Below are 115,343 nucleotides of genomic sequence, written 5' to 3' on the forward strand. Positions count from 1 at the left end.
GCCTGGACGACGCTGTGCGCCGCATCCTGCGTGCCAAGCTGAAGGGTGGCCTGTTCGACTTAGCTGCGCCGAAGGACCGTCCTCTGGCCGGCAAGTGGGACCAACTGGGTTCGGCGGATAGCCGTGCCGTGGCCCGTCAGGCAGTGCGCGAATCGCTTGTCCTGATCAAGAATCAGGGCGGCGTCCTGCCGCTCAAGGCCAATGCCCGCATCCTGGTGACCGGTGACGGTGCCGACAATATCGGCAAGCAGTCCGGCGGCTGGACCATCACCTGGCAGGGTACCGGCAATGCCAATTCGGACTTCCCGAACGGCCAGTCGATCTATGGCGGCATCGCCGAAGCGGTCAAGGCGGCTGGCGGCACGGCGTCGCTCAGCGTCGGTGGCGTCTATAAGGAAAAGCCGGATGTGGCCATAGTCGTCATCGGCGAAGACCCCTATGCCGAGTTCCAGGGCGACCGCGCCAATCTTGGCTACAAGGTCGGCGACAGCAGCGAACTCGACATGATCAAGAAGCTGAAGGCCGACGGCATCAAGGTCGTGACGGTCTTCCTGTCGGGCCGCCCGCTGTGGACCAATAACTACATCAACGCGTCGGACGCCTTTGTCGAGGCCTTCCTGCCAGGTTCGGAAGGCGGCGGTGTCGCTGACGTCCTGATCGGTGACGCCAACAAGCAGCCGCGCAACGATTTCAAGGGCAAGCTGACCTTCTCGTGGCCGAAGAAGGCCAACCAGGGCCCGCTCAATGTCGGCCAGCCCGGCTACGACCCGCAGTTCGCCTACGGCTACGGTTTGACCTACAAGGACAAGGGCGACGTCGCAGCCCTGTCCGAAGACTCAGGCCTCGGCAATGAAGCCGTCGTCAATGTCGACACCTACTTCGCGTCTGGCCGAGTCAAGGCGCCGTGGAAGCTGCAACTGGCTGACGCCAATGGTATTGCCGATGGCGACCTTGCGACCTTCTCCAGCCCTGGCGGCATGGTCACGCAAACCGCTGTTGACGCCAATAACCAGCAGGAAGCCGGCCGTTCGCTCGTCTTCAAGGGCCGTGCGCTTGCCGCCATCGTCGGCGAGCCGGTCAACCTCAGTCGTCAGACGACCGGCAAGATGACGGTCGGCATCCGCTACCGCCTCGATGCGCCGCTGCAAGGGCCGGTCGTCATGGCCATGGGCCACAGCCTGAGCGTCCTGCAGATGGTCGATGTTTCCAAGGCGCTGACCGCGCCGGTCGGTGAGTGGAAGACGCTGAAGATAACGCTCGACTGCTTCGTTGCTGCCGGCCAGGACATGAACGCGGTCTCGATCCCGTTCGCCATCGGTTCGGAAAAGCCGCTGTCCATCAGTTATTCCAGCATCAAGCTGGAGTCGGACGAGGGCGATGCAACCTGCCCGGCGAAGTGATTCCGGAGCGATATTCCGAAAAGTGTGACGCGGTTTTCGGTAAATATCGCGACAAGCTAATGGTTATATCCAGAGACCTTGATCCCCGCCCCTGATCCCTCAGGGCGGGGATTTTTGTCCTATGACGCAGGCAGATTCCGACGGTACCGATAACATCGCTATCCCTAGATTGATTCTGCTGTTAGCCTGTGGTTAAGTCATCTTAATTGTATGATATATCGGTCCACAAGAGACCGGGGGAATGGGAACATGCCTGATTTAAAACAATATCTGCCGTCACAGAGCTTCCTGTCGAGCATCGACGTCTGGATCGTGCTCTTCTACGCCGTGTCCATCTTCATCCTGGCCCAGGTCGTCTCGCGCCGCAAAGCCGGCGAGGAGAAGTCGTCCAAGGGCTACTTTCTGGCCAACAACCAGTTGCCGTGGTGGGCCATCGGCGCCTCGCTGATCGCCGCCAACATCTCGGCCGAACAGATCGTCGGCATGTCGGGATCGGGCTACAAGATCGGCCTGGCCATCGCCTCCTACGAATGGATGGCGGCGATTACCCTGATCATCGTTGGCAAGTACTTCCTGCCGGTCTTTCTGCGCAACGGCGTCATGACCATGCCGGGCTTCCTGGAGCAGCGCTTCGGACCCAGTGTGAAGTATCTGATGGCCGTCTTCTGGCTGATCCTCTACGTCTTCGTCAACCTGACCTCGATCCTGTGGCTGGGCGCGACGGCTGTCATCACCGTCACTGGCCTGGACCCGTTCTGGGTGATAACGGGCCTTGGCGTATTTGCCCTGTTGTACCAACTGACCGGCGGCCTCAAGGCCGTGGCCATGACCGATATCGTCCAGGTGACCCTGCTGGTCCTGGGCGGTCTGGTCATCACCGGCCTGACCCTGACCAAGATCGGCGGTTCGCAGGACCTGGCGGGCTTCGTGAATGGCTTCAACACGCTGCACACCAAGTTCCCGGAACACTTCAAGATGATCCTGGACGAAGCGTCGCCGCACTATAAGGAGCTGCCGGGCCTGGCGGTCATCTTGGGCGGCATGTGGATCATGAACATCTCCTACTGGGGCTTCAACCAGTACATCATCCAGCGCGCCCTGGCCGCCAAGGACCTTCCTGAAGCCCAGAAAGGTATCGCTTTCGCCGCCTATCTCAAGCTGCTGATGCCGCTGATCGTCGTCGTGCCCGGCCTCGCCGCCCTGGTGCTGGCGCCCGACCTGGCCCGTCCGGACCAGGCCTATCCAAGCATGATGACCTTGCTGCCGTCGGGACTGCTGGGTCTGGTTTTCGTCGCCCTGACCTTCGCGGTCATCGCCTCGACCGCTTCCAAGATCAACTCGATCGCCACTATCTTCACACTGGACATCGTCGCGCCGCTCAAGCGCGACATTCCTGACACCCAGCTGGTCACGATCGGTCAGGTCGCGGCTCTGATCTCGGTCATCATTGCCATCTTTACGGCCGAGCCTTTGCTCGGCAAGTGGGATCAGGCCTTCCAGTACATCCAGAACTTCACCGGTTATTTCACGCCGGGCATCGTGGTGATCTTCGCCCTTGGCATGTTCTGGAAGCGCTGTTCGACGGCAGGCGCCATCGCCACCATCATCGGCGGTGTCATCATGTCAGCCGCCTGGTCGTACTATGATCCGAACTATCCGTTCATGAACCGCGTCGGCTGGGTGTTCGTTGCCTCGACCGCGCTGTGTGTACTGGTGTCGCTGGTTCTGCCAAACAAGCGCGAGGTTTCGACCCTGACGCTGGAAGGCGTCAGCTTCAAAACCTCTACGACCTTCAACGTGTTGGCGGTCGGCGTCATCGCGATCCTGGTCGGGCTATATGCCTGGTTCTGGTAAGGTCGCGTATTAATTGCATGAAGGGCCCGGCTCGCCTGAGCCGGGCTTTTTTATTGTGTATTCTTTACACTTCTTAACGCCCTTACGGGTTCCTTACTTTTGCTTCCGAAAACCTCATCGCCCTTTTATCGACACCTGCACATTCCTGAAGGGTACGGCGGGGTGCGCCGGGGCAAGAGTTTATTCAGAGCAGAAACACATGTTGGATGCCGCCTTCGAGGTTGCTGATGAGCCCGTCAGTGCAGGAGGCGAACTCAACGCGCTCCTCCACGCTTTGAACGCCCTGCGCAAGGGCCAGTCCGATGTCCGCCTGCCTGCCGACTGGACCGGGATCGCCGGCAAGGTCGCCGACGCCTTCAACGAAGTCGTCGAGATGAATGAACGCATGGCGTCGGAACTGGGGCGGCTGTCGAAATCCGTCGGTAAGGAAGGCCGGCTCAGCCAGCGCCTCAATCTCGGCCACGTCTCTGGCTTCTGGCAGGATTCGGTCGAGTCGGTGAACGACCTGATCGACGACCTGGTGCACCCGACGACGGAAACCGCGCGCGTCATCGGCGCCGTGGCACAGGGCGACCTGTCCAAGACCATGGCGCTGAAGATCGACGACCGGCCGCTGCAGGGCGAATTCCTGCGCACCGCCAAGACGATCAACACCATGGTGGATCAGCTGGGTTCGTTCGCCGCTGAAGTGACGCGAGTTGCGCGTGAAGTGGGTACCGAAGGCAAGCTGGGCGGCCAGGCCAAGGTCGAAGGCGTGTCGGGGACGTGGAAGGACCTGACCGACTCGGTGAACTCAATGGCCGGCAACCTGACCTCCCAGGTGCGGAACATTGCCGAAGTGACGACCGCCGTGGCCAACGGCGACCTGTCCAAGAAAATCACCGTCGACGTGAAGGGCGAAATCCTCGAACTGAAAAACACTATCAATACCATGGTGGACCAGCTGCGCTCCTTCGCGTCGGAAGTGACGCGGGTGGCGCGTGAAGTGGGTACCGAAGGCAAGCTGGGTGGCCAGGCCAAGGTGGAAGGCGTGTCGGGGACGTGGAAGGATTTGACGGATTCCGTGAACTCGATGGCCGGTAACCTGACCTCCCAGGTGCGGAACATCGCCCAGGTGACGACGGCCGTGGCCAACGGCGACCTGTCGCGCAAGATTACCGTGGACGTGAAGGGCGAAATCCTTGAGCTGAAAGACACGGTCAACGCCATGGTGGACCAGCTCAACTCGTTCGCCGCCGAAGTGACGCGGGTGGCGCGCGAAGTCGGTACCGAGGGCAAGCTGGGAGGCCAGGCCGAGGTGCGCGGCGTTGCCGGCACGTGGAAGGATTTGACCGACTCGGTGAACATGATGGCCGGCAACCTGACCGGCCAGGTGCGGAACATCGCCGACGTGACGACCGCCGTGGCCAACGGCGACCTGTCGAAGAAGATCACCGTGGACGTCAAGGGTGAAATCCTTGAGCTGAAGGACACGGTCAACGCCATGGTGGACCAGCTCAACTCGTTCGCCGCCGAAGTGACGCGGGTGGCGCGCGAAGTCGGTACCGAAGGCAAGCTGGGCGGCCAGGCCGACGTTAAGGGCGTCGCCGGGACGTGGAAGGATCTGACCGACTCGGTGAACTCGATGGCCGGTAACCTGACGGGCCAAGTGCGTAACATTGCCGACGTCACCAAGGCCGTGGCCGCAGGCGACCTGTCCAAGAAAATTACCGTGGACGTTAAGGGCGAAATTCTCGAACTGAAAAACACGGTCAACACCATGGTGGACCAGCTGTCGTCCTTCGCGTCGGAAGTGACGCGGGTGGCGCGCGAAGTCGGTACCGAAGGCAAGCTGGGCGGCCAGGCCGAGGTGAAGGGTGTCGCCGGGACATGGAAGGATTTGACCGACTCGGTGAACATGATGGCCGGCAACCTGACCGGACAGGTGCGGAACATCGCCGACGTGACCAAGGCCGTGGCCGCGGGCGACTTGTCGAAGAAAATCACCGTCGACGTTAAGGGCGAAATCCTCGAACTGAAAGACACCATCAACGCCATGGTTGACCAGCTAAACGCCTTCGCGTCGGAAGTGACGCGGGTGGCGCGGGAAGTCGGTACCGAAGGCAAGCTGGGCGGCCAGGCCAAGGTGGAAGGCGTGTCTGGCACGTGGAAGGACCTCACCGACTCGGTGAATTCGATGGCGTCTAACCTGACGGCCCAGGTGCGGAACATCGCCGACGTGACGACCGCCATCGCCAATGGTGAGCTGAAGCGCAAGATTACCGTGGACGTGAAGGGCGAAATTCTCGAACTGAAAGACACGATCAACACCATGGTCGATCAGCTGTCGTCGTTTGCGTCGGAAGTGACGCGGGTGGCGCGCGAAGTCGGTACCGAAGGCAAGCTGGGCGGCCAGGCCGACGTGCAGGGCGTGGCGGGCACCTGGAAGGACCTGACCGACTCGGTGAATTCCATGGCCGGTAACCTGACGGGACAGGTGCGCAACATCGCCGACGTCACCAAGGCCGTGGCCGCCGGTGACCTGTCGAAAAAGATCACCGTGGACGTGAAGGGCGAAATCCTCGAACTGAAAAACACTGTCAACACCATGGTGGACCAACTTCGTTCATTTGCCTCGGAAGTGACGCGGGTGGCGCGCGAAGTCGGCACCGAAGGTAAGCTGGGTGGCCAGGCCAAGGTGGAGGGCGTGTCGGGGACGTGGAAGGATCTGACCGACTCGGTGAACATGATGGCCGACAATCTGACCTCCCAGGTGCGCGGCATCGCCAAGGTCGTGACCTCGGTCGCCAACGGTGAGCTCAAGCGGAAATTGACCGTGGAAGCCAAGGGGGAAATCGCCGAACTGGCCGACACCATCAACTCGATGATCGATACGCTGGCGACGTTCGCCGACCAGGTGACGACCGTGGCGCGCGAAGTGGGCGTCGAAGGTCAGCTGGGCGGCCAGGCCAAGGTGCCGGGCGCGTCTGGTACATGGAAGGGCCTGACCGAGAACGTGAACCAGCTGGCCGCCAACCTGACGACCCAGGTGCGCGCCATCGCCGACGTGGCCACGGCCGTGACCAAGGGCGACCTGACGCGGTCGATCACCGTCGATGCGCAGGGCGAAGTCGCGGTGTTGAAAGACAATATCAACGAGATGATCCGGAACCTGCGTGACACGACGCAGAAGAATACCGAACAGGACTGGCTGAAGACCAACCTCGCCAAGTTCTCGCGCATGCTGCAGGGCCAGCGCGACCTGACCAATGTCGGCCGTATGGTGCTGTCGGAACTCTGTCCGGTGGTCGGCGCCCAGCAGGCCGAATTCTACGTCATGGACAAGCGCGGGCCGAACTCCAAGCTGACCCTGCTGGCCAGCTTTGCCTCGAAAGGCACCAACGACCTCGGCAAGCAGATCGCTCTGGGCGAGGGTGTGCTGGGGCAATGCGCCGTCGAAAAGCGCAAGTTCCTGCTCAACGACCTGCCGGGCGACTATATGGTCGAGATTTCGTCGGGGCTCGGTTCGGCGCCGGCACGCGCGGTCATGGTTCTGCCGCTGATCTTCGAAGGCGAGGCGCGGGGCGTGCTCGAACTGGCCTCGTTCGAAGGCTTCAACCCGTCGCACCAGGCGCTGCTCGACCAGCTGACGGAATCGATCGGTATCGTTCTGAACACGATCGACGCCAACATGCGGACCGAAGACCTGCTGACCCAGTCGCAGTCGCTGGCGCAACAGCTCCAAACCCGCCAGGAAGAACTGCAGCAGACCAACGAAGCGCTCCAGGAAAAGGCTCGCCTGCTGGCCCAGCAGAACCACGAGGTCGAGCGCAAGAACTCCGAAGTCGAACAGGCCCGCCAGGAACTGGAAGACAAGGCCAAGCAGCTGGCCCTGACGTCGAAGTACAAGTCGGAATTCCTGGCCAACATGTCGCACGAACTGCGCACGCCGCTGAACTCGCTGCTCATCCTGTCGGACCAGTTGACCAAGAACCCGGAAGGCAACCTGACGCCCAAGCAGACGGACTCGGCCAAGACGATCCACGCTTCCGGCACCGACCTGCTGATGCTCATCAACGACATTCTCGACCTGTCGAAGATCGAGTCGGGCACGGTGGTGGTGGAATCCGGCGAACTGCGCCTCGACGATCTCAATGGTTACGTCAAGCGCACCTTCAACCACATGGCGGAGTCCAAGAGCATCGACTTCCAGGTCGGCTTCGACCCGCGCCTGCCCAAGTCGATCCATACCGACGCCAAGCGCCTGCAGCAGATCATCAAGAACCTGCTGTCGAACGCCTTCAAGTTCACCCACCACGGCAAGGTCACCCTGTCGGTCGAGCCGGTCATCAATGGCTGGTCGTATGACAATGAAGACCTGAACCGCGCGCCGGAAGTCCTGGCCTTCTCAGTTACCGACACCGGCATCGGCATCGCCGCCGACAAGCAGATGATCATCTTCGAGGCCTTCCAGCAGGCCGACGGCTCAACCTCACGCAAGTACGGCGGCACGGGCCTGGGCCTGGCCATCTCGCGCGAACTGGCGCGTTTGCTGGGCGGCGAGATCAAGCTGCAATCGGTGCCGGGACGTGGCTCGACCTTCGTCCTCTACCTGCCGGCGGTTTATGCCCAGCGTCCGCGCAAGGGCCTGTCCGAGGCCATGATGCGCCTTGACGCACCAGCGGTCGCCCGCATGCCCATGCCGGAAACGGACCTGGCCGCGATTACGGCCGAAGAGCCGGCGCCAACAGTCAACGAGGTCGGTGACGACCGGTCCTTCATCCAGCCGGGTGACTCGATCATGCTGATCGTCGAGAACGATCTCGGCTTTGCCCGCTTCCTGCTCGATGCCGCGCGGGCGCGTGGCTTCAAGGGACTGGTCACCTCGCTGGGCGCTTCGGCGCTGGCGATGACGCACGACCATTCGCCCGACTGTATCCTGCTCGACATCCACCTGCCGGACATGCAGGGCTGGCGCGTCATGGAACGCCTCAAGGCTGATATGGCGACCCGCCATATCCCGATCTGCATCATCTCGACGGATGAATCGCGCGACCGGGCCCTGACGTCAGGTGCGCTGACCTTCGTCGCCAAGCCGATCCAGAACCATGAGGTGGTCGATCAGCTAATGCAGTCGCTGAAGGCCTACATCAACCGCCGCTCACGTAGCGTCATTGTCGTCGAGCCCGACCCCACGCGCCGCGACCAGATCGTTCAGCCGCTCAAGATGGACGGCATCGAGGTCCTGCCGGTCGCCAATGGCGCCGCCGCCTTGAAGCGCATGCGCAAGAGCCCGGTGGACAGCATTCTCCTGTCGGGCGCCGCGCCCGAAGTCGTCAGCGACCTGCTGGAGCAGGGCGAGGCGGCGGACACGATCACCGGTCGCATGCCGGTTATCCTGTTCGGCGATCCGGGTGTCGATGAAAACGCGCTCAAGCGTTTGTCAGCTCTTTATCCGGTCTCGACAGTGCAATCGGCCGATCGTTTGCTCGACGTCCTGACCCTGCACCTGCACCGCCGGGTTGACAGCCTGCCGGGCGAGGCACAGGCGGCTTTAAGCGGCCTGCATGACTCCGACGCCTTGCTGGTCGGCAAGAAGGTGTTGATCGTCGACGACGACGCCCGCAACATCTTCGCTTTGACCAGCGTGCTGGAAGAGCACGAGATGGATATCGTCTCGGCAGACAATGGCCGCGACGCGATCAACATCCTGCTGGACGATCCGGACATCGATATCGTGCTGATGGACATCATGATGCCCGAAATGGATGGGATGGAAACCATTCAGGAAATCCGCAAGGTGTCGCACCTCAAGAATCTTCCGATCGTCGCCGTCACCGCCAAGGCCATGAAGGGCGACCGCGAGAAGTGCATCGAGGCCGGGGCATGGGACTACCTGTCCAAGCCCGTCGACTCCGAACAGATGATCAAGGTCCTGCGCGCCTGGCTGCATCGTTAGGCGCCCATTGGAACAGCATAACAGTATGAGGAAACCCAAGGTCCCCGCGGCGAACGACGCCTCTCTAGAGGACGGCGAAGCCTTGCGCGAGCACATCCTGCTGGTCGACGACCGGCCGGCCAACCTGATGGTCTACAAGTCCATCCTGGAAGAACTGGGCCAGACCATGGTCACGGCGTCTTCCGGCGAGGAAGCGCTGAAGCTGGTGCTCAAGCACGACTTCGCCGTCATCCTGCTCGACGTCAACATGCCGACCATGAACGGATTCGAGACGGCGAACCTGATTCGCAAGCGGCGCAAGTCGGCATCGACGCCGATCATCTTCCTGACCGCCTTCAACGACGAAGTGAACATCATACAGGGCTATGCCTCGGGCGCCGTCGACTTCATGCCGACGCCGGTCATCCCGGAGGTGCTGATCGCCAAGGTGCGGGTGTTTATCGAGCTGTCGCAGATGCGCCGGCAGTCGGCCATGCAGGCCGAGGAGCGTGCGCGCCGCAAGGCTGCCGAAGAGGCTGCGCACAACTTTGCCTTCCTGGCGCGTGTCTCCGAAGGCCTGTCGCGGTCGCAGAGCCGGGGTGACTTCATGCGCGCCCTGGTCCGGCTGCCCGTGCCGCACCTGGCCGATGCGGCTTTGGTCTGGTTCAAGCGCGAAGGCCAGCCCGACCGCATCGAATGGGCCGAGAGCGACGGCCGCATGACCGCCAGCCCGCCGGTCCTCGACCGGCTGGAGCCGTCGGTCAACCGCGCGATATCTGAGAACCGGCCGTTGCTGTTCAGCGACATCGTCGGTGGCAAGCTGGCCTTCGGTCAGATTCTGCCCCTGACCGTCCAGGGCGAGACGCAGGGCGTATTGGTTTTAGGATCCCGCACGCCGCAGACCGAGATCAGCCCGTTGGCCAGCGACGTTGCCCATCGCGCCGGCGTCGCGCTGGAAAACGTCATGCTGATGGAACGCATACGCGAGGCCGACCGCCGTAAGGATGAGTTCTTAGGCATGCTGGCGCACGAACTGCGCAATCCGCTGGGGCCGATCGTCAACTGTCTTCAGTTGCAGAAGATGTTGCCGCCGGGTGATCCGCGCGGCGTGGCTATCCGCGACACCATGGACCGCCAGGTCAAGCATATGGGCCGGTTGATCGACGACCTGCTGGACGCCACGCGCCTGGCGCACGGCAAGATACTGCTTCGGACCGAACGCTGCGACCTCAACCAGATCGTTCGCCAGACGGCCGCCGATTACAAGAGCCTGACGGATGCCAGCGGCGTCGCGCTGAAGGTCCATACGCCCGATACGCCGGTCTGGGTCGAAGGCGATCCGACGCGGCTTTTGCAGGTTGTCGGCAACCTGCTGCACAATGCCAACAAGTTCAGCCACGCCAACGGCGTCATTACGCTGTCCGTCGAGGGCAATGGCGCGACCGCGCGGGTCAGTGTGTCGGACACGGGCATCGGCATCGAGCCCAACATGCTGGGCCAGGTGTTCGACGTCTTCCGGCAGGCCGAGCAGGGCCTTGATCGTTCGCGCGGGGGGCTGGGGCTTGGTCTGGCTCTGGTCAAGGGACTGGTTGCTTTGCACAGTGGCTCGGTCGAGGCGCGCAGTGAGGGGCTCAATCGTGGCGCCGAGTTCCGCATTACCTTGCCTATGGCTGTAGCGGCGGAAGATACCGTGGCGCCGGCACCGACGGTGACTACAGTTGCGGAGCCTTTACGCATCCTGCTGATAGAGGACAATGTCGATGCGGCCGAAAGCGCGCGCATGCTGCTGGGGCACGACGGTCACGAGATCGACATCGCTTTCGAGGCCGAAACGGGTTTGAGCAAGGCGCGTGCATTCCAGCCGGATGTGATTCTGTGCGACATCGGCCTGCCCGGAATGGACGGCTATCAGGTCATCCAGAGAATCCGCGAGGATCAGTCGATTGCTCAGACCTATGTTGTAGCGCTGACCGGCTATGGCCGCGATGTTGACCGCAAGCGCGCGCTCGAGGCCGGCTTCAACATGCACCTGACCAAGCCGATAGACTGGGCAACGCTGACGGCGGCGCTTGGCAAGGCGGATATGCGCCGGCGTCAGGCCCCGGATGCGGTGACGGCTTAGAGGTAGCCGCTATTCCGCCGGAATATTCAGTGCTTCCAGGACCTTGGCCGGCAAGGTCTGACGGAGCTTGAAAATCTCCTCCCAAGGGTCGTGCTTGCGCGCCTTCAACACCTCCGTTGCCGTGCGGATATTGAACGCGGAGGGTTTCAGGTCGGCGCCCAGATCGCCCCATTCGACCGGCATGGCGACCGGCGCCCCCGGCCGCGCCCGCAGCGAATAGGCGGCCACCGCCGTCGCCGTATGGTCATTGCGCAGATAGTCGACAAAGATCTTGCCCTTGCGCGCCGACTTGGACGCCGTGGCGATATAGTGGTCAGGGCTGTCGTGCGCCATTGACTGGGCGACAGCGCGGGTAAAGGCCTTGATGGCGTCCCAGTGGAACTTCGGCTTGATCGGCACCACCACGTGCAGCCCCTTGCCGCCGGTGGTCTTGAGAAAGCTCTTCAACCCGAACTCCTTCATGCGCTGGCGGACCTCGGCGGCACCGTCAGTAACGTCCTTCCAGGTCGCTTCCGGATCGGGATCGAGGTCGAAGATCATGCGGTCGGGCAGGTCGGGTTCATAGGCCTTGCAGCCCCAGGGATGAATTTCCATGACGCCCCATTGCGCCAGGCTGATCAGGCCGCGGATATCGTCGATCATGACATATTCCTGGTTGCGGCCATTGACCTCTATGCCGGTGTCGTGGACGTGGTCGATCCGGCCCTGGCCGAGATGGCGCTGGAAGAAGCACTGGTCACCAATGCCTTCCGGGCAGCGGATCATCGAGATCGGCCGGTTGACGATGTGTGGCAGGATATGGTTGGCCACGGCGTGGTAATATTCCGCGACATCCAGCTTGGTGACATCGTCCGCCGGATAAACTATCCGCTCAGGATGGGTGATGGTAATGCCGCCGACATCGGCGCCTTTTGTTTTTGTTTTGGTCACGATACGCCTCCCGGCGGGTGCTCTCTCAACAGTTTCGGTATGAATAGGTATGTCGCGGCCAACCTCTTTGGCCGGCTTGTCTTCGCGCAGGCCTTGGAATGAAGGGTGGCGCAGGCGGCCATCGGGCGTCCATTCGGTGAATGCAATCTCGCAGACGAGCTTTGGTGTGACGTAGCGTGCCTCGCGGCGGACCTCGGGCGGTACAGCGGCAAATGCGCCGGTCTTTGACGTTTCGAGCGTCAGTGGGTCGAGGCGTTTGCGCAGGTCCATCGCGGTATCGACAGTGAAACCTGTGCCGCACTTGCCGGCGTAGATAAATTCGCCGTTGTCGTAATAGCCCATCAGGAGCGCGCCGATGCCGCGATGGGCGTGCGTCGGCTCGGTGAAGCCGCCGATGACGACTTCCTGGCGCTTGTGACACTTGGACTTGAGCCATGCCTTGCCGCGTCCGCGCGCATAGGGGGCATCGGCGCGCTTGGAGATCAGGCCTTCCATGCCCAGGCCGCAGATCTGATTAAGGAAGGCATCATTGCGATCGGTGAAATGCTCGCTGTAGATAATGCGGCCGTCGAGAGCAGCGTCTTTCAGCAGGGCTTGCAGGCGGGCCTTGCGTTCGATCAGCGGCAGCCGAGTCAGGTCTTCGCCATTCAGATGCAGCAGGTCAAACGCATAGTATTGCAGTGGGGCGTCGGACTTTTCTTTGCCCAGCACCGCCTGCAAGGCCCTGAAGCTGTGACTGCCGTCGGGTTCAGCGGCGACGATCTCGCCGTCGATGATCGCTGACGATACATCCAGCCTGTCGAAGAGGCGAGGCAGGGGCGCGAAGCGGTGCGACCAGTCAAGGCCTTTGCGTGTCAATAGTCTCACGCCGTCCGCATCGATCAGCACCTGGACGCGATAGCCGTCGAATTTCAGTTCATGTACCCAATTGACCCCTGACGGCATGGCGTCGGCCAGGGTCGCCAGTTCCGGTTCGATAAAGGTCAGGTGTCCTGATCTATTTTGGCTTAGCGATGCGGGCTTTTTTTTTGAGCCTGTCGCCTTAGGCTTTGGCTTTTTCTCGGCATGGCCAGCGTGCCATTGCTTATCGCCCTTGGCGATCTCGTCCATGATCCGGCCGCTGACAATGCTCTTGCCTTGCGTCTCCAGCCAGGCCTCGGCATCATCTTCGTTCGAGACATCGTCGCGATGCTTGATCAACAGCCAGTTCGACCGGCCACGATCCTCGGGTCTGCTGCGCATCCGCGCCAAGACCCATTCGCCACTCAGCCGCTCGCCGTGCAGACGGAACTTTAGGTCGCCCTTTTCCAGGCCTTCATGCGGATCGCCGACGGGCTCCCAAGTACCCTGGTCCCAGAGCATGACCGTGCCGCCGCCATACTCGCCCTTGGGGATGGTCCCTTCGAAATCACCGTAGGACACGGGATGGTCCTCGGTCTCGACCGCCAGCCGCTTGTCTGCCGGGTTGAAGCTTGGGCCGCGCGTCACGGCCCATGATTTCAGAACACCATCGAGTTCCAGGCGAAAATCGTAATGCAGGCGTGTGGCGGCGTGTTTCTGGATCAGGTAGCGGTATCCGCCCTTTTTCGCGACCTTGCCTTCGGGCTCGGCCGTTTTCGAAAAGTCGCGCTTGGCGTTGTATTTTGCCAAACCGCTTTGATGGCCGCCCTGATCCGCCATGACCTAGCCCGCCTTCTTGCGCGGCGCCGATTTCGCCTTGGCCGCTGGCTTTTTGGCCGCCGTCGTGCGTGGCTTTCGTTCGGAGGTCTTGCCGGTCTCCTTGCGGCCGGCCGGTGCCTCTTCTGCCAGGCTGCGGCGCAGGGCATCCATCAGGTTGACGACCTTCGGCGTGGGAATATCCTCTTCCAGGGCCACCGGTTCACGCTTCTCGATCTTGGCCTCGATCAGTTCCTTCAAGGCCTCGCGGTAGTGGTCGTGGAACTTGCCCGGATCGAACTTCGCCGTCTTGCGCGTGATCAGTTCGCGCGCCAGGTCCAGTTCTTCCGTATCGTGCGTGGCGGTGCGGATATCCTCGAAATACGGATCTTCGTCGCGGATCTCCTCTTCGTAACGCAGGGTCATTAGCACCATGCCCGAACCGTGGGCCTTGATGGCGCACAGCCGCTCGCGGCCGGCAATGGCCAGCTGTCCGATCGCCATCTTTTTGGAGGCGCGCAACGCATCGCGGATCAGCGAGAAGGTTTGCTCGTCGCCGCTTTTCGATGGCGCGACAAAATAGGGATTGTCGAAATAGACGTCATCGACCTCGTCGATGCCGACGAACTGCTTGATATCCAGCGTCTTGCTCGACGGGATCTTGAGATCCTTGATCTCGTCGGGCTCGATCAGGACGTACTGGCCCTTTTCGACCTCATAGCCCTTGATGATGTCCTCGCGATCGACCTCTTCGCCATCGTCAGTGACGTTCATGTGGCGGATGCGTTCGCCGGAATCGCGGTCGATCTCATGCAGCGGCAGGCTGCGCGCGCGATTGATCGCCGAATAGATGCTGACGCTTAAGGAGACCAGCGACATGCGCAGATTGCCGGTCCAGTAGGGGCGCGTGGCCATGATCGTCTCCTTTGACAAGGGCAGATTAAGGATGCGCTTTACGCGGCTAAAGATTCCACGCCGGACAAAGAGCGCGAGGTAAAGAAGGGGTTAGACCGCATGCCGTGGGGGCAAGGCCTGTTTCCCAAAAGTCACGTCATTAATCCTTGCTGAAACTGACATCGCTTCGTCAGGAAAGGTTGGGCCAATTGTCACGAAGTCCGGCTAGCTGGCTTGCCTCATGGATCACTCCGATCCGTGGGGATATATCATGAAATTCGCACTGCTTTCCGGCGTTGCCGCGCTTGCCCTCCTCAATGCGGGCACGGTCTACGCTCAGGACACCACAGTCGCCGCCGAAGCCGCGCCCGCCGCTGCCGAAGCCTCGGAAATCATCGTTTTCGGCCGTGGCCAGAGCCGCCAGACCCAGACGATCAAGGCGACCGACCTGACCGAAGTCGCGCCGGGCACCTCGCCGCTGAAGGTCCTGAACAAGCTGCCGGGCGTTACCTTCCAGTCGGCCGACCCGTTCGGCGCCTACGAATGGTCTACCCGCATCTCGATCCGCGGCTTCAACCAGAACCAGTTGGGCTTCACCCTGGACGGCGTGACGCTGGGCGACATGTCGTATGGCAACTATAACGGCCTGCACGTTTCGCGCGCCATCATCAACGAAGACATCGCGCGCATCGACATGGCCCAGGGCGCCGGTTCGCTCGATTCGGCCACGGCTTCGAACCTCGGCGGCACGCTGAAGTTCGTGTCGCGCACCCCGGCTGACGTCATGGGCGGCGAACTGGCCGCGACTGTCGGTTCGGACAGCATGCACCGCCTCTACGGCCGCTTCGAAACCGGCGCGATCGAATCGCTGAACGGTCTGCGTGGCTTCGTGTCGATCGTCGACCAGAAGGCCGAGAAGTGGAAGGGCGCCGGCGACCAGAAGGCCTTCCAGGCCGACACCAAGTGGGTCCTGCCGGTCGGCGAAGGCAAGCTGACAGGCTTCGTCAACCACTCTGAACGCCGCGAACAGGACTATCAGGACCTGTCGTTCGAAATGATCGACCGCCTGGGCTACGACTGGGACAACTTCCAGCCGAACTGGGCTCTGGCCAACCAGGTCGCCGCCGCCTATCAGCAGGGCACAGCGCTTCCGGCCGGTATCGGCACGGTTGACGATGCCTACTACTACGGCGCCGGCGTGCGCGACGATACCCTGTCGGGCCTGACGTTCGAAACGCCGCTGTCGGACACGGTCAGCATCTCGGCCAAGCTCTACAACCACCAGAACGAAGGCCAGGGCCTGTGGGTCACGCCGTACCTGCCGTCGCCGGGCGTCAGCTACTCGCCCTTCTATAACGCCGCGTCGCCGTCGGCCGACAACGCCTATGTGTCGATCCGCACGACGGAATACGAGATCGACCGTACCGGCTTCGTCGGTGGCATCGACTTCGATCTCGGCGCACACAAGCTGTCGGCCGGCCTGTGGGTCGAAGACAACGACTTCAACCAGGCCCGCCGCTTCTACGGTGAAACGCGCAACGCCCCGCACCGCGACAGCCTGGGCTTCCAGGAAAACCCGTTCTACACCCAGTGGGAATACGCCTTCACAACCAAGACGACGCAATACTATGTCCAGGACGTCTGGACGGTCAGCGAAGCCCTTAAGGTCAACTACGGCTTCAAGGCGCTGAGCGTCGAGAACACCGTCAAGCAGATCGTCGGCGGCACCATCGCGGCCGAGCTGAAGTCGGAAGATACCTTCCTGCCGCAGATCGGCGCCGTCTATGACTTCGGCAATGGCTACGAACTGTTCGGTTCGTACAGCGAGAACATGAACGCCTACGTCTCGGCCGCGACCTCGGGCCCGTTCAGCTCGCAGTCGCAGGCGAACATCGACTTCGTCCGCACCAACCTGAAGCCGGAAGAGTCGAAGACGCTGGAAGGCGGCCTGCGCCTGCGCACCGACCGCTTCCAGGGCGTTGCGGCCCTGTATGCCGTTGACTTCGACAACCGCATCCTGGCGGTGGCGCAAGGCGCGGGCATCGTCGGCAACGCGCCGGTCCTGTCCAACGTCGGCGGCGTCGAAACCCGCGGCATCGAACTGGCCGGCACCTATCGCTTCACGCCGACCTGGGCGCTGTACGCGGCCTACAGCTTCAACGACTCGACCTACCGCGACAACGTCGTTGCGGCGGACGGCTCGATCAAGGCGAACACCAAGGGCAAGACGGTCGTCAACACGCCGAAGAACCTGCTGAAGACCGAGCTGAGCTACGACAACGACACCCTGTTCGGCACGCTGGCGCTCAACCACACCGGCGAGCGTTACTACACCTATGAGAACATCGGCGGCCTGGTCGAAGCCACGACCATCGCCGACCTGACCGTCGGTTATCGCTTTGTCGACCTGGGCCTGACGCTGCAACTCAACGTCACCAACCTGACCGACGAAGAACACATCTCCACCATCGGTTCGAACGGCTTCAGCAACAATGACGCCACCGGCACGTCGCAGACCATCCTGACCGGCGCCCCGCGTCAGGTCTTCCTGTCGCTTCGCAAGAAGTTCTAAAAAAAGCGTCACAGACTTGAAGTAACTGAAGTAACACTAAGCCAGCCTGCGATGATCCGCAGGCTGGCGCTTTTTCTTCCGGAGCGCCTATGAACCGCCGCCAACTGCTGACAACCGAAGCCGCCGCCCTGACTCTTTCCGCAGGATATGCCCGCGCCGCCAAGGCCAGGACGCCGCTCGTCATCGCGCATCGCGGCGCGTCGGGCTATCTGCCCGAACACACGCTGGCGGCCTACGAGATGGCCATCCGGATGGGGGCGGACTATATCGAACCCGATGTGGTCTCGACGAAAGACGGCGTGCTGATGGTGCGCCACGATCCGGTCCTGACCGATTCGACCGATATCCTGAAACACCCCGAATTTGCCGATCGCAAGCGCACGCTGAAGCTCAAGGGCTTTGAGATCACGGATTTCTTCGTCAGCGACTTTACCCTGGCCGAACTGAAGACCCTGCGCGCGACCCAGGTCTTCGCCGACCGCGACCATAGCCACGACGGCAAGTACGAGATCCCGACACTCCAGGAGGTCATCGATCTGGCGCAGGGGCGCTCACGCGACACCGGCCGCACCATCGGCATAGCGCCCGAAATCAAGTTCCCGACCCTGCATCGCGATCTGGGCCTCGGCATCGAGGAAAAGCTGGTCGCCATGCTCGACCGCGCCGGGCTGAATAAGGCGTCCTCACCGGTCATTATCCAGTCCTTCGAGCAGGCCAACCTCAAGGCTTTGCGCAAACTGACGCCCGTGCCCCTGCTGCAACTGATCAGCGGCAGCGGTGTCGATGTTGCCGGCAATGTCGTCCTGAAAGCACCGGACGACAGACCCTATGACTGGGCGGTGTCGGGCCGCGCCGGCACCTATGCCGATCTGCTGACGCCGGAGGGTCTGAAAGAGGTCGCGACCTATGCCGACTTCGTCTCGCCGTGGAAGCGGTGGCTGGTGGCGCCGGCTGGCAATGAGATGGTGCGCCGTCCGGAGATCGTGGCCAATGCCCACGCGGCCGGTCTGAAAGTCATCAGCTGGACGCTGCGTAACGACAGGCTGGACGCCTATTATGATGGCGATACGGCGCAGGAATATCTCGACCTGTTCGGCATGGGCGTCGACGGCGTGTTCAGCGACTTCGCCGATACGGCGGTTGCGGCACGAAATCGTTTCGCAAGCTGGTAACCCAAGCGCTTTCTGAAACGCAGTTCGGCGAAGCCAAAAGTGTGCAACGGTTTTCAGATAAAAGCGCGACAAAAGAAACCACGTCGCACCCCTGTCATCAAAGCGGATTAAGCGCACGCTAGACATCAGTTATCTCCAAAGGGAGACAGCCCATGCCTATCAGCCGCCGGCACGCCCTTTTCGCCCTGGGCAGCACCTCCGCCATTCCCGCTTTCGGCGGCTCGAAGACGGCGCCCAGCACCGCCATTCGCTTCGACCACGGTGTCGCTTCAGGCGACCCGCTGGTCGATCGCGTCATCCTGTGGACGCGGCTCAGCGGCCTGACCAAGGCTACTGAAGTCACCTGGCAGATCGCCGAAGGAAATAGCTTCGACAGGCTGGTCGCGCAGGGTCGCTTTACGACGGACGCGGAGCGCGACTACACGGTCAAGATCGATGTGGCTGGCCTGAAGCCCGCTACCGGCTATGTCTATCGTTTTATCTGCAAGGGTGTGACCTCGGTGACAGGGCGGACCCTCACCCTGCCGGAAGAGACGAATGACGTCGTGCTGGCGATCGCCTCGTGCTCGCTCTATCCCAACGGCTATTTCAACGCCTACCGCGCCATTGCCGATATGGATCGGCTGGACGCCGTCGTCCACCTTGGCGACTATATCTATGAGTATGGCGCCGGGCCCGACGACTACGGCATGGGCAATGGCCGCACGCTCGGCCGCGCCCCGCAGCCCGTCTATGAGATCGTCAGCCTCAACGACTACCGTACCCGCCACGCCCAGTACAAGGCCGATCCCGATCTCCAGGCCGCCCACGCCCGTGCACCGTGGATTTGTGTCTTCGACGACCATGAAATCACCAACAATCCCTGGACCGGCGGCGCCCAGAACCACAATGCCGGCGAAGGCGACTGGTGGGCGCGAAAGGCCGCTGCACTCAGGGCCTATCGCGAGTGGATGCCGATCCGCGATGCGGCGTCGGGGCAACTGTCTGAAGCCATCTATCGCAGCTTCCGCTTCGGTCAGGTCGCCGAACTGGTGATGATGGAGACGCGTCTGCTGGCGCGCACCAGGCAACTTGAGTTCGAGGACATCCAGGTCGTTGATGGCAGGCCCGACTTTGCCGGTTTCCGCGCCAAGCTCGACGATCCGGCGCGCGAACTGCTTGGCGCGCAGCAGAGCCAATGGCTTGGCGATACGCTGAAGGCCTCGACCGCCGCCGGCGTGCGCTGGCAGGTTCTGGGTAGCCAGATGATCATGGCGCGCGCGCCGGGGCCCGACCTGATCGGCGTCATGGGGCAGGACCGCGTCGCCAGCTTGCTGGCGGCCCTGCCGGAAGCCTTGCGCGAAAAGGTCGGCGTCATGGCAAGCCTGTTCACCAAGGACATCGCCCTGCCGCTCAATCTCGACGCCTGGGACGGCTATCCCGCCGAGCGCGAGCGCCTCTATGATCTGATCAAGGCGGCAGGTGCGCGCACGATCGTCGTGTCGGGTGACAGCCACACGGCCTGGGCCAACGAACTGAACGATGCCGCGGACAAACGCGTGGCGGTGGAATTCGGCGTCACTGCGATCACCAGCCCGACGCGCTATCTCGACAACTGGCTGCCAGACCTGCAATTGGCACAGACCATGGCGAAACAGAACCCGGAAATCGTCGCCGCTGACGATGGCCACAATGGCTTCCTGCGCCTGACCCTGACGAACGATGGTGCGCGGGGCGAATGGATGGGCGTCAGCACGATCACGTCGCGCGACTTTGTCAATCAGACCGTTCAGCGCTTCGACGTCACAGAAACAAATGGCGCACTGGGTTTGGTCACCATCTAGAATCGGGAAATTCAGCGCCGTGGGCCTCAAGCTGTAACTCGCTTATTTTTTCAAAGTCGTAGCCCGAATTACGAATATTTAGCAATTAAGCATTTTTATTATTTACGTGCATAAACGCACAGATGGATAAAGCTGGCGGCATTGTTGTTTTCAACGATTGTGCTGCCGTGCAACTGCGTTGTCAAAGCTGGAATCCAACAACCGGGAGTGTGGCGTATCATGTTTTTTTCCAGATCTACGGCGTCTGACCGCTTCATAGAAGCCCTCGAGTCGTCCCAGGCGATTATCGAATTCACGCCCGATGGCCGGATCGTCCGCGCTAACGGCAACTTCCTTAACGCCGTCGGTTATGTCGAGCGTGAGATCGTCGGACAGCACCACAGCATATTTTGTACGCCAGAATATGCCGCAACGCCGGCCTATCGTGACTTCTGGAAGGACATGGCAGCGGGCAAGTTCCGTGCTGGTGAATTCAAGCGCGTCGGCAAGGGCGGGCGTGTTGTCTGGCTGCAGGCCTCCTATAATCCTGTGGTGGACAGCAAGGGCAAGGTTGTCAGAGTCGTGAAACTGGCTTCGGACATCACCGAAGAGAAGGCGCTGAGTCTTGATCACGCAGGCAAGGTCATGGCCATTGGCCGCGCCCAGGCTGTAATCGAATTTTCGACGGACGGAACGATACTGACGGCCAACGATAATTTCCTGGAAACCCTGGGATACCGGCTCGACGAAATCCAGGGCCGCCACCATAGCCTGTTCTGCGACGATGAGTACGCACGCTCCGCCGACTACCGTTTGTTCTGGGACGCACTCGGCCGCGGCGAATTTCGCGCGGCGGAATACCGCCGCATAGCCAAGGGCGGTCGGCCGGTCTACATCCAGGCCTCCTACAACCCGATTTTCGACGACACCGGCGCGGTTATCAAGGTCGTCAAGTTCGCTACCGACGTGACCGAAAACGTCAACCGCCGCCTGTATAATGACGGCATCGGCCGCGATATCGACGGCCAGCTCAATGGCGTCCTGTCACAGATGGATGAAGCCAACCATATGGCTTCGGGCGCCTCCAGTGCTTCGACCGAGACCAGTTCGATTGTCAGTGCAGTTGCCGCCGCCGCCGAGGAGCTGAGCGCCAGTGTGCGCGATATCGGCTCCAACATGCTGGCGGCCAAATCCAGCGTCGAAGGCGTCTTCAAGCACACGGAAACCGCCAACAGCTTCGCCGCCAACCTGTCCGAATCCGCCGGCGCCATGAACAATGTCGTGGCCTTCATCCAGAGCATCGCGTCGCAGATCAACCTGCTGGCGCTGAACGCGACGATCGAATCCGCCCGGGCGGGGGAGGCCGGCAAGGGCTTTGCGGTCGTGGCCTCCGAGGTCAAGAATCTCGCCAACCAGGCGGCGGCTTCGACCAAGACGATCGGCGAGGAGATCAACAAGATCCAGGCCGTGAGCGCCGAAGTCGCCACAGCACTGGAATTCATCTCGACCTCCATGACCGACGTCCTGGCCAATGTCGGCAATGTCGCCGGCGCCATTGCGCAGCAGGAAGCCGTCACGGGCGAGATATCGGGCAATATGCAGTCGGCCGTATCGGCGGTTCACGAGATCGAGGAAAGCCTGATACGGATCACCGAAGCCTTTGCAGTCGTAACCTCATCTTCGGCGACCGTGAAGACGAGCGTGGAAAAGCTTGTAGCTTAACTGAAACCGGCCTGGTTCATTCCGTTTTAAGGCCGGACTTGCAGATCAACAGGCCTTGATAGCCCGAAAGCTTGCCAATCTCCGTCATATCCTCGATATGGAGGCCGATCCGTGCGCTGAACGGTTGTATTCGCGTGTCCGCGATATATCCGTTTTCGCTTAGTCCGTTGAGTTGCTTAAAATGCCTGAATATCAAGCACATAGATTTAGTGTGGCGCCTATGATGGATTGGACCGACCGGCATTGCCGGGCGTTCCACCGTGTCCTGACGCGGCGTGCCCTGCTCTATACCGAGATGGTAACGTCGAAGGCGGTCATCCACGGCGACCGAGATCGCCTGTTGGGCTTTTCTGACGTCGAACATCCGGTTGCCCTGCAACTGGGCGGTTCCGAGCCGGATGAGTTGGCGCAATGCGCGAAGATCGCCGAAGACTGGGGTTATGACGAGGTCAATCTCAACTGTGGCTGCCCATCGGATCGGGTGCAATCAGGATCGTTCGGCGCCTGCCTTATGCGCGAACCGCTGCTCGTGGCCGACAGCATGCAGGCCATGCGTGAGGCGACGACGCTACCGGTTACGGTCAAGTGCCGTATCGGCGTCGATGACCAGGAGCCGCGCGACAGCCTGTTCGCCCTGGTCGAGGCCTGTAAAAAGGCCGGGGTCGGCACCTTTATCGTCCATGCGCGCAAGGCGTGGCTGAAGGGACTGTCGCCCAAGGAAAACCGCGATGTGCCGCCGCTCGATTACGAGCTGGTTTACGAATTAAAGCGAAGCTATCCCGACCTCATCATCAGCATCAACGGCGGTATCGGCACGCTGGATGAGGCCGAGGCGCACCTTGCGCACGTCGATGGCGTCATGCTGGGCCGCGCGGCCTACCACGAGCCTGCCCTGCTGGGAGAGGTCGACCGGCGTTTCTTTGGCGACGGTGACGATGTCGGGCCGTTCGCGGCGCTGGAGGCCTACCGGCCGTACATGCAGGCGCAACTGGAGGCTGGCACGCCCTTGCCGCACATGGCGCGGCATATGCTGGGCGTGATGCATGGTCTGCCCGGCGCGCGGGCCTTCCGCCGTATCCTGACGGTCGATGCGATCGCGCCGGGGGCAGGGCTTGAGGTGCTGGACCGCGCCATTGGCGCCGTACACGATGCTATGGAGGCGGGCCGTCAGCGTCGTGAGGCGTACGAGGCCGAGAAGGCTTAAAGGATAACCACGGATAGCTGCGCGCTACGGATGCAGGATCAGGCTCGATGGCGTGGCCTCAAAGCGGCTGAGGCGGCCGAGATAGCTCATGCCGAGCAGCGAGGTTTCCAGCCCATCCTTGACGATCAGCGCATCGACATTGCGCACTTCGCTCTGACCGACCCCGACCTTGGCGAGATTGACCAGGGCAGCCGTCGTCTCGCCATTGGCGGTTGAGACTGTATGGTCGAAGGGCAGGGTCTTGAGGTCGAATCCGAGTCGCTGCGCATCGGCGGGCGTGAGCACAACGACGGTGGCACCGGTATCGACCAGCAAACGCACGGCCTTGGAATTAACGACGGCATTGGCCCAGAAGTGGCCATCGGTTGCCTTGGGGATGGCGGTTGTGTGGGGATTGGCCGTATCGGCCTCCGAGCGGGTTTCGGATGCGTCGGGTGAGGCCATGACCGCGGAGGTGGCATGCGTCTGCGGATTTTGGAGTCTGTCGCTCAGGGACAGCATGCCAAAGCACGCGGCAATGGCCGATACAACGGCGCTGCCCAGGACAATGACCGATTTGGACATAGGACGCAGAAAACTCCCGACGCAAACCCTTTCTGGATTCTCGGCCAGCATAGGCGCATTGGGTTAGTTTAGGGTGAAGATGGCCGCTAAAAGCTTTTTACGGAAAGTGCGCAAGTTTGAATTTTCGGGGAAAATTTATATCCAGCAATATCAATTAGGTATGAAGCTATTGGAAAGTTAATTGCTCCGGGTTCGGATTAATAGTTGCAATCCTGTCCGATTGTGGCACACTCAACTTCGACGCGACGACGGCTGTGAGGGTGAAAGCCCCTGGGAGTTTGCGACGCGTCTTCTGGTCCGTTTGTATTTGGAAAAGGAGACGCAGACCCATGCAAGACCAAGACAAGAAACAACACGCAATGACTTCGTTTGCCCTGTTTGGCGGCCTGTTCGGCAGTCCGCGCGCAGGTGCGGAGAAATCGCCGCGGAACGTAAGCCGTCCTCAGGACTTCCGGCCGTTCGAACGCAAATAGACGCGGCTGAACCGGGAATAAATAAGGCCCTCCGCAAGCGGAGGGCCTTATTATTTAGCATCCCTGAACGCACCAGGCGGAGCGGGTAGCTCCGTTGCTCTGTCGGGTCAAGCTTAGTTCGAAGCCAGCTTGACGCCAGCCTTGGCTTCCGCCGCGGCCATGTTCGGGCTTGCCTTGTTGACCTTGGTCGTAGCGCCGCCGCCCGTGCCGTCGAACTTGGCGTTCAACTCGACCCAGTACAGGCCATCGGCCGCCAGGAAGTTGTACTTGAAGTCAACGATGTAGCTGCCGGCGCGGAAGTCGCAGCTCGAGATGTTGACCATCTGCTTGCCGGTTACGGCAATGACCTTGGAAACGGCGGCCTTGCCGACGCCTGCGGCCAGCATACCGGCCGTAGCTTCCTGGTCTTCACTGCACTCGCCCGCGAACGCGCTGCCAGCGGCGAGGGCCATGGCGGCAATGCCGCCTGCGATAATAAGGTTTTTGATCATCTGGGTAACTCCTTGATGTTCTTCAGGGTGAGCCCCACACTAAACGAAATAGGCTAAGGTTCCGTAAATCCGCCCGTAAACCCCTGATCAAGCTTGATTAACGCCGTTATCAGCAAGGCTTTATGATTTCAGGCGCAAAACCTTAACGGCCGGCCCTGGGTATAAAAACGTGATAAATTTTCTTGGCCTGTTTTACCGTAAATCTTTCAACGTCATACAGTTGCGGGCTTTTTCCGGTAATATAGGCACAAAAAAACGAGGGCCGGGATATCCCGACCCTCGCTCTGTTATCGCGTGGAGGCTCGCTTAGTTAGCGGCCAGCTTCACGCCCTTCGATGCCGAAGCTGAAGCCAGGTTCGGGCTCAGCTTGGTTAGGGTCAGTTCGGCGACGGCGCCACCGGCAAGCTTGGCCTTGCCTTGAGCCCAGTAGAGGCCGTCGGCGCCAATGATATTGTATTTGAATTCGGCGCTGACCTTGCCGCCGCCCGAGTCGCAGGTTTCCAACGACAGCATCTGCTTACCGGTGCCGTTGAGGACCGGGGTGATCTTGGCCGCAGCGGCCGAGGCGATGGCCTTACCGATCTGGGTTTCCTGGACTTCGTCGCAGTCGGCGAAGGCGGAGGCGGCAGTAACGGAGAAGGCGAGGGCGGCCGTAGCGGCCAGGATGGCATTGCGGGTCAGGTTGCGCTTTTGCATTTTGCAGGTCTTTCTCAGTACGCAATTTTACGGGACGCTACGGCGGTAGCGGTGACATCGATGTCTGTCACAAGGCGCTTCTTACGACTTCAGGTTTAATGCGAGGTGAATCATTTCGCAGTCGCAGCAAAAATTTTATTAGAAGGCAAATATGAAAAAAGGAGACGCTGTTTCCAGCGTCTCCTTATTGTCAGTCTAAGCCGGTTTGCAGGGCCGTGCGGGCCGGCTGGACCGGTAATGTTTAGGCGGCCGTTAGTTCGGCCAGGAAGCGGCGGATATTCTCGCTCATGGCTTCCGTACGCTTGGTCAGCTGGTTGGCGGCGCCGAGCATTTCGGTCGAGGCCTTTTCGGTGTCCGCAGCCGAAGCCGACAGCTGGGCGACCGACGACGAGGCCATCGAGGTACCGTCCGACGCTTCGTTGACGTTACGGGCGATTTCGTTGGTCGCGTCGCCTTGCTGGTGGACCGAGTCGGCGATGGACGAAGCGATTTCGTTCATGTGCTTGATGGTCTCGCCGATGCCGCGGATGGCGTTGACGCCGTTCTGGGCGGCAGCCTGGATGTCCTTGATGCGATCGCGGATTTCATCGGTAGCCTTGGCGGTTTGCTGAGCCAGCGACTTCACTTCCGAAGCGACGACTGCGAAGCCCTTGCCGGCTTCACCGGCACGAGCCGATTCGATCGTGGCGTTCAGGGCCAGCAGGTTGGTTTGCTGGGCGATGGCGTTGATGAGGTCGACGACTTCACCGATCTGGTCCGCGGCGCGGCTCAGTTCAGCCATGGACTCGTTGGTGCGGTCGGCTTCCGACACGGCTTCGGCGGCGATTTCCACCGAGCGGACGGCCTGGTCGCCGATGACGCCGATCGAGGCGGACAGTTCGGTCGTGGCCGAGGCAACGTTCTGGACGTTGTCGGCCGAGTTGCGGATCGACGACACGGCCGATTGCGAGCGGCGCTCGTTTTCGCCGGCGATGGTCAGCAGAGTGCGGCCGTTGGCGTCGAGGTCCGAAGCGGCGTTCGACAGGGCGTCCAGCATGTCCTGGGCTTCGTGGCGGAAGCGTTCGGCCAGTTCGGACATTTGACGGGCGCGCTCTTCGCGGGTCTTGGCGGTGGCTGCCTCGATCGCGGTCAGGCGTTCCTTTTCCTCGGCGTTCGACTTGAACACGTTGAGGCTGTCGACGACCGACTTCAGTTCGTCCTTGCGGGTCAGGGCCTGGATGTCGACATTGAGGTTGCCGTTGGCCAGTTCCTCGGTCGTCTTGGCGATACGGTTGATGCCGTTGACCGTCAGGCGCGAGAACAGGAAGGCGATACCGCCCGACAAACAGGTCATGATGACGGCAAAGATGGTCAGGAAGCTGATCCCGGTCGCCTGGGCAGCCTTGGCATCCGAGGCGGCCTTGGCGGCCGACGCCTTTGAGCCGTCGATGATCTTGTCCGAAAGGTCCGACATCTTGGCGTAGCCGTCGTCGAACTGCGACATCATCGGACCGACCGAAGCAAAGTCGACGTCCATGACGGAGCCGGCGAATTCGACGGCTTCCTTATAGGTCTTCACTTCCTTGTTCAGGTCGTTCAGCTGCTTCTTTTGCGTTGCATCCGAGGCGCTGTCGGCGCTTTGCTTGACGCGATCCGAAATCTTGCCGAGATCTTCGGTAACTTTCGCGACATCGGCCGAAGCGTTGGCGCCCGGATTGGTCGCCTTGGTCAGTAGCGCATTATACAAGTCGCCGTTGGCTTCCTTGATGTCGGCCTTGATGTCGGCGATCTTGACGATTTCCGGCATCGAAACGTTGTTGATGCGGTCGATCGTCTTGCCCTGGCCATTCATGACGTAGATTGCGCCGCCGGTCAGGATTGCCATAACGGCAGTCGCTACGGCCGCAGGCGCCATGAACTTGATGGTGAACGGCCAGTTGGAAATATTGAATCCAACTGCCGGCTTGTTAGCACTCTGTTTCGTCATTTTGGCCCCTGACTTAACGTATGTATGGGTTGGTAATCTGTTATGCGGACGCGTGAATGGCGTGCGTTTGGGCCAAACTGTCAGATTAAGGTTGTTGAAATCCTAACGTTACGGATTTTGTCGCAAATCGGGACAAAGACTGACATCGGTCTCCCATTGCCTGGGATAAACGCAAAGAGCCCGGCACTATGGCCGGGCGCGATGCAAACGGATTTGAGCGAATCAGTCGTGCGAGTCTACTGGGCGGCGCCTTCAGGACGCAGCGCCACTTCGGCGACGATATCCTGGGCTGACTTGCCGGTAATGACAGTCTTTACCTGAACCGCCTTTGCCTGATTCTGGGCGGCGTCGGCCTTATTGACCGCTGACACCAACTGGGCGCGGGCTTCGCCGGTCAGTGCACCTGTTGCCGGTGTCGTCGTCTGTGCCGCATTCAGCGCGTCGCTGGGGGCGGCCACCTCGGTGGTGCTGGCCTGGACCAGGACCGCCGGCGAATCGGAGGTCTGGACCGATTCAAGGCTGTTGTCGATGCGCGAGCCACGACCGCGGAACTGATAGAAGACATGGCTGCCGACCGTACCGACGCGGACCATGGTGTTGGACCAGCCTGGCGCGACATAGGTGGCATGGAAGTGGGTGGCGGTGCCGACCGACTTCATGACGTAGCCTTCGAGCGCGGCGGCGGCGACTTCGCGCGACCGGCGCCAGTTGTAGGCTTCGACCGGGCGGCCCATCATGCCGTTGCAGGTAAAGCTGAACTGGCAGGAGATGCGGCGGTTGGAGCCTTGGTAGACCACGCCGCAGATCGATTTCGGGAAGGCCGGATGGCGAACGCGGTTGAGAATGACCTGGGCAACGGCACGCATGCCATCGACGCCTTCGCCGCGCGCTTCATAATAGACGGCCTGGGCCAGGCAATCGGAATCGTTCTGGCTGGCCTTTTTGAAGACCATGGCGGCGGCCGGTCGCACGGAAGCCACCAGCGGCGTCGTCTTCAGCGCTAGGAGCGACGAGGCGGCGACGGTTTCGCTGGCGCGGACCACCAGGCCTTTTTGCGAGCGGATATCTTCTGAGACGCGCATGGCAGCCAGGGTCGGTGCGGTCGCGGAGGCTTCGGCGGCGCCGCCGGACATGCCGCCATATGGGGCGAAGCGCGTGGCTATGCCCAGCGCGGTTTGATTCAGTGGGGCAACACCCAGGGCGGCTGACGGCGATACGTCGCCATTCAGTTCAGCCAGTTGCAGAATACGGGCGGCATTGTTGCTGGCATCGGCTTCGCGCGCCAGGCGCCCGCCGAGATAGGCTGCGCCTGCCGACGCGCCAACCAGCAGGCCAATAGAAGATGCTGCCATGAGGGCGCGCATCCGGTAGCGCGCCATGGTTATCGAGCTCAACGCTGTCTATCCTATGTGACGAGGGCAAAAGAGGCCCCCCGGAAAGGCATCCGGAGAATGAATCCGTCATTTCTCCAGATCGGGTAGCCGAACAGGGACGGGGGTGGCAAACCTCGTCCTTAATGCCCGGCAAGTGCGGCTTCTAAGGGTCAATTGTGGCTGAAATGTGTTCGATCATGGTTAATGGAATGTTAGCTATAGTTGTTTGACTTTTTATCGCGCGCTTGCGCAAGCAGATGGGGCAGGATTGTGACAGTCATTCGCAGATATATTGACATGTTTTCGAAAGTATTTGATATTTAATCTATACGGGCTTTCTCAACGTTATTATTTCCGAAAACACTATAGTCATTACACTCATCAGTTAAAACTCAATTTAAGGAACCGTTAAGGAAGCATTTCGACTGCTTTTTTACCAGAATGCGAACCGAAGCCGACCGGGTTACGATTTTAACCGACTGAATCGTGGTGAAAAATCCGGAAAGATCGACGACGGCGCTGACAAGTTTTGGCGCGGGTGGACGGCATGATGGCGGTAAGGCTGCCCCAGCGTCAGGGCGGGGCTCAATTTTTTTTGATTTCCACCGCCTACGGCTTGCCTCTTTCATTTTTTTGTCCTGTCCCTATGTTGCCGTTCATGTCCCGTTCCGATCCCCCTCCCGGCTTCTCCGACAATTCCGGCGCCTTCGCCGCTGACTTTGACGCCCCTGCGCTCATACAGCGAAGCGATAGCGCAAATTTAATGCCCGCGACGTGGGTGCCGCACCGGCCGGTGCGGCCGGAAAAATCCGACGGCGGGCGCAAGTTCCGGCTTGCCGCACCTTATGAGCCCGCGGGCGACCAGCCGACGGCCATAGCCGAGTTACTGAAGGGCATCGAGGCGAGCGAGCACGACCAGGTCCTCCTGGGGGTCACCGGTTCCGGCAAGACCTTCACCATGGCCAAGATCATCGAGCAGACCCAGCGTCCCGCCCTGATCCTGGCGCACAACAAGACGCTGGCGGCCCAGCTCTATTCGGAGTTCAAGGCCTTCTTTCCGGACAATGCCGTCGAGTATTTCGTTTCCTACTACGACTACTACCAGCCCGAAGCCTACGTTCCGCGCACCGACACATATATAGAGAAGGACTCGTCGATCAACGAACAGATCGATCGCATGCGCCACTCGGCGACGCGGGCGATCCTGGAGCGCGACGACGTCATCGTCGTGGCGTCGGTCTCCTGTATATATGGTATCGGCTCGGTCGAGACCTATACGGCCATGACCTTCGATTTGAAGGTCGGCCAGACGATCGACGAGGCGCAACTGCGCGCCGACCTCGTAGCGCTGCAATATAAGCGCAACGACCAGGCGTTTGAGCGCGGGACTTTCAGGCGGCGTGGCGACGTCATCGAGATATTCCCAGCCCACTACGAAGACCGTGCCTGGCGCATCAATATGTTCGGTGACGAGATCGAGTCGATTTCGGAGTTCGATCCGCTGACCGGCAAGAAGATCGTCGACCTGCGCGACCTGAAGGTCTACGCCGCCAGCCACTATGTGACGCCGCGCCCGACACTCAACCAGGCGGTCGACCGCATCAAGGCCGAACTGAAGTGGCGGCTGGAACAGCTGCACGGCGAAGGCAAGCTGCTGGAGGCCCAGAGGCTGGAGCAGCGCACGACCTTTGACATCGAGATGATGCAGGCGACGGGCTCATGCGCCGGCATTGAAAACTATTCGCGCTACCTGACTGGACGCGGCGCCGGCGATCCGCCGCCGACCTTCTTCGAATACCTGCCCGACAACGCCCTGCTGTTCGTTGACGAAAGCCACGTGTCGGTGTCGCAGATCGGCGGCATGTATCGCGGCGACTTTGCGCGCAAGTCGGTCCTGGCCGAGTATGGCTTCCGCCTGCCGTCGTGCATGGACAACCGCCCGCTCAAGTTCGAAGAGTGGGACGCCATGCGGCCGCAGTCGGTCTACGTGTCGGCGACGCCCGGCAAGTGGGAGATGGAGCGTACGGCCGGCGTCTTCGCCGAGCAGGTTATCCGCCCGACCGGCCTGATCGATCCGCCCGTCGAAATCCGCCCGGTGCACAAGGACGGCTTCAACCAGGTCGATGACGTCATCGCCGAGGTCCGCGAAGTCGCCAAGCACGGCTACCGCTCGCTGGTCACCGTCCTGACCAAGAAGATGGCCGAGAACCTGACCGACTATATGCATGAGCAGGGCATCCGCGTCCGCTACATGCACTCGGACGTCGAGACCCTTGAGCGCATCGAGATCATCCGCGACCTGCGCCTGGGCGCCTTCGACGTGCTGATCGGTATCAACCTGCTGCGTGAAGGGCTCGATATTCCGGAATGCGGCTTCGTTGCCATCCTCGACGCCGACAAGGAGGGCTTCCTGCGTTCGGAAACCTCGCTGATCCAGACGATCGGCCGGGCGGCGCGGAACGTCGATGGCAGGGTCATTCTTTATGCCGACAAGATGACCGGCTCGATGGAGCGGGCGATCGCCGAGACCGACCGCCGTCGTGACAAGCAGAAAGCGTACAATGCCGAACACGGCATCACGCCGGAATCGGTCAAGCGCAGCATCAGCGACATCCTCGACAGTCCGTTTGAGAAGGGCGACCGCGTCCAGATACCGATGGGCGTGGCCGAAAAGGACTCCAAGCCATTCCTGGGTTCTAACTTCCAGGCGACGCTCAAGGACCTCGAGGCCAAGATGCGCGAGGCCGCCGGTAATCTCGAATTCGAGACCGCTGCGCACCTGCGCGACGAGATCAAGCGGCTCAAGCTGCTCGACCTGGAGTTCGCCAAGGACATGCTCGACGGCGCCCAGTAGATTATGACGCCCTATACTGGGCGGGCGTGACGCCGGTCGTCGCCCTGAAGGCCTTGTAGAAGGCGGACTTGGAATTGAAGCCGACTTCGAGCGCGACATCGAGCACGTTTTGATTGCGGGTTCGGATCAGGGGCAGGGCGGCTTCGATGCGTCAGCGGTTGACATAGGCGAAAAAGCTTTCGCCCAGGGTTTCGTTGAGCGTCTGGGAGATGGTGTTGGGCGCCACGGCGATATGGGCGGCCAGTTTTTGCAGTGACAGGTTGGCGTCGAGGTACAGCCGGTCGTCCCGCATGGCGGCTTCGATGCGGTTGGCGACGCGCTGGGCCTGTTCGGGGCCGAGCGCCGACTTCTGATACTTCTTCGGAGATGTTTCAGGGGTGCCTGCTTCCAGCAGGTAGCCGCCGTCAAAGCCTGGCTTTTGGCGCAGGCCGCAGATCGCGAATGCCCATAGCGCCAGCAGACCCAGGCCATGCAGCCAGGCCGGCGACAGCAATGTAAGGTTCAGTATGCCGTCCACCGCGACCTGCAGCAGAGCCGCCAGCCAGACGAGCGCCATGACGCCGATCAGGATCGTGACCCACTCCAGGTCTTTCTGGTCGGTGTTGGTGAAGAGGTCGCGCAGACGTCGGCGGTAGGCCGCCAGATGGCTCAGAATGCGCCAAGCATAGGCGACGGTCTGGCCGATCCAGATCACGATCAGCACGAATATAAAGACGCCGACGCCCAGGGCGAAAGGCGAGGCAGGGATTTCGCCATGCACCATCATGGCATCGCGCTCTGCAGCCGGCAGCAGGATGACGCACAGCAGGGCCGCGCCACCAAGCGCGGCGGGTATGGCATGCCGGGCGTGGCCGGGTTGCGGGCGCCACGGCGATTCGGCCGTCAGGGCTTGGACGTAGAGCCAGAGCGCCGGCGCGAGCCCGAGATGAGCGGGCAGGCTGATGGCGGTCAGCAAAGACGCGGCCCGCGGGAGCAGCGACGTCATGGGTTGCGGAAGCGCGATGAGGATGGCGACCGCGAACACGGCCGCGAGCGGCAAGGTGGCGGGATTGCTAGGGCGCGCAAAAAGCAGGCTCAGGCAAAGCGCGGCCTGCCCTAGGGCCGTCGCCGCCACGACCAGACTCACCGTCTCCTGCATGCCATCCCCGCTGTTTTCCAATCCATAGCACTTTTCGGAGGCTTGTCAGGTCTGGGCAGGTTCTCGCCTGCAGGACAGGACGACAGGCGCTGTTTGTTGCGCTGTCTGCGTCTTCAGGATCAATCAAGGGAGGCAAGCATGACTGCGTTGAAAACAACAGGCGCGCCGTGGCATTTCTGGGGCGTGGCGATCGTGATGGTGCTGTGGAACGGTCTCGCGGCGTTCGACTACATACTGAGTGTGATACAGGGGGCCGCCTACTACCGGGCGTCGGGCATGACGGAGGCGCAGGTGACCTACTTTAGTACACTGCCGCTGTGGGCGAGCGCAGCCTGGAGCGTTTCGGTCTGGTCCAGCGTGGTCGGCGGACTGCTGTTTGTGTTCCGGCGCCGGCTTTCAGCCGCCCTGCTGGCGGTGTCGGTAACGGGCACGCTGGGTTACATCGCCTATACCTATGTCCTGTCGGATGGGCGGTCCTTCATGGGCGCGATGTGGCCGATGCCTGGTATTGTCGCCGTGACTATGGTGTGCCTCATTGCCTATATTGGCGCCCTTGGCCGCAAGGGGATTATGCGTTGAGGTAATAACGTTTTTATTTCCCTATTTTGGGAATCTATCGCGGGCGAGCTGGCGGCGCGTGATGTGTGCACTGGTTAACACCTGTATTAACCAAGGCAGAATAAGGGGTTGAGAATTCCGGAAAATTGGAACAAACTGTTGCCTTCGGGTTTCAATCGAGGCGCAACCGTACCCCAAACGAGCGAATTCTGCTGTCATGGGCCACATTCATACTGGATTTTTATATCAAATCGCGCGACCCTGATTTCACGAAAGCGCGACTGGCCTGGCCTGTGCACCGACTGTATGGGGCCGGCGGTCGGTGTCTCGAAATAAATCGATTATTAACCGTGACTTCTTAGTCTGGTCTTAATCATCGGGCGACACATGCGCGGCGTTTGAGCGGGCACTGAGCCAACTGGGGTGAATGGATGCGTAGGACTAGACTGAATGTGGTGCCGCCCGTCTCTAAAGAGATCGCGCTTGGACCTGTCATCAACGGTGTGAATGGCGTCAACGGCGCCCTCAACGGTGTCAAGAACGGCAGCGCCGACAAGATGGTGAGCCTGCCTGCCCAGATGGCCGCGACTGCTGTCGCGACGCATAAGCTCGTCGGCGAAGAGATTGTCACCTCGGTGGCCACGCCTTCGCGTGAAACCCGCACGCAGCGCGTCAAGCGCCTGCAGGAAGAGGCGCGCGCCCTGGCGCGTGAGCAGATCGGCGAGTTCGAACTGCTGCTCGACGCCACGGCCAAGATGGCGACCGAAATCGCCGACGGCGGTGAAGTCTATTCGATCGGCGCGCGCGAAATCTGCCGTCGCCTGGCCGACGAACTGCCGCGCACCCTGCAGACCCTGCAGGTCATTTCGAAGAAAAAGAACTAAGGGCGCAAGCCTTGAATTTCCCTGTGGACGACTGCCCGTTCGTAGTCGTTCACGCGGAAATGTGACTGGAGTGGGCTCACCGCTTCCCCTACTTCTAACATCTACTTTCAGGGGAATTCGCCATGTCCAGGACCGTTTACCGGTCAGTGTTCTGTTGCGTTTTCGCGGTCACGGCGATCGCGGGCGGATGCAGCAAGAAGCCCGAACCCCCTAAAAAATCCGAACCCGTCATGGTCATGTCGGCCGTCAGGATTTCCCCGCGCCCGGCGCAGACCCTGCCGGCGCGTCAACCCGGACTGTGGGAGACCTCTGTGCGCGAAGACGGCGGTGACGACGTCCAGACCCTGCAGATCTGCATCGACCGCACGACCGATCTGCGCCTGGGCATGCGCGGCAACGATCTCAGCGGTGACCGCTGTGGGGCCAAGACGATCAGTCGCGTCGATGCCGACAGTTGGAAGGTCATGACCACCTGCCAGGTACCATCCGGCGGCGCTGAAGACTATTCCGGGACCTATACAGGCGATTTCGCGACCGCCTACACCATGACGCTGCGCGTCCAGACGACCGGCGCCGCCGCACCGCAGATGAACCGGGCGACCAGCTACATCATCGAATCGAAGCGGTTGGGCGATTGCAAGCCTGACCAGGCGCCTGGCGACGTCACCAATGACGGTGTCACGGTCAACCTGTTCGAAATGGAAGGCCACAAGGCGCCGTTCCCCAAGGCCCCGGGATAGTTCAGACCATCCAGCTTTTCGGATTGGGATAGGGCCGGTTGTAGAGCAGGTGGTTGAAGCCCATGACGCAGCGGCCGGCCAGATAGATGAGCGGGACCAGGACCAGGGCCAGTGACAGGATCTGGTTGTTGATCCCCTGGATACCGAGGGCGAAGCCGACCGCAAAGCAGCCGATGAGCGGAATGACGCCCAACCAGAAGGTCCGGCGCTGGAATTCATAGTGGGTTTTTAGCCAGTCGGCTGCGTCGTCTTCGCGGAAGGTGGCGATCAGCAGCGCGATGATGCCGGTCAGGCCGCAGGTCAGCACCATCAGGAACAGCAGCATATAGTTGAGAAACAGGAACTTGCGCGGATCGGCGGAAAGGGGCTGTGGGCTGGGCGCGGGTTTGGTCATGGGGGCTCGAACGCTATGATAAGTGTTGAGCCTAACCTGCGCGGATCATGCTGCATAGCGGCAATTGCACTTCGGCCACCAAAGGTGCCGGATCGGCCACACCTTGTCAGGCTTGCGCCGGCGCCAGGTCATTCAGGCTGAGGTCGGGGCGGTGGCACCACTCGCCCAGCCGGATGGGGCAGCTTGCTACGTCGTCCGGTGTCAGGATGACGCTGTTGGTCGGCGTTTCCTCGAGTTCGAAGCGTATGCATTCGAAGGCAGGCAGGTGGACGGCCAATATGGCGTTGAGCTTCATGTAGAGCGCCGTGGCGACGGCTTCGGTCGTCGGGTCGCCCTGGATGATCAGAAGGCGCGGCAGAAGCTCCGGCTCATGCGCCTGGAAATAGCCGATCATCGGATCGTCGTGGCCCAGTTGAAAGGCGTGATCGAGCGCATCATCGACAAAGCCGTGCCAGTGCCGCTTCATGTCGGCGAAACTGGCGGCGTAGTTGGATGCGCCCCAATCCACAGCCGGGCCCGAACCTGGGGCGCCTGCTCTTGGTTTCAGGTCGACGGTCACGAATTCGTTGTGGCCGTGCGGGGTCATGCACTTCGAATTGCGGTCGAAGCGCAGGCGATGAGCCATGGAAAAGCGGCGTTTGAACTGAATGAGCATGTCGCGCCTTCAACAGCAAAGCGCCAGCCAAGTCAATCGGCACAGATGTGTTGCACCTGCGAAACAAACTTATGATTAAGTTGCGATTCGCCACCTGATGAAATCGTAAATTCATATTCCTGTGCTACCAATTATATAAGGAAACTGTAAGCGGGGGCGTTTATGGAGAGTATGCGTACGAGTATCGTTTTGCGTAAGGCCGGGCGTATCCTCGGCAAGGCGTTGCGGCGCAAGGATGTTGCGACGGTCATCTCCCTATCGGGTACAGCCATGCTGGCCGCATGCGGCGGTGGTGGAGGTGGAAGCTCCTCTGGCGGTGGGGGCGGCGGACCGGTGACACCGCCACCGGTCGTTGTCAGGCCGACCCAGGCGGAAGCCAGCCGTTTTCTGGCACAGGCCAGTTTCGGCGTCACCGATGCCGATATAACTGCAATCACAACGACCACTTTCGGCGACTGGATCAACCAGCAGGTAAGCCTGTCAGCCGGGACACCGCACCTGACCTGGATGGATCGCCGGCTGGCGGAGATCCGAGCGGTCAATCCTTCGGCCAATGTCAGCGCCAACCAGTTCTACGAAAGCTTCTGGAGCCTGGCTGCTTCGGCGCCGGACCAGCTACGCCAGCGCGTCAAGTTCGCCCTGTCGGAAATCTTCGTCGTGTCGTTCGCCATGGATGGCGAAGATCCGCGCGGCCTGGCCTCTTACTATGACATGCTGGGCAAGCACGCCTTCGGTAACTTCCGTCAGTTGATGGAAGACGTCACCTACCACCCGGCCATGGGCATCTACCTCACCTATCGCGGCAACCAGAAGGAAGACACCCGCACCGGGCGCAATCCCGACCAGAACTATGCCCGCGAAATCATGCAGCTGATGACCATCGGCCTACACAAGTTAAAAAACGACGGCACGCTCGACAACGACCTGCTCGGCAATGCCCAGCCGACCTACGGCCAGAACGATATCGATGGACTGTCGAAGGTGTTCACCGGCCTCAGCTGGTACCACCCGACGCCGACCAATGCGACCTTCAACGGCGGCTCGCGGCATGCGGAATCGTACACGACGCCGATGACCGTCTATAACAACTACCATTCGACCTCGGCCAAGAGCTTCCTCGGCACGACCATAGCGGCGTCGACCACGGCTGATGCCGCAGCTGATATCAAGACTGCGCTCGACGCCCTGTTCAACCACGCCAATGTCGGCCCGTTCATCGGCAAGCAGCTTATCCAGCGCCTGGTGACCTCGAACCCCAGCACGGCCTATGTCGCGCGTGTCGCTGCCGCCTTCAATAATAATGGCGCGGGCGTGCGTGGCGATATGGCGGCGGTGGTTCGCGCCATCCTGACCGACAGTGAAGCGCGCACGGCCGGTGATGCCACCTATGGCAAGCTGAAAGAGCCAATCGTCCGGCTCGCCAACTGGATGCGCAGCTTCGAAGTGACGTCGCAAAGCGGCAACTGGCTGATGGGTTCGACCTCGGCCAACACCTCGCTTGGCCAGTCACCGCTGAATGCACCTTCTGTCTTCAACTTCTATCGCCCGGGCTATGTGCCGCCGCGCTCCACGCTCGGCACCAAGGGCTTGCTGGCGCCGGAATTCCAGTCGACCGACGAAGTCACGGTGGCCAGCTATATCAACACCATGCAGGGCGCGGTGGGATCGGGCATCGGCAGCAGCAACGACATCCGCTCCGCCTACAGCAAGGAGGTGGCCCTGGCCGCCGATGTGCCGTCGCTGATGGATCGGCTTAACCTGCTTTTGTTCAGCAGCATGCTATCGGCCGGACTGCGCATCAAGATCACCAATGCTGTCAACGGGATCGCCATTCCCGGCGGCACGGCGACCCAGGCGCAGATCGACACCGCCAGGCTCAATCGCGTCAAGCTGGCGGTCTTCCTCAGCCTGGCCTCCCCCGAATATATCGTACAACGGTAGCCCCTCCATGACCGCTCATCTCAATCGCCGCGAGTTTCTTCGCATGTCCGGAGGTTTGGCCGGGTTGACCACCGCCGCTGGCTTCGGCCTGCAGATGGCCGCCGCCGGAACCGCTGCCGCTGCCGGCGCCAGCGACTACAAGGCGCTGGTCTGCATCTTCATGTACGGCGGCAACGACGCCAACAACATGGTGCTGCCGACCGACGGCGACTCCTGGAACCGCTATTTTGCCGCCCGTAACCAGGGGACCGATCCCATCGCCCTGATGCCGGTGGGAACACCGGCAACACCCGTTGGCCAGGTTAACCCCATCACAGGACGCACCTCGGCGCTGGCTACACCGGAGCAGTGGGGCGGCGTCCTGCCGATCGTGCCCCAGACCAACCAGGCGATCCCACCCGGGACATCGGCCCTGACCCGCACCTTCGCGCTGCATCCGCACATGGCGCCGGTACAGGACATCTTCAATGCCGGGCGGCTGGCGGTACTGGCCAATGTCGGCACCCTGATCAATCCCGTCACCAAGGCGCAGTACAAGGCGAAGAGTGTCCCCCTGCCGGCCAGCCTCTTTTCGCATAACGACCAGCAATCGACCTGGCAGGCCGGCGCCACCGAAGGCGCACGCCTCGGCTGGGGCGGGCAGATGGGCGACCTGCTGGCCAGCCAGAACGGTGTCAACACTATCTTCACCGCCATTACCACACAGGGCTCGGCTGTCTTCCTGGCTGGGCGCAACGTCCTGCAATACCCGCTGAGCGCTAACGCTTCACCGGCGATAGTCGTCACAGGCGCGACGGCGGGCAGCCTGTTCGGGTCGAGCCTGGGGCCTGCCGCTCTTAAGGACATCATCATGGATACGGCGGGGGCCAGCGACTTCGCCAACGACTATGCTGCGGTGACGGGCCGTTCGGTCGGCGCCGCAGCGACTGTCAATTCGGTTTTCAGCCAGTCAGTTGTCACGGACGTCCCTTCGCCACCGGCCTATACCAATCCGGCGAAGAACGCTGTCGAAACCAACGCTCTGGCCCTCCAGCTGCGGACCGTGGCGCGCATGATCGCCGCCGGCCCGGCCTTTGGTCTGAAGCGTCAGGTCTTCCTGGTCAGCGCCGGTGGCTTCGACACGCACGATACGCAAAACCGTGACCAGCCGAACAACCTGGCCAAGCTGGCCCAGGGGCTGAAATATTTCGACGACGTTCTGGCCAATATCGGCGGGGTCGATATGCGCGCCAATGTGACCACTTTCACGGCGTCGGATTTCTCGCGCACCTTCAACACCAATGGCGACGGTACCGACCACGCCTGGGGTGGTCACCACCTGATCATGGGCGGTGCGGTCCGGGGCGGCGACATGTACGGCCAGTTTCCGACGGTCGGTATGGATATCAACGGCTTCGACAATCCGGACATGGCGGGCAGCGCCTTTATCCCGACGACATCGGTCGATCAGTACGCCGCGACGCTGGGATCGTGGTTCGGTGTGAGTAACGGCGACCTCAACACCATCTTCCCGAACCTGCGCAACTTCAGCTCAGCCAATCTCGGGTTTGTCTGACCTGGAACAACAAGGGCCGGCGGTGACGCCGGCCTTTCGTTTGTGTGCGTATGGAAGTCAGTGATGAGCCTTCCACATGGCGGCTATCTCGTCCTTGGACAGCATATTGTCCTTGTTGGTGTCGGCGGCAGTAAACTTGCTTTCGGCTGCAGCGTTGAACTCGTCATGCGTGACCGAGCCATCGGCTGCGGCGCCTTTCATGTCCATGTGCCTGGCGGACTTTTCCGTTGCGGACAGCATGCCGTCGCTGTTGGCGTCAGCTTCGGTGAACTTGTGGTCGAGGGCGGCCTTGTGTTCGTCATGGCTCACCATGCCATCCTTGTTGGTGTCCATCATATCCATCTTATGTCCCATGTCAGCCTTGTGGGTGTCATCGGCAAGGGCGGGCATGGCGAGGGCAGCGCCTGCGAGGCAGGCGGCGATCAGGGCGATTTTCATCGGGTATGTCCTGTCTGAATGCGGCGGCCGGGGATCCGGCCGGCCACTTCCTAGTCGAGCCCGTATCAAGGTTCGATGGGGATTTGCACGCAGACGGCGTTTTATTCGCGCACGGGGCATGTGAGCCGATGCTGTACCCGGCTCACATGCCTCGACGACTAGGCCTTTACGCTTTCGGCGGCGTAGAACTGGGCCATGGTCGTCAGGCCGACTGGCTTGATCTTGCCGGCCTGGCCCGCAGCGCCGAACTGTTCGAAGCGGTCCTCGCACACCTGCTGCATCATGGCATACGCGGGCTTGAAGTAGGTGCGCGGATCGAAGACCGATGGCTGGTCCTTGAATACCTTGCGAATGCCGGCGGTGATGGCCAGGCGCAGATCGGTATCGATATTGATCTTGCGCACGCCCATCTTGATGGCCTTTTGCAGTTCTTCGACCGGCACGCCCCAGGTCTGGGGGATTTCGCCGCCGTGTTCGTTGATCATGTCCTGCAGGTCCTGCGGAACCGACGACGAGCCGTGCATGACCAGGTGGGTGTTCGGCAGGCGCTTGTGGATTTCGGTGATGACGTTCATGGCCAGGACTTCACCGTCCGGCGCGCGCGTGAATTTGTAGGCGCCGTGGCTGGTGCCCATCGCGATCGCCAATGCATCGACATTGGTGCGGGCGACGAAGTCGACCGCCTGGTCAGGATCGGTCAGCAATTGCGAGTGGTCGAGCACGCCTTCGGCGCCGTGGCCGTCTTCGGCCTCGCCCATGCCGGTTTCCAGGCTGCCGAGAACACCGAGTTCGCCTTCAACTGAAACGCCGCAGGCGTGAGCCATTTCAACGACCTTGGCGGTCACATCGACATTGTAGTCAAAGTCGGCGGGGGTCTTGGCGTCGGCCTTCAGCGAGCCGTCCATCATGACCGAGGTAAAGCCGTGCTGGATGGCGGAGGCGCAGGTGGCGACCGAATTGCCGTGGTCCTGGTGCATGCACAGCGGGATTTCGGGATAGATTTCGACCAGCGCGTTGATCATGCGCTTGAGCATCAGGTCGTTGGAGTAGGCGCGGGCGCCGCGCGACGCCTGGATTATGACCGGCGACTGGACCTTGCGGGCGGCCTCCATGATGGCCAGGCCCTGTTCCATGTTGTTGATATTGAATGCCGGCATGCCGTAGCCGTGTTCGGCGGCATGATCCAACAGCTGACGCAGACTTATACGAGCCATTTATCTTCCCTCTTTCGCGGTGCGCTTTGGTGATCTGCAAATGCCCGTCTTCCTGCGTTCCGGTGCTCACGTACTCAAGTACGCTCCGCTCCGTTACTCGGAAGCCAGACATTTTCGACTCACCACAGCGCACCTTTGGCTGTGATGGGGTCCGCCGGATGTGGCCTCTGGTCGGAACCCGGTTAATTGCGGGCGTGGTCTTTTGACCTTTTTGCACCCGCGAAATGTAAATTTTAAATAGTGTTGTCGGTTCAGCCTTCCGCCATGCAAGACCTGCGCCGACCTATTTCTCCAGTGCGGCAACACCCGGCAACGCCTTACCTTCCATCCATTCCAGGAAGGCACCGCCGGCAGTCGAGACAAAGGTCATATCCTCGCTCACACCGGCATGGTTCAGCGCGGCCACGGTGTCGCCACCGCCTGCCACGGCCACCAGCTTACCCGATTTCGTTTGCGACGCAGCAAATTTCGCCGCCGCGACCGTAGCGGCATCGAAGGGTGGCAATTCGAACACACCCAAAGGTCCGTTCCAGATCAAGGTCTTGGACTCGGCCATGACCGACTTCAGTTGTTCGACCGTCTTGGGGCCGGCATCGAAAATCTTGTCTTCGGCCGACAGCGACGCATCCAGGCCCTGCGTGCGGTTAGCAGCATTGGCCTTGAATTCCTGAGCCACGACGATGTCGACGGGCAGCAGGATCTTGCAGCCCTTGCTCTCGGCTTCCTTCAGAATTTCGAGCGCCGTGTCCTTCAGGTCCTTTTCGCACAGCGAACCGCCGATATCGTGCCCTTGCGCGAACAGGAAGGTGTTGGCCATGCCGCCGCCGATCGCCAGGGCATCCAGCTTGCCGACCAGGTTCTTCAGCAGGTCGAGCTTGGTCGAGACCTTGGAGCCGCCGACAATGCCGAGAGTCGGGCGCTGCGGACTGCCAAGCGCGGCGTCGAGCGCATTCAGTTCGCGCTTCATCGACTCACCAGCATAAGCGGGCAGCAGATGCGCTACGCCTTCGGTCGAGGCGTGGGCGCGGTGCGCGGCCGAAAACGCGTCATTGACGTAGATGTCGCCCAGCGCCGCCAGTTGCTTGGCGAACTCGGGGTCATTTGTTTCTTCACCGGCATGAAAGCGTACGTTTTCGAGCAGGGCGACGCTGCCGGCCGGCAGCAGCTTCAGCAGGTCGGCGGCTTCGGGGCCGACGCAATCCTTGGCGAATCCGACCGTAACGCCTAGCAGTTCCGACAGCGGACCGGCGATCGGACGCAGCGACATTTCCGGCACCACCTTGCCCTTGGGGCGGTCGAAGTGGGCCAGCAGCGCCACCTTGGCGCCAAGCTTGGTCAGCTTTTCAATCGTCGGGATCGCGACCTTCAGACGGGTATCGTCAGTAATCCGGCCATTTTCCATCGGTACGTTGAAGTCAACGCGCACCAGGGCAGTCTTGCCGGTCAGCGAGGTCAGATCATCGAGGGTATTGAAAGGCATGTACCGGCTCCTGCATGAAGTATCATGCAGGCTTTAGGACGCCCGGCCCATATGATCAAGGTTTTTACAGCACAGCTTCGACGCCGATGCTGACCAGCCACGCCGCGATCAGTTGCATCGCCAGTTGCACCAGCCCCAGGGCGACGAAATGGCGGGTATCGGGCGTCAGGCCCGGCGTATTGCGGCGGTAATTCTGCGCCAGAGACCCGTAGATGCTCAGCCAGATGACCGGCATGACGATTAGCATAGCCAGGTTAAGCACCTTGAGCTGCGTGTCCGCCGTATGGGTGAAGTTGATATAGAAGGCCGGCATCAGGACGGCGCCGACGGCCGTCGCCCAGCCGATAAACTTCAAATAGCTAAAGGGCTTGGGATAACAAACGTCCGCGTGTCTTTCCATCGTCGTTCTCCGATCCGTGATTGTCGTCAACCACATCGGGCAAGGGTACGGTTTGCCCGCGCCTGGATTTTATGCCTCGGGTGCCCGGGGAAAAACCGGCATATCGTCGCAGGCGCAAAAGAAAACCCCGCCGGATAGGTTCCGGCGGGGCAATTATTCAATAGGTGGGGCGCCTTACAGGAACTTCGAGAAGGCGATGGCCGTGTCGGCCATGCGGCTCGAGAAGCCCCATTCGTTGTCGTACCAGGTCAGGATGCGGACCAGCTTGCCCGAAATAACCTGGGTCTGGTTGAGCGCGAAGGTCGATGACGCGGGCTCGTGGTTGAAGTCGGACGAGACCAGCGGCTCATTGGTGTAGGCCAGCACGCCCTTCATCGGGCCGTCAGCGGCTGCGACGATAGCGGCATTGACCTCTTCCTTGGTCACTTCGCGCGAGGCGTTGAACACCAGGTCGACAGCCGAAACGTTCGGGGTTGGCACGCGGATCGATGAACCGTCCAGCTTGCCCTTCAGTTCCGGCACGACCAGGCCGATCGCCTTGGCGGCGCCGGTCGAGGTCGGGATCATGGACAGCGCCGCGGCACGGGCGCGATACAGGTCCTTGTGCATCTGGTCCAGCGACGGCTGGTCGTTGGTGTACGAGTGGATCGTCGTCATGTAGCCCGACTCGATGCCGCACAGGTCATGCAGTGCCTTGGCGACCGGCGCCAGACAGTTGGTCGTGCACGAGGCGTTCGAGATGACCAGGTCTTCGGCCGTCAGGGTGTCGTGGTTGACACCGTAGACGATCGTCTTGTCGGCGCCGTCAGCCGGGGCCGAGACGATGACGCGCTTGGCGCCGGCTTCCAGGTGGGCGGCGGCCTTGTCGCGTGCGGTAAAGATGCCGGTGCACTCAAAGGCGATGTCGACCTTGAGGTCCTTGTGCGGCAGCTCGGCCGGGTTCTTGATCGCGGTCACCTTGATCGGCGCGTAGGTGCGGCCATTGGCGGTGATGACCAGGCTGTCGCCTTCGACTTTCACTTCGGCGGGAAAGCGGCCATGGACCGAGTCGTAACGCAGCAGGTGCGCGTTTGTTTCCACCGGGCCCAGGTCGTTGATGGCTACCACTTCGATGTCCGTGCGATTGTATTCGACAATCGAGCGGAGGACGAGGCGACCGATGCGGCCGAAGCCATTGATGGCGACGCGAAGAGCCATGGGTGGAAATCCTTTCTTGCGACCAAGCGATATGCGCGGCCGTTTTTTAACCTGAGGGCAGGGAAGTCAAGCCTTAATTGTCGCGGATATCAGGATGATAGCGATAACGGCTGGACGCACCGCTCAGATAGGTATTGAGTGCAACAATCTCAAGGAAATCCGGGTTAAATCTTGCCGGGCCGGGGCAGGGTCAATTTCGCTTCCAGACCGGTGATCGTACGGCCTTCGTAGCGATTGGCCAGGGTCAGGGTCCCGCCCTGTGCCTCGACAAGGGCGCGAGCGACGCTGAGGCCCAGACCCGCGCCGCCGGTGTCGCGGTTGCGCGACGTTTCCATGCGGAAGAATGGCTCGAAAACGGCCTCCAGCATATCGGGCGGTAGGCCGGGCCCGTTATCGCTCACACGCAGCTCGACCTGATTTGCGCGCGCCGTCAACTCCAGCCGGCAGTCGCCGGCGTAGCGGCAGGCATTCTCGATCAGGTTGGTAATGACTCTTTTCAGCGCAACCGTATCGCCGCGCACCATGATGTTCGGGTCTATCCGCGCCGGCTCCATCGGGCAGACGGCCGCCATGTCGTCGGCCAGGGCTTCGACCAGGGTTGAAAAGTCGATAGGGCGCAAGGATTCGCCTAGCTTATGCGCCGCCGTGAAGCTCATGGCCGACTTGATCAGGCCGTCCATATGGCTGATGTCGTCACCCAGCTTGTCTTTCAGCGGCGACGGCAGGTCTTCGATACGCAGCCGCATGCGGGCCAAGGGCGTCTTCAGGTCGTGGGCGATGGCGCCCATCAAGGCGGTGCGGCTCTCCATCTGCTTGCGGATACGCGCCTGCATGGCGTTGAGCACGTCTGCGGCGGCGCGGACCTCGCGCGGGCCGACGGCCAGGATCGGCGGGGCGCCATCTTCAAAACCAACCTTGGACGCGGCCTCGGAGAAGGCGATAATCGGCCGGGTCAGGCGGCGCGACAGCCACCAGGCCAGCGGCAGGATGAGCAGGGCGGTGAGGCCGAAGCCGAGCAGCAAACGAGTTTGCCAGGGCTGGATCAGCGCCCCCGGCGGAGTTACGACGCGATAACGTCCATCCGCCAGTTTCCACGCCGCGCTGAAAGCAGGGTAGAAGACGTCGTCGCCATTGCCGGTCGAAAAGACGCGGAAGCGCGGACCGGGTTCGCCCGGCGGAAGGGGGGGCGGACCACCCTCCTGGGACATGCGCATCCGGAACTCTTCGCGCATGACGATGTGCGGTCCGCCCTCGTCTCCGGGGGGCGGCCCTTCGATGCGCCGGCTCCACCGGCCATCCATGCGGTGCGGCGTGAACTTGACCCAGACGGAATCCGCCGGAACCTTAAGTTCCGCGGCAAGGCGAGTGGCCAGCATCGTTTCAAAGGCACGCGCACGGCGATGTTCGGCCGAGGGGTTTGCATAGGCCGGCGGAGCAGTGGTGGTCTCGGCCCTGAGGCGTTTACCGTTGTTGAGCCTGGCCTCGCCGGTTCGGAGCGCTGTGGCGACTTCGCGGATGGAGTAGCCGGGCGGCGGCGGATCGGGAGCTTTGAGTACGATCAGTGTGTTGATGCCGAGCGCCAGCACTAGAACAGCCAGACTCAGGCCCAGCACCTGCCAGAAGATCGGCAGGGAGATCAGCTGGTGGGATTTGGAGGGCGATGTCACAGTGTCCCCCCTTCCGTCATTTGCTCCGCAAATGCCACCTTCCCCGTAAACGGGGAAGGAAAAGTTGTGGGGATGAAGATGCGAATGTTCCTTCCTTCCCCGTTTACGGGGAAGGTGGCGACCGGCGCGCTAGCAGCCGGGCGACGGAAGGGGGGAAAACTGGTCACACGCACTCTGAAGTCAAACCCTCATCTCAGCGGTTTGAACATATAGCCGATGCCGCGGATGGTGCGGATAATCTCTTCATTGTGGTCATCGCCCAGCTTGCGGCGCAGGCGCGAGATCTGCACGTCGATCGCCCGGTCGAAACTGTCCGAGTTCGGCCCATGCATGGCGTCCAGGATCTGATCGCGCGTCAAGGCCCGGCCGGGTCGCTCAAGAAATACCCGCAGCAGTTCGAACTCGGTGTTGGACAAAGCGACCTGCACGCCATCCGGCCGCACCAGGGTGCGCTTGATATTATCGAGCTGCCAGCCGAAGAATTGCGTCATCGGCGACTTGGCGCCAAATTGCGGGCGCTCTTCGCGGCGGCGGAGCACGGCGCGGATGCGCGCCAGCAACTCACGTGGGTGAAAGGGCTTGGCCATGTAGTCGTCGGCGCCAAGCTCCAGGCCGACGATGCGGTCGATCTCCTCGCCGCGCGCGCTGAGCATGATGACGGGCGGCCCGCCCTTTTCGGTCAGGCGCTTGCAGATCGACAGGCCGTCCTCGCCCGGCATCATGTAGTCAAGCACGACCAGTTCGATGTCGCCGCGCGCCAGGACCTTTTCCATGTCGCGGCCACCGGCCGCCGTATGGATCTCAAAGCCGTTACTGCCCAGGAAGGCGCCGGTCAGATCGCGGATGTCCTTGTCATCGTCGACGATGAGGATGCGGGGCGAGACGGCGGCGACAGGCTGCATGGCGGCGAAGGACATTTTATGGAGACCCTGAAGAACTAAGATGAGCGCAGGCTCTCCGATCCTTTGGGCCTTCTGATTGCGGTAGGGCAATATAGCATCTTATTGTCGCCACAATTCGCACTTTTTTGACATCACCGGGCAATCTGGGCGGCTTAGCGTGGACATTGCCGGGGGATGCCCCGTGACTGACACAGGGAGTTGCCATGTCAAACCTCAAATCACCCTATCTGATCGGCCTGGCGGTCGCCGGGCTTGGCCTGATCGCCGCCGCCGCCATCGCCGCCGATGGCCCCAGGGTCGAAAAGCGCGACATCGTGGTCCGCATCGCGCCGCCGGCTTTTGCCGACATTGATACGAACAAAGACGGGACGATTTCACAGTCCGAATTCGACAGTTTTCATACCGAACACCAGCCCCCTCTGGCCGGGGACGACCTTCCACCGCCACCGCCCGGCGGCAAGCGGATGCGTATCTTGCGGATGGAAGGCGAACTGGACACCAACAAGGACGGAAAGGTCACCTTCGCTGAGTTTTCCGGTCCGATGAAGGCGCATTTCGACGAGATGGATGCTAACAAGGACGGCGTGCTCGACAAGACCGAGCAGCCGAAAGATCATATGTTCCAGCGCCGTCTGCGCGAATAGGATCCAGGTACGGGCTCCACCTCCCGGAGCCTTACCTTGCGTGGCCAGGGTTGAGAGTCCCTTGTCCCGCCAGACTGACCGAAGCGTTTCCACGCTTCGGTCTTTTTTTTAGAAATGCGCGACGGATCGTCTGGACGGACGCGTTTGACTATGTGAAGCGGCCGAAATGATCACGTAAATGCGACTGGCGTGGTAAACAGGAAGCTAATACAACATAAGAGCTTCTGATGTGATCTGGTATTTCCCGGCACCAGAATCTGCAGAAGAAAGTCGTGGCGACCGCCGTTGCCACGACTTTTTCTTTGCCTGAACGTTAGCGCTTCGCGAGCCTTGCCTTCCAGCGTAGATATTCAACATTGATTATGGTCACGGGCCATTCGCCGTACCACGCATAGCCCGAGCGGCGTTCGGGATGGACGTCGCTATAGGCCTTCGCGCGCTTGCCGTCGCGATTGGCCAGTACAACGCTATTGTCATTCAGATCATAGAAGCGCGCCCACAAAGGTGGCGCTGACGGATCGGCGACCAGGCGGCGATCGATCGTAGCGGTGTGGTAGTCGTATTTGACGGGCTCGGGCAGCGTGAAGGTCTCCAGCCGCACGCCGTCGATCCGCGACCGCTTCAGCCAGGTGACGGCGCCTTCGATGCTGGCGACAACCTCTGGCGACGGATCCGGAATTTTCATCAGATAGCGCAGGATCTCGACTGTTTCCTGCGACACGATGGATGGCAGCTCGAAGCTGCGTCCGCCGGATGGCGCCAGTGAAACCGGATCATATTGTCCCGCCCAGCCGGTCAGTTGCCCCTGTTGCCTGACCTGAAGTCTCAGCAGGCAGGCTTCACCCTTTGCAACCGAATCAGAACTTTGATTGCGACGTGTTTCGTCAACAGATTTAAAGGGATAGGCGCTTTCCTTGATTTGCCGCAGCAGGTGCAGATTGCCCGAGGTCACCTCGTCGGCGATAGTCAGCTTGGGGTGATAGGACTGCCTCGCCGGGACGGTATGTTGCCAGCCGCCGCACGCCGTCATCTGCTGGCCCAAGATCAGGTCGAGCCCCTTCAAAGCACCGTCGCGATAATCCTTGCGGCCGGTCTGCTCATAGGCCGCCATCAGGTAGGCGACCTGGGTATAGATGTTGCGGTTGTCGAAGGAGAAGTCGGGTGACGTCTTTTCCACCTGGACCGCGGCCTTTTCCGCAGTGCTCAGGATGCGCGCCGGATCGCGGTTTTCGATCCAGCCGCCATTGTCGTGCTGAAGCAGGAGGATATTGTCGGCGATCGCCGTCACGTCATCGGCTGCGTAACGCGCATAATCCTTGCCGTGACGGTTCTGCCAGTGATGGACGGCGTCGTCGAACCCAGTCAGCGATGGCGCAGCAGAAATGGCCGTCATGGGGATAACGGCCATTGCGCAGCTTAAAGCGATGGATCGGAACATATTTGTCTCCACCTGCTTTTTGTTTGTCGCATTTCCTACGGCGAACCGCCAGAAAAGTGCTTTGGCACTTCGCCGGGAAATGCTTGGCAGGTGGAGACAGGATTACAGCGCAGCCTTCGCGGCGGCAACCACGGCTTCGGTGGTGATGCCGAATTCCTTGTACAGGCGGTCCGCCGGGGCCGAAGCGCCGAAGCCCTTCATGCCGATAAAGGTGCCTTCGTCGCCGATGAACTTCTCCCAGCCCATGGGGCCGGCAGCTTCGATGGCGATGCGCACCTTGGCCTTGCCAATGACGGAGGCCTTGTAAGCCTTGGTCTGCTGGTCGAACAGGTTCCACGCTGGCGTCGAGACGACGCGCGTCGGGATACCGTCGGCTTCCAGCTGCTTCTGGGCGGCGACGGCCAGCGACACTTCCGTGCCCGAGGCGAACAAGGTGACCTTGGCCTCAGACGATGCAGCGCTCAGTTCGTAGGCGCCCTTGGCCACCAGGTCGCCGTCTTGTGTACGGACAGCCGGGACCTTCTGGCGCGACAGGACGATCATCGACGGACCGTCAGCCTTCAGCGCCACCTTCCAGCTTTCGGCGGCCTCGACCATGTCGGCCGGGCGGAAGACATTCAGGCCGGGCATGGCGCGGAACGACGCCAGTTGCTCGACCGGCTGGTGGGTCGGGCCGTCTTCGCCGACGCCGATCGAATCGTGCGTCATGACGTGGACGACCTTGGCGCCCATCAGGGCGCCCAGACGGATGGCCGGGCGGCCGTAGTCTGAGAAGACAAAGAAGGTGCCGGCATAGGGGATGATACCGCCATGCAGCGCCATGCCGTTCATCGCCGCGGCCATGCCGAATTCACGCACGCCGTAGTGGACGTAACGGCCGGTATAGCCGGTAGTGTCAAACGCTTCCATGCCCTTGACGAAGGTGTTGACCGAACCCGTCAGGTCGGCCGAACCGCCGACCAGGGTCGAGATCGCCGGCACCAGCGTCGCCAGCGCCTTGCCCGAACACGAGCGCGTCGCATCGGCGACCGGCGTGGCGATCGAGGCCTGGATATGGGCGTCCAGCGCTTCAAACGCATTGTCCGGCAGCTTGCCGCTCATGACGGCATTCAGTTCTGCGAACTTCGGGTTGGCCTTGGCGGCGTCTTCCCAGACCTTGCGCGCGCGACCGGCCTTGCGGCCCGCCGACAGCCAGGCATTCTTGACGTTGTCCGGCAGGGTGAACGGCTCGTTGAGCCAGTTCATGTGCTCGCGCGCTGCCTTGATCTCGTCGTCGAACAGGTTGTAGCCGTGGCCGTGCTTGTCACCTTCCAGCTTGCCGGCGCCCTTGGACACCTTGGTGCGGCAAGCGATCATGACCGGGCGATCCTGCTTGGTCGCCCAACGCATGACGGCGGCCAGCTTGACGTGGTCGTGGCCGTCGACCGACTTGACGACCCAGCCTGCGGCCTTGAAGCGCGCCAGTTGGTCCCCGGTTTCGGCGAGCGTCGCCCAGCCGTCGATCGTGACATTGTTGTCGTCCCACAGGACGATCAGGTTCTTCAGCGCCAGGCGGCCGGCAAGCGATATCGCTTCGTGGCTGACGCCTTCCATCAGGCAGCCGTCGCCGGCGATGACCCATGTGCGGTGATTGACCAGGTCGTCACCGAACTGGGCATTGAGGTGACGTTCCGCCATGGCCATGCCGACAGCGGTCGCCAGGCCCTGACCCAGCGGGCCGGTGGTGCACTCGACGCCCGGCGTGTGGCCGTATTCCGGGTGACCGGCCGTGGTCGAACCCCACTGGCGGAAGTTCTTGATGTCTTCCATGCTGACCGACTTGAAGCCGGTCAGGTGCAGCAGCGAATAGAGCAGCATCGAGCCGTGGCCGGCCGACAGGACGAAGCGGTCACGGTCCGCCCAGTCGGGCTTTTTCGGATCGAAGCGCAGGAACTTGGTCCACAAGACGGTCGCCACGTCCGACATGCCCATCGGCATGCCCTGGTGACCGGATTTGGCGCGGTGCACTGCCTCCATCGACAGAACCCGGATGGCGTCGGCCATCAGGACACCGGACGGTTTTGCCGAGGTTTCAGAGGGGCTTGTGGACATGGGTGAGTCTCGATTAATCTATTAAGGATTCGTTGATTTGGTCGAGCCTTTACCCCAAGCGTCCGTCTAAGGGTAGGGGGGAAAGACCAGGCAGCGGCAAATTGTCTCTTGATCGGAGCGCTAAATGGAAAATCCGCAATCGACAGGCCAGTTTGGCGGGTCGTTGAGCATGGCGGTGGACCGCCTCGACCGGGCGCTGGCGGCTCTGGAAGCACGCGTGCAGGCGTTGAACAATGGCGAACCCTTGCCCGAATATGCACCGCCGCCCGCCCAGACTGGCGAAGATGTTCAGCGCATCCTCCAGGAACTGGACAATGTCAGGTCCGAGAAGGAACAGCTGGCCGCTGCCGCCAATGATGCCTTCGAAGCGCTGGGCGCCGCCGCGGCTAATATCCGTATCCTCCTGCGCGATGAGGCGGCGTAATGGCTGAGGTCACGGTCAAGGTCAACGGAAAGCCCTACACGATCGGTTGTGCCGACGGTCAGGAAAACCGCGTCCAGGAATTGGCGCGTGTGTTCGACGAACACGTCGGCATGGTCGTGTCGGATGTTGGCTCGATCGGCGAGGTCCGGCTGTTCCTAATGGCAGCGCTTCTGATGATCGACGAGATGCAGGACCTGCGCAGCCAGGTCAATGACGCCACCTCGGTCAATGCCCGCATCAATGCGGGCGTCCACGAGATGGAGCGCAAGGCGGCCTTTGCGATCTCGGATGCCGCCGCGCGGCTGGAGCGCCTGCTGGGCGTGGCTTGATAATCTTATACGTCTCCCCGTTAGCGGGGGTGGAGCGGTTCTTGTAGGCGCACTTAAGCAGGTCGAAGTCGCTACACCCGGCGTGCTGGAAGGGGCTTACCTCAGCAAGCCGGATCCGAAAACATGAGTCGTTTCAGAGGCTGAGCGTCAAATGCTGCCCGGTTCGGTTCAAGAGGTGCACCGGCGGTAATAAGAGCGGTAAAATACTTATATTATCATAGGGTTCAGGAAAAATTTTAACCTTGAACGCGTCGTGTCAGGGTTATCGCCTTTTCCGGGCAAGCCTGCACGCACAGCCCACACGCCTGGCAGGCATCGGCATTGACGGTATAGGCCTGTTTCCAGCCGTGGACGAAGCCCTTGACCTTGGCCAGCATTCCCAGTCCGGCGCGTTCCTCGGGCGGAACGATGCCCAGTTCGAAGACTTCATAGGGACAAATGACGACGCAGTCGGCCTTGCCTTCGCAGGCGGCGCGATCGATCACCGGCGCGAAGACACCGGGTTCCTGCTTGCATGAATCGCCTTTGGCCATAGGTATTTTCCCGGATTTAGATCATCTTCAAAAAAGTGGACACCGGTTTTTCGTACAAGCATGCGACCACTAAAGAAATCTGGACCGTGCTGCGTTTTAAAAGAAACGCAGCACGGTCCAGGGCTCGCGCACACGGTCTTTTAAGCCTTATCGCCTAGGATGTGCGCACAAATGGAGTCCAGTTGCTGATGAACGCCCGAGCCGCCTATAGCAAGCCCGCAAACAATACCAATGGCGATATTCGCAATCTGGCCAACCTGGGTGAGACGGCGTCAACCAGCCGCGTGCTGAACCTGGCGCAGATTGCCATGACCAGTTCGCGCGAAGATGGCTATGCTTCGCAACCGTTTTTCCGCAATTCGACGCTGAACCGCGCCCTGCTGATCAAGCACACCTTGCGCGCCAACGAACGCGACATGTTCAGCAAGCCGCGCCGGACTGTCACCAAGGTTATCCTGCCCTTCGACGCCAACGACCTGCGCCTGGGCGGACGGTCGATCTTTGTCAACCAGATCGGCTTCGACGCCTTCGCACGCTCCTATTTCAATGTCGATAATCCGAACGCCAGTCTGGACGTCCAGTTGCTGCGGCACCTCGACGACATTCCATCGCTCGATCCCTTCCTGGTCCGTGAGCATCTGGCGCGCTTCGAATTCAAGCCCGCATCGTGCTATCTCAAAATCTCACCGCGCGATCTTGAGGAAATGGCGACCTTCACCAATGAGGAAATCCGCCGGCTGGTCCTGGCGGCCTGTGGCGAAGGCATGGAGGTCGCGGCGATCAAGCTGACCTCCAAGATCCTGGCCAACAATCTCGATGCCGACCTCGAGCCGCTGCGCCAGACCTTCCGCATGAGCACCGAAGAGTTCGCTGAGGGCATGTTCTCCTGGCGCGGCTTCCTGTATTTTAAATGGCGCCAGACGGCACTCCAGGCCGAAATCGGCCGTGTCGTGAAGGGGCTGTCGGAATATCGTCCACTTGGCCCCGCCGACGAAGGCACGCGCGACTACCTGCGCACGGCGCCGACCCGGTTGTCCAAGCAGATCATCACCGCCATCCTCAATACTCGCCGCACCCTCGAAATCTACGATAACGCCTATAAGGCGCTTATCGAAGGCTCCGACCCGGCGCCTTTCCGCAAGTTCCTGCTCGACGGGCCGTCAATGTTCTTCGGCCTGGGCGAATGCATGGGCGTGCTGGGCCACATCGGGTCATTCTGGGCTTACCGCATGGGCGGCAAGATGCGGCACCTGCGCCTAACCCCGACCGAATATACTGACATCCTGGTCGACTTCGAAGATAGCCTGGTCAATGTCGAGGGCGTTGCCCTCGATGACTGGTGATCACAATGAAGTTCCAAGTCTGGCCATCACACAAGCAGCAGCCAGCCGGCGAACAGGCTGTACAACAGTCCCACGGCCGTCAATACCCGGGCGTCCATCCGTCCGCGCCGAAACAGGACCAGCATGACAATCATGGCCAGGCCGGTAACAAGGCCGGAGACCAATAGGGTCGTGTCAAACCGCCAGGGTGTGAAAAACAATCCCAGGGCCGATGGAATGCTGGCCTGAATCATCATGGCGCCCGAGATGTTGGCCAGGGCCAGTTTTGCCTTGCCCTGACGGACCCAGATGATCGCGTTCATGGTTTCTGGCAGTTCGGTCGCGACCGGGCTGAGCAGCAAGGCGGCGATGTGCGGCGACAGTCCCGCCAGGGTGCCGATGGCTTCGAGCTGGCTGACGAAGACGTGTGAAGCGCCGGCGATGACCAGCAGTGCGAGCCCGACCTGGAGCATGGCCCATTTCAGATCGGGCTGTGACGGCCGCAGCTTTAGCGGCTCCAGGTCCTCGACCTCGGCCTGACCGTGTTCGGCACGAATTTCGCGCCAGACGTAGAGGGCGTAGGCCGACAGGAAAAGAACGCCGAGCCACGGCTTCCAGGCGAAGGCGACCAGGCCCAGCGACACCTTGACGACGAACAGGCAGAGAAAGGCGATCTGGTCCTTCGCCAGGTCGCGGCCATCGGCGTTGATGAGATAACCAGCCTTTAGGCGGCCGCGATTGAGCCACCAGGTCAGGCCGACTATGCCATAGGCGATGGTCGCCAGCACCAGCGGCCCGCCCATGGCGGCGCCGACGCCGATGTCTTTTTGTTCGGGCGTCTGGCCGAAGACGACGGCGGTAAAGGTGACGGCCGATTCGGGCAGGGCGGTGCCAAAGGCCGCCAGCACGCTGCCGACGGCGGTGGCGCCGAGTTTCAAGTGCTGGCCGCACCATTCGACGCCGTTTACGAAGAACTCGCACGCCAGGTAGATGGCGACCGCCGAGCCGATAAACAGAAGAAGGGTGATAAGCATGATCATCCGGGGCCGGGCAAGCAAACGATACCAATGGCGCAGACATACGGCTCGCCCGGCGAGGCGTTCGCATATCCGGCCAAAGGTCTTGCCTGCTGATGCCCGCGCCATGGACCTGCGGGTCCAAGTGTGTTGACGCGGGCGGCGCTCCTGAGCGCATTCACATGCGCGGAAAAGCGTCGGCTACTCCCCAATGACAGTGGCGTGTGTATGACGGCATGCGAAAGTGAAGTCAAGGACGCTGTCTCACGACACTTTTGCGACTTTGCCAAGGCCTGCCCCTTGAGTTCTGCCGGTCGCACGCCTATGTTCTATCTCGGCGGGTCTTGCTGCAGCTCACGTCAGCGATCACCTAATCCTTCTGACCTTAATCTCTTAGAACGGGGACTGTCCCTGACTGAGACCGTGGTCTCTATCACATGGTTCCCACCTGACTAGTCAGGTCTGAGTGGATTTAAACGCATCGCAACGGTTCTTTTGTGGCGCCGCCACACTTTCTCAAAGCATTCGCTTTGAGAAAGTGTGAGCATTTTTTGCTTCGAGAGCGCGCGCTGCCATGCTTTCGCCCGCTCCGCGCGTCAGACGGCTTGCGCAAAATATATTGCCAAGTAAAAAGCACCCTATGCACGATCCCAAACCGCTCCTGCGCAATGAGATGAAGCGGCGCCGCGCCGCTATGGCGTCGGCCGAGCCGCTGGCTGGCGAAATGCTGGCCGACACCGTGTCAGCCGCCTTCAATGCCGGCGAATGGCCCGATGTGCGCGCCGTCATCGCCGGCTATTATCCCATCCAGTCCGAAATCAATCCCTTCCCGCTGATGCAGGCCTTTCAGTCACGTGGGCATAACTTGTGCCTGCCGGCCTTGGTGCCCAGCGAGGAGGGCTTCCGTATGGTCTTCCGGCGCTTTGCCATCGGTGACAGCCTGATCCTCGGGCCTTTCGATATCCGCCAGCCGATCGACAGCGCCGAGGAGATCGATCCGGACATCGTGCTGCTGCCCATGCTGGCCTTTGACCGCGGGGGACGGCGACTCGGCTATGGCGGAGGCTACTACGATCGTGCGCTCGAAGCCCTGAGGTCGCACAAGGCCATCAGTGCCGTCGGAATCGCTTATTCAGGGCAGGAACTTGCTGAATTACCGTTTGAGGTGCATGATCAGCCGATTGATGTTATGTTTACCGAACTGGGTCTGGTTGGGGCAGAACCATCTGCATAGGGCGCCAGCCCAGGATTTGGATATATATGCGCTTTGCTTTTTTCGGAGACGTGGTCGGTCGCGCGGGGCGTGACGCCGTGTCTGAATATTTGCCTGGTCTGCGCCGGCAACTCGATCTTGAATTCGTCATTATCAATGCGGAAAACGCTTCGGGTGGCTTCGGCGTGTCCGAAAACTCGGCGCGTGAGTTGTTCGACGCCGGCGCCGATTGCCTTACCCTGGGTAACCATTCCTGGGACCAGAAGGAAGCGCTGACCTATATCGTGCGCGAACCGCGCCTGATCCGCCCGGTCAACTATCCGCCTCTGGCCGACGCGCCGGGACGGGGATCGAACCTGTTCGAAACGCGTTCGGGCAAGCGCATCCTGGTCATGAATGTCCTGGGTCTGGTCCACATGGCGTCGATGGACGATCCGTTCGCCGCCGTTGATCGCGAACTCGAAGCCTGTCCGCTGGGCCTGGCCGCCGACGCCGTCGTCGTCGACATGCATTGCGAAGCGACCTCGGAAAAAATGGCCATGGGGCATTTCTGCGATGGTCGCGCCACGCTGGTCATCGGCACCCATACCCACGTACCGACCGCCGACACGCAGATCCTGCCCAACGGCACGGCCTATCAGACCGATGCCGGCGCCTGTGCCGACTATGACAGCGTCATCGGCATGGATAAGGAAGAGCCCTTGCGCCGCTTCACGACACGGATTTCGCGCGAACGCTATCGTCCCGCTTCGGGGCCGGCGACGATCTGCGGCGTTTATGTCGAAAGCGACGACAAGACGGGCCTGGCCCTTCGCATCGAACCTATCCGCGTTGGCGGGCGTCTGAAGGAAGTCATCCCTCAGGTGGCTGCGCTCAGCGCGGTTTGAGTCGTGACAAAGCGTTTTTGACGCGTTAGACATCGCGATCCATTTTACCGGCGGATCGCGAGGCGCTGATTCCGCTGACTGACGAGAGCGACCATGGCCGGCCATAGTAAATTCAAGAACATCATGCACAAGAAGGGCCGCGCCGATGCGGTCCGTTCCAAGCTGTTTTCCAAGCTGTCGCGCGACATCACCGTCGCTGCGAAGATGGGTATGCCTGACGTCAATATGAATTCGCGTCTGCGCCTGGCGGTCTCGATGGCCAAGGCCGAATCCATGCCCAAGGACAATATCGAACGCGCCATCAAGAAGGGCGCTTCCGGTGAAGCCGACAGCATGGAAGATATCCGCTACGAAGGCCGCGCCCCGGGTGGCATTGGCCTGATCATCGAAGTCTTGACCGACAATCGCAACCGCTCCGCCGGCAACGTCCGCAGCCTGTTCACCAAGTATGGCGGCCAGTTGTCTGATACCGGCTCGGTCAGCTTCATGTTCGACCACCTGGGCGAAATCAAGTATGCGCTCAAGGCCGGCAGCGCCGACAAGGTGTTCGAAGCAGCCATCGAAGCGGGCGCCGCCGACGTCGAGACCGATACCGACGAAGAAGACGGCGGCCACACCATCTATACGGCTTTCGAAGACCTCAACGAGGTCACCGAAAACCTGACCAAGCTGCTTGGTGACCCGAAGTCGACTGGTTTCGTCTGGAAACCGCAGTCGACAAATCCGGTGTCCGGCGATCAGGCGCGCACCCTGATGAAGCTGATCGACGCGCTTAATGACGACGACGACGTGCAGAACGTGTTCGGCAATTTCGAAATCAGCGATGAAGATTACGAAGCGCTGGGCCTGTAAGGGGCAGGTTGGGTTGGCGAAACGTGACCATAAGGGCACGCAAGCCGCTTGATTTTAACCCTTTGGCCCTTTCAAGGCTTTGATTGCCGTGGAAAATGTGCCATTGTCCCGCATTAACTAAGTTTTCACGAACCAGCTGTGCGGGGGATTGCATGAACGCGTCGAAACTTATCGTAGCTGGGTTGAGCCTGGGTATGATTGTGAGCCTTGCCGGCTGCGCTACCTATCAAACGCGTCGGGTCGAGTACCGCGAAACCCGCTCCGCTTCGGAACGCGCTGCGGCCTGCGTCGCCGCCTTCGAAGGCGAAAATGGCAAGGCGCCGCAGGTCATGACCTATGACAGCGGCACGGGCACGGAAACGCATTTGAACACCGAGGGCCGCAAGGTCACCGTCACCGCCCAGAACGCCGGCGACAAGACGTCGGCGGGTATGGGCGTGACGCTCGGCGAGCGTAAGCCGGAAAGCTGCACCAGCAATGATCCGGTGCCGCGCGACGCCGGCCGCACCGACCGTAACTTCCGTAACTCCTATACCGGCTACAACTAAGCCCTGCGGAAAACGAATTTGAAAGCCCCGCTTCGGCGGGGCTTTTTTAATGCTGGACGGGGGCAGGTGGGGGCAAGCACAAACCAAAACGCCCGGCTGTTCAAGCCGGGCGTTTTGGTTTGATAAGGCTTTGGATCAGTTGCGAACCGGATCGGCGGTACGGGCCGCAGTCGGCGTCGTGGATACCGGCGCCGCAGCAATCGTGTTTTCACGCGGCCAGTACTGATCGAACATGTACTGATCGCGAGCGTCGCCAGGAACGTCGAATTCGGAGCCTTCGTACCAGGGCGTGCAGACGCGTTCCGACGGCGGGACATTGCCCCACTTGAGGGTTTTGCAACCGTTCTGGTCGGCTTCGACGCGGTTGTCTACCGAGCGGATTTCACCGTCGCTCGACGCCAGGATACCAGCGGTTCGGACGCGGGCGACGCGGTTGTTGCCTATAAAGGCGGTGCCGTCGGCAACATCGATACCGATCTCGCTGGCGATGACCGTGTTTTCAATGACGCGCAGGCGGTTCAGCGAGGCGACAATGCCGCGATCGGTGTGCTCGACCAGCGAATGGGCCAGCAGGGCTTCGCCAGCGCCGTCGAGCAGAATGCCGCGAGCGAAGTAACGCACCTTGGTGTCCATCATGCTGAGGATCGAATTGGCGCTGTCCAGCTTCAGTTCGATGCCGATGGCGCCTTCGCCGCGCTGGAAACCGCGCCAGTCGGCGAGCTGCTGGACGCTCAGGCCGTTGACCTGCGAGTCGCCGCTGAGCACACCGTAGATACCGCCGGCCGTCGTTGCGATTTCCGAGTTCTCAGCAAAGAACTCGCCATTGTTGATGGCGACCGCCACCGACCGCGTCTTGGCGATGATGTGCGACGATTCCGTAATGTTCAGGCGTCCGCCCGACAGGTGCACGGCCGCCGCATCGCCCTGGTAGCGAACCTGGCTGTTCTGCAGGGTCAACTCCGAACCGGAGGCCTCGATACAGGCCGTCTGGTCGCCACGCGGGCTGGAGATGTAGGCGTTCTTGATGATGACCTTTTCGGCCGTCGGTGCGATGCGGATGCACGACTGGCCATCGGGCGCGACCAGGACCGGAATGTCGCGCGGGCTGTAGCCGGTGCCGACAATGGTGATAGACTTCTTGAGGTCCAGGCTGGCGACGCACGAGCGGTTCTTGGCCTTCAGGTACAGGACGCCGCCCGAACGAATGCGCTCGACGACGTTCTCGACATAGCCGCGTGGCGCGGTATCGCAGTTGATCGTCGCGTCGTAGCGGCCGCCGTGATAGCCGTATTGGTAGCCGCTTTCGCGGTAATGACGCTGGCTGCCGCAGGTGCGCAGCTGGGCATCGAGCAGCATGCCGAAGCAGGGCTTGATGTAGCCGTTAACGCGGGCGGCATTGTTTCCGTCATAGGCATTGCTGACGCCGGCGACAGCGGGGAAGGGGGCGGTGACAGCGAACGACATCACCAGACCGGCGATAGCGCCCGCCACTCCGAGCGAAGCGCCGGGGCGTACATGGGCAGCCTTGTCTTTACGCATCCACATTTGTCTCTTCCTCAGGCCGCCGCCGGTCAGCCGGTGCGGCAATGTCATCATAAGTGTCCCCGCGGCCGGCACGGCCACCTACTGATCGGGGTTACGCGAAACCTGATTGAGCACGGCCTGCAGGCGGGTCGCGGATGGACGGAAGCCCGCCAGCGCGGAGTCGAGTTGCAGGACCACCGACTCGGCCTTGTTCTGATCGGCCACACCGGCCAGGCCCAGGTCGAAATAGGTCGACATGGCGAAGCGCGCCTCGGGCGAACCCTGCTTTTCGGCCTGCTGGTACCAGTAGAAGGCACGGGCATAGTCAACTTCGACGCCGACGCCTTCGGAATACATGACTGCCAGGACCAACTGCGACTTCGAGTCGCCGTTGATCGCCGCCAGCTGAATGGCGCGGACGCGGTCGAGATAGGTCAGGCGCTCACCGGCCGGCATGCCGATCATGCCGCGCAGGCCGTCAATGGTCTGCTTGGGGATATCAGCAGGGCCTTCGCATTCGGTATGCAGCAGGTCGAGATAGTTGAGCGCGCGGACGACGTGGACGAAGGGAAGATCCTCCATCTTCGACACGGCGTAGACAGCCGCTTCGTCCGGCTTGCTCTCATCAGAGTGCGGCACGCCACCCTTGGGGGTTTCGGTCGGATAGATTTCATAGGGCGCCACCCAACGGCGGGCCTTGGATTCGACGAAAGTCGCGTAACGCTGGCGTTCCGGCGCCGACTTCTCGAAGTCCTTCAGAAGGACGTAGGCTCCGACATCGCCGGTTTCCATCGCCTTGTAATTATAGAGGTAGGCATCGACGTCCGAACGTTCGAACAGCGAGCGCGCATTGACCAGGGCATAGTCCGAGCCACGGCGCATGGCGCGTACGGCTTCGCGGTCCTTGGCCGGCTCGCCCATCGGGCCGTACTGCTTGTCGTACAGGCGGGCCAGGGTGCGGAATCCTTCGGCGCCCATGTTCGACTGGATATAGATAACGCGGTCGCGAACCTTGTCGCGCTCCGAAGCATCCATCATCGACAGTTGCTGATCGAGCATCTTGTAGGCGCGGGCGCGCTCATAGGCACGGCATTTGTCGTAACGCGACGCCATCGGACCCGACTGGGTGTCGCGGTCGGCGCGGGAATAGCCTTCAGGGTTGGCCAGGGCCATGACCAGCCACACCGAGGACTCGACGTCGTCCTGAAGATTCTTGTCGCCTGCGTTCAGCGCGGCGTAGCGGTTGGCGAGTTCGAGCTGGGCGAAGAAGTCATTGCCGAAGGCGAGGTGACGGAAATAGCGAATTTCCTTTTCCTGGCCGTTGAAACCACCCTGCTGATACATGTCGGGCGGACGGGGGCAGGCATAGCCGCCTTCGCCGGAGATGCCGCGTTCCTTGCCGCCACGGAGCCAGGCCAGATCACGCGAATCGCAGCCGGACAGCGCGAGGCTGAGGCACAGGATACCGGCCAGAGCCGTCACGGCCCTGGGGTGTCCATCCCGCTGCTTGAAGATCCGTCTCATGGCCTCAGAAGCCCCCGAAACCGATCCTGGTCTGTCACGTTTCGACATCAGCAATCGCCCCGACGAAAGTCGGCAAAAATATGGTTAACACATTCTTTGTTAAGGAATACCCGGACTGTCAAGCTATGCCCCCCTTTGGCTGCCGTTATATCGCCGAGCGTTGCCAGATTGTCGCGTAAGGATGACTTTGTCCCCCGCCGACCTCAGCCCGTATTCCCTTTACTCACCCCTAGGACCGGAGTCCATCAGAGCCATCATGGGGCAAAACCGGCGACTTGGGAAGGGAAAAGTGTTAATGATGCCGCAATCCCACCGGCTTTCGCGCCAGACGTGTTGGCGGTCCACCGGCGGGAGTGTAAATACGCTTTTCAGGAGAAAAAATATGAGCGCAGTCATTTCAGCCCTGCCCGATAATGCCAGCAAAAGCGAAACCTATCAAAGTGTTATGCGTGACCTCATGGCAGTGCTTGATGGTGAGGGCAATCGCGTCGCGCGCATGGCGACGACTGTCTGCCTGTTGTCACAGGCCTTTCCGACGTGGTTCTGGACCGGCTTTTATGTCGTTGATGAGGTTAAGAAGTCACAGGGACAGGACGAGCTGGTCGTCGGCCCCTATAATGGTACCCTGGGGTGCCTGCGCATCGCCTTTAGCCGCGGCGTCTGTGGTGCGGCGGCGCGCGACCGCACTACCCAGATCGTGCCGGACGTCCACGCCTTTCCGGGTCACATCGCCTGCGACAGCCGCTCCAACTCGGAAATTGTCGTCCCGGTCTTCGATCCATCGGGCGCGCTGATCGCCGTCTTCGACGTCGATTCCGAAGCCTTTGGCGCCTTTGACGAAGAGGATCGCGACGGACTGGAAGCGATCATGAAAAGCGTATTTGCCGCAGATTGATTTCCGCCTTGAGATTTGGCCCCCCCTCGGTTAAACCCGCGCCAAAGCAAAACTCCCCTATAGTTTGCATTATTTCAAAGGGTGCTCGCTCCCCATGGCGCAACAATATATCTTCCAGATGCAGGGACTGACCAAGCATTACCCCGGCGGTAAGAAGGTCTTCGAAAACATCTGGCTCTCCTTCTATTCCGACGCCAAGATCGGCGTTGTCGGCGTCAACGGCTCCGGTAAGTCGACCCTGCTCAAGATCATGGCCGGCATCGACAAGGAATTTTCCGGTGAGGCGCGCGCCGCCGATGGCACCAAGATGGGCTATCTCGAGCAGGAGCCTCATCTCGACGAAAGCCTGAACGTTTGGGAAAACGTCATTTCCTGGTGCGAGGAAAAGAAGATATTCGATCGCTTCAACAAGGTCGCCGAGCTGATGGGCGAGGAGTACAGCGACGAACTGATGGAGGAGATGAACGCCCTCCAGGAAAAGATCGACGCTGGTGACCTTTGGGACATCGACAGCCGGATCGAAATGGCCATGGACGCCCTGCGCTGCCCACCGAACGATTCGGGCGTCGTCAAGCTGTCCGGCGGTGAAAAGCGTCGCGTCGCCTTGGCCCGCCTGCTGCTGTCCAAGCCCGACATGCTGCTGCTCGACGAACCGACCAACCACCTCGACGCCGAATCGGTCGCCTGGCTCCAACACCACCTCGAAGCCTTCCCAGGCTGCGTCATCCTCGTCACCCACGACCGCTACTTCCTCGACCAGGTGACCAAGTGGACCCTGGAACTCGACCGCGGCAAGGGCGTGCCGTACGAAGGCAACTACTCCGGCTGGCTGGAGCAGAAGCAGAAGCGCGTCGTGCAGGAGCAGTCGGAATCCGAAGCCCGCCAGCGCGCGCTCACCAAGGAACTGGAGTGGGTTCGTTCGGGCGCCAAGGCCCGTCAGTCGAAATCCAAGGCGCGTCTGGCCGCCTATGATGACATGGTGCGCGAACAGGAAAATTCGCGCGCGGCGCAAAGCTTCGCGACCATCCAGATCCCGCCCGGGCCGCGTCTCGGCAATCTGGTCCTCGAAGTCACCGACCTCGAAAAGGAATATGGCGACAAGATCCTGTTCAAGGGCCTGACCTTCCGTCTGCCGCCCAACGGCATTGTCGGCGTAATCGGTCCGAACGGCGCCGGCAAGTCGACCCTGTTCAAGCTGATCACCGGTCAGGAAACGCCCGACAAGGGCACGGTCCGCCTTGGCGAAACTGTCAAGCTGGCCTATGTTGACCAGTCGCGCGACGACCTGCAACCCGACCACACAGTCTGGCAGGCCATCTCCGGCGGCACCGACATCATGGTGGTCGGCAAGAAGGAAATCAATTCGCGCGCCTATGTCGGCGGCTTCAACTTCAAGGGCGGTGACCAGCAGAAGAAGGTCGGCCTGCTGTCGGGCGGTGAGCGCAACCGCGTCCACCTGGCCAAGACGCTGGCGGCTGGCGGCAATGTCATCCTGCTCGACGAACCGACCAACGACCTCGACATCGAAACCTTGCAGGCGCTTGAAGAGGCCCTTGAAGAGTTTGCCGGCTGCGCCGTGGTCATCAGCCACGACCGCTGGTTCCTCGACCGTCTGGCGACACACATCCTGGCCTTCGAAGGCGACAGCCATGTCGAGTGGTTCGAAGGCAACTTCGAAATGTACGAAGAAGACAAGAAGCGCCGTCTGGGAACGGACTCACTGATCCCGCATCGTATCAAGTTCCAGAAGTTCTCGCGCTGACTTCTGGCGGTCTGCAAACCGTCATTTCGCTGCGATACGATGCTCACGTACTCAAGTACGCTCCGCTTCGTGTCTCGCGAACTAACGGTTTTGGCTGCGCCGAACGTTGTTTCGCCGCGCCATAAGCCAGCTTACCGCCTGTAAGAAAAGCGCTGGTCCGACGACCGGCGCTTTTTCTTTAACCGGCGTTGGGCGTGGCGCCGTGATTATGCCCATGTATCAGGTCGAACCTGACCTTTTTGCGCTCCCACAGCCATTCATGCAGCGGGAAGGCCACAGTCTGGACCAGCGGTTCCAGCAGGCCAATGCCGAGCGCGATCGCCCAGTTGCCGGTCAGCAGATAGGCCAGGGTCGAGGCGATAAAGACGTGCATAGTGGCGTAGGATAGCGTTTTGGCGACGAGACGCATGGGATGAACTCCTGTTCTCTCACGACAATATCGCTTTCCCGTACAGATGTGTAATTGATAATCATTATCAATAATCCAAATTTTAGTTATGGCTGGCTGAATGCCAGGTTTTTCGCGAAGAAGGGCAGCAGGTCGGTCATGACGCGGCCGTCTTCACCCCATGTCCGCTCACCCCACCAGGCGTGGTATTCCTCGGCTTCATAGTTCACGCCATATTCGTCGAGCATCCGGGCAAAGGCCTGGTTTGAAATGACATGGTCGTAATTGCCGTCATTGCGGCCCCAGTCGAACTTGAAAGCGCGCAGGCGTTTCAGGTTTCCGGCGTGCTCAGGCAACTGATTGACCAAGGCGAAGTTTTTAATCAGCCGGGCCGTCTGCGCGGCGTCGATGTTCAGTTGGCCATTCTCACGTCGTGCGGAAAGGTCAACATAAAGTGGCGGCTTGTCCGGATTGGGCACGTAGGCCTGATAGATGCTGAGGAAAATGCGGGCGAACACATCGTCGCCGAGCTCGGCCAGGGACTTCGCGGCTTGCAGTTTCTCCCAGTTGGGCCGGCTGTGCATGGTCTGGACGCCTGTGCCGGTGCCGACGGGGTGCAGGGCGTAGACGCTTCCGAATACGTCGGGGTTTGTCATCCCGAAGCGGATGGCGCCGTAGCCGCCCATCCGGTCGCCAGCCATGCCGCGCGAGGCTGCTGTTGCCAGAGTCCGGTAATGGCCGTCGATATAGGGTACCAGTTCCTTGATCATAAAGTCCTGCCAGTTGCCGGTGACCGGCGAATTGACGTACCAGGACGAGCCCATCGGCGTTGAAAAGTCTGCCGTGACGACAATGACGCTGCCGATCGTGCCGGTCGCGATTGCGGCGTCCAGCAGTGCTTTCGCGCCGTGCGTGGCAAAGGGCTCGGTCTCGGTCTCGTTCACATTATTCAGGAAATAGATGACAGGAAAGCGTTTGCCTGGCGTGTCGTAGTCCGCCGGTACATAGACGCTGACACCGCGCATCGGCGAAATGCCGAGCGTGTTGTCGGCAAAATTGGTCGAGCGGATTTGCGTGTGATCGAGACGGCTCTCGGCGCCAGCAGTCGGGGCAAGTGCCAGGCAGAATAGCGCAGCGGGAATGGATAGCCATTTCATCTTTGTCTCTCCGGTCAAGCGTTGTGGCCTGCGGAGAGGAGTGGGATGAACAGCCGATTTGGGCAATCATCGTTCGCTGAACGGGACAGCCCGGTCGCCAAAAGGCTAGACGGAGAGGGCGGATAGTCCTTCGCGAAAGCGGCGGCTGATGCGCAGTTCGGTGCCGCACGTCAGGCTTAAAGCCCCATCGCCATGAGCGCCCGTGCGGATTTCCGTCACGCGATCCAGCCGCACAATTGCGGCGCGATGGATGCGGGCAAACTGGCCAGGGGGCAAGCGCGCAGCCAGTGCGCTCAGCGAGTCATCGATCAGGTAGGACCGGCCTTTGCAATGGACTTCGGCATAGTCGCCGGCAGCACCGATCCAGTCGATGTCTTCGAGATGGATGACGCGCGTGACGCCACGTGACCTGGCGATCAGCCTGGGAGACTGTTCCGCCAAGATGCTTCGGATGCCGGCGGTCTGCGACAGTCGCTGGCGGGCGCGGGCGACGACCTTGGCAAAGCGCTCATCGTCGAAGGGTTTGAGCAGGTAGTCGAGCGCCTGGACTTCAAAGGCCTGGACGGCATAGGCGTCAAAGGCAGTAACGAAGACCGTCGCCGGCATGGCATCGACACCGACTGCGGCGATGACGTCAAAGCCCGACATTTCCGGCATCTGGATATCAAGAAAGACGAGGTCGGGCCTGAGCGCCGCAATCATGTCGACCGCTTCGGCGCCATGACCGGCTTCACCAGCAACGACGATATCGTCCTTCAGCAGCGAAACGACCCGCCGCCGGGCCAGGGGCTCGTCATCGACGACAAGGGCGCGGATCATTGCGGCACCTCGATGACAACCGCAAATCCGGCATCGGGAGAAGTGGTAATAGTCAGGGATTGATGATCGCCGTAAAGCTGATGCAGGCGGCGCTTCGTATTGCCAAGACCGATGCCGTCGGTGAACGCGGTCGCCCCGCGCCCGTCATCGGCCACCGTCAATTGCACGCCATTGGTTGTTCGATCGGCACCAATCGTCAAGGTGCCGCCGCGCACGCGTGCGGCCAGGCCATGCCGGACGGCGTTTTCCGCCAGGGGCTGAAGGAGCAGGGCGGGGACCCGGCAACTCAGCGCCTCCGGATCGATCCGGCGCACGATCGTCAGGCGATCGCCCAGCCTTTCCTGTTCGATGGCCAGATAGGCGTCGGTGAAGTCGAGCTCTTCTGCGAGCGTGCAGGTCTGGCCGCGCCCGTCGATCGACAATCGCAACAGGTCGCCCAGCCGCGCGATAAGGCGATTGGCGCGCACGGGGTCTTCGGGCACCAGGGCCGAGATGGCATTCAGCGTATTGAACAGGAAATGCGGTTGCAGCTGCGCGCGCAGGGCGGCGGCCTCGGCCTCGGCCAGTTGCGCCTCCAGTCGCGCCGAGGCGACTTCGCGGTCGCGCAGGCGGGCATAGGCACGCCCGGCAATGACGAGGCCGATGATCAGGCAATAGATCATCAGATTGATGTGGAGGCTGCCCGACAGCTTGATCGCGATCAGGTCGCCCACGGCTGGAAAGTGCGAGTTATGGCGGTGGATGACGCGGGCCATGGCGACATAGATGAGCGCATGGCCGACGGCAACCGCGATCCCCGCGGGCAGGTGAACGGCGACGAAACGTCCGATGGCGCGGCTGTTGAAATCGAAGCGGACCGCCAGCCAGACGACGAGCGGCGTCATGACCGCCCACGCAAGATACCACGGCAGGGTCGTGATAAACGCCTGAACCCATGGCTGCGGCGTGCCGGTTACGCGCGACGACACGTACATCTGCACGGACATGATCAACGATACGACACACCAGATGGCAATCACCATGGCGAACCAGGCGGCTTTGCGGCGCAGGATCGACCAGTCGGAGAGGCGGGGCAATGTCATGACCGGAGGATCAGCCATTTGGCGTTGTCATGCAAGGCGCATGAAAAAGGCGCCGGATCGTGAAATCCGGCGCCTTAAATCTGGGATCATATCTCAGTTCTGATCGAGCGAGCCCGAGCCTGAGATATTAGACGCCAGGCTTTCCGGCTTGGTCTTCAGCTCGACATTGCCCGACCCTGATAGGTCGACCGTGACCTTGCCGGAAGCATGGATGTCGGCATTGCCCGAACCGCTTAAGCGGACTGTAGCGTCCTTGGCGCGCAGGTCTTCCAGATCGGCCTCGCCGCTGCCGGACAGGTTGACATTGGCGAGCTGGGTGACGCCCGAGCCATGGAAGGAGCCGCTACCGTGGACTTCGACATCGAGCTTGGGCTGGTCGTAATTGTGAACGTCGACGACGCCGGAGCCCAGCACCTGGAAGCGCGTAACCGAAGGGGCGGTGACGACGATGCGCAGGCCCTCGCGGTTGGATTGCGCATCGATGCCGTCCTTTCCGATCGTAAAGTTGACCGAATCCGGAATGTCCGGCGAGTCCAGCATCCACAGCTTGCCCTGGTCGAAGCGTACGGCGTCGATGAGCGCCTGGGGGCCGGTGATGTGGATCGAGGCATCGGCGCCCTGGACATATTCGACATCGGCATCAAGTTCCGAAGCGAGGCTATCACCTCCGGGCCAGGCGATTGTGCGTGTGGCCTGCGGGGCTGGCTTGGCGGCGTCGCCCTTGCGGAAGCGGAGATGGTCGCCGTCCTCGATCACGCTGATCGAATAGCCCTTGGTGGTGATTTCCTTGCCCGCCAGGGCGAAGGCTCCGGCGAGGCAGACAACCGACACGGCCGTCGTAATGCCTGCGATGACAAACAGTTTCTTGATCATATCTGCCTCCAATCAGGCGTGTGCGTCGAGCGCGGGTTTCAGGACCTTGTAGTGCAGGCGGGCATACCAGACGACGCCGTTAACCAGCCAGATGGTCAGGGCGGCGGTCACTGTGCCGACCGCTGTGGCGCCAGCCATCAGGCCGACCCCGCCCAGCAATGCCACCGCCCAGCCGCCCGGCAGGGGCAGGAAGGGACCGACGGCGAAGATGACCCCGCCGGCGATAAAGACGCCGATGGCAGCGGCGAAGAAACCGACCAGAGCGCCGGCGACGCTGCCGAGCAGGGGCAGGAGGATGAAGACATCCAGCGCCCCCAGGCCGATGATGCCGGCAATGGCGCCCGCTGCGGACGACGGCGTCTTGGCCGTTTCCCAGTTCTTCATGCCGGCTTCGGCGCGCAGTTCGCGGGACAGCCGGTCGGGGTCGCCAAGCGCCGCAGCCACTTCGGCTTCGGAGCGCCCTGCGGCAGCGGCTTCATTGAAGTGCGCCTCATAGTCGGCAGCGATGTCGGCGATGGTCGAAGGCGAGAGGCCGCTCAGGCCACGCTTCAGACGATCCATGAATTCAGTGCGAGTCATCTCTCTCAAGCCTCCGGAGCGGGCTGGGCCAAGGATGGCGAAGGTGGGGTTAGAAGTGTATCGACGGCGCGCGAAAAACCACGCCACTCTTCGGTTTGCGCTTTCAGAGCCTGATGCCCTTGCTGGGTCAGACGGTAATATTTGCGCGATGGGCCTGACGACGATTCGACCAGATAGGTTTCGACCAGTCCGTCGGACTGCATGCGCCGCATCAGGGGGTAGATGGTGCCTTCGCCCATGCCGATGGCATCGGAAAGCCTTGAGGCGATCTCATAGGCATAGTTCTCGCCGCGCGCCAGCACAGCCAGGACACAAAAGCCCAGGACCCCTTTCTTCAGTTGGATATCGATGGATTCAGCCATGATCCTTGGTTCCAGTTTGGCCGCCCTGTCCCGGATACGCGCCTAAATGCATCCCGGACAGGGTGGGCAGCGCTGCGAACTGCAGCGCCATGACCAGAGATTACTGCAAGCTACCTGTTGATGCAAGGTACATAACATTAAATGATAGTAAGCTTTGACAGGTAGCTATCAAAGCTCTGGAGCGCGGCACGGCGGCGTGCATCGCTAGACGCGGTTTAGGCGCTTTGGTTCTGCTGGAATGTCAAAAGAAGGTCAGGGCTTGTAGAAGACAAAAGCCGCGCCACAGGCGATAAACGTAAAGCCGACGGCCGTCTGCCACTTCAGCGGTTCACCGAGATAGAGCCACGAGAACAGCACAAAGACGATGAGTGTAATGACTTCCTGGATGGTCTTGAGTTGGGCGGCGCTGAAGGTGCCGTAGCCAATGCGGTTGGCCGGAACCTGGAAGCAGTATTCGAAAAAAGCGATACCCCAACTGGCCAGCACCACGATCCACAGCTTTTCCATCTTGAACTTGAGGTGGCCATACCAGGCGAACGTCATGAACAGGTTGGACAGGATCAGCAGGCCGACCGTGGCGATCGATGGGGGTATGGTAGGCATCACTATGGTCCGGCAAGAATCAGAGACTGGTGGACAGCCATATTCCCCATTCGTGCTGGACGGAAGTCCTTATGCCATCTGAAAGCGCTGGGCGTCGCGCTGGGCGTTTTCCGCCATGGTGCGCAGGCCTGCGTGATCCGGAAGCTGGGCCGAAAGGTCGCTGAAGACGGTGTGCGCCTTCTTATAGAGCGGACCGGCCTGATCAAAGGCGCCCTGCATCTCGCGGGCCTGGGCGCTTCGGGCCAAAGCGATGCCCTGGGCCGACTTGGCCTGGATATCGTCAGGCTTAAGGTAGGCGCGGGTTTCGTGCAGGCGACCCAGTTCTTCGAAGGCATCGCCGGCGGCCTGGATGTCGCCAGCCTTCATCTTCAGGTCGGCATAGGGCGCCAGCAGTTCGAGGCGGGTCGACGGATCGCCAATCACGGTCAGGGCGCGTTGCAGCACCGGCAGCAGCTTGGAGGTGTCGTTCGACATCTGATAGCGGCGCGCCAGATAGACGTGGATATTGGCGTCAGTTGGATCGAGCTCCGACACGTTCTCATAGGCGGTCAGGGCCTTGGGATCGTCTCGGCCCATATTCAGGGCGCCGATGACACGCCAGATTTCGGCGGCTTGCGGATTTTCACCGGCGGCGGCGAGATCGGCGGCCTGGGTCTGCAAGGTATTGGCGGCAGCCGACAGGTCGCCTGAAGCGATCTGCTGGAAGGCCTGGGCGCTTTGCGGCGCCTTGTCGTAATAGAGGTAGGCCGCGCGCACGCCCAGTTCATCGGCGGCGATAGCGCGGGTGCTGTCGGGCCAGACGGACAGGGCCATCTGTACGGCCTGGCGAATTACGGCTTGATCGTCAGCCGGCTCCATGGCAGCGGCGACAGCGTGAAAACCGCTCAGTTCGGCGGCAGGTTCGGCAATGGGGGCTTCCGGGGCGGATATGGCCTCGCCCTCGGGTGTATCAAGGAAAGCTCGGGCGGACGAGACAACGGCATTGATGTCGCTGGCCGGGACGGTGCGTGGTTCCACAGCGGCCGGTTCGGCCAGAAGTGCGGCTTCGACAGGATCATGCGTCGCCGCGACTTCCGCTACAGCTATCTCCACGTCACTGGTCGCGTCTTCAATCTTCACGTCGGGGCGAATGGGTATCACCTGGGCCGACGTGATCTGGAGACCGTGCGTTTCCGACAGGGCGGCATTTGCGTCAAAACCCGGCTTTTCCGTCGGCGTCTCTGGCTGGCGCGTCAGGAAGCTGTCAGACGCGTTGTCCGAGAAGATGGCTGGCTCCAGCGAATGTATCTCAACCGTGCTGATTTCCATCGACGGTGGTTCGGCGATCTGGGCGCCGGCGCTGGGTACGGCTTCAACGGCGGTCGCCGGAATGACGATGCCGTTGGCGGCCATGCTCTGGGCGTCGAACTTCAGGCTGGCGCGGGTATTGGCGGGTTCGGCCGGGACGCTGACGGCGGTGTCGAACGGCGAGGGGACAGAGGCCAACTGGGCTTTGTAGGTTCGCGGACGCGATGCCGAGGCGGCAACGCCGCTGATCAGGCGCGCGATCATGCCGGCCAGACCGACAATCAGGACGATGACGCTGACGCCGAAGACAACGGGCCATGTCGGCTCGGTGCGCAGCCAGTCGAACCAGTCGGCGACGAAGGGGCTGGTCATGGGCGCGTTGCCGATATAAAGCGCGCCGGCGCACGCGGCCAGAGCCACGATGGTCAGGATGACGAAGCCCGTAACTTTCGGGCCTTCGGTGACGTCACGCGAATCCGTAGTCGAAATGCTGCTCATTCAAGCCCCCGATACGCTCTGTTCATGAAACCTTAACCCCGACTTTGGCTTTCTGGCAAATGTTACTTGGTCATCCTGTCCCAGAATCGCGAAATAAACAGGCATTTGCGGCTGTTGTGCAACTTTCTCGCCAAAGCCTTGCGTCCTGCGGCGGATGTGGTTAGAAGTCGAACATATGATGAACAGAGTGCGGATTCTGGGACTGGACCCCGGATTGCGGCGATTGGGCTGGGGCCTTATCGATGTCGATGGGGCGCGCCTGTCGTGGGTAGCGCATGGTGTTATTGCGCCCGCCGAAGACCAGGAGCTGGCGGTGCGCCTGCTCAACCTGTTCGACGGTGTGTCCGAGGTCATCACTCAGTGGCAGCCCGACGAAGCGGCCATCGAGGAGACCTTCGTCAATATGAACCCGTCATCGACTTTGAAGCTGGGCCACGCCCGCGCGGCCGCTATGCTGGCGCCGGCGCGCGCCGGTCTGCCGGTGGCAGAATACGCCGCACTCGATATCAAGAAGTCGGTGGTCGGCGCCGGCCGCGCCGACAAGGACCAGATCATGTTCATGATCCAGCGCCTGCTGCCCCTGGCCGGCAAGGCCGAGGGCGGGCTGAAGGCCGATGCTGCCGACGCTCTGGCCTGCGCGATTACCCATGCGCATAAGCGCAAGATGCGTAGTTTAAAACAAAGCCTGAAAGGCGTGGCATGATTGGTCGTCTGCGCGGAATTTTGCTTGAGCTCAGCGAAGAAGAGATTCTCCTCGAATGCGGAGGTGTTGGCTATCTCGTCCGTTGTGGCGTGCGCACCCTGTCGGCCGTGTCGGAACTCGGCAGCGAGGTGATTCTGCATATCGACAGCCAGACGCGCGAAGACGGCACCCGGCTCTATGGTTTTCTGTCGAAGGACGACCGCAAGGCGTTTCAGGCGCTGCAGGGCGTCCAGGGCGTCGGCCCGAAGGCCGCACTGTCGGTGCTAGACATACTGACGCCGGGCCAGTTGGCGCAGGCCGTGGCGCATGAAGACAAGACGGCGGTCGGTCGCGCCAATGGCGTCGGCCCCAAGTTGGCGCAGCGCATCGTCATCGAGCTGAAGGGCAAGATTCTGCAGACGGCGGAGTTCGAGCCCGTGCCCTATCATGCGCCGACCCCGGCCAAGCCTTCGGTCAGCGGGGAAAGCATCGCCGCGCTGGTCGGTCTGGGCATACCCGAAAATCAGTCGCGTCTGGCGGTCGATACCGCCCTGAAGCAACTGGGTGACGAGGCGGAACTGGCAGCCGTCATCCGGGCGTCACTCAAGGCCATGGGTAGGTAATCATGGCGCGCTTGCTTTCCGGCGATGCGAACGCCGAAGACATGGAAGAACGGGTTCAGGACCGGGCGCTGCGGCCCCAGAGCTTTGACGATTTCGTCGGTCAGGCGCCGCTCAAGGCCAATTTGAAGGTCTTCGTTGCCGCCGCCGCTGGCCGTCGCGAGGCGCTGGATCATGTGTTGTTCTATGGTCCGCCGGGCCTGGGCAAGACAACACTGGCGCAGATCGTGGCGCGCGAACTGGGCGTCGGTTTTCGCGCGACATCTGGCCCCATGCTGGCCAAGGCGGGTGATCTGGCGGCCATCCTGTCGAACCTGGAACCCAACGACGTCCTGTTCATTGACGAAATCCACCGGCTCAATCCGGCGGTAGAGGAAATCCTCTATCCGGCCATGGAAGACTATGTGCTGGACCTGATCATCGGCGATGGCCCGGCGGCGCGCACCGTGCGTATCGACCTGGCGCCGTTTACCCTGGTCGGGGCGACGACGCGGGCGGGCCTGTTATCGACACCGCTCCGCGACCGGTTTGGCATTCCGTTGCGCCTGGAATTCTATACGCCCGAGGAACTGGTGCGCGTGGTCCTGGGGACAGCGCGCAAGATGGGCGCCAGCCTGTCGGAAGATGGCGCCATGGAAATCGCTTCGCGCTCACGCGGTACGCCGCGCATCGCCGGACGGTTGCTCAGACGTGTGCGCGACTTCGCGGCCGCCGATGGCGTGGAGGTCATTGACAAAAAGGCGGCGTCCAAGGCCTTGGCCCGGCTTGAGGTCGATACGTCGGGTCTCGATCATTCCGACCGGCGGTACTTACGCGCCCTGATCGAAAACTATGGCGGTGGACCGGTCGGGCTTGAAACTATAGCGGCGGCGATCGCCGAGGCGCGCGATGCGGTCGAAGACATGATCGAGCCCTATTTGTTACAGCAGGGCTTTATCCAGCGCACCCAGCGCGGACGGACAGCGTGCGCGCGCGCCTATCTGCATCTGGGCCTGTCGCCGCCGGCGCAACCGCCGGCGACACCCGATCTCTTTGAAGGCTAAGCTTTGCGTGTGATCCAGTAGTCGGCGCCGAAGCGGCCCGAACCCGTGGCGATCATTACGGCCGTCAGCAGCAGGATATAGACGTTTTCCGGAGCGTCGGGATAGACGAAGACGGCGATCACCGTCGTCATGACGAACAGGCCTGCGGCGGCGAAGCGTGTCAGCAGCCCCAGCACGAGCAGGACCGGCAGGGTCAGTTCGGCGGCGGTGGCCATCGGGGCGGCCAGTTCGGGCGGCAGGACGGGGACCTTGTACTCGTCACTGAATAACGCGATCGTAGTCGTCCAGCTGGCGAGCTTGGTCAGGCCGGAAAAGAAGAAGAACTTGGCCAGCCACAGCCGGACGGCCAGCAGTGCCGCGCCGGGTAGCCAGTCAGCCGCCGACAGCCGTTGCTCAAAAGTGACATAGGCGCGGATCAGGCCGGAGAGCGGAGATGGGGACGCAGTTCGGGCGTTCATTGGCGTGTCCATGAGAAATTTCCTTTTATTTCAGTTGGATGTCAGAAGGTCGTTTTGAACGAGCCGCGCCAGCAGCGTTTGCAGCAACAGCAAGTCGTTGTCGTCAGGGCTGAGCGCATCAAGGGCGCTAAACAGCGATCGGTGGGCCGCGACGAGAGTGAGGAAGTGGGTCTCGAGCGGGGCGAGGCAGAGGGAGATGACGTCGTCATCGGCCGTCCTGCCAACCAGAAGGTCACAGGCGATCATGACCGGTGCGGTTACGGCTTCGCCCGCCAGCAGAGCGGCATGGAGCGGCTTGATATTGTAGTCGAGGCGCAGAATGCTGACCGAGGGATGCAGCGCGCAAACGGCTTCAGGCGTCATCAGGGCCTCGAGCGCGCAGGCTTCGGCGTCACGAGCGTGGTGGGCGTGATCGAGCGCGCGCTCGAATTCGGCCAGGTCCGCCAGCCACGGCAGGGATGCGGCCTGCGGGTGGTGGCGCAGGAAATCCGGAAATGCGTCGCCATAGCTATTGCGGTCGCCCGAGGTCAGGGCGTGGCCACGCACATAGTCGCGGGCAAAGGCGTTGAAGGGCTCGTCGCCGAGCGCCTGCCGGCTTAAACCAAAGCGTTCGCCCAATACCTCGATCAGGCCGAAAAGCCAGGTGTCGTGGTGGACGCGAAGCCCTGCTGATGCAGAGGCGGGCGTCATGAGACTGGCCAGGAAGTCGCGCTGGAAAATTGCGAGATTGGTGGTGTCAAACATGTCCGGTCTCCATAACGCCGCGCATGACCTGGGCGCTGCGAGCATCGGCACGGGCAGCTTCGTCGAGCAGGACGTCGAGATCAGGCAGGGCGGTATCCCACTCGATCAGGGTCGGCCGGTCGCCGAAACGATCGAGCGCTGCATCATAGAGCGCCCAGACCTCCGGACGGATGCGGCGGCCATGGGTATCGATCAGCAGGACCTGGCCGTTGTCGCTTAGGCCTTCGTCGTGTCCGGCCAGGTGGAACTGCCCAATGGCGTCGCCGCGTCCGAGCGCTGCCAAATAGGCATAGGGATCGCGGCCGAGATTGTGGGCGCTGACATAGACATTATTGACGTCGAGCAGCAGGCCACAGCCGGTCATGGCCGCCAGTCGCAGCAGGAATTCGGGTTCGTCGAAATCGAGGCGGTCGAAGACCACGTAGTTCGACGGATTTTCAATCAGGACCTGGCGGCCCAGAACGCTCTGAAACCGGTCGATATGACGGGCGAAGACGTCCAGGGCTTCATGCGTAAACGGCAGAGGCAGCAGATCCGGGACAGCGACGTGGGCATAGGCGCTCCAGCTCAGGTGCTCTGACACCAGGGCCGGTTCGAACCGTTCTACGAGGGCTGCGACCTGGGCCAGATGGTGCTCGCACAGGCCGTCGGCGCGGCCGAGCGACAGGCCGACGCCATGAAATGACAAGGGATAGTCCGCGCGCAGACGCTCCAGCACCTTCAGCTTCGCGCCACCGCCGAAATAGTTTTCGGTGTGGACTTCAAGAAAGCCGACAGGGGGCGTCTGCGCGCGGATCGCTCCGATATGAGGCGCGCGCAGGCCGATGCCTGTGCGCGTGCCGATCGCTGGACCTGGGGGGACGTCGCGGATCATGGGCGGCCTCATTGGGGGGCAGAGCGATTTTAACGATTACTTCGCGACGGTGCCGCCGGCGATCTTGGCGCAGGTGCCGGTGGGGACGTAGACCCATTCGGCGGGATCGCGGTCGGTCTTGGCCTGGCCGGCGCAGGAATGGGCCTTGTTGGCGCAGTCGTTCATGTGCGCCTTGGCGACGCCGGCGCACTTTTCAAAGCCTTCCTTGGCGGTGGCCGTCGTGGCGATGGCGGCGGCGCCACCGACCAGGGCGGCGAGGGCGGCGGTGACTTGCAGGGCGCGGACAGCAGTGTTCGACATATGAGTAATCCTCTCGATCTGATTTATGGGAGGGCAGCATGCCCACCTGATCAGCAATACGCAGCGTCCCAGAACCCGGTTACATCAGCGATGCACTTTTTTTGCTCGCCAAATCGGGCAGGCGCGTTTTACATGCGATCAGGACGGGCAGGGTGTAACCTTACGACACATGAGTACGTATGAACCCGATAAGTGGCAGTCGCAGATGCGCGCGGCTCTGGGCGGTGACACGGCCGCCTATCGCGCGCTTCTGGGTGGACTGCGCCCCTGGCTTGTTTCCTATTTCCGCCGGCGCCTGAAGGGCGCGGACAGTGAAGACCTTGTACAAATGACCCTGTTGAGTTTGCACGAAAAGCGCCACACCTACGATCCGGCCTCGCCCTTCCTGCCGTGGATCGCGGCGGTGGCACGGCATAAGTTGATCGACTACGTCCGCAAGTCCGGCAAACGCGTGCACGTTGAACTGGACGACGATATCGTCGGCGACGACAGCGGCGGCTTGCCGGCCGACCTGGCGCGTCGCGATGTCGAGGTCCTGCTGGCGCAATTGCCCAGGGACCAGGCGCGCATCATCAGCCTGCACAAGCTTCAGGAGTTGAGCATAGACGAGGTTTCGGCCACCACCGGCAAGAGCGCGTCGGCAGTAAAGGTTGCCATCCACCGCGGGCTCAAAAAGCTGCAGGCGCTGGTCGGCGGCAAGCCGACGGAGGCCGCCGATGAGTGACGATATCCTTGATGATCTGGCGCACGACCTGAAACCCGCAAAGCCTTTGAACACGCGAGCGCTAGGGATAGGCGCGGCCGTCGCAACGGTGCTTGCGGCTATCTACATCTTCTTCCTCTATGGCGCCCGCCCGGAACTGAGGGCCATGCTGGGCGGCGATTTCGCCGTCGATCCGATGGCCTGGTTCAAGCCGTCATTATTCATAGCCATTGGCTCAGGGGCCCTGTGGTCGGTTATGGATCTTGCCCGGCCTGAGGGACAGTTGCGCTTGCGCACCCTGGCGCCGCTGGTGATCGCGGCAGGCTTTGTGCTGGTTGCCCTGATCGTGGACCTCTTCGCGCGCGGCCTTGGCGCCTTCCGCAATGTCGGCGATCCGTCCGTCCTGTGCGTGGTGACCATCGTTTGCGGCGGCGGCGCGGGGCTCATTCTTATGTGGCGATTGTGGCTGCGGCGGGCAGCGACATCGCACCCAGGTGTTCTGGGGGCGATGAGCGGGCTGGCGGCGGCGTCACTGATGGCGGCGGCCTATGCCGTGCACTGCGACCGCGATACGCCGATCTATATTCTTGGCATCTATGGCGGCGGCGTCGCCATCCTGACGACTGTCGCCGCCATGCTGGGTCGGAAGCTGCTGCGCTGGTAGCGTCCAAGACGGACCTTAGTTCAGGCAAACCTTAGTTCGTCTTCATCAGTGCCTGGCGGATCGGCAGGAAGCGCTCGTTAAACGGCAGGATGCCCGCGCCGCGCGCCGCCGCATCGACGGCCAGGTCCGCGCGCCGGACAGGCGCCAGGTTTAGAATGCGGTTGGACTGGGTGGACATGCGTGCATTCAGCTTGGCGCACAGTTGTTCGATGAACTCCGCTGGCATCCGGCCGCCGATGAAGAAAGCTTCGGGGTTCAACGCGCAATTCATGACCAGGAACGGCTGGAAGAGGTGGTCGGCGGCGCGGTCCATCCATGCGTCGACGCGCGCCACGGCGGCCGGTGGCAGTCTTTCCAGGTCTTCTGGTGTCGATACGTCGATGCCGGATTTACGCAGATAGTCGTAGAGCGAATAGAGGGAGACCATGTCCTCCATGCTGCGCGTGTCTCCGGCTTCATCCCGGACGGGCAGGTAGCCGATTTCGCCCGACATTCCATCCGCGCCGCGATAGTAGTGCCCATCGATGACGACGCCACCGCCAAGGCCGGCGCACATGATGGTGTAGACGAAGCTGCGGTACTGCAGGCCGTGACCGAACTGCATTTCGCCAATGGCCGCTGCCGCCGCGTCATTTTCGACGATTACCGGAACGGGCAGTATTTCACTGAACATGTCCGCCACGTCGATCTCGGACCAGATCTCATAGGCTTCAGGACGATTGGCAACCGGAACACGGCCGAGGTCGTGCGGTATCGCAATGCCGATACCGATCAGCCGGTCGATATCGATGGCGCGCGAGGCGATGATCTTGTCGACCTCTGTCTTGAAGAAGGTGACCACGTCTTCGGGCATGGCGAAATGGACTTCGCGGCATTCGCGCGCGCGCACATTGCCCAGGAAGTCCAGTGCCACGATGCCGATATGGTCGCGGTCGATATTGAGGCCGATCGAAAATGCGCCGTCGGGATTAACGACCAGCTTGGTTGCCGGCTGGCCCCTGCCGCCCAGATGGCGCCCGGCCTTCAGGATCATTCCGTCGTTGAGGAGGCGTTTGGTAATGTTGGCGATGGCCGGCGCCGTCAGGCCCGTCAGCTCGGCGATTTCCGCACGCGTGATTGGCTGGATGGCAGCCCGTACGGCCTGCAAGGTTACGCGCTGATTGTGGTCGCCGGCACGTTCGAGATTGGTACCGGACAGGGCGTCCCCTAAACCATGAGGTTTTGTCCCCTGACCACGTGCTTCACTTCGGCCGTTGCGTTCATCCGCACCCATTCACACCCCTCCCGGGGAACCGCTTATTTAAGTTACGCCTGGATTCGCGGTAATCAATCCAATCTGGCCGTTGCGTCGTAAACCTTTGTCACGTGCGCGATCCCTGTCGCTTATGACATAAAAGCAAAGACTGCAAGCGTCAGGCACAAAAGTGACCAGGATGCACTAAGGCAGCTCCGTTACACCTTGAAGTAGGTCTCGTAGAGCGCCTCGTCAACCAGGTTCAGATTGTACTGAAATACGTCGATGAACTCGTGCAGACCGCTGGCGATAATGTGGGCGGCGTCGGCGCCGTGAATCTTCTGCACCAGTATCGCCATCTCGCTTTCAGCCTTGTTCGACTGGCCGTGGCCGTCCAGGCTGCTCAGCGCGCTAGCCACCCGATCGAGGCAGTGGACGACCGAACGCGGGAATGCCTTGCTGAGCAGCAAAAAGGCCGTGACGTCGCGGTAATTGATGCTGTGGTACTGCTGGCGGTACATTTCCAGCGCATTGACCGACTTCAGCACGGCGCCCCACTGGACGGTGTCGAGAGCACTGTCGATGACTTCGCCGTGCGGCAGCAGGATGAAGTATTTGACGTCCAGCAGCCGGGCGGTCTTGTCGGCGCGTTCCAGCATCTGGCCCATATGGGCGAACTGCCAGCCGGAATAGCGGCTCATCGTGTTGTACATCAGGCCGGTGAACAGGTGCCCGGACAGTCGGACTTCGCGATAATAGTCGTAGAGATCGGCCAGGGACCGCTTTCGGCTGTGCGCCTGGGTCAGGTGGTACAGCTCGTTGATCTTTTCCCACATCTCGACCGGGATGATCTCGCGCACCGTGCGGGCGTTTTCACGCGCCCGGTAGATGCATTGCAGGATCGAGTTCGGGTTCTTTTCGTCAAAGGTCAGGAATTTGACGACCGTGCGTTCGTCGGCGACCTGGTAGCGCTTGTTGAAATCCTCGTCGTCGCCGGAGGTGGCGATGACCGGATACCACTGCGTCTCATCCTTGCTGAGGCTCATGTCGAGCATCAGATGGAAGTTCACGTCAATGAAGCGGGCGACATTGTCGGCGCGTTCGAGATAGCGCGACATCCAGTAGATCGAGTTGGCAACACGGCTCAGCATGCTGCACCTCCATCTTCACCGATGACCCAGGTATCCTTCGAACCGCCGCCCTGGGAGGAGTTGACCACCAGCGAGCCCTTCTTCAAGGCGACGCGCGTCAGGCCGCCGGGCAGGGTGAATATCTCTTCGCCATAAAGCGAGTAGGGGCGGAAATCGACGTGGCGGCCTTCGATGCCGTTGCCGATCAGGGTCGGGCAGCGCGACAGGGCCAGGGTCGGCTGGGCAATATAGTCGCGCGGCTTGGCCTTGATCTTGGCGGCGAATTCCTTCTGCTCGGCCTTGGTGCTTTTAGGGCCGATCAGCATGCCATAGCCGCCTGACAGGTTGACGGCCTTGACCACCAGCTTGTCGAGGTTTTCCAGCACGTACTTGCGGTCCTGATCGTCCTCGCAGATATAGGTGCGGACATTCTGGGAGATGGCCTCTTCACCGAGATAATATTTCACGATCTTGGGGACATAGGCGTAGATCGCCTTGTCGTCGGCGATGCCGGTGCCGGGCGCATTAGCCAGGGCGACCGTGCCCTTGCGATAGCAGCGCATGATGCCAGGAATGCCCAGGAGCGAATCCGGCCGGAAAATTTCCGGGTCGATGAACTCATCGTCGATGCGGCGATAGATGACGTCGACCTGCTGGAGGCCGGCGGTCGTGCGCATATAGACCTTGTCGTCCTCGACCACGAGATCAGATCCCTGTGCCAAAGGCACGCCCATCTGCTGGGCCAGGTATGCGTGCTCAAAATAGGCGGAGTTGTAGATGCCTGGCGTCAGCACGATGATATTGGGATCATCCTTACCATGCGGCGCGATGTGCTTGAGCGTCCGATACAGGTGATCGCCATAGTCACTGACCGGCCGGACTTTCATGGTCTGGAAGACGGCGGGCATGATACGTTTCAACACCGCGCGGTTTTCCAGCACATAGGAGATACCTGACGGACAGCGCAGATTGTCTTCGAGGACGTAGAATTCGCCATCGGCGTCGCGGACGAAGTCGGTGCCGGAAATGTGCGTCCACACGCCCTTTGGCGGAGACAGGCCTTCGCACTGTTTGAGATAGCACTGCGACGAGAAGATCATTTCGGCCGGAATGACGCCGTCCTTGACGATTTTCCGGTCGTTATAGATGTCCTGGATGAACAGGTTCATGGCGTGGAGGCGCTGGGCGATGCCGCGGTCCAGCTTGGCCCAGTCCTTTGCCGACACCATGCGTGGGATGATGTCGAAGGGCAGGATCTTCTCGGTGCCCTTCTTGTCGCCATAGACGTTGAAGGTGTTGCCCGACTGGTAAAGGATGTCCTCGGCCTGTTTCTGCCGGCGCTTTAGTTCGTTGCGACTGAGCTTCTCGATCTGCTCGATAAGGGGCTGCGCGGTAGGGTGCGCCACACCGTCCTTACGGAACAATTCGTCGTAAAATCCATCAACCTTGTAACTCTCAAGCGCCAAGAGCAGCCCCTTTGTCGGGTTAGTATGAAATTACAGAAAGACCTCGTTCATTGTGACCTGAACCCGCAGCGTTTCCTTACCCCCGCCCCTGTATATGGTCCCCGCCGTGGGCGTCGCGTCGAGGTAATTGCGGCCGGCTGCGACACGGACATGGTCCTGCGTCACGCGACAGCCGTTGGTCGGATCGAACCCGCGCCAGCCAAGATAGGGGATGTAGATCTCCACCCAGGCATGCGAGGCGTCCGACTGAATCTTGTTTTCGTAATTGGCGCCGGTGAAGATGTAGCCGACGCGGTAACGGGCCGGGATGCCCAGGAGGCGCGCCAGGCAGATGAACAGGTTGGCGAAGTCCTGGCAGACGCCTTCGCGCATGGCGTAGACGTCGAACGGCGTCGATTTTACCGTCGTTGAGCCCGGCACATAACGGAAGTCGCGATAAATGCTCAGATTGATGTCGTTCAGCGTGTCCATCAAGTGGCGCGCATTACGCTCGGCGAAGCTCATGGCATAGATCAGCAGTTCGCGAATCTGCGTTTCTGGCAGTTCCGGTGGTCGCAGATAAGGCTCCATCATCGTCTGCTGCCACGGCATCATGGTCAGTGGCAGGAAGGGCTGGCGCTTGTCCTGCGACATGTCGTCGACCGGCTGGCCGAAAATCTTGACCAGCGAGCGGCACGATACCACCAGCTTCTTGTATGGCTTGATGATCGAATAGTGGATGGTCTGATTGCCGAACACGTCCTCGAAGCGCATGCTTTCGCCTTCGGACGACAGGCTGAGCGTCGAGTTCAGCACCTCCTGGCCCGAGTCCTCGACAGGCATCAGGCGGAAGCTGTGCGTCGAATGTTCGACCTCGTTTTCGTATTCGTAGGCGGTCGAGTGGATGACGTCGTAGAGACGATAGGTGAGGGGCGAGCCATCGGGCGTGTGGGTCAGTGAGCGCGTGTTCAGGATATTGTGCTGAACATTCTTCATCTGCTGCAGGGATTGCAGGATGGAGAGCTGCTGCGCCTGGGCCTGCTGATCGGCAAACGGCCGGCCGGTCAGGCCGCGCGACACCGATGGCGGCACGACCATGCCCTGCAGGTGGCCGTCCTTTTCATGGACGATCTGCTGCGGCTGGGGATGCTTCGCGGTTTCCTTCTTGTTGGTCCAGGCGATCTGGCCGCGGCGAGCGATAATCAACTGGCCCTTCTGCATCGGCTTCCAGTCACCCTGACGGAACGGCGCCGACGAGAAGACGAGCGCGGTGCGGAAGGTGTCACGCGGATTATCGACGGTGAACGAGGCCGAATCGCCTTCGAATCCACCGGCCGAATGCGGCGGGCTGATGCGGTTGTAATAGAGGCGGGTTTCGGACTGCGAGCCATAGAAGACGGCGACCGTCGTGCCGTCCGAAATGACCATGTCGGCGGAGCCCATGTCGTCCAGTTGCAGGAACCACGACAACAGGATCTGGTGGTCGACATCGGTCAGCGAGCGAGCGCCGTAGTCCTGGATCTTGCCGAGCAGGAAGCAGAAAGCCAGCTCCGAATCGGTCCGGCCCATGGGCTCTAGGAAGATCGACTTGTTGAAGTGCAGCTTCTTCATGGCCATCTTGTCGAGATCGCCATTGTGCATGAACAGCCAGTCCTGGCCGGCGAAGCTGCGCGAAAAAGGCTGTGTTTCCAGGTGGGTATAGCCCGAAGCCGCGCCGCGCACCTTGCAGAAGAAGACGGTGGAGCGGAAGGCGTCCCAGTCTTCCATGGCGCCGCGCAAAGATTGCGTGTCGCGCGCCGACGGATCCTTGGCGACGATGGCCGCCTTGTTGTCCGCAGGGTACCAGGCCAGGCCCCAGCCCAGCGTATGCTCGCCCTTTTGCGGTCCCTTGCGGAACCTGAGGTCGATCGCCGGCGAACTCAGGCCGTCGAAGGAAAAGGCCAAAATGTCACTCGAAATGGCGCTCACAAAAACGACCTCTTTATTGCAATGCAACTAGACTTTCTTATCGGGGAGTTGTCTAGTCCCCGTTACAGGAAGGTTACACTTTTTTTGCATTTCCGTAACAGGGGCAGCCGTTAAAAAAAGTCCCGCGGACGATGGAGTTTGAAGAACAGCATTTGTTTTTGCGCTTTTTATAAGCGTTTGAAGGGGTTGAAGTTCGTAATCCATGACCATTCTGGCTGCGCTGCATCACGTCACCGACTACCGCTACGATCGTCCGATCAGCCTGAACCCGCAGGTTATCCGCCTGCGTCCCGCACCGCACACACGCGCCCACGTCCAGTCCTACGCGCTGAAGGTGTCGCCGGAGCCGCACTTTATCAACTGGCAGCAAGACCCGTTCGGCAACTGGCTGGCGCGCGTTGTTTTCCCGGAAAAGGTCAACCACTTCAAGGTCGAGGTCGACCTGGTTTTGGAAATCAAGGTCTTCAATCCGTTCGACTTTTTCCTCGAAGATTCGGCGATGACGTTCCCGTTCGCCTACACGGCGGAACTGAAGGACGAACTAGCGCCCTATCTGGAGCTCAGGGACGACGACCCGCTGGTGATGGACTATGTCCGCGCCATTTCGGACGAAGAGATGGGCACGGTCGATTTTCTCGTGGCCTTCAACCAGAAGCTCAATCGTGATATTGGCTACACGTTGCGCTACGAGCCGGGGGTGCAGACGGCGACCCAGACCCTGCAACGCCTGACGGGATCGTGCCGCGACATGGCCTGGCTGGCCTGCCAGGTGCTCCGCCACAAGGGGCTGGCGGTGCGCTTCGTTTCCGGCTACTCGATCCAGCTCAAGGCCGATGTCGAATCGCTCGACGGGCCCTCGGGCGTTTCTGAAGACGTCACCGACCTCCACGCCTGGTATGAGGTCTATCTGCCGGGCGCCGGCTGGATCGGGCTTGATCCGACCTCGGGCATGTTCACGGGCGAGGGGCATATCCCCCTGTGCGCCGCGCCCAATCCGTCGGCGGCGGCGGCCATCACCGGCACCCACGAACGCGCCGATACGACCTTCGATCACAAGATGGAGGTCACGCGCATCTACGAGAGCCGCCGCGTCACCCGGCCCTATACCGACAAGGAATGGGAGCGGATCGATCTGCTGGGCCACAAGGTAGATGAGGCTCTCGTGGCCCAGGATGTCCGCCTGACCATGGGCGGCGAGCCGACTTTTGTGTCGCTGGATGACCGCATTGGCGACGAATGGCACTTTACGGCGCTGTCCGATGAAAAGAAGAAGCTCGGCTACGACCTGTTCCAGCGCCTGTCGGCGAAGTTCGCCAATGGTGCCCTGGCCCAGCACGCGCAAGGCAAGTGGTATCCTGGCGAAATCCTGCCGCGCTGGGCAATGAACATGTACTGGCGCAAGGACGGCGCGCCTGTGTGGCTCGATACGGCCTTACTGGCCGATCCCGAGGCGAAGTCCGGGCTGAAGCGCGATGTCGCTGGCACGTTTCTTAAGACACTCGCTGACGCCCTCGGTGTTGGTGGTGACCACGTTCTCGCTGCGCATGAGGATATTCCTTATCTCTTGTGGAAAGAGCAGCGCATTCCGCTCGAAGGCGAAATGCTCAAGGCCGATATCTATGAGGCGACCGAGCGCAAGCGCCTTCAGGATCAGCTCGACAACAATGTCGGCGAGGCGACGGGCTATGTCCTGCCGCTGACCTTCTCGGGTAAGACCAATGGCTGGCTGTCGAACCGATGGAAATTCCGCACCGAAAAGATGATGCTGGTGCCCGGCAATTCGCCGGTCGGTCTGCGCCTACAGCTGAGTGCCCTGCCGGTGGTCGATCCTAAGCTGGTCGAGGCGCATTTTGTGCCGGACCGTTCGCCCTTTGCCGAAACCGAAGCGCTGGCGGATGCGGCTGAGGCCGTCAAAAAGTACGCCCACACTTTTCCCTCCCTGCGAAGCGGGGAGGGGGGACCGTCGAAGACGGTGGGAGGGGCAGGCCACGGCACTGATTTGCCTAACGGTCTCGTGCGGTCCGCCCTCTGCGCCGAAGTTCGCGACGGCAAACTCTTCCTCTTCCTGCCGCCGCTGTCCTATGTCGAACACTATCTCGACCTGATCCACGCCATCGAAGCGACGGCCGCGCACCTCAAAATCCCGGTCATTATCGAGGGCTATTCACCGCCGCGCGACCATCGCATCGTGTCGATGTCGGTCACGCCCGACCCCGGCGTCATCGAGGTCAATATCCAGCCGGCCGCCGACTGGGACGAACTGAAATCGATCGTCAACACGGTCTATGACGAGGCCCGCCAGTCACGTCTGGTCGCCGACAAGTTCATGATCGACGGCAAGCGCGTCGGCACCGGCGGCGGCAACCACATCGTCATGGGTGCCGCAAAGCCGGAAGATTCGCCCTTCCTGCGCCGGCCGGACGTGCTGGGATCGATGATTGCCTTCTGGCAGAACCACCCAAGCCTGTCCTACCTGTTCTCAGGCCTCTATATCGGGCCAACGTCGCAGGCGCCACGCATCGACGAAGCGCGCCACGAATCCCTTTACGAATTGGAACTGGCGCTGAAACTTCTGCCCGCCGGCGCCGAAGAATCCGCGCCGTGGCTGGTCGATCGCCTGCTGCGCAACCTGCTGGTTGACCTGAGCGGCAATACGCATCGCGCCGAATTCTGCATCGACAAGCTCTATTCGCCGGACAGCGATCGCGGGCGCCTCGGCCTTCTGGAAATGCGCGGCTTCGAGATGTCGCCGCACCCGCAGATGAACCTGATCCAGTCGCTTTTGCTGCGGGCGCTGGTCGCCGTCTTCTGGAAGAAGCCATACAAGGCGCCGCTGGTGCGCTGGGGCACTTCGCTGCACGACCGCTATATGCTGGGGCACTTCGTCCGCGAAGACATGCTGGAAGTCATCGAATTCCTGTCGCAGAACGGCTATCGCTTCAGCCCCGACTGGTTCATCCCCTTCTTCGATTTCCGCTTCCCGACGGTCGGCACGGTCCAGATCGGCGGCGTAACGCTGGAGCTGAAAAACGCGCTCGAACCCTGGCCGGTCATGGGCGAGGAGCCGTCCGGCGGCGGCACATCACGCGGGGTTGATTCGTCGGTCGAGCGCATGGAGGTGCGGTTGCTGGGCGGGGTTACGTCCCAGCACGTCGTCACCTGCAATGGCTACCGCCTGCCGCTGTCGCCGACGCGCGACGGCAATGTCCAGGTCGCCGGCGTGCGGTACAAGGCGTGGAAGCCTTGGTCGTCGCTGCATCCCAATCTGCCCATCAATACGCCGCTTGTCTTCGATGTGCTGGATACGCGGCTGGAAAGATCATTGGGCGGTTGCCGCTATCACGTCATGCATCCGGGCGGGCGCAACTACGAAACTCTGCCGCTCAATGCCAATGAGGCCGAGGGGCGACGGCTGTCGCGGTTCGAAGCGCCGACCCACACGGCCGGCCGGGTCCGTATCCCGGCGCTGTATGTCAATCCCGACTATCCGCATACGCTTGACCTGAGGCGGCCGGTTTAATCGCGCCGCCTGTTAATAATGTTTACGCTTAATTAGCCATGTCGCCTCCATTGTCCGCGGTAATTCTCTCCACGACAATGACAAGGACGAAACATGTTCGGAATGGGCCGTAAGACCGCGGACAGCAATTCGCAGGCGGATATCATATTTGCCGCGATGGATGGACTGGCTTCGCCTGTCGTCGTGTCGGGCGCAGAGGGTATTATCTATTGCAACGCCGCCTTCGCCACGACGCTGAATGGCCGCCGCGAGCAGTATAATAGCCGTGCCCTGTCCAGCCTTTATGCGGCGCGTCAGCCCGAAGGGGGCAGCGGCTTCGAAGTCGCGCGTGCGGTCGATGACGGCCTTGGCCGCTCCGGCAAGTGGTCGGGTTCGGTCAGCCTGGCACGCGCCGATGGCTCTGCGTTTGAGGCCCAGGCTACCGTCACAACGGTCATGTCGGCTGGCAAGTCCTATACAGTCGCCCAGTTCCAGGACCAGCAGCAGGGCGGCCAGAAAAATCGCAAGCAGGAGTTCGACGCTCTGGCCAATACGCTGCAAACAGAAGTCGGCGTGGCGGTTGAAGCGATTTCCAAGGCCGCCGGTAATCTAGGGGGCGTGGTCACCAGCCTGATCCATTCGGCCGACGAAACGTCGCGTCAATCAGAAAGCGTGGTGACGGTCAACACCGAGACGGCGCACAACGTCAGCGGCGTAGCGGACGCGGCCAACGAACTGGCGACGTCGATCGACGCCATCGGCGCCCAGGTCGGCCGTTCGACCCTGATCGCCCGCGATGCCGTCGGCCAGGCTTCGAACACCCAGGTCATCGTCAACCGCCTGGTCGGCGCTGCCGAGCGGATCGGCGACGTCATCAAGCTCATCCAGTCGATCGCGTCGCAGACCAATCTGCTGGCGCTGAACGCCACCATCGAAGCGGCGCGCGCCGGCGATGCCGGTCGTGGCTTCGCGGTCGTGGCCTCCGAAGTGAAGTCGCTGGCCAGCCAGACGGCCAAGGCGACCGAAGAAATCTCGCTGCAGATCGCCGACATCCAGGCGGCGACGACGGAAACCGAATCGGCCATCCGCGCCATCGGTTCGACGATCGAGCAGATCAACGAAATCTCGGGCGTCATCGCCGACACGGTCGAGCGCCAGTCGGGCGTGACTCAGCGCATTTCGCAGAACGTGTCGCTGGCTTCGCAAGGTACGGACCAGGTGACGCAAAGCCTGATGACGGTGGCCGATGTGGCGCGCGAGACGAGCGGCGCGGTCAACAAGGTCCAGTCGTCGATCGGCCAGGTGTCAGAACATACGGACGGACTGCAGACGCGCATTCAGGCGTTCATTGAGCGGCTGCGGAAGGCTGCGTAAACGTCCGGGGTCTGGGGCCTGAGGCCCCAGGACTTCCTCATTCAAATAAAAAAGCCTGCCCTTAGGGGCGGGCTTTTTTATTTGAAAAAGTAAGGCTTGTGGGTCACGGACCCCACGCCCTGTAAGCTTCAAGCAGGCGCCCAGTCCTGCATCTGCGCCTGTAGCTCGCGCAACTGTTTCGGTGTCCACGACTGCTCCAGCTTTTCCAGCTTGCGCATGGCGTCTCTGCGGCCTTTGCGTGCCGCCATAGCGTACCAGAAATAGGCCTGTTCACGGCTGCGCAGCTCGCCCGTATTGGTCAGGTAGTTGTCCCCAACGCGCTCGGTCGCCTCGCTGTCCCCATGCAGCGCCGCCTGCCGGACCAGTCTGGCCGCGGTCACCGGGTCAGGGCGCGGCTTGAGGCCGTTGAGATGCAGTTCCGCCAGGCACTTCGCCGCCCACGGATGGCCGCGCTCGGCCGCCGGCGCCAGATATTCGGCAGCCCGGTCGAAATCGCTGATGCAGCCCAGGCCATAGCGGTACTGATAACCGGCATAGGCCATGCCGTTGATGTCGCCATCCCTTGCATTGGCTTCATTGATCGCAAGTGCCGCACGATAGGCCTTGTCGCCCATTTTCGACATGTGCGGAAAGGTAAAACCGTGATTGCAGATTTCGGCCATTTTCAGCGCCGCATAACCGTCGCCGTGCCTGGCCTGTGTCGCCAGGATCGAGGCGGCCTCATGCAGGTAGTAGCTGGCCAGATTATAGTTGTGTGGCGCGCCGCCAGTGCCTTTTTCCAGCATGTCGGCGCAGGCGATGCACGCCTTGGCGTCGCCTTGGCGCGCCCTGCGCCGGGTGCGGCGGTAGAGGTTCAGGGGCTTTGAATATTTCAGGCCATCTTCGGTGAGGTCGCGGATCATCAGAACGATCACGACGACCAGCGCAACACACAGCATCCCGAAGAGCAGGAGCGGGCCGATGACGGAAGGCGTAGTCAGGTCGATGGACATAGGCAGAGCCTATCAAACCGCTAACCACTCACAAGGCGGCGAATATTTCAGGCGCTGTGCAAAATTTGCATTGCATTTTTACGGCTCACCCAGAGCCATATGCCAGTTGCCATAAATCGGACACGGGTACACAACACGCTTAACTCAGGCGCCATTGTGCGCGCCGACAAGGGAGGGACTCATGACAAAGCTGACATTGCTTACGGCCGCCGCCGTCCTGTGCGTATCCGGAACCGCCATGGCCAAGCCCGTTCGCGCGCAGGCCGTGCCCGCAGCTAGCCCTACAGCGTCAAACGCGTTGTACGACAAGGCGCCATGGTGGATGCGCGACGGCGTCATCACCCAGACGGGCCACGTCTTCACGGAAATCCCGGCCAACCGCGCCAGTTTCTCCGCCACCTTCCAGAGCGTCGACGACTCGGCCGAGAAGGCGCAGGCCAAGTCGATCCAGCAAACCAAGGCGCTGCAACAGGCGCTGGCCAAGCTGGGTAAGGACGCCGTCCGCGTCAACACCGGCTTTTCGATGCGCACGCTTTACGAACAGTATCGCGACAAGAACGGCAACCGTATCGAAGACCAGCGCGGCGACAAGATCAACGGCTATGAGGTATCGCTAAACATCTCGATCGAGGTCCGCGACATGGCGCAGCTTGAACGCGCCTATGCCCTGGTTCTGGCGGCGTCGCCAACCCAGGCGGGTGGCATCGGCTTCAGCCTGCAGCCGACCAATGAGACCAATACCTGGCTCTATAACGAGGCCATCAAGGACGCCCGCAAGCGCGCAAGCGATGGCACCATCGCCGCTGGAGGCAAGCTGGGCGGCATCAAGGTCATCGACCCTACCGGCCGCGCCTGCCGCACCGATATCCTGGCGCGTGGCGCTGAGGACGAATGGGCGAACGACCAGGCCAACGAGGTCGCTTACAAAGGTGGCATGGCTTACGCCTCAGCGCCGCCTCCACCGCCGCCCGCGCCCGCGGCCATGGCGGGATCGGTCGAGTATCTCGAAGCCAAGGCATTGGCCAATCCGTTCATCCAGACCCCACCTTTACAGCGCCTCGAATCGACAGCCTGCGTCGTTTACGGGGTCGACTAGCCTTGAAATTTTGATGTTGCGGCGCAATATGACTCTCTGGCTGCCCGGAGAGTCATATGTCTTTCGAAAGCTCAGATCCGCGTCTTGACCTGCCGTTCGACCAGACCGTGCTGGTCTTGCAAGGCGGTGGCGCGCTCGGCCCCTATCAGGCCGGTGCCTATGAAGTCCTGCACGGCCATGGCATCCGGCCGGACTGGATTTCCGGCATTTCGATCGGTGCGATCAACGGCGCGCTGATCGCTGGCAACGCGCCCGCAGATCGTATTGAAGCCTTGAAAGCCTTTTGGCGTAAGGTTGGGGTTCACCTGCCGGGTGACAGCGCTACCACGGCCAGCGACATTGCCGACTATGTCTATCGCCAGATGTCGGGCGCCTGGGCCCTGTCCGCCGGGGTCCAGGGCTTTTTCCGGCCGTGGTTTCTGCCGCCGTGGTTCAATCCGCCGGGCCAGGTCCAGGCGACAAGCTTCTACGATACGGCGCCCCTGCGCCAGACCCTGCTGGAACTGGTCGATTTCGACCGCATCAATCGCGGCGAGACACGCCTCAGCGTTGGCGCTGTCCACGTCCGCACCGGCAATTTCGTCTATTTCGACAATACCGAACGGACGATTACGCCCGACCATATCCTGGCCAGTGGCGCGTTGCCACCTGGCTTTCCGGCGGTGATGATCGATGGTGAGCCGTACTGGGACGGCGGTCTCGTCTCGAATACGCCGCTGAGCTATGTGCTGGACTCCGGCATTGCCCGCGACACCCTGGTGTTTCAGGTCGATCTCTACAGCGCCACGGGACCAGACCCCGCGACGCTCGACGAGGTCGAGGAACGGCGCAAGGAGATCATCTATTCCAGCCGCACGCGTATGAATACTGACGCCTTTCTTGAGAAATACCGGTTGCGCAACAAACTGCGCGCCCTGGCCCGCCATGTGCCGCCTGACGTGCGTGCGGAACTGCTGGGCAAGGATAATCCGTCGGATGCGTTTAACGGCCGCGTCAGCCTGGTGCATCTGATCAATCGCACCAACCGCCGCGAAATCCAGTCCAAGGACTATGAGTTCTGGTGCCGGTCATTGGATATGCACTGGCAGAACGGCCGGACAGACGCGGAAATCGCCATGCAGGCCGAGTCATGGCGGCAACTGAACGACCCGGAAACGGGGCTTGCCGTGTACGATTATATCCGTCCGGACAAGATTTCCGCATAACAGCTGCCGCTTTTTGGCAACAGATCCGTGCAGAATGTGTTTGCACTGCAACAAAAAGTATCGCCGCCCTCGCGAAAGGCTTATGCCGCTCCTATGTACGGGCGCGTGAAAGCCCACGGAGACTCTTGTTATGGTCATCGCCAGACTGCTGAAATTGACGGCCGCGTTGGCGGCGCTGATGCTGACGGCCAGCCCTGTGTGGTCGGCCACGGACGCCCGCATCAACCAGTCGGCCGTTGCCGCCGAAGCGAGCGACATGACCGCCTTGCGTCGCGCGGCCGAAGCCGGTGACGCCAAGGCCCAGTTGCGGCTGGCTGACGATTATTACCTCGGCAACGGTGTCGAACAGGACTTTGAAAAGGCCTTCGAATGGTATGGCCGTGCCGCAGCATCTGGCAATATCGAAGCCATGGCCGAACTGGGCGTAATGTATGCCAAGGGCCTGGGCACCGCGCAGGACTACGACAAGGCGCGTGAGTGGAGTCTGAAAGCCGCCGGCCTCGGCAGCGTCGAGGCGATGTACAATATCGGCGCAGCCTTCGATAACGGTCTGGGTGTCTCGAAGGACCTGACCAAGGCGTTCGAGTGGTACAAGAAGGCCGCCGAAGCCGGCTACGATGTCGCGCAGTTCAATGTCGGCAATATGTATGAAACGGGCGAGGGCGCCCCTCAGGACTTTTCCCAGGCCATCTACTGGTACGAAAAAGCGTCTGCCCAGGACAATCCGCCGGCGCGCTTCAACCTTGGCCGCATGTATGTGCACGGCCAGGGCGTGACGAAGGACGTCAAGAAGGGCCGCGCCCTGATCGAGACCGCCGCGCGTCAGGGACTGGCCCTGGCGCAACTCAACATGGCCGCTTTTGCCTATCGCGGCGAAGGCCAGCCGGTTGACAAGGTGGCAGCCTATGCCTGGGCGCTCCTGGCGGCGGATGGCGGTGATCCGGACGCCCGTGACCTGCTGCGCACCATGGAGCAGGACAAGGAACTGACGGAAGACCAGATGAAGCAGGCTTCGGACCTGGCCGACAAGCTGTCACAGCCCGCTTAACCCTTATAGACACCGGCGACTCGCGCGATCGACTCGTGCGCGGCGACCGGATCGATCGTCTCGTTATCGTCGTTCCAGCCGAACATCTCGTTCCAGCCTACGTCCTGGACGACCACACCGTCGCGCCGTCCCAGCACGCTCACGCCTTTATAATAGAAGCCATAATGCGCGTCTGCCTGCGGCGCCAGCCAGACGATCTGGCCACGTACTGGCACAATGCTCTCGTCCTTGCACAGGGCGCGGGCGCCATAGCCCGTGCAGTTGATGACGACTTTTTCCTTCAGCCGCGAAAAATCGGAAAGGCTGTGGAACTCTGCCGGCACGAAGGTCCCGCTGGCATTCAGGAAGTCCTCGGTCAGTTGATGCGACAATGACGCGACATTGAAGGTCAGGATACTGGTCCGGCGCACATTATCGAAGGCAAAGGGATGAGCTTCGTCCGGCACCGGCTGGGAATGCGGAACGATATCGCCGATTCGGTCGTCGAGCTCGATAAAGCCCGGGTCGGCATCGGCATATGCGGGACGCGGGCCTTCGCGTCCGCCACGCAGGAAGTAGTGGTCCATCCATTCGACCGGATTGCCGGCCAAGCCGACATAGGATTGATGCATGCGCCAGGCATAGCGCGCCATGGTTTCCCAGCGGTCGGCGAAGTCGGGCGCGGCATCGGCCGCCATGGCCACGCGTGACGCCGGTGTCCAACTGCCCGTGGCGAAGGCCGAGCGCACGAACGGAAAACGTTCGCGGGTATAGATGGTGACTTCCGCCCCGGCGCGCTGGGCCATCAGCGCTGCCGTCAGCCCCAGGGCGCCTGCGCCGACGACAGCAACCTTGCGTGGACTGGACTGCATGGCCAGCCGGACAGCCGCTTCGGCCGAGCCCCAGGACAGCGACCAGCCGCTCCCGCCGTGACCGTAATTGTGGACGACCAGCTTGCGGCCGATCGTTTCGGCTTCGATACGCGGCCCCCTGGCGCGGAACGGCCGCAGGCAGACCGTGGTGCGGAAGACCTGATCGGGGCTGAGCCGGATGGGTACCAGGGAAGCGTTGGAAGATGCCGGAGCCTGTGCGCGTCCGATTTCGGGCAGTGCGGCCGCCGTCAATGCGCCCGTTCCCAGCAGCAATAGCCTGCGTCTGTCCATATCAGCCTCCCGCTCATTGATGCGACACGTGTCGCATCATTCAAAGGCAAGTTCAAGACGGCCAAAAAAAATCTATTTGAGCGCTTGCTAAGCTCCGAACGCTTGGCTATACACCGGCTCCTTCCGATGGAATGGGCGCTTAGCTCAGCGGGAGAGCACTACCTTGACATGGTAGGGGTCACAGGTTCAATCCCTGTAGCGCCCACCATTCCATCGAAACAAAAGCCCGGCGCTAAGCCGGGCTTTTTGCGTTTCTGACTGCGCGTGCGGCAATAAAAAACACCGAACCCTGGGGATCCGGCGCTTTTAGAATTTTGGCACAAAGCGGGTTATGCGATCAGGCGTTCGACCTCGGTGACGATCTCACGCAGGTGAACGGGTTTTTCGAGGACCTTGGCGTTCGGCGAAGCCTTTTGCGCGTTGAGGGCGACGGCGGCGAAGCCGGTAATGAACATTATCTTGAGGTCGGGCTGGCGTTCGGCGGCGCGCTTGGCGACTTCGATGCCGTCGGCGCCGGGCATGACGATGTCCGTCAGCAGCAGATCGTAGGGGCCGTTGTCGAGTTCCAGGATAGCCGTGTCGCCATCCGGGCAGGACACGACTTCGTAGCCGGCGCGCTGCAGGGCGCGCGACAGGAAGCTGCGGACCGAATCTTCGTCTTCTGCGAGCAGGATCTTTTTCATGTCACTCATTCAAAGCGGTTCCTAACCATGAGCCGCGGGTGCGCGGCTGTAAAGCAATGTCGCACGATCTTTGCGGGTTGAGGTAAATTAGGGGTGAATACGTGGCAGGAATGTCCTACAAAATGGCTAAAATCTGTTAGCCCTTTCACCGGCGCCTGAAACCGGCCGAGCGGGACACCTATTGGAAACTATGGACCAAACTTCACCTGTCCCCTGGCACGTCCTGCATACGCCCGAAATGGGGCTCGACGTCGTGCGGCCGGCGGGGCAGGGGACCAGCCTAGTCTACAGCCTGCCGCATTCGGGCCGCTACTACCCCGACAGTTTCGTCGCCGAGGCGCGGTTATCGGGCACCGCTTTGCGCCTGAGCGAGGACGCCTGGGTCGACGATATGGTCGGATTGACGCCCGAGCTGGGTGTCTATGGCCTGATCGGCCGCTATGCCCGCGCCTTCTGTGACGTTAACCGCAACCCGCTGGAACTGGATGCGCGCCTGATCCGGGGTGAGTTGCCCAAGGCGGCGCTGTCCTTAAGCGCACGTGTCAAGGCCGGTTTTGGTGTCATAGCGCGCCGGCTCAGCGCCGATCTCGACATCTATCGCCAGCCGCTCGACATGGCTGAGGTCAGCCGCCGCATCGAACTTGTCCACCGGCCATATCATGTTGCCCTGCACGGCCTGCTGCGTGAGGCGAGGCGTGGAAACCGGGTGCGGCTGATCGACTGGCATTCCATGCCGTCGAGCGCGTTGCTGCATCCGTCGGTGAGCGGCGCGCGGCCGGATATCGTGCTGGGGACACTGCACGGTGAAAGCAGCGGCGAAGGCTTTGTCAACCAGGTCCGACGAGCGCTGGAAAAGGAAGGTCTGCGCGTCGGGCTGAATCGCCCCTTCGCCGGCGGTTATATCGTCGAGAAATATGGCCGTCCGTCCGAAGGCATCGATGCCGTGCAGATCGAGATCAATCGCGCCATCTATATGAACGAAACGACACTGGAAGCCCATTCTGGTCTTGGCAAGCTACGTGACACGTTTGCCCGCCTGACCACTGCGCTGGTGGGCACGGCCGCTTAAGGCAAAAAAAAGCCGCGCTAAACAGCGCGGCTAAAAGTTTACAGGGAGGAAACGCCCAGGAAGGGCATCGACGTAAAAACATCGAACACGTAGAATGTAGTTTGCGGTGCAAAATAAAGCAACCAAAAAAGTTTAATCCCAAGATCACGTATCGTTACAATGCCGTTGAACTGTTACGACTTTGTCGTGATGTGACTATCGCCGCAACAAAAAGCCACTATTGCGCCGCACCATTTTTTTCGGTCTTTTGAGCATCTGCGGAATAAAGCGGGCGGGTCGGCGTCGGGTAGGGGTGCTCTTCGAGCAGTTCGCGCAACTGCCTCAGGCCGCGCGCGGCCTGTGAGCGGGACTGGCGCCAGCCCAGGAGCGCGATGGCGCCGACACTGGCGACGATAAGATAGCCCGGGCCGAACAGCCATGCGGCAGCGGCGATCGAGAAATAATAACCGCGCACCCCTTGCGAAAAGTTGGACATGGCCGGCTCGATAATATTGCCCATGGCCTCGGTGAAGCGGGCGGCGACGGTCTTGTCCATATATTCCGGGATCGAACCCATGGCGGCGGCGCAATAGTTCATCTGGCGGATTGCCCAGATGAAATTGAGCAGACCCCTGACCAGGCAGATGACGATCAGGGCCAGCTTCAGTTGGAACAGGACCGGCGACGACACGTCGAAACCCAGGGCCTCGATCGACTTTAGCGGTAATTTGCTCGAGAAGAGGACACCGCCGAGTGCCGCGATCAACAGCAGGTTGGCCGAAGAGAAGTTGGTCGCCGAATTGACCGCGTGCGCCATTAGGTTCGAGTCGTACAGCTTGATCTCCCGGATCGTCATCTCCTGCATCCAGGCGCGGCGGACGACGCTCAGATCCTTGGTGATCAGGCCGGATTTCTTGGAAATTATTTGCAGGAAGGGCTCATAGCCCAGCCAGCAGAAGACGAAGATGGCGATCGCCAGGGCGTCGATCGGACTGTGCCTTGCGGCGAGAATAAGGGCTGTCAGAGGTTCCATGGGCGTATCGCGAACTTTGGGCGGTTGGGGCTGGGTATTTTTATCGCCCAACGCAAGAATGTTTGGTTAAGACGCGATAAATGCGCTTTCTTCGCTTGTGCGAAATAGGCCTAGCGCCTATTAAGTCGCCAAGACCGTCCGTAACAACGACCCTTCTTTCAGACCTTTCAAGACCTTCCATGAATATAGACAAAATTTCCGTTGGCCCCAACGCTCCCTGGGACGTCCACGCCGTCATTGAAATTCCGCAGGGCGGTATGCCGGTGAAGTACGAGATGGACAAGGATTCCGGCGCGCTGTTCGTCGACCGCTTCCTGTACACCTCGATGTTCTACCCCGGAAACTACGGTTTCATTCCGCATACCCTGGCTGACGACGGCGATCCCTGCGACGTCATGGTGGTCGGCCCGACCCCGGTCTATCCGGGCGTTGTCATTCGCGTCCGTCCGATCGGCGCGCTGGTTATGGAAGACGAAGCCGGCCGTGACGAAAAGATCCTGGCGGTGCCGGTCGACAAACTGCACCCCTTCTATACCAATGTTGCCAGCTATCGTCAGATGCCGTCGATTTTCATCGAGCAGGTGACGCACTTCTTCGCGCACTACAAAGACCTGGAAAAAGGCAAGAGCACCAACGTCATCGGTTGGGTCGAGCCTGAAGCCGCCGCGCAGCTGATCCGCGAAGGCCAGGAACGCCTGGCACAGAAGGTTGGCTAAACGCCGATAAAGCAAACATTTAGGCCCCGGAGTTCTTGCAACTCCGGGGTTTTTCATTTTATGCGTATCATATCTGAGCCTCTGATAACCGGCAGCGGGCATTTCGCATAACGATGGTTATCTCGCGCGGATAATTTTGCTTTCCGTGTAATATTATTGATTATGATAGCGCTCCCGGTGGATTTTTTCCTTAAATAACCGGAAAATGTAGGACAATTTTGCATTGTTCACGGAAATGTCATTATTTACAAAGGTATGCAAAAATTCGCATTCCAAGTGCGGTAAGAGTGTAACTCTGGATTGTTTGACACTTTTTCCCTATATAGGCGGCAAGTATCGCGTACTTGTTGAGTAAAGCGCTTCGAAAATCTTGTGTGTGTTTCCAGCTAGATCCGAAGCCTATGAGAGAGAGTTCGTATTCATCTTACATGGCTAGAAAGAAAATGATGCCTAATTCCTCCCCGAATGTGGCGTCGCGTCTTTATGCTTTGGCGGTTGCTAAGGATACCGCCAATCTTGTCGACGCGGATGCCGCGTTGGCGCTGGCGCGCGCCTCTACCCGTACCCTGATGGCTATGTCGCCGCAGGCTGCAACGCTGATGCGCAAATTCGCGCAGGAAGAAATCGATCGCCTGTCGATGGAATGCACAGAGGAATCTGTCGGCTCCATCGCCATCATCCGCGATGCTGTCCGCGTTAGCTGACTTTCCGGCCTGACGGGCTTAAATGAAAAAAGGCGGCCGTCGGGCCGCCTTTGCTGTTTCAGACTGCGGTTGGCTGCCCAATCAGGCGTCGCTCTTGTCTTCGGTAGGGGCTTCCGGCCCGTTCTTCTTGACCGACTCGATCGCGTTTTTGGCAGAGGCCTTGGAGCTGTAGCCCTCGGTCCAGAAGATCGCTTCACTATTGTACATGAAGTAAGCGACGAACTCGCCCGCCTTGTTTTTACGAATTTCGAACCTGTGTGCCATGACTGGCCTCCGCGTTTAAGGGAGTGCGGATGTCACGCCAAGACCTTGAGTCTGTCAATACACTTACGGAGGATCGACTTCACAGGGGGATGCTTCGGGATGCCGTTATCGCGCGCGCTTCAGCCCCAGATACCACATCAGGTTCAGGTAGAAGCCCTTGACGACCGGCAGTGTGGCAAGCGTCAGGGCCAGCATGGCCGCCAGCATCGACGGCACGATGATCTCGACCGGATAGGTATAGAAGATGTGGAACATGAAGGCGGGGCCGATGACAACGTGGCCGATCAGCAGCATGGTTAGGTAGGCCGGGCCGTCGTCGCACGGATAGATGCCGAGCGGCGTTCGGCAATGGCTGCATTCTTCGGCAACCTTCAGATAGCCGCGAAACGCCTTGCCCTGGCCGCAGCATGGGCACTTGCGTTGCAGGCCCCGGAGCAGGGCGGTGCCGAGTGTTACGCCATCGCGTGCCATGATATTTCCTTGCTTGGACATACGTGCAATATAGCGCATCGCGCGACAATTTCCATGCGTCCCGCTGCCGCAGCAAAAAGCCTTGCCAACCATATAAAGATATCTTTATATGGTTATATGGAAAGGCAATCCGCTCAGCTCCAGTTCGATTCGCTCCTCGACGCCCTGCGCGCCGCAGGTGAGCCAACCCGCCTGCGCCTGTTGCGGCTGCTGGCGCGCGAGGAGCTGTCGGTGATGGAGCTGGTCTCCATCCTTGACCAAAGCCAGCCGCGCGTATCCCGCCACCTCAAGCTGATGACCGAAGCCGGGCTGATCGAGCGATTTCCCGACGGCGCCTGGGTATTTTACCGACTGTCGCATGCGCCGTCCATACGGCCATTGCTCGAGTCAATCCTTCGTCTGTCTGGTGACGCCTATCCGGAAGATCTGCAGCAACTCGAGGCGATCCGCGTCACGCGCCGCCAGTCGGCCGAAGGTTATTTCGAGACCATCGCGCCCAAGTGGGACGAGATTCGCAGTCACTATGTCTCCGAAACCGATGTCGAAGCGGCAGTTCTCAAAGTACTGGGCGACCAGCCGGTCCGCCACCTGATCGATCTGGGCACCGGTTCCGGTCGCATGCTGGAATTATTGGCCGGACGTGCCGAGACCGCTATTGGTGTCGACCAGTCGCAGCACATGCTCAATATCGCCCGCGCCAAGGCTTTCGGCGCCGGCCTGAGTCACGCGGATTTCCGCCACGGCGATATCTACGACACACGCCTGAACGGGGGGGCGGCTGACCTGGTCGTCATCCATCAGGTCCTGCACTTCCTCAGCGATCCCGGCCGCGCCATTGCCGAGGCCGGGCGTCTGCTGGCCGGAGGCGGGCGTTTGCTGATTGCGGATTTTGCTCACCACGGCGTCGAAATCATGCGCGAACAGTACCAGCACCGCCGCCTTGGTATGCTGGATGAAGACATGGCGGAGTGGTTCCGCACCGCCGGGCTGACGCCAAGCACCATACTCGACCTGCCGCCGCAGAAATCCGGCGGACTGACCGTTAAAATCTGGCTTGCCAAGAAAAGCTGAGACGACTTATGAGCCCCGTTCTGAACCGCGACTCCCTCCACCTGGCGCCTATTGCTCGTTCGCTGTCCGAAGGCGGACGTGTGCGCGCCTCCTTCGAATTCTTTCCGCCCAAGACCGAGGAAATGGAGCAGACCCTGTGGACGTCGATCGCTCGTCTGGCGCCGCTCGAACCGACCTTCGTGTCGGTGACCTATGGCGCTGGTGGTTCGACGCGTGAACGCACGCACCGCACGGTCAAGCGCATGCTGGACGAGACGCGCTTAAGCCCGGCCGCGCATCTGACTTGCGTCGATGCTTCGCGCGCTGACGTCGATGAAGTCATTCAGGCCTATTGGGATGCCGGCGTGCGCCATATCGTGGCCCTGCGCGGCGATCCGCCGACGGGCTTTGGCGACTATATCCCGCGCGCCGACGGCTATCAGAACGCCACCGAACTGACCGCAGCCATCCGCCGCGTCGGCGATTTCGAAGTCAGCGTAGGCGTCTATCCAGAAAAGCATCCGCAGTCGCCGAGCCTGGCCTTCGACCTCGATGTCCTGCGCCAGAAGGTCGATGCCGGCGCGACGCGCGGTATCAGCCAGTTCTTCTTCGAGGCCGAAACCTATTTGCGCTATCGCGACGCCGTAGCCGATGCTGGCATAAAGATCGACTTGACGCCCGGTATCATGCCGGTGACCAATTTCAAAGGATTGCGGCGCATGGCAGCGGCCTGTGAAGCCAATATCCCTGCCTGGCTTGAAGGTCTGTTCGAAGGACTTGATGACGACGTCGATACACGCAAGTTGCTGGCGTCGGCCGTGGCGGTAGAACTGTGCCTGGAACTGGAGCGGGAAGGGGTGCGCGATTTCCACTTCTATACGCTCAACCGCGCCGATCTGGTCTATGCCATCTGCCGGATTCTGGGCGTGAAGGAAGCGGCATAGTGAAGGTATTGTTGGCATTGGCGCTAATGGCGCTGCCGGGCATTGCCATGCCGGGCATAGCCATGGCCCACAATCCGGAATGGGACGCGCCGTCTGAACCGTTCCACATCGCCGGAAATGTCTATTCCGTTGGCACGGAAGGCATTGGGGTCTATCTGATTACGTCTCCGGCCGGTCATATCCTTCTGGACGGAGCGACGGAAAAAGGTGCCGCAGTCGTCGAGGCCAATATCAAGTCGCTCGGTTTCAAGCTCAGCGACGTCAAATACATCGTCGAAACGCATGCCCACTTTGATCATGTCGGCGGCGTGGCGAAGTTGAAGGCCGACTCAGGCGCGGCCTTTGTTGCCAGCGCCGGGGACCGAAAGGCGCTGGAAAGCGGCGCCCATGACGGCGACAATGACAACGGTCCGGCGAAGTTTCCGGCGATCAAGGTCAATCGGGTGATCGGCGACCTTGAGACTGTAACCATCGGTGGCGCCACTATGACCGCGCACCTGACGCCCGGCCACACCAGGGGGTGCACGACCTGGACGACCGATGTTAAGGAAAGTGGCGTCCGCTATAGCGTGCTTTTCTATTGCAGCGCTTCCGTCGCGGGCAATGCTCTTGTCGGCAATAAGGCGCATCCCGATATAGTGGCGGACTATCGCAGAAGCTTCGCCACGTTTAAAAGCCTCAAGCCCGATATACCGCTGAGCAACCATCCCTTCCAAGTCGAGATGGCGAAGAAGCGGGAGGCGCAGAAGGCGGGCAAGGCCGATGCCTATGTCGACCGTACTGCCTTGCCGAAGCTCGTCGCAGAGCAGGAAAAAGCCTTTGACGCGGAACTCAAGCGTCAACAGGCACACAAGTAATTCGAGGGGACGCCCCTCACCCTAACCCTCTCCCCGTAAACGGGGAGAGGGGATTTTAAGAGCAATATCCTCTCGCCTTTCCCTCTCCCTGTTTTTGGGGAGTGGGTGGGCGCCGGGCGGCGAGCCTGAGGGGCTTTAGAAAGATACGACATGAACCGAAGCCAACGCATTGAAGCCCTGAAAGCCGCCGCAAAAGAGCGCATCCTGATGCTTGACGGGTCGTGGGGCGTGATGATCCAGCGCCGAGGGCTGGATGAGGACGACTTTCGCGCCGAGCGCTTCAAGCATCACAAAGGCCAGCTCAAGGGCAATAACGATATCCTGTGCCTGACGCGGCCGGACATCATCGCCGATCTGCACGATCAGTACTTTGCCGCCGGCGCCGATATCTCCGAAACCAATACCTTTTCGGCGACGACGATTGCCCAGGACGACTATCATCTCGATCTGAAGGCGGTCATCGACATCAATTTTGAAGGCGCCAGGATCGCCCGCAAGAGCGCCGATGAATGGACGGCGAAGGAACCGGAAAAGCCGCGCTTTGTCGCCGGATCCATCGGCCCGCTCAACAAGATGCTTTCCATGTCGTCGGACGTGAACGATCCGGGCGCGCGCCTGGTTACCTTCGACCAGGTCTATCAGGCCTATCGCGAGCAGATCCAGGCGCTCAACGAGGGCGGTGTCGATCTCTACCTGATCGAGACCATCACCGACACGCTGAACTGCAAGGCGGCGATCAAGGCGATAATGGACCTGGAAGACGAGGGGCTGGAGCAACTGCCGATCTGGATTTCGGGCACCATCACCGACCGTTCCGGCCGGACTTTGAGCGGCCAGACCGCCGAGGCCTTCTGGAATTCGGTCAAGCACGCCAAGCCGTTCGCCATCGGCTTCAACTGCGCGCTGGGCGCCGACCTGATGCGGCCGCACGTGGCCGAGCTGTCACGCGTCGCCGATTGTCTGGTGGCGGCTTATCCGAATGCCGGACTGCCCAACGCCATGGGGCAGTACGACGAACAGCCGCACGAAACTGCCCATGAACTGCACGAATGGGCCAAGGACGGCATCGTCAATATCCTCGGCGGCTGCTGCGGGACCACGCCAGACCACATCAAGCACGTGGCCGATGAGGTGCGCGGCGTCACGCCGCGTCAGATCCCCGATCGTCCGAAGGCGCTGCGCCTGGCGGGCCTTGAGCCGTTCGAACTGGCATGACGCGGGCGGCGATCCTGTTGGCGGCAACACTGCTGGCGGGATGTGCCCATCAGCCGCCGGTCGGCCGCATCCTCAGCTATAGCCGCAGCAACAGCGATGGCTCCGAGCTGGAAAAGGTCCACGTCTATCGTGCCACGGCCACCCATGTCGCGGTCAACAAGGCCGTCGAGCCATGCACGACCTCTGCGCTGGTGACGGCCGATCTCGACCTGAAAGCTCAGCAACCGCTGCGCTTGGTGGCCGGCAAACTCAATCGTCAGGGCGGACAGGACGCGTTTGGGACGCTGACCCTGAAGGACGGTGGTCTGCATGTCGAAATCGGCGACCACACGGAAGTGCTGGCTGTGCCGGACGGTCCGTGGATGCTCTACGACTTCGACCTGGCGGATCTGACAGCGCTCCTGCCGGCGCGTCGCGATTACAAGGCTGACTTTGCCTTCGGTGTCGCCGTTGTCTGGCCGGAAGACGGCGTGGAAACCTTTCTGCGCTGGCAAGGGCCAGCCACGGCGCATTACGCCGAAAGCGTGACCTGGAAGGGCAGGGCGGCCTACAGGTTCGACGTCACCGGCGCGGTCTCGGGCCCGCTGTGGCTTGACGCGCGCGACGGCCACGTCCTGGAGGCGAAATGGGCCCAGCCCAATCATCCCGGTTATACCGACTATCACCTCGTCCTCGACTCTGTCGATGACGGCGGCGCGGCCGCATGGCAGGCGCTTTTGATGACACACTGGCAGGGATGCAAGGCCGATGACTGATACGATCGACAATCTCGCCGATATCTTCAAGAACGCCGAGCACGCCGCCAGATATGCTGAAGGCCCGCGGCGCTTCGTGCCGGGCTTCGACGGCCTGCACCGCATCCTTGTTCAGTTGCTGCGCGAACGCATGCCAAAGGACGGCAAGGTCCTCGTACTCGGTGCTGGCGGTGGGCTGGAAATCCTGACCATGGCGACCGCCGAGCCCGGCTGGACCTTCAGCGGCGTCGATCCGTCGGCCGAGATGCTCGATGCCGCCAAGCTGACCCTGGGCGAGGCGGCCAGCCGTGTCGATTGGCTAGAGGGCCTGATCTTCAATGCGCCGCAGGGTCCGTTCGACGGCGGCACCTGCCTGCTGACCCTGCACTTCGTGCCGGACGATGGCGCCAAGCTTGAAACGCTCAAAGCCATGCGGGCGCGGCTGAAGCCCGGCGCGCCCTTCGTCATAGCGCACATGGCCATCGACAAGACGGCGCCGGATGCCGATCTGCAATTCGAACGCTACGCCAAATATTCCGAAGACAGTGGCACAGACCCCGAAATGGTGGCTCGCGCCCGCACCCACGTCAAAGGGATGTTGCACAGCGTCGGTCCGGCGCGCGATGAAGCCCTGCTGAAAGAAGCCGGATTTACGGGTGTCGAGTTGATCTTTGCCGGCCTCGTCTGGCGCGGCTGGGTCGCCTATGCGTGATGCTGACGCAACGTGTCAGTATTATGACTAGTTTCGGCTGAGACCGGGCTGGCAAAGTTCAGAAAACATGGTTAGCGTCCGGTAACATCCGCAACTTTCGGGCTCCGGGGGCCTTGAAACATGACGACGCGCCGCGACATCCTCACACGTTTCACTGCTGTCGCCGGTTTTGCCGGCGGTTACGCGGCCCTGCATGCGCTCGGCTTTACCGGGGCGGAGGCCTGGGCGGGCACGCCGCAGCTGGCGCCCGGTTCCGGCAAGGGCATCAAGGTGGCAATCCTCGGCGCTGGTCCGGCCGGTCTGGCGGCAGCCTATGAACTGGGCAAGGCGGGTTACCACTGCACCATCCTGGAAGCGCGCGACCGCGTCGGTGGCCGTAACTGGACGGTGCGCAAGGGCACGCAGATCGACTATATCGACGGCACGCAGCAGGTCTGCGGCTTCGACGACGGTCATTACTTTAATGCTGGTCCTGCGCGTATCCCGGCGCACCATCAGGCGACGCTCGGCTACTGCCGCGACTTCGGCATCGAGATGGAGACCGAGGTCAACTGGTCCGGCCGCGCCCGCATCCAGGCCGACCGCTTGAACGGCGGCACGCCCGTCGAAATGCGCCAGGCGATCTTCGACTATCGCGGCCATATGGCTGAACTGCTGGCCAAGGTGACGAACAAGGGCGCCTTGGACGATGCCTTCAGCAAGGACGACCGCGACAAACTGATGGCCGGCCTGTCGCAGTGGGGCCGCCTGAGCGAAAAGCTGACCTATGGCGGCAGTGACAATGCCGGTTACGACCAGGATCCGGCCGCGGGTGCGCAGGGCCCGAAGTTCCGCACGGCCCTGCCGCTATCGGTGGTGGGCGACCCCTTCGTGCAGGCCGTGGCGACCTTTGCCGACGCAGCCGACTTCCAGGCGACGATGCAGCAGCCGGTCGGCGGCATGGACCGCATCCCGATGGCATTCGAGCAGCGGCTCGGAAACGTCATCCGCAAGGGTTGCGAGGTGAAGCGCATCCGCAGGACAAAGAATGGCGTCGACATCTTCTATTACGACAAGGTGACCGCGCGCGCCGATGTCTTGTCGGCCGATTACTGTATCTGCACCATTCCCTTGCCTGCGCTGGCAGGCATCGCCAATGATTTCTCCAAGCCCGTCAAGGCGGCGATCGATAAGAACAAGGGCTCTTACGTCGGCGGCTACAAGATCGCCTTTCAGAGCCCGCGCTTCTGGGAAACCAACGACCATATCTATGGCGGCCTGAGCTTTACCGACCGCGATACTTTTGCGACGTGGTATCCATCCAACCGCTTCCATGCCCCCGAGGGCGTCATCGTCGCCGGCTATGCCTTCAACGGCAATATGGCCAGCCGCACCATGCCCGAACAGATCGCTTATGCGCGTGAGACCATAGAGCGCCTGCACCCCGGCCAGTCGGGCCAGATGAAATCGCCGACCATCGTCAACTGGGCCAGCATCCCGTATTCTCAAGGCCTGGCGGGTTTCCTATCGGAGGGCGATCCCGCCGCCTATGACCTGTTGTCACAGCCCGACGGTCCGGTCTATTTTGCCGGCGACCATATGAGTCACGTCTCGTCCTGGCAGCAGGGCGCCTTCTGTTCCGCGCATCGTGTCGTAACCCAGATTGCTGAACGGCAGAAATCCCTCAAAGCCTAAGGAGCCTCCCATGTCCCGTACTGTTGTGAAACTGGCGAAAGTGGCCGGGGCGGCTGCGATCCTTGCCCTGCCTTTGTCAGGTTGTATCCTTTACGATGGTACGGGCGACGGCGATGTCCGGCTGACCGTCGATGCGCCGCAGGCAGACGAGGTCACGCGCGCCTATGCTGGCACCTTCCCGATCGCCCAGACGGTGACCGTGCCGCCGGGCTATTCCACCGTCTATGTCTCGGGCATGGTTCCGTCGCCGCTTAATGGCTCAACGGATCAGTACGGCAATACCGAAGCCCAGACCGAAACCGTGCTGAAAAAGATCGACGAGGCGCTGAAGGCCGAAGGCTTAAGTTTTGGCGACGTCGTCAACATGAAGGTCTATCTGGTCGGCGATCCGGCCATGGGCGGCAAGATGGATTTTGCCGGCATGATGAAGACCTATTCGAAGTATTTCGGCACCGCCGAGCAGCCTAACAAGCCGACGCGCGCCACGGTTCAGGTGGCTGCGCTGGTCAATCCGGCCTATCTCGTTGAAATCGAGGTTGTCGCAGTCAAGAAGGCGCAATAAAAGAAGCCCGAACTCCATCGGGACCTGCCATGCGCACCACGATTCTTTTCGGCGGCAACAGCCGTGAACGCCTTGTCGCTGTCGCCACGACCCAGGCCCTGACAACCGCCCTACCGGACGCCGACCTGTGGTTTTGGGACGCCGACGACACGGTGCATGAAGCGACGCGTGATGCGGTACTGGCTCACGACCGTCCGTTTGAAATCGCCTTCAGGGCGGACGGCACGCGTATCGGCACCCTGGCCCAGGCGCTCGATCGCGCCGCCGCAGAAGACCGCGTCCTAGTGCTGGGTCTGCACGGCGGCTCGCCCGAAAACGGCGAGTTCCAGGTGCTGGCGGAAATGCGCGGCGTTCCGTTCACCGGCTCGGGCTCTGCTTCGTCCAACCTGGCGTTTGACAAGGTCCGCGCGAAAACCTTCGTGGCCGCCGCCGGTGTACATTCGCCCGGCAATGTCACGCTTGCCGAAGCCGACGAAGCCCTGGCGCACTATGGCAAGCTGATCGCCAAGCCGTCGCAGGACGGCTCGTCTTTCGGCCTGATCTTCGTCAATTCGGCCCAGGATATCGAAGCGGTGCGCCAGGCGGCGAAGACGGCGGAATACGTCATCGAGCCTTTCATCACCGGCGCGGAAGCGACCTGTGGCGTGCTGGAACAGGCCGATGGTTCGCTGATCGCTTTGCCGCCTGTCGAGATCGTGCCGGATGGCGGCGCCTTCGATTACAAGGCCAAATATCTGGCAGCCGGCACACAGGAAATCTGCCCGGCGCGCTTTCCGGCCGAGGTCAATGCGAAGCTTCAGGACCTGGCGATCAAGGCGCACCGTGCCCTGTCGTGCCGGGGCTATTCGCGCTCTGACTTCATCATCTCGAAAGACGGTCCCATTTACCTCGAGACCAATACCCTGCCGGGCCTGACCAAGGCGTCGCTTTACCCCAAGTCGCTCAAGGCGCAGGGCATTGAATTCGTAGACTTCCTCAACGGGCAGATCGATCTGGCCGTGAAAAAGGCAAGCCGTTGACCCCTACCTTTATCAATATCGGCGAACGCACCAATGTCACGGGTTCGGCGAAGTTCAAGAAGCTGATCGTCGAAGGCAACTATACCGAGGCGCTCAATGTCGCGCGCCAGCAGGTCGAAGCCGGCGCCCAGATCATTGACATCAACATGGACGAAGGCCTGCTGGACAGCGCTCTCGCCATGCGGACCTTCCTGAACCTTTTGGCGGCCGAACCCGATATCGCGCGCGTGCCGGTCATGGTCGATTCCTCCAAATGGGAGGTGATCGAGGAAGGGCTGAAGTGCGTCCAGGGCAAGTGCATCGTCAACTCGATCTCGATGAAGGAAGGCGAAGACATCTTCCGTCATCACGCCCGTGAGTGCCTGAAATACGGCGCCGCGGTCGTGGTCATGGCCTTCGATGAGGTCGGCCAGGCCGATACCGCCGCGCGCAAGGTCGAGATCTGTACGCGCGCCTACAACATTCTCGTCAACGAAGTCGGCTTCCCGGCCGAAGACATCATCTTCGACCCGAACATCTTTGCGGTCGCCACCGGCATCGACGAACACAACAACTACGCCGTCGACTTCATCGAAGGCACGCGCGCGATAAAGCAGACCCTGCCTTACGCCCGCGTCTCGGGCGGGGTGTCGAATGTGTCGTTCTCGTTCCGCGGCAATGAACCGGTCAGGCGCGCCATCCACTCGGTCTTTTTGTACTATGCCATCCAGGCCGGCATGGACATGGGCATCGTCAATGCCGGTGACCTGCCGGTCTATGACGATATCGATGCCGAACTGCGCCAGGCGGTGGAGGATGTGATCCTCAACCGGCCCCAACGCCACAATGTCAGCAATACCGAATACCTGGTCGACCTGGCGCCGAAGTACAAGGGTGAAAAAGGCCAGGTCCAGGTCGCCAACCTCGCCTGGCGCGAAGGCAGCGTCGCCGACCGCCTGAAGCACGCCCTGGTCCATGGCATTACCGAATTTATCGACGCCGATACCGAAGAAGCCCGGTTACAATCCGCACGGCCATTGCACGTCATCGAAGGCCCGTTGATGGCCGGCATGAACGTCGTCGGCGACCTGTTCGGCGCCGGCAAGATGTTCCTGCCCCAAGTCGTCAAGTCGGCCCGCGTCATGAAGCAGGCTGTCGCCTGGCTGATGCCCTACATGGAAGCCGAAAAGGAGGCGCACGTCGCTGCCGGTGGCACCTATCAGGCGGCCGGCAAGATCCTGATGGCGACCGTCAAGGGCGACGTCCACGATATCGGCAAGAACATTGTCGGCGTCGTGCTGCAATGTAACAATTACGAAGTCATCGACCTCGGCGTCATGGTGTCGTGCGATCGCATCCTCGCGGAAGCCAAAGAGCACAAGGTCGATATGATCGGCCTCAGCGGCCTGATCACGCCATCGCTGGATGAGATGGTCTTCGTGGCGCGTGAGATGCAGCGCACCGGCTTCGATATCCCGCTGCTGATCGGCGGGGCGACGACATCGAAGACCCACACGGCGGTCAAGATCGAGCCGGGCTATCACAACAACCAGGTCGTCTATGTCCTCGATGCCAGCCGCGCCGTCGGTGTCGTGTCGAACCTGCTCAGCGAGACCGAGCGCGATACCTTCGTCGCCGATACCAAGGCCGACTATGTCCGCGTGCGCGACTCCTACGGCAAGGGTGGATCGCAACCGCGTTCGACCCTCGCCGAAGCCCGCGCGAACCACTTCAAGATCGACTTTGAATCCGAAGCCCCCGTCAAGCCGTCCTTCCTGGGGCTGAAAACCTTCAGCCCCTATGATCTCAAGGACCTGGCCGACCATATCGACTGGACGCCCTTCTTCGCGACCTGGGAACTGGCAGGCAAGTACCCGGCGATTCTGGAAGACGAGATCGTCGGCGAGGCCGCCACCAGCCTGTTCGCCGATGCACAGGCCATGCTCAAGCGCATCCTTGATGAGAAGTGGTTCGAGGCGCGCGGCGTCGTCGGCTTCTGGCCGGCCAACCGCAATGACGAAGACGATGTCGAGGTCTATGCCGACGAGACGCGCAGCGAAGTCATCGCCAGATTCCACAGCCTGCGCCAGCAGATGAAGAAGACGCGCGAGGGCCAGAGCAATACGGCCCTGTCGGACTTTGTGGCGCCGAAAGGCACGCCCGACTGGATCGGCGGCTTTGCCGTTACCTCCGGCCACGGCGAGATGGAGATCGCCGCGAAGTTCAAGGCGGCGGGCGATGACTACAACGCCATCCTGTCGACCGCCCTGGCCGACCGCCTGGCCGAAGCCTTTGCCGAGGCCCTGCACAAGAAGGTCCGGCGCGAACTGTGGGGCTATGCCGCTGACGAAGACCTCGACATCAACGGCCTGATTGCCGAGCAGTACAAGGGTATCCGCCCCGCGCCGGGCTATCCGGCCCAGCCCGACCATACCGAGAAGTGGACGCTATTCGACCTGCTCGATGCGCGCGAGCGCACGGGTATGGAACTGACCGAAAGCCTGGCCATGACGCCGCCGGCCTCGGTCTCCGGCCTCTACTTCGGCCACCCGAAGGCGCACTATTTCGGGGTTGGCAAGATCGAGAAGGATCAGGTCGAGGACTATGCCCGCCGCAAGGGCTGGACCACGGACGAGGCCGAGCGCTGGCTGTCGCCAATACTCAACTACGTGCCTTAGGAAAAGTCTGCGCTGATGACTCTTTTGACGTTGCTCCTGCCTGTGCTCGTTATCATTGGCGTATGGGTGTTCTTCATCTGGATGATGAAAAAAAAGCAGACGAATCAGGGGCCATCGGTAAATCCAGTATGCTGCCAAACCTGCGGCACCAAGGCGCCAGCAACGCGCCAAGCCTATGATTTCGAGGAGTATCTTTGGGGCGGCTGGACTTGTAAAACCTGTCTGACCACGGTTGATCGGCTTGGCGTCGCACGCCCCGGTGTAAACGGGAGGCCTGCAAGCCAGCCATTATCCCCCTTTGGGCAAGCTTTGATGAAGCACAGCTTCACCTTGGGGGGCGGAATCTGGGGACTTTTAATGTGGATCGTAATGGTCCTCATCCCCACAGTCACAGCCGGCTTGAGAACCGGCGACTTTGAGATCGGCCGCCTGGTGTTCGGGTTTGCGCTCTGCGCGACTGGCGGGGCCGTGTTTGGCGGCCTTATGTTCCTTGTCATGTCACCATTACGGGCGAAGAAACACAAAGACCCAGCAGATCATTTCTGATCCAGCTATTTTTGCGCTGCCAAACTGGCTTGCGCCTCTGTCGACAGAGTCACTTTCACCGCGCTGTTTGACGCTGCGGAGGCAGAGCTATTGTCTTTGAGATAATATTCCGAGCGGGTCGGATTGAGGATGCGCGCAGCCGACGAGGGGCTGACACACGCGTAAAGAGCTTCGATCGTCTTCATCATGATGTCACCGGCCTTCTACCGGGTTAAGTACCTGAGTTTTCAACAGGTACGCTAACTCATGCGTGTATTTATACCCGATTAAGGTTAAGGCGCGGTTAATTTGCCGCGATGCAGTAAATCGCCTGCGGGCAACGGATACCGCTGTGTTAACCACGCCAATTGTCGGGGGGACTCGCCCAGGCACGAAAAGACAGAAATTGCCTGCGTTAGGCGTTAACCTTTAGCCCTTATTGGGAGCCGGTCGCGGGGGCAGCCGCAGGTTGCGTAGGGGCGGCTGTTGTCACCTTGGGCAGGCTCACGGACTGAAGCGCGCGGCGGGCAAGGGTATTGGTCGCCACCGGTGCGTTCGGGTCTTCGGGCGCCACCTGGGCCGCCAGTTTCGGCTGGGGCAGCTCGTCATAGCCGCGCGGGCCGCCGGAATTCAGTGTGTCGGCGATGACCTGGGCTTCTTCGTCGGTCGCCATCTCGGCAAACAGATTGGGATGGCCGGAAATCCGCGTGGCGGCGTGTTCGCAATCGCCCGGCAATTGCCAGGTGGCGTAGGCGTAGGCCGCCTTGTGGATCTCCGCCTTGCGCGCACCGTCCCAGGCGTCGTAGCCGTGCTGGCGCGCCTTGTCGGCGACGGCGAAACCGTCGGGCGTCTTGCCCTGGCCGGACAGGGTGAGCGCAGCTTCGTAGGCGCGCAGGTAGGAGCGGCCAATGGTCTGGATGCGTGGATCGACCGGCTCGATCGACGAAATCTGCTCGGCCAACTGCATATTGCCGGTCAGGATGCCGTGGCACCAGGCGACGCGCTGATAATCATCGGCCGGCGCATCTTCGACGGTCGGCGAGCGTGGACTACCGTCGGCGTTGAACAGAACCAGCGGCTTGAGCTGCTCTGCGGTCGGGCCTTTCGGCTTGGCCTTGACCGTCTTTTGGGCAACGGCGCGTTTTTTCGGCTTGGCTTCCGCAGGCGCGGCGACGTTGAGCGCCAGCGCGCAGGCGACGAGAGGCAAGAGAGTGGGGACCAGCAGCCGCAACAGGCAAACTCCGCAAATTGGTAATTATCAGAGCGATATGCCGAAAGTGTGAGCGGTTTCGGCGAAATATCGCGACAAACAAAAATTCATAAACACGATTATAAGGCAATTCGGGCATAAAATCGCCCCGAAGACGTTTTTATTTAGCGGAAATGGTATCAGCTGCGCCAAACTGCCGCGGCGATTACCAAAACTTAAGTCTGCGGCCAAGCGTTCCTGCGCTATAGTGGGGTGACTAGGCTGGAATTTGTTTGTCGCGATATTTAACCGAAAACCGCTGCTCACTTTTCGGACTATCGCTTAAGGAGTGCGATGTCGTTCTGGAAAAACCTGGCGCAGCTGGCAGTCGGCCGGTTCGATGCGGCCGAGTGTATGGAGTGCCCCAAGGGCCCGCCAGGCGCTGATCCGGCTTTCGCCACGGCGGTCACGGCGCTGGGGGCCAAGCTGGCCATGGCCGATGGCTGGGCCCAGGACGTCGAACAGACGGCCTTCCTGCAGGTTTTCAAGCCCGAGGACGCGGCACGCCGCGACGTATTGCGCCTATATGAACTGGCGCGACAGACCCCCCACGGTTTCGAATCCTACGCCAAGCGCCTCGCGAAACGCTATTCAAGCTGCCCGCAAATCCTCGAGGACGTCCTGGAAGGCCTGTTCCATATTGCGGTGGCCGATGGCTATCTGACGCATGAGGAAGAGACCTACCTTGAAACGGTTTCGCGGTTGTTCGGGCTGAAATCGACGACCTACCGCAGCATCCGCTCTGGCTACGTGCCGGCCGATGCCGAAGACCCCTACATCATCCTGGGAATCGAACCGCACGCCAGTGACGACGAGGTGCGCAAGGCCCGCCGCGTGCGCCTGAGCGATGTCCACCCCGATCGTATCCGCGCGCGCGGGCTGCCGGCGGATTTTGAGACCCTCTATACCCAGAAGGCTGCCCGTATAAATCTGGCGCACGACGCCATCATGAAGGAGAGGCTGGCCGACAGCACGACAATGTGATCGCGTGGCGGGGGATTTGCAGTGCAATGAAAAAGCTACGTCGTATGGTTATAAAGAAATTAAAATTTGCTCTGTTTGATGGTGGAGAGGTTGACGCGGACCGGTTTCGTGACAATCTTGTAGCAGCAAGCGCCGCGTATCCTGGCCCTGTCAGTTCAAGGTTCAAGAGTAATGACCAATAATCCGTCCTTTGCTTCATTCAAGCGTTCGTATCAGCCGTGGGGGCAGGTTCGCAGGAGGAACATGGTGTCGCGCGTTTTGCATATCGTTTCGATGACCGCGCTTGGTCTGGCCTTGCTTGCCGGGATCGCGCTTCTGGTTGTCTTCGCGGCCTCGGTGGCCGTCGTTGGCGCAGCTGCCCTGGCGTTGATGGCGCTGGCGGCCTTCGTGACCCGCAAGCCCGTCCGCGTCTTCGTGCGTGGCCAGGATAAGCCCAAGGACGACGGCAAGGGCATCTATGAAGCCCGCAAGTCCGGCTCGACCTGGAGCGTCTACTAAAGTCATCTTTTTACCGGAATCGGTGTCGATAACCCCGTGCAGTCGCTGTGCGGGGTTTTTTGATGTCAAAAGCTGTGGTCTTGGCCCTCATATTAGGACTATTAAGCGGGGCTTCGGCCTATGCCGAAGACTATAAGCCGGTCATTTGCCAGGCGGCCAAGCCCTATGCCGGGGCGGCGCGATCAGATGCGCACGTGCCCCTGGCCCTGCCGGAAATGACGCCGGGCGATATTCCCGCCCCTGTGGCGGCCAGGCTGGCCGAAGCGTTCACACAGGCCAAGGGGCTGACTCGCGCGGCGTCTCTGGCGGCGGCGATTCGCACGCCGGACGGCCAGTGGCAGCAGGCGGACAGCGCCAAACTCTATTTCTGGGCCAGCGCCGGCAAGACCTTCACCGCCATTGCCATTCTTCAGGCGGTCGAAGCTGGAAAGCTCAGGCTGGAAGACCCGGTGTCAAAGTGGATAGAGGGCTTGCCCAATGGCGATGTCATCACCGTCGGCCATTTGCTCAACCACACCAGTGGCCTGTTCAGCGCTAATGAGGATCTGGTCGTTCGCAAAGCTTCGGGCAAGCTCAGCCTCGACGAAGAACTGAAGGTCCTCAAGCGTCATGGCGCCATGTTCTGTCCCGGGGAAAACTGGCGCTACAGCAATTCCGGCTATGCGCTTCTGGGCGCGATCCTCGAACGCGTCGAAGGCAAGCCCTATGCGCAGGTCGTCACTGCGGGCGTTATCGACCGGCTGGCGCGGAAGGACATTCGCGTTATCACGCCTGGCGATTCCCTGGCGGACATTGAACCGCTGATGTCGCAGTCGGGTGAAAAAGCCATAGATATGCATGTGCCCGGACCCGCCGGTGGCGTGGCGGCATCTCCGCAAGCCATGATCGATGTCTGGCAGGGGCTGCTGTCCGGGCGTCTGCTGAAGCTCGAGACTGTTGAGGCCATGTTCGCGGCGCCCTATCCGATGTTCGGCCAGCCGGTGTATTATGGCCACGGCGTCATGGTCTATCAGCCACCGGTTAAGCCCGGCGATAAACCGATCCTATGGCTTGGCCATAGCGGCGGTGCGCCCGGCGTCAAGGCGGTGGTCGTCTATTCGCCGGCCGACAAGGCCTTTGCCGCAGTCGCGCTGACCGGCGATGGCCCGGCTGAGGCGGCGGCGGCCCTTCTGCTACGACAGTTGCAATAGGACTGCGCACGGCTGATTTCGACGTCGGAATGTGGGGAGGGGCGACTGAATTCTTAGCAAAAGGTCCGCGAAAAACCGCTGACACTTTTGCGCGCATTGCGTTATGGCATGAGACCATGTCCCTGATCGATCTGCCTTCGCCCAACTTCAATGAACGCAAAGGGCCGCCTGACATGGTGGTCCTTCACTATACAGGCATGGAGACGGCTAGGGCCGCGCTCGACCGCCTGTGCGACCCTGAGGCCAAGGTTTCGGCGCATTACGTCGTCGACGAGGACGGTTCGGTTTACCGCCTTGTCCCGGAAGAGCGGCGCGCCTGGCACGCCGGCGTCTCCTGGTGGCGCGGTGAGACCGATATCAATGGCTGCGCGATCGGCATAGAGATCGTCAATCCCGGCCACGAGTTCGGTTATCGCGACTTTCCGGCGGTGCAGGTCGATTCGGTTATCGGCCTGCTGGATGGCATCCGCGAGCGCTGGGATATCCCCGACAGCCGCATTCTGGGGCATTCCGATGTCGCGCCTGCGCGCAAGGAAGATCCGGGCGAGCGCTTTCCATGGAAGACGCTGGCGGAGCACGGCCACGGCCTGTGGGTCGAGCCCGACTTGCCGCCCGCCGGCGCCATGGGGCCGCCACTGGGGCCAGGTGACGAGGGCCTGGGCGTCTTTTCGTTGCAGTCGGCGCTGGGCAAGCTCGGTTATAATGTCCTGGGCGGCGGGCCCTATGACGACGAAACCCTGACCATTGTCCGCGCCTTTCAGCGTCACTGGCTGCCCGAAGCCATCGGCACGGATATCGAGGGCCGGGCGGACGCCGCGACACGCGTGCGGTTGATGGCTTTGCTGCGTCACATAACGC

102 protein-coding genes, 1 tRNA gene and 1 riboswitch (2 of these 104 running past the window's edge) are annotated in these 115,343 nt (G+C 61.2%); of the genes, 54 read left to right on the forward strand and 49 right to left on the reverse strand.

What is annotated here, in order from left to right; all coding sequences use genetic code 11:
• The 4 genes from AC1DON_RS00975 to AC1DON_RS00990 form a co-directional block, all read left to right on the forward strand.
• Window positions 1-1,400: the 3' portion of a glycoside hydrolase family 3 protein gene (locus tag AC1DON_RS00975; RefSeq protein ID WP_476933463.1), read on the forward strand. 1,144 nt of this gene lie to the left of the window's left edge; the window shows 1,400 of its 2,544 coding nt (coding positions 1,145-2,544); the start codon falls outside the window, past its left edge; it ends in the stop codon at window positions 1,398-1,400.
• A 249-nt stretch (window positions 1,401-1,649) separates the two neighbouring features.
• Window positions 1,650-3,254 (forward strand): sodium/sugar symporter, encoded by a 1,605-nt coding sequence (locus tag AC1DON_RS00980; RefSeq protein ID WP_476932861.1) that lies wholly within the window; start codon window positions 1,650-1,652, stop codon window positions 3,252-3,254.
• 199 nt (window positions 3,255-3,453) lie between these two features.
• Window positions 3,454-9,192: a HAMP domain-containing protein gene (locus AC1DON_RS00985; RefSeq protein WP_476932862.1), complete on the forward strand. Its 5,739-nt coding sequence runs from the start codon at window positions 3,454-3,456 to the stop codon at window positions 9,190-9,192.
• 25 nt (window positions 9,193-9,217) lie between these two features.
• Window positions 9,218-11,293 (forward strand): response regulator, encoded by a 2,076-nt coding sequence (locus AC1DON_RS00990; RefSeq protein ID WP_476932863.1) that lies wholly within the window; start codon window positions 9,218-9,220, stop codon window positions 11,291-11,293.
• Window positions 11,294-11,302: 9 nt separating this feature from the next.
• Here the strand turns inward: AC1DON_RS00990 and ligD are convergent, their stop codons facing one another.
• Complete coding sequence (gene ligD / locus AC1DON_RS00995) at window positions 11,303-13,903, reverse strand: DNA ligase D (RefSeq protein ID WP_476932864.1); 2,601 nt, start codon at window positions 13,901-13,903, stop codon at window positions 11,303-11,305.
• 3 nt (window positions 13,904-13,906) lie between these two features.
• Entirely contained in the window at window positions 13,907-14,794 is an 888-nt protein-coding gene (gene ku, locus AC1DON_RS01000; RefSeq protein WP_476932865.1) for a non-homologous end joining protein Ku, read from the reverse strand.
• Window positions 14,795-15,044: 250 nt separating this feature from the next.
• Between ku and AC1DON_RS01005 the strand changes: the two genes are divergently transcribed.
• The 5 genes from AC1DON_RS01005 (at window position 15,045) to dusA (ending at window position 23,245) form a co-directional block, all read left to right on the forward strand.
• Entirely contained in the window at window positions 15,045-17,345 is a 2,301-nt protein-coding gene (locus AC1DON_RS01005; protein WP_476932866.1) for a TonB-dependent receptor, read from the forward strand.
• Window positions 17,346-17,434: 89 nt separating this feature from the next.
• Window positions 17,435-18,517: a glycerophosphodiester phosphodiesterase gene (locus AC1DON_RS01010; RefSeq protein ID WP_476932867.1), complete on the forward strand. Its 1,083-nt coding sequence runs from the start codon at window positions 17,435-17,437 to the stop codon at window positions 18,515-18,517.
• A 152-nt stretch (window positions 18,518-18,669) separates the two neighbouring features.
• Window positions 18,670-20,340, forward strand: a complete 1,671-nt coding sequence (locus AC1DON_RS01015; protein WP_476932868.1) for an alkaline phosphatase D family protein — start codon at window positions 18,670-18,672, stop codon at window positions 20,338-20,340.
• 219 nt (window positions 20,341-20,559) lie between these two features.
• Window positions 20,560-22,041, forward strand: coding sequence for a methyl-accepting chemotaxis protein (locus AC1DON_RS01020; protein WP_476932869.1), 1,482 nt, complete (start codon window positions 20,560-20,562; stop codon window positions 22,039-22,041).
• Between the two features lie 181 nt (window positions 22,042-22,222).
• Window positions 22,223-23,245 (forward strand): tRNA dihydrouridine(20/20a) synthase DusA, encoded by a 1,023-nt coding sequence (dusA, locus tag AC1DON_RS01025; protein WP_476932870.1) that lies wholly within the window; start codon window positions 22,223-22,225, stop codon window positions 23,243-23,245.
• Between the two features lie 24 nt (window positions 23,246-23,269).
• Here the strand turns inward: dusA and AC1DON_RS01030 are convergent, their stop codons facing one another.
• From AC1DON_RS01030 to AC1DON_RS01050, 5 genes are all read right to left on the reverse strand, one after another.
• Entirely contained in the window at window positions 23,270-23,809 is a 540-nt protein-coding gene (locus AC1DON_RS01030) for a TIGR02281 family clan AA aspartic protease (RefSeq protein WP_476932871.1), read from the reverse strand.
• Between the two features lie 586 nt (window positions 23,810-24,395).
• Window positions 24,396-24,773, reverse strand: coding sequence for a hypothetical protein (locus tag AC1DON_RS01035; protein ID WP_476932872.1), 378 nt, complete (start codon window positions 24,771-24,773; stop codon window positions 24,396-24,398).
• A 306-nt stretch (window positions 24,774-25,079) separates the two neighbouring features.
• Window positions 25,080-25,469 carry a hypothetical protein gene (locus tag AC1DON_RS01040; protein WP_476932873.1) on the reverse strand — a complete coding sequence of 130 codons (390 nt, stop codon included), beginning with the start codon at window positions 25,467-25,469 and terminating at the stop codon, window positions 25,080-25,082.
• Window positions 25,470-25,710: 241 nt separating this feature from the next.
• Window positions 25,711-27,435, reverse strand: a complete 1,725-nt coding sequence (locus AC1DON_RS01045) for a methyl-accepting chemotaxis protein (protein ID WP_476932874.1) — start codon at window positions 27,433-27,435, stop codon at window positions 25,711-25,713.
• A 236-nt stretch (window positions 27,436-27,671) separates the two neighbouring features.
• Window positions 27,672-28,787, reverse strand: a complete 1,116-nt coding sequence (locus AC1DON_RS01050; protein ID WP_476932875.1) for a cell wall hydrolase — start codon at window positions 28,785-28,787, stop codon at window positions 27,672-27,674.
• A 679-nt stretch (window positions 28,788-29,466) separates the two neighbouring features.
• Here AC1DON_RS01050 and uvrB point away from each other — a divergent pair.
• Entirely contained in the window at window positions 29,467-31,662 is a 2,196-nt protein-coding gene (uvrB, locus tag AC1DON_RS01055; protein WP_476932876.1) for an excinuclease ABC subunit UvrB, read from the forward strand.
• Window position 31,663: 1 nt separating this feature from the next.
• On the opposite strand, the gene AC1DON_RS01060 is transcribed toward uvrB, so the two are convergent.
• Both AC1DON_RS01060 and AC1DON_RS01065 read right to left on the reverse strand, forming a co-directional pair.
• Window positions 31,664-31,810 (reverse strand): AraC family transcriptional regulator, encoded by a 147-nt coding sequence (locus tag AC1DON_RS01060; RefSeq protein ID WP_476933464.1) that lies wholly within the window; start codon window positions 31,808-31,810, stop codon window positions 31,664-31,666.
• A 3-nt stretch (window positions 31,811-31,813) separates the two neighbouring features.
• Window positions 31,814-32,800 (reverse strand): hypothetical protein, encoded by a 987-nt coding sequence (locus tag AC1DON_RS01065; protein WP_476932877.1) that lies wholly within the window; start codon window positions 32,798-32,800, stop codon window positions 31,814-31,816.
• A gap of 138 nt (window positions 32,801-32,938) precedes the next feature.
• Here AC1DON_RS01065 and AC1DON_RS01070 point away from each other — a divergent pair, with 138 nt between their 5' ends.
• The 3 genes from AC1DON_RS01070 (at window position 32,939) to AC1DON_RS01080 (ending at window position 34,982) form a co-directional block, all read left to right on the forward strand.
• Window positions 32,939-33,379 carry a hypothetical protein gene (locus tag AC1DON_RS01070; RefSeq protein WP_476932878.1) on the forward strand — a complete coding sequence of 147 codons (441 nt, stop codon included), beginning with the start codon at window positions 32,939-32,941 and terminating at the stop codon, window positions 33,377-33,379.
• A gap of 410 nt (window positions 33,380-33,789) precedes the next feature.
• On the forward strand, window positions 33,790-34,242 hold the full coding sequence (locus AC1DON_RS01075; protein WP_476932879.1) for a hypothetical protein: 453 nt from the start codon (window positions 33,790-33,792) through the stop codon (window positions 34,240-34,242).
• 122 nt (window positions 34,243-34,364) lie between these two features.
• The gene (locus AC1DON_RS01080) at window positions 34,365-34,982 is read left to right on the forward strand and encodes a DUF3617 domain-containing protein (RefSeq protein WP_476932880.1); all 618 of its coding nucleotides are present in this window, start codon (window positions 34,365-34,367) and stop codon (window positions 34,980-34,982) included.
• A 1-nt stretch (window position 34,983) separates the two neighbouring features.
• On the opposite strand, the gene AC1DON_RS01085 is transcribed toward AC1DON_RS01080, so the two are convergent.
• Together AC1DON_RS01085 and AC1DON_RS01090 are read right to left on the reverse strand one after the other, a co-directional pair.
• Complete coding sequence (locus tag AC1DON_RS01085; RefSeq protein ID WP_476932881.1) at window positions 34,984-35,376, reverse strand: hypothetical protein; 393 nt, start codon at window positions 35,374-35,376, stop codon at window positions 34,984-34,986.
• Between the two features lie 106 nt (window positions 35,377-35,482).
• Complete coding sequence (locus tag AC1DON_RS01090) at window positions 35,483-36,031, reverse strand: 6-pyruvoyl trahydropterin synthase family protein (RefSeq protein WP_476932882.1); 549 nt, start codon at window positions 36,029-36,031, stop codon at window positions 35,483-35,485.
• Window positions 36,032-36,202: 171 nt separating this feature from the next.
• Here AC1DON_RS01090 and AC1DON_RS01095 point away from each other — a divergent pair, with 171 nt between their 5' ends.
• On the forward strand, window positions 36,203-37,972 hold the full coding sequence (locus tag AC1DON_RS01095) for a DUF1800 domain-containing protein (RefSeq protein WP_476932883.1): 1,770 nt from the start codon (window positions 36,203-36,205) through the stop codon (window positions 37,970-37,972).
• Window positions 37,973-37,979: 7 nt separating this feature from the next.
• Window positions 37,980-39,527, forward strand: coding sequence for a DUF1501 domain-containing protein (locus tag AC1DON_RS01100; protein WP_476932884.1), 1,548 nt, complete (start codon window positions 37,980-37,982; stop codon window positions 39,525-39,527).
• 57 nt (window positions 39,528-39,584) lie between these two features.
• Here AC1DON_RS01100 and AC1DON_RS01105 read toward each other — a convergent pair whose 3' ends face one another.
• From AC1DON_RS01105 to AC1DON_RS01135, 7 genes are all read right to left on the reverse strand, one after another.
• Window positions 39,585-39,965 (reverse strand): EF-hand domain-containing protein, encoded by a 381-nt coding sequence (locus AC1DON_RS01105; RefSeq protein WP_476932885.1) that lies wholly within the window; start codon window positions 39,963-39,965, stop codon window positions 39,585-39,587.
• Window positions 39,966-40,123: 158 nt separating this feature from the next.
• Window positions 40,124-41,179: a class II fructose-bisphosphate aldolase gene (fba, locus tag AC1DON_RS01110; protein WP_476932886.1), complete on the reverse strand. Its 1,056-nt coding sequence runs from the start codon at window positions 41,177-41,179 to the stop codon at window positions 40,124-40,126.
• A 283-nt stretch (window positions 41,180-41,462) separates the two neighbouring features.
• On the reverse strand, window positions 41,463-42,659 hold the full coding sequence (locus AC1DON_RS01115) for a phosphoglycerate kinase (protein WP_476932887.1): 1,197 nt from the start codon (window positions 42,657-42,659) through the stop codon (window positions 41,463-41,465).
• 64 nt (window positions 42,660-42,723) lie between these two features.
• Entirely contained in the window at window positions 42,724-43,059 is a 336-nt protein-coding gene (locus AC1DON_RS01120) for a hypothetical protein (protein ID WP_476932888.1), read from the reverse strand.
• A 174-nt stretch (window positions 43,060-43,233) separates the two neighbouring features.
• On the reverse strand, window positions 43,234-44,256 hold the full coding sequence (gene gap, locus AC1DON_RS01125; RefSeq protein WP_476932889.1) for a type I glyceraldehyde-3-phosphate dehydrogenase: 1,023 nt from the start codon (window positions 44,254-44,256) through the stop codon (window positions 43,234-43,236).
• Between the two features lie 164 nt (window positions 44,257-44,420).
• Window positions 44,421-45,923, reverse strand: coding sequence for a sensor histidine kinase (locus tag AC1DON_RS01130; RefSeq protein WP_476932890.1), 1,503 nt, complete (start codon window positions 45,921-45,923; stop codon window positions 44,421-44,423).
• A 188-nt stretch (window positions 45,924-46,111) separates the two neighbouring features.
• Window positions 46,112-46,840 (reverse strand): response regulator, encoded by a 729-nt coding sequence (locus AC1DON_RS01135; RefSeq protein ID WP_476932891.1) that lies wholly within the window; start codon window positions 46,838-46,840, stop codon window positions 46,112-46,114.
• Between the two features lie 188 nt (window positions 46,841-47,028).
• Between AC1DON_RS01135 and AC1DON_RS01140 the strand changes: the two genes are divergently transcribed.
• Window positions 47,029-47,469, forward strand: a complete 441-nt coding sequence (locus AC1DON_RS01140; RefSeq protein WP_476932892.1) for an EF-hand domain-containing protein — start codon at window positions 47,029-47,031, stop codon at window positions 47,467-47,469.
• A 313-nt stretch (window positions 47,470-47,782) separates the two neighbouring features.
• On the opposite strand, the gene pelA is transcribed toward AC1DON_RS01140, so the two are convergent.
• Complete coding sequence (gene pelA / locus AC1DON_RS01145) at window positions 47,783-48,907, reverse strand: pectate lyase (protein ID WP_476932893.1); 1,125 nt, start codon at window positions 48,905-48,907, stop codon at window positions 47,783-47,785.
• Window positions 48,908-49,009: 102 nt separating this feature from the next.
• The gene (gene tkt, locus AC1DON_RS01150; protein WP_476932894.1) at window positions 49,010-50,998 is read right to left on the reverse strand and encodes a transketolase; all 1,989 of its coding nucleotides are present in this window, start codon (window positions 50,996-50,998) and stop codon (window positions 49,010-49,012) included.
• A gap of 124 nt (window positions 50,999-51,122) precedes the next feature.
• Here tkt and AC1DON_RS01155 point away from each other — a divergent pair, with 124 nt between their 5' ends.
• Together AC1DON_RS01155 and AC1DON_RS01160 are read left to right on the forward strand one after the other, a co-directional pair.
• Entirely contained in the window at window positions 51,123-51,422 is a 300-nt protein-coding gene (locus AC1DON_RS01155) for a DUF4164 family protein (RefSeq protein WP_476932895.1), read from the forward strand.
• Window positions 51,422-51,751: a cell division protein ZapA gene (locus AC1DON_RS01160; protein ID WP_476932896.1), complete on the forward strand. Its 330-nt coding sequence runs from the start codon at window positions 51,422-51,424 to the stop codon at window positions 51,749-51,751. The genes AC1DON_RS01155 and AC1DON_RS01160 overlap by 1 nt, the downstream gene beginning before the upstream one ends.
• 236 nt (window positions 51,752-51,987) lie before the next feature.
• Here AC1DON_RS01160 and AC1DON_RS01165 read toward each other — a convergent pair whose 3' ends face one another.
• Window positions 51,988-52,284 carry a 4Fe-4S dicluster domain-containing protein gene (locus AC1DON_RS01165; RefSeq protein WP_476932897.1) on the reverse strand — a complete coding sequence of 99 codons (297 nt, stop codon included), beginning with the start codon at window positions 52,282-52,284 and terminating at the stop codon, window positions 51,988-51,990.
• Between the two features lie 188 nt (window positions 52,285-52,472).
• Between AC1DON_RS01165 and AC1DON_RS01170 the strand changes: the two genes are divergently transcribed.
• Entirely contained in the window at window positions 52,473-53,627 is a 1,155-nt protein-coding gene (locus tag AC1DON_RS01170; RefSeq protein WP_476932898.1) for a hypothetical protein, read from the forward strand.
• A gap of 26 nt (window positions 53,628-53,653) precedes the next feature.
• Here the strand turns inward: AC1DON_RS01170 and AC1DON_RS01175 are convergent, their stop codons facing one another.
• Entirely contained in the window at window positions 53,654-54,640 is a 987-nt protein-coding gene (locus AC1DON_RS01175; protein WP_476932899.1) for a sodium:calcium antiporter, read from the reverse strand.
• Window positions 54,641-54,844, reverse strand: a riboswitch (yybP-ykoY riboswitch).
• 418 nt (window positions 54,845-55,262) lie between these two features.
• On the opposite strand from AC1DON_RS01175, the gene AC1DON_RS01180 reads away from it, so the two are divergent.
• The 4 genes from AC1DON_RS01180 to AC1DON_RS01195 all read left to right on the forward strand — a co-directional run bounded on the left by AC1DON_RS01180 (window position 55,263) and on the right by AC1DON_RS01195 (window position 58,122).
• The gene (locus AC1DON_RS01180; protein ID WP_476932900.1) at window positions 55,263-55,856 is read left to right on the forward strand and encodes a 5-formyltetrahydrofolate cyclo-ligase; all 594 of its coding nucleotides are present in this window, start codon (window positions 55,263-55,265) and stop codon (window positions 55,854-55,856) included.
• Between the two features lie 14 nt (window positions 55,857-55,870).
• Window positions 55,871-56,722, forward strand: coding sequence for a TIGR00282 family metallophosphoesterase (locus tag AC1DON_RS01185; RefSeq protein WP_476933465.1), 852 nt, complete (start codon window positions 55,871-55,873; stop codon window positions 56,720-56,722).
• 93 nt (window positions 56,723-56,815) lie between these two features.
• Complete coding sequence (locus AC1DON_RS01190; protein WP_476932901.1) at window positions 56,816-57,574, forward strand: YebC/PmpR family DNA-binding transcriptional regulator; 759 nt, start codon at window positions 56,816-56,818, stop codon at window positions 57,572-57,574.
• 152 nt (window positions 57,575-57,726) lie between these two features.
• The gene (locus AC1DON_RS01195; protein WP_476932902.1) at window positions 57,727-58,122 is read left to right on the forward strand and encodes a hypothetical protein; all 396 of its coding nucleotides are present in this window, start codon (window positions 57,727-57,729) and stop codon (window positions 58,120-58,122) included.
• 135 nt (window positions 58,123-58,257) lie between these two features.
• On the opposite strand, the gene AC1DON_RS01200 is transcribed toward AC1DON_RS01195, so the two are convergent.
• Together AC1DON_RS01200 and AC1DON_RS01205 are read right to left on the reverse strand one after the other, a co-directional pair.
• Window positions 58,258-59,667: a right-handed parallel beta-helix repeat-containing protein gene (locus AC1DON_RS01200; protein WP_476932903.1), complete on the reverse strand. Its 1,410-nt coding sequence runs from the start codon at window positions 59,665-59,667 to the stop codon at window positions 58,258-58,260.
• A 78-nt stretch (window positions 59,668-59,745) separates the two neighbouring features.
• Complete coding sequence (locus AC1DON_RS01205) at window positions 59,746-61,170, reverse strand: tetratricopeptide repeat protein (RefSeq protein WP_476932904.1); 1,425 nt, start codon at window positions 61,168-61,170, stop codon at window positions 59,746-59,748.
• A 382-nt stretch (window positions 61,171-61,552) separates the two neighbouring features.
• On the opposite strand from AC1DON_RS01205, the gene AC1DON_RS01210 reads away from it, so the two are divergent.
• Together AC1DON_RS01210 and ettA are read left to right on the forward strand one after the other, a co-directional pair.
• Window positions 61,553-62,065, forward strand: a complete 513-nt coding sequence (locus AC1DON_RS01210; protein ID WP_476932905.1) for a GAF domain-containing protein — start codon at window positions 61,553-61,555, stop codon at window positions 62,063-62,065.
• 94 nt (window positions 62,066-62,159) lie between these two features.
• Complete coding sequence (gene ettA, locus AC1DON_RS01215) at window positions 62,160-63,827, forward strand: energy-dependent translational throttle protein EttA (RefSeq protein WP_476932906.1); 1,668 nt, start codon at window positions 62,160-62,162, stop codon at window positions 63,825-63,827.
• A 178-nt stretch (window positions 63,828-64,005) separates the two neighbouring features.
• Here ettA and AC1DON_RS01220 read toward each other — a convergent pair whose 3' ends face one another.
• The 9 genes from AC1DON_RS01220 to AC1DON_RS01260 all read right to left on the reverse strand — a co-directional run bounded on the left by AC1DON_RS01220 (window position 64,006) and on the right by AC1DON_RS01260 (window position 71,475).
• A complete protein-coding gene (locus AC1DON_RS01220; RefSeq protein ID WP_476932907.1) occupies window positions 64,006-64,236 on the reverse strand; it encodes a DUF2061 domain-containing protein in 231 nt (76 codons plus the stop codon).
• A gap of 86 nt (window positions 64,237-64,322) precedes the next feature.
• Window positions 64,323-65,372, reverse strand: coding sequence for an alpha/beta hydrolase (locus AC1DON_RS01225; protein WP_476932908.1), 1,050 nt, complete (start codon window positions 65,370-65,372; stop codon window positions 64,323-64,325).
• A gap of 105 nt (window positions 65,373-65,477) precedes the next feature.
• A complete protein-coding gene (locus AC1DON_RS01230; protein WP_476932909.1) occupies window positions 65,478-66,191 on the reverse strand; it encodes a LytR/AlgR family response regulator transcription factor in 714 nt (237 codons plus the stop codon).
• Window positions 66,188-67,273 carry a sensor histidine kinase gene (locus AC1DON_RS01235; protein WP_476932910.1) on the reverse strand — a complete coding sequence of 362 codons (1,086 nt, stop codon included), beginning with the start codon at window positions 67,271-67,273 and terminating at the stop codon, window positions 66,188-66,190. The genes AC1DON_RS01230 and AC1DON_RS01235 overlap by 4 nt, the downstream gene beginning before the upstream one ends.
• 93 nt (window positions 67,274-67,366) lie before the next feature.
• Window positions 67,367-68,146 (reverse strand): GIN domain-containing protein, encoded by a 780-nt coding sequence (locus AC1DON_RS01240; RefSeq protein ID WP_476932911.1) that lies wholly within the window; start codon window positions 68,144-68,146, stop codon window positions 67,367-67,369.
• 12 nt (window positions 68,147-68,158) lie between these two features.
• Window positions 68,159-68,725, reverse strand: coding sequence for a DUF1700 domain-containing protein (locus AC1DON_RS01245; RefSeq protein WP_476932912.1), 567 nt, complete (start codon window positions 68,723-68,725; stop codon window positions 68,159-68,161).
• A gap of 5 nt (window positions 68,726-68,730) precedes the next feature.
• Window positions 68,731-69,087: a PadR family transcriptional regulator gene (locus tag AC1DON_RS01250; RefSeq protein ID WP_476932913.1), complete on the reverse strand. Its 357-nt coding sequence runs from the start codon at window positions 69,085-69,087 to the stop codon at window positions 68,731-68,733.
• A gap of 252 nt (window positions 69,088-69,339) precedes the next feature.
• Window positions 69,340-69,690 (reverse strand): DMT family protein, encoded by a 351-nt coding sequence (locus tag AC1DON_RS01255; protein ID WP_476932914.1) that lies wholly within the window; start codon window positions 69,688-69,690, stop codon window positions 69,340-69,342.
• Between the two features lie 69 nt (window positions 69,691-69,759).
• Complete coding sequence (locus AC1DON_RS01260) at window positions 69,760-71,475, reverse strand: hypothetical protein (protein WP_476932915.1); 1,716 nt, start codon at window positions 71,473-71,475, stop codon at window positions 69,760-69,762.
• A 175-nt stretch (window positions 71,476-71,650) separates the two neighbouring features.
• Between AC1DON_RS01260 and ruvC the strand changes: the two genes are divergently transcribed.
• From ruvC to ruvB, 3 genes are read left to right on the forward strand one after another with little or no spacing between them, the layout of a single operon-like run.
• Window positions 71,651-72,178: a crossover junction endodeoxyribonuclease RuvC gene (gene ruvC / locus AC1DON_RS01265; protein WP_476932916.1), complete on the forward strand. Its 528-nt coding sequence runs from the start codon at window positions 71,651-71,653 to the stop codon at window positions 72,176-72,178.
• Window positions 72,175-72,780 (forward strand): Holliday junction branch migration protein RuvA, encoded by a 606-nt coding sequence (gene ruvA / locus AC1DON_RS01270; protein ID WP_476932917.1) that lies wholly within the window; start codon window positions 72,175-72,177, stop codon window positions 72,778-72,780. The genes ruvC and ruvA overlap by 4 nt, the downstream gene beginning before the upstream one ends.
• A gap of 2 nt (window positions 72,781-72,782) precedes the next feature.
• Window positions 72,783-73,820: a Holliday junction branch migration DNA helicase RuvB gene (gene ruvB, locus AC1DON_RS01275; protein WP_476932918.1), complete on the forward strand. Its 1,038-nt coding sequence runs from the start codon at window positions 72,783-72,785 to the stop codon at window positions 73,818-73,820.
• Here the strand turns inward: ruvB and AC1DON_RS01280 are convergent.
• From AC1DON_RS01280 to AC1DON_RS01295, 4 genes are read right to left on the reverse strand one after another with little or no spacing between them, the layout of a single operon-like run.
• Window positions 73,817-74,278, reverse strand: coding sequence for a DoxX family protein (locus tag AC1DON_RS01280; RefSeq protein WP_476932919.1), 462 nt, complete (start codon window positions 74,276-74,278; stop codon window positions 73,817-73,819). The genes ruvB and AC1DON_RS01280 overlap by 4 nt on opposite strands.
• A gap of 30 nt (window positions 74,279-74,308) precedes the next feature.
• Window positions 74,309-75,022 (reverse strand): HvfC/BufC family peptide modification chaperone, encoded by a 714-nt coding sequence (locus tag AC1DON_RS01285; protein ID WP_476932920.1) that lies wholly within the window; start codon window positions 75,020-75,022, stop codon window positions 74,309-74,311.
• Entirely contained in the window at window positions 75,015-75,896 is an 882-nt protein-coding gene (bufB, locus tag AC1DON_RS01290) for an MNIO family bufferin maturase (RefSeq protein WP_476932921.1), read from the reverse strand. Before bufB ends, AC1DON_RS01285 begins: the two co-directional genes overlap by 8 nt.
• Window positions 75,897-75,932: 36 nt before the next feature.
• A complete protein-coding gene (locus AC1DON_RS01295; RefSeq protein ID WP_476932922.1) occupies window positions 75,933-76,196 on the reverse strand; it encodes a BufA1 family periplasmic bufferin-type metallophore in 264 nt (87 codons plus the stop codon).
• A gap of 169 nt (window positions 76,197-76,365) precedes the next feature.
• Between AC1DON_RS01295 and AC1DON_RS01300 the strand changes: the two genes are divergently transcribed.
• Both AC1DON_RS01300 and AC1DON_RS01305 read left to right on the forward strand, forming a co-directional pair.
• Window positions 76,366-76,920: a sigma-70 family RNA polymerase sigma factor gene (locus AC1DON_RS01300; RefSeq protein ID WP_476932923.1), complete on the forward strand. Its 555-nt coding sequence runs from the start codon at window positions 76,366-76,368 to the stop codon at window positions 76,918-76,920.
• Window positions 76,913-77,563 (forward strand): NrsF family protein, encoded by a 651-nt coding sequence (locus tag AC1DON_RS01305; protein ID WP_476932924.1) that lies wholly within the window; start codon window positions 76,913-76,915, stop codon window positions 77,561-77,563. Before AC1DON_RS01300 ends, AC1DON_RS01305 begins: the two co-directional genes overlap by 8 nt.
• A gap of 31 nt (window positions 77,564-77,594) precedes the next feature.
• On the opposite strand, the gene AC1DON_RS01310 is transcribed toward AC1DON_RS01305, so the two are convergent.
• The 4 genes from AC1DON_RS01310 to AC1DON_RS01325 form a co-directional block, all read right to left on the reverse strand.
• Window positions 77,595-78,836, reverse strand: coding sequence for an ROK family transcriptional regulator (locus tag AC1DON_RS01310; RefSeq protein WP_476932925.1), 1,242 nt, complete (start codon window positions 78,834-78,836; stop codon window positions 77,595-77,597).
• Window positions 78,837-79,015: 179 nt separating this feature from the next.
• Complete coding sequence (locus AC1DON_RS01315) at window positions 79,016-79,948, reverse strand: alpha-E domain-containing protein (protein WP_476932926.1); 933 nt, start codon at window positions 79,946-79,948, stop codon at window positions 79,016-79,018.
• A complete protein-coding gene (locus AC1DON_RS01320; protein ID WP_476932927.1) occupies window positions 79,942-81,393 on the reverse strand; it encodes a circularly permuted type 2 ATP-grasp protein in 1,452 nt (483 codons plus the stop codon). Before AC1DON_RS01320 ends, AC1DON_RS01315 begins: the two co-directional genes overlap by 7 nt.
• Before the next feature lie 30 nt (window positions 81,394-81,423).
• Window positions 81,424-83,340, reverse strand: a complete 1,917-nt coding sequence (locus tag AC1DON_RS01325; protein WP_476932928.1) for a class II glutamine amidotransferase — start codon at window positions 83,338-83,340, stop codon at window positions 81,424-81,426.
• Between the two features lie 202 nt (window positions 83,341-83,542).
• On the opposite strand from AC1DON_RS01325, the gene AC1DON_RS01330 reads away from it, so the two are divergent.
• Together AC1DON_RS01330 and AC1DON_RS01335 are read left to right on the forward strand one after the other, a co-directional pair.
• The gene (locus AC1DON_RS01330) at window positions 83,543-86,860 is read left to right on the forward strand and encodes a transglutaminase family protein (protein ID WP_476932929.1); all 3,318 of its coding nucleotides are present in this window, start codon (window positions 83,543-83,545) and stop codon (window positions 86,858-86,860) included.
• Between the two features lie 93 nt (window positions 86,861-86,953).
• Window positions 86,954-88,213, forward strand: coding sequence for a methyl-accepting chemotaxis protein (locus AC1DON_RS01335; protein WP_476932930.1), 1,260 nt, complete (start codon window positions 86,954-86,956; stop codon window positions 88,211-88,213).
• Between the two features lie 128 nt (window positions 88,214-88,341).
• Here the strand turns inward: AC1DON_RS01335 and AC1DON_RS01340 are convergent, their stop codons facing one another.
• A complete protein-coding gene (locus tag AC1DON_RS01340) occupies window positions 88,342-89,205 on the reverse strand; it encodes a tetratricopeptide repeat protein (RefSeq protein WP_476932931.1) in 864 nt (287 codons plus the stop codon).
• Window positions 89,206-89,386: 181 nt separating this feature from the next.
• Here AC1DON_RS01340 and AC1DON_RS01345 point away from each other — a divergent pair, with 181 nt between their 5' ends.
• From AC1DON_RS01345 to AC1DON_RS01355, 3 genes are all read left to right on the forward strand, one after another.
• Window positions 89,387-90,301 carry an SIMPL domain-containing protein gene (locus AC1DON_RS01345; RefSeq protein WP_476932932.1) on the forward strand — a complete coding sequence of 305 codons (915 nt, stop codon included), beginning with the start codon at window positions 89,387-89,389 and terminating at the stop codon, window positions 90,299-90,301.
• 56 nt (window positions 90,302-90,357) lie between these two features.
• Complete coding sequence (locus AC1DON_RS01350; protein ID WP_476932933.1) at window positions 90,358-91,506, forward strand: patatin-like phospholipase family protein; 1,149 nt, start codon at window positions 90,358-90,360, stop codon at window positions 91,504-91,506.
• 130 nt (window positions 91,507-91,636) lie between these two features.
• The gene (locus AC1DON_RS01355; RefSeq protein ID WP_476932934.1) at window positions 91,637-92,554 is read left to right on the forward strand and encodes a tetratricopeptide repeat protein; all 918 of its coding nucleotides are present in this window, start codon (window positions 91,637-91,639) and stop codon (window positions 92,552-92,554) included.
• Here AC1DON_RS01355 and AC1DON_RS01360 read toward each other — a convergent pair.
• A complete protein-coding gene (locus AC1DON_RS01360; RefSeq protein WP_476932935.1) occupies window positions 92,551-93,696 on the reverse strand; it encodes an FAD-dependent oxidoreductase in 1,146 nt (381 codons plus the stop codon). The genes AC1DON_RS01355 and AC1DON_RS01360 overlap by 4 nt on opposite strands.
• Before the next feature lie 133 nt (window positions 93,697-93,829).
• Here AC1DON_RS01360 and AC1DON_RS01365 point away from each other — a divergent pair.
• Window positions 93,830-93,904: transfer RNA gene (locus tag AC1DON_RS01365), tRNA-Val, on the forward strand.
• 121 nt (window positions 93,905-94,025) lie between these two features.
• Here the strand turns inward: AC1DON_RS01365 and AC1DON_RS01370 are convergent.
• Window positions 94,026-94,379, reverse strand: coding sequence for a response regulator (locus tag AC1DON_RS01370; RefSeq protein ID WP_476933466.1), 354 nt, complete (start codon window positions 94,377-94,379; stop codon window positions 94,026-94,028).
• Between the two features lie 190 nt (window positions 94,380-94,569).
• Here AC1DON_RS01370 and AC1DON_RS01375 point away from each other — a divergent pair, with 190 nt between their 5' ends.
• On the forward strand, window positions 94,570-95,448 hold the full coding sequence (locus tag AC1DON_RS01375) for an N-formylglutamate amidohydrolase (protein ID WP_476932936.1): 879 nt from the start codon (window positions 94,570-94,572) through the stop codon (window positions 95,446-95,448).
• Between the two features lie 217 nt (window positions 95,449-95,665).
• Here the strand turns inward: AC1DON_RS01375 and AC1DON_RS01380 are convergent, their stop codons facing one another.
• Window positions 95,666-96,460 (reverse strand): DUF599 domain-containing protein, encoded by a 795-nt coding sequence (locus tag AC1DON_RS01380; RefSeq protein ID WP_476932937.1) that lies wholly within the window; start codon window positions 96,458-96,460, stop codon window positions 95,666-95,668.
• Window positions 96,461-96,639: 179 nt separating this feature from the next.
• On the opposite strand from AC1DON_RS01380, the gene ppa reads away from it, so the two are divergent.
• A complete protein-coding gene (gene ppa, locus AC1DON_RS01385) occupies window positions 96,640-97,176 on the forward strand; it encodes an inorganic diphosphatase (RefSeq protein WP_476932938.1) in 537 nt (178 codons plus the stop codon).
• Between the two features lie 446 nt (window positions 97,177-97,622).
• Window positions 97,623-97,880 (forward strand): hypothetical protein, encoded by a 258-nt coding sequence (locus tag AC1DON_RS01390; protein ID WP_476932939.1) that lies wholly within the window; start codon window positions 97,623-97,625, stop codon window positions 97,878-97,880.
• 81 nt (window positions 97,881-97,961) lie between these two features.
• Here the strand turns inward: AC1DON_RS01390 and AC1DON_RS01395 are convergent, their stop codons facing one another.
• Both AC1DON_RS01395 and AC1DON_RS01400 read right to left on the reverse strand, forming a co-directional pair.
• Window positions 97,962-98,144 (reverse strand): YegP family protein, encoded by a 183-nt coding sequence (locus AC1DON_RS01395; protein WP_476932940.1) that lies wholly within the window; start codon window positions 98,142-98,144, stop codon window positions 97,962-97,964.
• 105 nt (window positions 98,145-98,249) lie between these two features.
• Window positions 98,250-98,615: a DUF983 domain-containing protein gene (locus tag AC1DON_RS01400; RefSeq protein ID WP_476932941.1), complete on the reverse strand. Its 366-nt coding sequence runs from the start codon at window positions 98,613-98,615 to the stop codon at window positions 98,250-98,252.
• 117 nt (window positions 98,616-98,732) lie between these two features.
• On the opposite strand from AC1DON_RS01400, the gene AC1DON_RS01405 reads away from it, so the two are divergent.
• The 11 genes from AC1DON_RS01405 to AC1DON_RS01455 all read left to right on the forward strand — a co-directional run bounded on the left by AC1DON_RS01405 (window position 98,733) and on the right by AC1DON_RS01455 (window position 110,585).
• Window positions 98,733-99,686 (forward strand): ArsR/SmtB family transcription factor, encoded by a 954-nt coding sequence (locus AC1DON_RS01405; protein ID WP_476932942.1) that lies wholly within the window; start codon window positions 98,733-98,735, stop codon window positions 99,684-99,686.
• An 8-nt stretch (window positions 99,687-99,694) separates the two neighbouring features.
• Window positions 99,695-100,609, forward strand: a complete 915-nt coding sequence (gene metF, locus AC1DON_RS01410; protein WP_476932943.1) for a methylenetetrahydrofolate reductase [NAD(P)H] — start codon at window positions 99,695-99,697, stop codon at window positions 100,607-100,609.
• Complete coding sequence (bla, locus tag AC1DON_RS01415; protein WP_476932944.1) at window positions 100,609-101,466, forward strand: subclass B3 metallo-beta-lactamase; 858 nt, start codon at window positions 100,609-100,611, stop codon at window positions 101,464-101,466. Before metF ends, bla begins: the two co-directional genes overlap by 1 nt.
• A 150-nt stretch (window positions 101,467-101,616) precedes the next feature.
• Window positions 101,617-102,681: a homocysteine S-methyltransferase family protein gene (locus AC1DON_RS01420; RefSeq protein WP_476932945.1), complete on the forward strand. Its 1,065-nt coding sequence runs from the start codon at window positions 101,617-101,619 to the stop codon at window positions 102,679-102,681.
• Window positions 102,682-102,698: 17 nt separating this feature from the next.
• The gene (locus AC1DON_RS01425; protein ID WP_476932946.1) at window positions 102,699-103,436 is read left to right on the forward strand and encodes a hypothetical protein; all 738 of its coding nucleotides are present in this window, start codon (window positions 102,699-102,701) and stop codon (window positions 103,434-103,436) included.
• Window positions 103,429-104,127: a class I SAM-dependent methyltransferase gene (locus tag AC1DON_RS01430; RefSeq protein ID WP_476932947.1), complete on the forward strand. Its 699-nt coding sequence runs from the start codon at window positions 103,429-103,431 to the stop codon at window positions 104,125-104,127. Before AC1DON_RS01425 ends, AC1DON_RS01430 begins: the two co-directional genes overlap by 8 nt.
• A 120-nt stretch (window positions 104,128-104,247) precedes the next feature.
• Entirely contained in the window at window positions 104,248-105,801 is a 1,554-nt protein-coding gene (locus AC1DON_RS01435) for a flavin monoamine oxidase family protein (RefSeq protein ID WP_476932948.1), read from the forward strand.
• Window positions 105,802-105,811: 10 nt separating this feature from the next.
• Window positions 105,812-106,363: a RidA family protein gene (locus AC1DON_RS01440; RefSeq protein ID WP_476932949.1), complete on the forward strand. Its 552-nt coding sequence runs from the start codon at window positions 105,812-105,814 to the stop codon at window positions 106,361-106,363.
• Window positions 106,364-106,392: 29 nt separating this feature from the next.
• The gene (locus AC1DON_RS01445; RefSeq protein ID WP_476932950.1) at window positions 106,393-107,382 is read left to right on the forward strand and encodes a D-alanine--D-alanine ligase family protein; all 990 of its coding nucleotides are present in this window, start codon (window positions 106,393-106,395) and stop codon (window positions 107,380-107,382) included.
• Entirely contained in the window at window positions 107,379-110,039 is a 2,661-nt protein-coding gene (gene metH, locus AC1DON_RS01450) for a methionine synthase (protein ID WP_476932951.1), read from the forward strand. Before AC1DON_RS01445 ends, metH begins: the two co-directional genes overlap by 4 nt.
• A gap of 15 nt (window positions 110,040-110,054) precedes the next feature.
• Window positions 110,055-110,585, forward strand: a complete 531-nt coding sequence (locus tag AC1DON_RS01455; protein ID WP_476932952.1) for a hypothetical protein — start codon at window positions 110,055-110,057, stop codon at window positions 110,583-110,585.
• 5 nt (window positions 110,586-110,590) lie between these two features.
• Here AC1DON_RS01455 and AC1DON_RS01460 read toward each other — a convergent pair whose 3' ends face one another.
• Both AC1DON_RS01460 and AC1DON_RS01465 read right to left on the reverse strand, forming a co-directional pair.
• Window positions 110,591-110,773 carry a hypothetical protein gene (locus AC1DON_RS01460; protein WP_476932953.1) on the reverse strand — a complete coding sequence of 61 codons (183 nt, stop codon included), beginning with the start codon at window positions 110,771-110,773 and terminating at the stop codon, window positions 110,591-110,593.
• Window positions 110,774-111,000: 227 nt separating this feature from the next.
• Window positions 111,001-111,795, reverse strand: a complete 795-nt coding sequence (locus tag AC1DON_RS01465) for a hypothetical protein (RefSeq protein ID WP_476932954.1) — start codon at window positions 111,793-111,795, stop codon at window positions 111,001-111,003.
• Between the two features lie 312 nt (window positions 111,796-112,107).
• Between AC1DON_RS01465 and AC1DON_RS01470 the strand changes: the two genes are divergently transcribed.
• The 4 genes from AC1DON_RS01470 to AC1DON_RS01485 form a co-directional block, all read left to right on the forward strand.
• Window positions 112,108-112,797 (forward strand): TerB family tellurite resistance protein, encoded by a 690-nt coding sequence (locus AC1DON_RS01470; protein WP_476932955.1) that lies wholly within the window; start codon window positions 112,108-112,110, stop codon window positions 112,795-112,797.
• A gap of 243 nt (window positions 112,798-113,040) precedes the next feature.
• On the forward strand, window positions 113,041-113,295 hold the full coding sequence (locus AC1DON_RS01475) for a hypothetical protein (RefSeq protein WP_476932956.1): 255 nt from the start codon (window positions 113,041-113,043) through the stop codon (window positions 113,293-113,295).
• An 80-nt stretch (window positions 113,296-113,375) separates the two neighbouring features.
• Entirely contained in the window at window positions 113,376-114,485 is a 1,110-nt protein-coding gene (locus tag AC1DON_RS01480; protein ID WP_476932957.1) for a serine hydrolase domain-containing protein, read from the forward strand.
• A gap of 116 nt (window positions 114,486-114,601) precedes the next feature.
• Window positions 114,602-115,343 carry the 5' portion of a peptidoglycan recognition protein family protein gene (locus tag AC1DON_RS01485; protein WP_476932958.1) on the forward strand. Its footprint extends 14 nt past the window's final position, so the window shows 742 of its 756 coding nt (coding positions 1-742); the start codon lies at window positions 114,602-114,604; its stop codon lies off the right edge, out of view.

It is taken from the genome of Asticcacaulis sp. P4_H10, assembly GCF_056400965.1.

Coding starts and splice junctions, on each gene's coding strand:
- AC1DON_RS00980 (WP_476932861.1), top strand. CDS start 1,650: ATGCCTGATTTAAAACAATATCTGCCGTCACAGAGCTTCCTGTCGAGC.
- AC1DON_RS00985 (WP_476932862.1), top strand. CDS start 3,454: ATGTTGGATGCCGCCTTCGAGGTTGCTGATGAGCCCGTCAGTGCAGGA.
- AC1DON_RS00990 (WP_476932863.1), top strand. CDS start 9,218: ATGAGGAAACCCAAGGTCCCCGCGGCGAACGACGCCTCTCTAGAGGAC.
- ligD (WP_476932864.1), bottom strand. CDS start 13,903: ATGGCGGATCAGGGCGGCCATCAAAGCGGTTTGGCAAAATACAACGCC.
- ku (WP_476932865.1), bottom strand. CDS start 14,794: ATGGCCACGCGCCCCTACTGGACCGGCAATCTGCGCATGTCGCTGGTC.
- AC1DON_RS01005 (WP_476932866.1), top strand. CDS start 15,045: ATGAAATTCGCACTGCTTTCCGGCGTTGCCGCGCTTGCCCTCCTCAAT.
- AC1DON_RS01010 (WP_476932867.1), top strand. CDS start 17,435: ATGAACCGCCGCCAACTGCTGACAACCGAAGCCGCCGCCCTGACTCTT.
- AC1DON_RS01015 (WP_476932868.1), top strand. CDS start 18,670: ATGCCTATCAGCCGCCGGCACGCCCTTTTCGCCCTGGGCAGCACCTCC.
- AC1DON_RS01020 (WP_476932869.1), top strand. CDS start 20,560: ATGTTTTTTTCCAGATCTACGGCGTCTGACCGCTTCATAGAAGCCCTC.
- dusA (WP_476932870.1), top strand. CDS start 22,223: ATGCCTGAATATCAAGCACATAGATTTAGTGTGGCGCCTATGATGGAT.
- AC1DON_RS01030 (WP_476932871.1), bottom strand. CDS start 23,809: ATGTCCAAATCGGTCATTGTCCTGGGCAGCGCCGTTGTATCGGCCATT.
- AC1DON_RS01035 (WP_476932872.1), bottom strand. CDS start 24,773: ATGATCAAAAACCTTATTATCGCAGGCGGCATTGCCGCCATGGCCCTC.
- AC1DON_RS01040 (WP_476932873.1), bottom strand. CDS start 25,469: ATGCAAAAGCGCAACCTGACCCGCAATGCCATCCTGGCCGCTACGGCC.
- AC1DON_RS01045 (WP_476932874.1), bottom strand. CDS start 27,435: ATGACGAAACAGAGTGCTAACAAGCCGGCAGTTGGATTCAATATTTCC.
- AC1DON_RS01050 (WP_476932875.1), bottom strand. CDS start 28,787: ATGGCAGCATCTTCTATTGGCCTGCTGGTTGGCGCGTCGGCAGGCGCA.
- uvrB (WP_476932876.1), top strand. CDS start 29,467: ATGTCCCGTTCCGATCCCCCTCCCGGCTTCTCCGACAATTCCGGCGCC.
- AC1DON_RS01065 (WP_476932877.1), bottom strand. CDS start 32,800: ATGCAGGAGACGGTGAGTCTGGTCGTGGCGGCGACGGCCCTAGGGCAG.
- AC1DON_RS01070 (WP_476932878.1), top strand. CDS start 32,939: ATGACTGCGTTGAAAACAACAGGCGCGCCGTGGCATTTCTGGGGCGTG.
- AC1DON_RS01075 (WP_476932879.1), top strand. CDS start 33,790: ATGCGTAGGACTAGACTGAATGTGGTGCCGCCCGTCTCTAAAGAGATC.
- AC1DON_RS01080 (WP_476932880.1), top strand. CDS start 34,365: ATGTCCAGGACCGTTTACCGGTCAGTGTTCTGTTGCGTTTTCGCGGTC.
- AC1DON_RS01085 (WP_476932881.1), bottom strand. CDS start 35,376: ATGACCAAACCCGCGCCCAGCCCACAGCCCCTTTCCGCCGATCCGCGC.
- AC1DON_RS01090 (WP_476932882.1), bottom strand. CDS start 36,031: ATGCTCATTCAGTTCAAACGCCGCTTTTCCATGGCTCATCGCCTGCGC.
- AC1DON_RS01095 (WP_476932883.1), top strand. CDS start 36,203: ATGCGTACGAGTATCGTTTTGCGTAAGGCCGGGCGTATCCTCGGCAAG.
- AC1DON_RS01100 (WP_476932884.1), top strand. CDS start 37,980: ATGACCGCTCATCTCAATCGCCGCGAGTTTCTTCGCATGTCCGGAGGT.
- AC1DON_RS01105 (WP_476932885.1), bottom strand. CDS start 39,965: ATGAAAATCGCCCTGATCGCCGCCTGCCTCGCAGGCGCTGCCCTCGCC.
- fba (WP_476932886.1), bottom strand. CDS start 41,179: ATGGCTCGTATAAGTCTGCGTCAGCTGTTGGATCATGCCGCCGAACAC.
- AC1DON_RS01115 (WP_476932887.1), bottom strand. CDS start 42,659: ATGCCTTTCAATACCCTCGATGATCTGACCTCGCTGACCGGCAAGACT.
- AC1DON_RS01120 (WP_476932888.1), bottom strand. CDS start 43,059: ATGGAAAGACACGCGGACGTTTGTTATCCCAAGCCCTTTAGCTATTTG.
- gap (WP_476932889.1), bottom strand. CDS start 44,256: ATGGCTCTTCGCGTCGCCATCAATGGCTTCGGCCGCATCGGTCGCCTC.
- AC1DON_RS01135 (WP_476932891.1), bottom strand. CDS start 46,840: ATGTCCTTCGCCGCCATGCAGCCTGTCGCCGCCGTCTCGCCCCGCATC.
- AC1DON_RS01140 (WP_476932892.1), top strand. CDS start 47,029: ATGTCAAACCTCAAATCACCCTATCTGATCGGCCTGGCGGTCGCCGGG.
- pelA (WP_476932893.1), bottom strand. CDS start 48,907: ATGTTCCGATCCATCGCTTTAAGCTGCGCAATGGCCGTTATCCCCATG.
- tkt (WP_476932894.1), bottom strand. CDS start 50,998: ATGTCCACAAGCCCCTCTGAAACCTCGGCAAAACCGTCCGGTGTCCTG.
- AC1DON_RS01155 (WP_476932895.1), top strand. CDS start 51,123: ATGGAAAATCCGCAATCGACAGGCCAGTTTGGCGGGTCGTTGAGCATG.
- AC1DON_RS01160 (WP_476932896.1), top strand. CDS start 51,422: ATGGCTGAGGTCACGGTCAAGGTCAACGGAAAGCCCTACACGATCGGT.
- AC1DON_RS01165 (WP_476932897.1), bottom strand. CDS start 52,284: ATGGCCAAAGGCGATTCATGCAAGCAGGAACCCGGTGTCTTCGCGCCG.
- AC1DON_RS01170 (WP_476932898.1), top strand. CDS start 52,473: ATGAACGCCCGAGCCGCCTATAGCAAGCCCGCAAACAATACCAATGGC.
- AC1DON_RS01175 (WP_476932899.1), bottom strand. CDS start 54,640: ATGCTTATCACCCTTCTTCTGTTTATCGGCTCGGCGGTCGCCATCTAC.
- AC1DON_RS01180 (WP_476932900.1), top strand. CDS start 55,263: ATGCACGATCCCAAACCGCTCCTGCGCAATGAGATGAAGCGGCGCCGC.
- AC1DON_RS01190 (WP_476932901.1), top strand. CDS start 56,816: ATGGCCGGCCATAGTAAATTCAAGAACATCATGCACAAGAAGGGCCGC.
- AC1DON_RS01195 (WP_476932902.1), top strand. CDS start 57,727: ATGAACGCGTCGAAACTTATCGTAGCTGGGTTGAGCCTGGGTATGATT.
- AC1DON_RS01200 (WP_476932903.1), bottom strand. CDS start 59,667: ATGTGGATGCGTAAAGACAAGGCTGCCCATGTACGCCCCGGCGCTTCG.
- AC1DON_RS01205 (WP_476932904.1), bottom strand. CDS start 61,170: ATGAGACGGATCTTCAAGCAGCGGGATGGACACCCCAGGGCCGTGACG.
- AC1DON_RS01210 (WP_476932905.1), top strand. CDS start 61,553: ATGAGCGCAGTCATTTCAGCCCTGCCCGATAATGCCAGCAAAAGCGAA.
- ettA (WP_476932906.1), top strand. CDS start 62,160: ATGGCGCAACAATATATCTTCCAGATGCAGGGACTGACCAAGCATTAC.
- AC1DON_RS01220 (WP_476932907.1), bottom strand. CDS start 64,236: ATGCGTCTCGTCGCCAAAACGCTATCCTACGCCACTATGCACGTCTTT.
- AC1DON_RS01225 (WP_476932908.1), bottom strand. CDS start 65,372: ATGAAATGGCTATCCATTCCCGCTGCGCTATTCTGCCTGGCACTTGCC.
- AC1DON_RS01230 (WP_476932909.1), bottom strand. CDS start 66,191: ATGATCCGCGCCCTTGTCGTCGATGACGAGCCCCTGGCCCGGCGGCGG.
- AC1DON_RS01235 (WP_476932910.1), bottom strand. CDS start 67,273: ATGACATTGCCCCGCCTCTCCGACTGGTCGATCCTGCGCCGCAAAGCC.
- AC1DON_RS01240 (WP_476932911.1), bottom strand. CDS start 68,146: ATGATCAAGAAACTGTTTGTCATCGCAGGCATTACGACGGCCGTGTCG.
- AC1DON_RS01245 (WP_476932912.1), bottom strand. CDS start 68,725: ATGACTCGCACTGAATTCATGGATCGTCTGAAGCGTGGCCTGAGCGGC.
- AC1DON_RS01250 (WP_476932913.1), bottom strand. CDS start 69,087: ATGGCTGAATCCATCGATATCCAACTGAAGAAAGGGGTCCTGGGCTTT.
- AC1DON_RS01255 (WP_476932914.1), bottom strand. CDS start 69,690: ATGCCTACCATACCCCCATCGATCGCCACGGTCGGCCTGCTGATCCTG.
- AC1DON_RS01260 (WP_476932915.1), bottom strand. CDS start 71,475: ATGAGCAGCATTTCGACTACGGATTCGCGTGACGTCACCGAAGGCCCG.
- ruvC (WP_476932916.1), top strand. CDS start 71,651: ATGATGAACAGAGTGCGGATTCTGGGACTGGACCCCGGATTGCGGCGA.
- ruvA (WP_476932917.1), top strand. CDS start 72,175: ATGATTGGTCGTCTGCGCGGAATTTTGCTTGAGCTCAGCGAAGAAGAG.
- ruvB (WP_476932918.1), top strand. CDS start 72,783: ATGGCGCGCTTGCTTTCCGGCGATGCGAACGCCGAAGACATGGAAGAA.
- AC1DON_RS01280 (WP_476932919.1), bottom strand. CDS start 74,278: ATGAACGCCCGAACTGCGTCCCCATCTCCGCTCTCCGGCCTGATCCGC.
- AC1DON_RS01285 (WP_476932920.1), bottom strand. CDS start 75,022: ATGTTTGACACCACCAATCTCGCAATTTTCCAGCGCGACTTCCTGGCC.
- bufB (WP_476932921.1), bottom strand. CDS start 75,896: ATGATCCGCGACGTCCCCCCAGGTCCAGCGATCGGCACGCGCACAGGC.
- AC1DON_RS01295 (WP_476932922.1), bottom strand. CDS start 76,196: ATGTCGAACACTGCTGTCCGCGCCCTGCAAGTCACCGCCGCCCTCGCC.
- AC1DON_RS01300 (WP_476932923.1), top strand. CDS start 76,366: ATGAGTACGTATGAACCCGATAAGTGGCAGTCGCAGATGCGCGCGGCT.
- AC1DON_RS01305 (WP_476932924.1), top strand. CDS start 76,913: ATGAGTGACGATATCCTTGATGATCTGGCGCACGACCTGAAACCCGCA.
- AC1DON_RS01310 (WP_476932925.1), bottom strand. CDS start 78,836: ATGGGTGCGGATGAACGCAACGGCCGAAGTGAAGCACGTGGTCAGGGG.
- AC1DON_RS01315 (WP_476932926.1), bottom strand. CDS start 79,948: ATGCTGAGCCGTGTTGCCAACTCGATCTACTGGATGTCGCGCTATCTC.
- AC1DON_RS01330 (WP_476932929.1), top strand. CDS start 83,543: ATGACCATTCTGGCTGCGCTGCATCACGTCACCGACTACCGCTACGAT.
- AC1DON_RS01335 (WP_476932930.1), top strand. CDS start 86,954: ATGTTCGGAATGGGCCGTAAGACCGCGGACAGCAATTCGCAGGCGGAT.
- AC1DON_RS01340 (WP_476932931.1), bottom strand. CDS start 89,205: ATGTCCATCGACCTGACTACGCCTTCCGTCATCGGCCCGCTCCTGCTC.
- AC1DON_RS01345 (WP_476932932.1), top strand. CDS start 89,387: ATGACAAAGCTGACATTGCTTACGGCCGCCGCCGTCCTGTGCGTATCC.
- AC1DON_RS01350 (WP_476932933.1), top strand. CDS start 90,358: ATGTCTTTCGAAAGCTCAGATCCGCGTCTTGACCTGCCGTTCGACCAG.
- AC1DON_RS01355 (WP_476932934.1), top strand. CDS start 91,637: ATGGTCATCGCCAGACTGCTGAAATTGACGGCCGCGTTGGCGGCGCTG.
- AC1DON_RS01360 (WP_476932935.1), bottom strand. CDS start 93,696: ATGGACAGACGCAGGCTATTGCTGCTGGGAACGGGCGCATTGACGGCG.
- AC1DON_RS01370 (WP_476933466.1), bottom strand. CDS start 94,379: ATGAAAAAGATCCTGCTCGCAGAAGACGAAGATTCGGTCCGCAGCTTC.
- AC1DON_RS01375 (WP_476932936.1), top strand. CDS start 94,570: ATGGACCAAACTTCACCTGTCCCCTGGCACGTCCTGCATACGCCCGAA.
- AC1DON_RS01380 (WP_476932937.1), bottom strand. CDS start 96,460: ATGGAACCTCTGACAGCCCTTATTCTCGCCGCAAGGCACAGTCCGATC.
- ppa (WP_476932938.1), top strand. CDS start 96,640: ATGAATATAGACAAAATTTCCGTTGGCCCCAACGCTCCCTGGGACGTC.
- AC1DON_RS01390 (WP_476932939.1), top strand. CDS start 97,623: ATGCCTAATTCCTCCCCGAATGTGGCGTCGCGTCTTTATGCTTTGGCG.
- AC1DON_RS01395 (WP_476932940.1), bottom strand. CDS start 98,144: ATGGCACACAGGTTCGAAATTCGTAAAAACAAGGCGGGCGAGTTCGTC.
- AC1DON_RS01400 (WP_476932941.1), bottom strand. CDS start 98,615: ATGGCACGCGATGGCGTAACACTCGGCACCGCCCTGCTCCGGGGCCTG.
- AC1DON_RS01405 (WP_476932942.1), top strand. CDS start 98,733: ATGGAAAGGCAATCCGCTCAGCTCCAGTTCGATTCGCTCCTCGACGCC.
- metF (WP_476932943.1), top strand. CDS start 99,695: ATGAGCCCCGTTCTGAACCGCGACTCCCTCCACCTGGCGCCTATTGCT.
- AC1DON_RS01420 (WP_476932945.1), top strand. CDS start 101,617: ATGAACCGAAGCCAACGCATTGAAGCCCTGAAAGCCGCCGCAAAAGAG.
- AC1DON_RS01430 (WP_476932947.1), top strand. CDS start 103,429: ATGACTGATACGATCGACAATCTCGCCGATATCTTCAAGAACGCCGAG.
- AC1DON_RS01435 (WP_476932948.1), top strand. CDS start 104,248: ATGACGACGCGCCGCGACATCCTCACACGTTTCACTGCTGTCGCCGGT.
- AC1DON_RS01440 (WP_476932949.1), top strand. CDS start 105,812: ATGTCCCGTACTGTTGTGAAACTGGCGAAAGTGGCCGGGGCGGCTGCG.
- AC1DON_RS01445 (WP_476932950.1), top strand. CDS start 106,393: ATGCGCACCACGATTCTTTTCGGCGGCAACAGCCGTGAACGCCTTGTC.
- AC1DON_RS01455 (WP_476932952.1), top strand. CDS start 110,055: ATGACTCTTTTGACGTTGCTCCTGCCTGTGCTCGTTATCATTGGCGTA.
- AC1DON_RS01460 (WP_476932953.1), bottom strand. CDS start 110,773: ATGATGAAGACGATCGAAGCTCTTTACGCGTGTGTCAGCCCCTCGTCG.
- AC1DON_RS01470 (WP_476932955.1), top strand. CDS start 112,108: ATGTCGTTCTGGAAAAACCTGGCGCAGCTGGCAGTCGGCCGGTTCGAT.
- AC1DON_RS01475 (WP_476932956.1), top strand. CDS start 113,041: ATGGTGTCGCGCGTTTTGCATATCGTTTCGATGACCGCGCTTGGTCTG.